The organism is Neobacillus camarae (assembly GCF_054950115.1).
This window is the reverse complement of record NZ_JBUCKX010000001.1, coordinates 1079386-1194728: the sequence shown is the minus strand read 5'-3', so window position 1 is coordinate 1194728 and position 115343 is coordinate 1079386. Positions and strand designations below refer to the sequence as shown.

Here is a 115343-nt window from a genome sequence, read left to right as displayed (position 1 = left end):
CGACTGCAATATCGCACTTCGCTCTTCGAAAACCTTAGCAATGGCAAATGGCTCTAGCCCGAATAAGATTTTCTTGAAATAACGGGCCAAAAGGACAGCACCAATTATTCCTGCTAGTATCCCAAATAAAGTGCCAATATAAATATTGTTCCGGCTCTGTCGGACTGCTTCCTGAACAGTATGGAGGGAAATTCCTACTGCAATCGCTCCAATTTGGACTCCCTTTGCATCATATACGGGGGTAAAGAACCGTAAGGACCTGCCAAGTGTTCCTTTCGAAATAGAAATGCGTTCTTTTCCTCTTAGAACCTGGCCCTCATCTCCACCAACAAATTTTTCACCGATTTTACTAGGATCCGGGTGTGATTTCCGAATCCCATGGTTATCCATCACCACAATAAATTCAACGCCCGTCATTTTCCTGATTTTTTCTGCATAGTTCTGAACCGTTCCTTGAGGATCTAAGCCGGTTAAAGCATTGGTGACTAAGGGGGTTTGCGCTACAGTACGAGCAATGTTTTGCGCTTTTTCTTCTTCGCTTTTTTCAATGGTGTCAGACACAGTTCTACTGATCAAATTATCTGTAAGAATAAGGGCGAAAGCGACAACCCCACACACTAAAATCATAATGGTAAATTGAAGACTCCATTTCCCTTTTTTCAAATATGTCACCTCATGCTGATATGCTTATAATCCATTCCAGTCAAACTTGTTTTGCCCATCAAATGTTTCACCTTTTGAATCGGCAACTTGACGCATATTGTCACCAAATCTGGCAGCTTTTAATCGTTACCTCGATTACTTCAAGACACTCCTTCCAATAAAGCATAGGAATTCCCGATTACAAGTTGTACGTATAAGTTAATTGAATCTTAACGTCGTTTTATTTTTTTATGATGAATATGAAAAGATTTCTTTTCCTATTGGATGCAGCCATATAATTAATATCCAGCAGGAGTCATTAGGATGAAATAATTAATTGGAGATATATGATGTTTTTTGTTAATATGGTATTTAAGGGCTTTTCTATTTGTACGTACAAGTAAAACAGCTAAGATCGTGAAAGCGGTGATACGGTGGCACAACAAGCAAAATATATAATCATAAAAGAGAAGATAAAAGATTGGATCTTCAGTGGCGAAATTAAGCCTGGTGATAAAATCTATTCAGAAAATGAAATGATGAAGATGTTCAATGTCAGCAGACATACCATTAGACAGGCGATCGGAGATTTGGTTCACGAAGGCTGGCTGTACAGAGAACAAGGGGCTGGGACATTTTGTTCTACTAGGTTGACAAAAGAATCATCTCCCGTTCCTTCCTTCGAACAAAAGACAGGAAAAAATATTGGTGTCATTACCACCTATATCTCTGATTATATTTTTCCATCAATTATTCGAGGAATTGAATCGTATTTAACGGAAAAGGGATATACTTTATCGCTTGCCTGTACGAATAATGATACTGACAAAGAAAAGCAGTGTTTACAGATGATGTTAAATAGGAACATTGATGGTCTTATCGTTGAGCCGACAAAAAGCAGCAATTTCAACCCTAACATACAATACTATCTTGAACTGGAACAGAATAATATACCCTACTTGATGATTAACCAGTTTTATTCACAGCTAATGCCGCCACACATCGTTATTAATGATGAAAACGGAGGCTATATGGCAACAGAGCATTTAATTAAACTGGGGCATGAAAAAATTCTAGGTTTGTTTAAAACGGATGACCTCCAAGGGGTTAATCGTATGAAAGGATTTATCCGAGCCTTTAGAGAGCATGGAGTGACTGTTCCTCCTGATTCCCTCTTTACATATAACACTGAAGAACGTTATGTTCAGCTAATTCAAAGACTTAAGGGTGTTATAAACAACAGTTCAAGGCCTACTGCTATCGTTTGTTACAATGACGAACTGGCGATCCATGTATTAGAACTATTAAGAAATCTTGGATTGAGTGTTCCCGATGATATTTCTATTGTTGGCTACGATGATTCTTTTTTAGCGGAGGCAACTGATACAAAACTAACTACCGTTGCTCATCCCAAAATGCAAATGGGAATGGATGCGGCGAAATGGATCATTTCTGCTGTTGAGAATACTGGAAATATCCCTCAATCGGTTGTATACGAGCCCGAGTTGATTATCAGAGGTTCCACTGCTCCGGTGATAATAAAAGGACAAAAATGATTGTAGGCAGCAGCAATATTCTATCTACTCTATCAATAAATCATAAAAAAGTCGGAGAAATACCCCGACTTTTTTAAGCATTTAATAATTAGGCTTTATAAAACTTCAACAACACTTTATCTGGTAACCTTTTGGCATAGCAAATAAAAATGCAATCCATCATCCAACGATATTTTTCATCATAGACTTCCAATTGTGGGACGGTTCGAAAGTAATATAGTTCAGGGTCCACAAACTTTCCTGCTTTCACATCCTCAACATATTCACTGGGAACAGTGCGGATCCCATTATTTTCAATATAAATAGATGCACCGTCTTCTAACTGGATGGCGTACCTTGCGGAAAGTTCACATTTTCCATCCGGTCGGATAATCTGACTATCGATTCCTCCTGGCAATACCGTTCCTTTAATGTCCCTGCCAGACACTTTCCCCGATAAAATCGGAATTAACTGCCGTCTTCCTACTACTTCATCTTGCCCGACTACGATCGGATGTCCTACCTCAATTTCTATACTAAATACATGTTCGTAACCCAAATTATGGGATGGTTCATTAGTTGTCACAAAATCTGATCCCTTCTTTAGTTCTATCTCATAACGATTATACAAATGTTCATTCTAAATAAGTAAGAATAAGCCCTAAAACACACGAAACATTGCTCTAAATTGTCACTTTTCAATAATCTCGATAGAAGAGATACGAGTTGGATTAACCAAAATCTTGCTTTCACCATCCAAATACACCAGATTATTATTCAAGCTTCTTGATCCATCCGGCAAATCTGCAAAAAAAGGACGAGTAAAGTCATTAACAGAATAATTGCTCTCGCATATGACATATTCTTTTCCAGAGTCCATAACAACCTTTATTTTCAACTTTACCACTCCTCGTTAAAGTGTTTTCACTTTTCAGAATTCTATAGCCGTGTCTGTAAATCCTTCTTGTACAGTAATACAATTTTTTCCATCTGCAATTAAGGTTAAACGATAAAAAGGGAATACCAATTTTAAACGGTATCCCCCTCTTTTTATTATGGTTCTACAACCTCAACATCACTTTTCTTAACAAATCCTACACGATGATTGAAAGTAATTTGGTAGTACTCTTCTGTCCCTTTGACGACTTTGTTAGTCGATGGGTCATTGAAATACTTGGCGTGATAATAATCGGATTGTACTGGTCCTGCAGCAACATACTGTTGACCTTTTGGCAGTTGGTATAATGCCCCCGCAACTCCTATAGCATTGCTTGCAATACCAGTCCCTTCATAGGCAGAGATTTCTGGGTACGCTGCCCCGTAAACTGGAATCGAGGTAAGCCCCTCTTTTGGTGTAATTACGATTCCATCTCCTGGTACAGTATTTTTGTTATTAGGATTGTAGAACCATGCCTTTTTCCCGCCAAAGTAAATGGCTGTCCAATCTCCCTGCTGGTCTGCTTTCACGTAACTTTGTCCAGTGGCAGCTTTGTTTCCCCAATCGCTAATGCTTATCGTTCCCGGTGCACCGTTACTTTGAAGGGCAGTGTCACTGATAAGCGGTGCACTAAAGTTAGGTTCGGTCCGCAGCTGAATGAAGCTGGAAGACAATGATTCAAGCGCTCTGTTTCCATAGGTATAGCTTTCGATATTCGTGTTGTAATTCGGATTAATGGTGACTATTGAGCTATTTCCCGCATCACTTGGATTAATGGATTCTCCTAGCACATTAAAGAAATGAGACCAGTTCCAGTAGGCACCTGGATCCCAGTGCATAGCTTTTTGCCTTGCCACCGAAAGCCCTGGTATTTCATCATGACCGAGAATATGCTGCCGGTCTATTGGAATGTTATATTGTTCAGATAAATATTTTACCAGTTTAGCAGTGGAACGATACATTTGCTCGCTATACCAGTCCGCTCCTTCTGCTGCAAATCCTTCATGTTCAATCCCAATGGAGTGCATATTAAAATACCAGTTTCCCGCATGCCACGGTACATCGTTTGGCCGGACCATTTCCGTGACCTCACCAGTTTTTGAAACGATGTAATGAGCACTTACAAAGGAATTTGACAAGAAAGTGCTAATAGCAGATTGCACGCTTCCCTCTATATCGTGGATGACGATATAGCGGATATCAAGCCCATCCTGCGGACGGTTGGCAATATCATAGTTGCCATAGTTCGTCTTACTGCTGGAGAACTGTTTGTATGTAGCTGGAATATACGTACACTCTAAGCCATTTGGACAATCGGCATTATTATATTTTGCATTCCGCAATGGAATATTTTTGGCCGTATCCTTATTTGGAACAATATTCTCGGCTGTTAATTGGAGTTTATTCCCGTTTTCTGTCGCTTTTTCTTGCCCGCTTTGGATCGTCGCATATACGCCATCTGCAAACTCTGTTGCGGTCTCCGCAATGTCAGTACCGCTGTATTTGACTATAGCCCCATACCAGTCGGCCGCATTGGAAGGAAGCTCGCCTGTTGTTTCTTTGGCATATTCAGCGAGCAAGGCAGCACCGCCGCGAATGTTTTGTTCTGGATCGTTCTTTAGCGAACTTGAGTCCGCATTTAGAATTTGGGCCGCATGACCAAGCATGTCTTCTCCCTGTTCATCGGATACCGAGGATGTACCGGTGACCGTTTCATCCCCTCTTGCGCTCAGGTCATGGTCACTCTCAACCAAATTCATGACCCCATATCCACCCATTTCACTTCTTCCTTCGTGCTGCTCCCAACGTGATTCATTGTAAGATACAGCCATCAGGACATTTACCGGCACTCCAAATTCTTTTGCCGCATTTTCAAATACTGCTTGGGAAACTTCGGTAGGTGAAACTGTTTCCGCATAAACTTTAACTTCTTTTTGTGAAAAATTCCAAGATGGTACGGAGAATAATGAAGCTGTTAGTACAGAAGTCATAACCAAATTTGCAACTTTTCTCATATGAGACCCCCCTTTTTACAGAATAGTAAATTAATATTCTGTCATTAAGGGGGTACTTCCTGCAATCAAACCAATAAATGAGTCAAATTACACAGGAAAAACATTCATTTTTTACTAAAAATAGGATGAATTAACTAAAAATTCTTGTTCCAAATGTTGACAAAGGAAGACACAATGTCCTTCCCTTTGCCAGCATTTGCTACTGTGAAATATGCAAAATTTGATAGACTGTAAGCTTATTACTACCGTTGATTTCCGGTTTTTCTCGATAAAAACTGAAATGGCTGTAGCCCCATTTATCCGGATTATAAATTAACAACTCCCCCATACTTTTCGGATTTGGGACATATTGTTTACTAATTTCAAATTGCGTATTAATTAACGATTTGCCTTCGGGAATCGTTCCTGCATACTCAACAGCATATCTGCTTGCATTAAAATCTTCGCTTAACTGAATAGATAAAGGAACTCCAATATTTATCTGCCGCCAGCCAAATGATGCTAAAATGTTGTCATAAGAACCTTCAAAGATAAATCGGTTCATGCCCTCAGGATTATTCCAAATATATAACGGTGCATATGAATTGTATAGATTTCCGTTTTTCTCCACTTCAGTCATCATATAGGCTTTAAAATGAAGCCCTGGGAAACCATCTGTCTTATATCCATTGTCCGTCACCCTTTTCCTAATGATCCCCATGTCATAATCATTTGGCAAAATGATTTTATATTGCATTCCTATCATGATTATCCCCTCACCTTCTATAATTTTATGATATCCAGGGATAAGTTCCGTGTAAAATAGCTGTTATTTATAGGTGATATCATTTATAATGATGACTAGGAGAGGTGGTAATTAATGGAACTCAATGATCTTATCATTTTTAAAACGGTCGCAAATGAAGGTTCCATCAGCAAAGCAGCAAAAGAGCTGGGCTATGTACAGCCAAATGTAACGGAAAGAATAAAAAAACTGGAACACGAGTTAGATACACCGCTTCTGCATCGCGATCATAAAGGGGTTACACTCCTGCCATCTGGTGAAATATTGCTTGACTATACGAATCAAATCCTCCATTTAATAGAAAAAGCTAAACATGAAATTAAAATGACCAATGATTCCTACCGAATCGCAACAACACAATCTATTTTATCCATATATTTAAGTAACCGAATCAAGGACCATTTCCATAAATTTCAGATTTATTTGCCAAACAGCAGCGAACTGCCACAACTATTAAAAAAGCAAGCGGTTGATATGATCATAACTTATTTGGATATTTGGGAACCATCCATTCAAAAAGTTTTCACTACTGGCCTCCAAATGGGGTTACTAAAAGCAAAATGTACAACTACTATTGACTATAAAAAGGAATACTATTTTATCAGCCATGACCAACAATGCCCATTTCGTCGTTATACTCTTGAATTTATTGCGGAACATGGTATTTCAAAAGAGCAAATACATCAAGTAGATTCTTATTCTCTTGTTATGGAATTTGTTGCAAATGGTAAAGGTTTGGCCTTTTTGCCGGTTAACAATCTTCAATTAGATATCATTAAAGAAGTACCAATTGTAGAAATACCCATTCATTTTTTCATTTCTCGAGGCCCTACTAAGGGGTTCCCAATCGAGCTTTTCAATTAAAAGAGGGATTAAAAAAGACATTACATTAGCTGCAATGTCTTCCATTTATAACTCAATATTAAACTTTAATAATGATCCTCGTGTCTTGAGCTTGAGCTTGAGCTCGATTCGGATGATTCAACATGATGTCTTTCCTGTTCGTGGTCATGTTCATGTTCTTCTCTCGGCGGGGGCCCCCAAAAAAATCCCCATGGATCTCTCCTTGGAGCATGATCTCCCATGGACGATTCTTCGTGTTTCCCGCGATTAATTTTAACGTTCTCCGGGTCGACAATTTCAACATTTTTAGCGTGGATAATTAAATTGTCAACATGGATTACTTTTTCTTTTTTCCCGGACATTGTTACACCTCCTCCAAATATCTGCTTTATCCTATTCTTTTTTAGTACTAATGTATGGGCGAATGGCAAAAATTTTTTACAAAGAAAAAGCCTTTGTATAGGCTTTTTCCCGCATGAAGTCATTCATCTTTTAAATTCCACTTTTCAATCAATAAAAGCAAACGGCACCAACGATAATTAAGAGGATAAATAATACGACGATTAATGCAAATCCACCGCCATAACCAAACCCTCCGTAGCCGTAGCCAGAAAAGCCTGGATATCCAAATCCATAGGACATCGTTATTCCTCCTTCAACCTTTATTTTTTAATAAAACCAACCGCCAACATAGGCTGACCCTACAATAATCAGCAGGATAAATAAGACAACGATTAACGCAAAGCCTGCACCGTATGCACCATCTGCCATTTGCGAGAGCCTCCTTTCTAGTTGTATTAACATGATATGTAAAAAAATAAAAAATGGATGGGCACACTCCCAAACAAAATCAATTTAAGGTTTTCTTAAGCTTGGCTTTCTATAATACAACAATTGGAAAATATGATGGTTTAACGGAGAGAATCATGTTGAATATCGAAATGGCGGTTGAAAAATTGAAGTTAGAACTTGATATTGAAATGCTGAGGCAAGAATTGATTTGCACCGGCATGACGGAAGGATTAACAAACAAGCGGACCATTGAAATTAGTCAAAAGCTCGACCAATATATTCTTAAATATCAGTCATTATGGGCACCATAGGAAACCCGATAAAAAAACTCCCTTCCTGTTCGGAAGGGAGTTTCTCTTTACATCCGCTGTCAAAGACGGAATATATTTTCGCTATACTATTTTAGTACACATCGCGTTGGTAACGGCCTTGCTCTTTCATCGAATTTAAATAGCTTTCCGCTGATTCACGGTTCATGCTGCCTTCTTTTTCAATCACATTGATAAGAGCTTCGTGGACGTCTTTCGCCATATGCTGCTTATCCCCGCAAACATAAAAGCAGGCGCCGTTTTCCAACCACTCAAACAATTCTTTACTGTTTTCAATCATTTTATGCTGGACATACACCTTTTGGGCTGTGTCGCGGGAAAAGGCTGTGTCTAATCTTGTTAGCACACCATCCTGTTGATATTTTTCCAACTCGTCTTGATAAAGGAAATCCGATGCCGAATGCTGATCCCCAAAAAACAGCCAGGTCCGGCCTGTCGCTTCGATAACTGCTCGTTCTTCGATAAAGGAACGGAATGGTGCAATGCCTGTTCCCGGTCCGACCATAATGATATCTTGGTCTGGGGACTCCGGCAGGTGAAAGTGTTTATTTGGTTGGATAAAGACTGGCAGCGTATCACCTTCCTGAACACGTTCCGCACATAAGACGGAACAAACGCCTTTCCGTTCGCGGCCATGGGAAGTGTAGCGCACCGCCCCAATGGTCAGATGAACTTCATCGGGATTTGCGCTCAAGCTGCTGGCGATGGAATAGAGCCGTGGCGGCATTTTTCTTAGCATAGAAACAAATTCTTGGGCCGAAGCCTTCCATGGGCCAAAATCACGCAATACATCCAGTATATCCCTTCCGTCGATGAATTCTTTTAACTGTATGGCATTTTCAGTTAATACCAAGTTTTGCAATTCATCGTTTTCTGTGAATCCCGCTGCCTGCTGCATGATTTTTTTCGTTAACAATGTGATTTCAAAGTAGGTCAATAACGCTTCTTTTAATGAAAGTGTATCACCTTGCTTGTTAATCGTGACAATCGTTTCGGGATCCCAATGCATTTCCTCAATGAGGGTATCCACCAGCTCCGGATCATTTTCAGGGACAACTCCCAGAGCGTCACCAGGGGCATAGGAAAGCCCGGAACCTTCTAATGATAACTCGATATGCCTCGTTTCTTTATTGGAACCATTTCCATTTAAATTAATATTTTTGAGAACCTTGGCAGGAAATGGGTTCGTTCTTGAAAATAGGGTTGGAACTTTTTTAGAATGGTCTGCCGTAAGTTTCATTATCTTCACCTCTATGAACTATACATATTCATTATATTATAATAGAGATTTCGCTGTTTCTCCATAAAAAGATTTTCCAAAATCCTATACCTTCTATTCGGTAATTTTCACATTGACGGTGGTTTGTTTTCCATCACGATAAATTCCTAATTTTACTTCATCACCGTTGCTTACTTTCGTATATAAATATTTTCTTAAATCGGTGGAACTGGTGATTTCTGTTCCATTCATAGAAACAATGACATCGCCTTGCTCAAGTCCCCCATTTGCTGCGGCCGAATTGGCTTCCACCGTGGTGACGTACACACCGCCTGTGACTGAATCCGGCAGGTTCTGCAAGTAATTTTGCGGCACTTGTTCGAGATCCGCCAGTCCCACACCTAGATACGGACGGCTAATTTTCCCGGTTTCAATTAGCTGATTAACAATTGGTATAAAATCATTACTTGGGATGGCAAAGCCTAATCCTTCAACACCGGACTCGGCTATTTTCATGCTGTTAATCCCAATCACTTGTCCCTGTGAATTGATCAAAGCGCCGCCGCTATTCCCTGCATTAATGGCAGCGTCCGTCTGAATAACATTTGTTTCCCAATCCCCTGCAGATGTGGAAACGGAGATACTGCGGTTTGTGGCACTGACAATGCCTTGTGTGACGGTTCGGGATAATTCAAGACCAAGCGGATTTCCAATTGCATAAACCTGGTCACCGGCCCGCAGTTGGGAAGAATCACCGAACTCGGCGGTTTGCGTAACGTATTTGGCATCAATTTTTAACACTGCTAAGTCGGTTAAAGCATCCGCACCAACCACTTCAGCAGTTGTCTTCTGTCCATCATACAAGGACACCTCCAAGCTAGAAGCCCCTTCAATGACATGATTATTGGTCACGATATAGGCATAAACGCTATTTTTTTGAAAAATAATCCCTGACCCTGACCCGCTTTCTACATTTTGGGAAGTGCTAGTAGCAGAGTAATAATTACTAGTTTGCTGTTGGTAATTCACAATACCCACAATCGCTTTCGATACATTCTCGACCGTATCCGCAAGTGAATTCGAGGTTGAAGTACTTGTTTGGGCTGTAACAGGCTGTACGGAAGTGCTTGTGCTTGATGTTTTTGCACTCACGGATTGCTGGGTGTCTGTGCCAGATACGAGAGTCTTGAAAGAGTCCATATTAGGAACAACAGCTAATGTCAAGGCTGACCCAACCACCCCTGCTGCCAATGTGGAGACAAATCCTTTCATTTTGCCTTTTTTCTTTACTGGGGCGGGTGTCCCCTGTTGATTCATAATATTTTCATTTATAGAGTTTGAATTGGTATCGAACTGATCTTGATTATTAAAATCCATTTTGAATTCCTCTCCTTTTACCGAGTCTATTATCATTTCCTTGTCTAGTACTTTACCCTTCAAAGCTTAAGAAATTATTAAACTATTAATTTGGTACAAAAAGACTAGGATAATAGGCTCGAAATGCTTTTTTGGAAAATAAACCCACTGTTTTTTCAAAAAAGAAGACGGTTTATTAAATGTTTTGGCTAGAATATTTAAAATATAATAGACTCGTAATTCCTTAAAGGAGAGGTAGGCGCATTACTATTTTGTAAGCGGATTCAATAAAAGGAGGAGGATCACAAGATGAAGAGACGTACAATAAAAACAAAAGTACTAACCTCAGCATTAGCTTTACCCCTGCTATTAAGCGGAGTTTCAACGGCATCAGCAATTGATTTCCCAAAAAACAAACCGGGAAGCCTTGCTGGAATCCAGTTAGAATACCTTGACAGAGGCTTAGTGGCAGCCCAAACATCTGAGGGCATTTTCTTAAGCTGGAGATTATTTGCCAACGAAGTAAAGGGTTCTTCAAAAACCGGGCTTACGGGAGTAAACTTTAAAGTTTACCGTGACGGACAATATGTCGCGACGGTCGAAGACAGCACAAACTTCTTAGATAAAGATGGGACTTCCGCTTCCAGCTATTATGTAAAATCCGTCTTGGATGGCAAGGAATTGGACCAAAGCAGCACCATTAAACCATGGCAGCAATCATACGTGGATTTAAAACTGAATAAGCCAGCCGATGGGGTTACCCCAAAAGGTGAGGCGTATACGTATTCTGCCAATGATATGAGTGTCGGCGATGTGAATGGGGACGGGCAATATGAATTTTTTGTAAAATGGGATCCTTCCAACTCTAAAGATGTATCACAAAAAGGTTATACCGGCAATACCTATATTGACAGCTATAAAATGGATGGGACTTTATTGTACCGAATCGACCTAGGCGTGAATATCCGCTCTGGTGCCCACTATACGGAATATTTAGTTTATGATTTTGATGGCGACGGCAAATCCGAAGTAATGTTCAAAACTGCCCCTGGCACAAAAGTAATTAATTACGATATGGACGGAAAAGCTGCCTCCGAAAAATTTATCACTATGCCGCAAAAAGACATCGATGCAGGTTATAGTAATCAAGATGATTATCGGATGAGCGCTGCGGATTATTATAACCATGTGGTGAACATGTTTATGAATTGGCAGAATCAAGAAGAGGTTAAAAAAGGGAATTGGCCAAGTACGCTTGAAGAAGCGTTCGGTATTGAACCAAAATATTCGTATCCACTGTCCGAACAGGATGCCAAAAGCTTAGCCGATTACTTTATGGACGTGTATGCCCCAAGCCGTAGCGGCAACAATAAATTAAGAGAGTTTGAAGGGTTTATTTTAGAAGGGCCTGAATATTTAACGGTTTTCAATGGGGAAACAGGCGAAGAAATGGATACGGTTGATTACAAACCCGGCAGATATGATGACGGCCTAATGTGGGGCGACTATGCTATGGCCAGAATCGAACCGGGCAACCGTGTCGACCGCTACCTGGCCAGTGTTGCCTACCTTGATGGTGAGAAACCTTATGCCGTATTTGCGCGCGGCTATTATACCAGGGCCAATGTGGTTTCCTATAGCTGGGACGGCAAACAAATAAAAGAACACTGGGCAGTAGACAGCGGCTGGACTCCAATGAGCAATCCATTCAACGATGGACCACACGGCAAAGATGGTACAGATCCGGTATTTGGTACACTCACCACACAAGGTGCCCACTCCTTGAGTGCAGCAGATGTTGATGGTGACGGCAAACAAGAGATTGTCTATGGCGGGGCCACAATTGACGATGATGGCAAAAGTTTATTATACAGTTCCATGGATGTATTGCCTCCGCAAAGTGCAGCACCTGGCACCACAGCAAGACTGGGCCATGGGGATGCGCTGCATGTAACCGATATCGACCCTAACCGTCCAGGGTTGGAAATCTTTATGGTCCATGAAGGCGCTGCATACGCACCATATGGATATTCGCTGCGTGACGCCAAAACGGGTAAAGTCATTTACGGCGGCTATACCGGCAAAGATACCGGCCGCGGAATGATTGGAGATGTCGACCCGTCACATCCTGGTTTAGAAACATGGGCGGTTGGACTTTGGACGGCAGATGGCACCAAAATCAGTGATAAGGCTCCTGGAACAAACATGAACATCAAGTGGGCTGCCGACATGACCACGCAAATTGTCAATGGGTCTGGCAATTCCACACCAACTATTGATGATTGGCAAAAAGGCACCGTGCTTAAGGCAGAAGGAACAAGGACCAATAACAGCACAAAGGGAAATCCAAGTTTAGTGGCTGACGTCTTTGGGGATTGGCGCGAAGAACTGCTGGTCAGAACTGCCGATAGTTCCGCCATTCGGATGTATCTCAGCACGGATGTAACCAATCACAAATTATATTCGTTAATGAATGATCCGCAATACCGTGCCGAAGTGGCAAGACAAAATACAACCTATAACCAGCCTTCCTACACAAGCTTTTATTTCGGAAGCGATATGGACTTTTCTAAGGTTCCTGTGCCGACATACTGGACTCCAGGTTTATTAACAGGTTTAGAAAAGGATCTGGCGGCATATGAGGATAAGAGCGAGCTAACTGACCCATTAAGCAGCCAGCTTGAAAGTGCCAGCAAGCAAGCGCAGCACCAATTAGAAATTGGCAATGCTGAAAAAGCAAGCAAATTTATCGAGAAGTTTATTTCAGAGATTGATAAGAAAACCAATGAAGCCTATAGTTCCTCTGAAGCAAAACTTAATTTGACACATAAGGCCCAATTAATATTAGATGCATTAGCAGCCAGCAACAAATAACAAAGAAAGGGTATCCCCTCTTATTGCGGGATACCCTTTTTTAATTCTAGAAAACTACTAAATTATTATTTCTTATTTTTAGCTAAAATAGCCTCTGCCTGCTGTCTGAACTGCTTCGCAGCATCTTCCGGCTTAATCGTTCCATAGGCCATTTGATCTGTAAAGCTTTTTAACGTGTTAATGACTTCGCCTGCTCCAATTGGATCTGGACCATTAAATTCGGAACTGTTTTTACCAGCCCAAGCCACATACTCGAATACTTGCTGTTGTGCCGGTGAAAGCAATGGTTTTAATGCATCTTGGACTTTAGGTGATCCCGGAACACCACGGTCACCAAGCATTAATTTATTAGCTTCAACATTATTGGTCATAAAGTCAATAAATTTGGCTGCTTCTTCTTTATGCTTGGAATTATTGGCAACAGACCAGATCATACTTGGTTTTAGGAACAATCCTTTATCGCCATTTGGCCCAGGCATGCCAACCATTTCCAGCTGACGGTTTGCCACTTGTTGGATACCAATAAATTGGTTAGACCATTGGAAAATACCGATGGATTTTTGTTTTACAACTGGGTCATCTTCCAGTCCTTTAACTTGTGCAGCGGCATCTGGTGCTTGGATAGCTTTCTCTTTTACCAGATCAGCATACATTTTAAAGTAGTTAACGAATAGCTTGTCATCTGTATAGCCTAACTTTGTGCCATCTTTGCTATAGAGGCTTTTCCCTTGAGTCCTCAAATAGTAGTTAAAGAATACGTCTGGAGCCGTTCCCGGTCCATTATCAATATACAGCCCGGCTTTGCTGGCTTTCTCCGCCATTGCTTTGTAATCATCCCAAGTCCAATCTTCAGAGACTTTGTCAACGCCGATTTTCTTGAGCAATGCAGGATCATACTGATAGCCAATTGCGTTTACACCAGTGCTAAGGCCATAGTATTTATCACCAATTTTTCCGCCAGCAAGAAAATTATCACTGAGGTCACTGGTATCAATTTGCTTGCCAAAGTATGGTTTTAAATTGGTTAGCTGGTTGTTCGTTGCATACTGTGTGATGTAAGAAAGGTCCATTTGAATAATATCAGGAAGCTCGTTTGCTGCTGCTTGTGGAGAAAGCTTCTTCCAATAATCATCCCAACTGGCATATTCTGGTTCAATTGTCACGTTAGGATGCTCTTTCTCATACATCTCAATAATTTTTAGCGTATAGTCATGTCTTGGTTGAGAACCCCACCATGACATGCGCAGTGTAATTTTTTCATCTTTACTTGATGTCTTGTCCTTCTCGGAATCTTTTTCGCTACTTTTGCTAGTCGTACTGCTGCCGCCGCAAGCTGCAAGTGAAAAGACCAAGAGAACTGAAAGAAGCATGACCACAAACTTTTTCATTGCACAAATACCTCCTTGAGTTATGTAAGTGCTTACATCTCGAATTATACATCCTTTAGTAAAATTGTCTTAATGAAAAAACCGACTTTTTTGTTGAAAAATCAGACATTTATATTAAATGTGACAATAAAATGAAAAGGCGCACTTCAACAGTGCGCCTCTGAAATTTCACTTTTGTATTCTAAAAATAATCATTCGGGATGTAAATTGTTTTGCATGAGCTCTTGTACTTTGCCAATCTGCTCGATTGTGGCAAGCTCGGTTTTGTACCAGCCTTTATGATTCATCGTTTCAAATAGTTCAAATTGATTTTGGCTGGCGGTTTCAAAGCAATTCTGATAAATTTCACGCAGCCCTTTGTGAGTTGTTTCCAACATTGTATTGGAGATGCTGCGGCACCGGCCCTTCTCTAACTCCAAACAAAGCTGAAGCATTTCTCGGTCCGTTAAACCGCGTCCTTCTATATTATTTGGCATCCGTTACACCTCTTTAGTATTTATTGAACATGATTGGTCCGGTTAAAATACTGGGACAGCTCGGCGATTTTTAACTGATGCCTCTCTGCCATTTGTTCTAGCGTTTTTCGGAGTTCTTGGTCATTGCACTCTGAGGCGCACCAGTTCATTGCCTTGGCCGTGATTTCTTCAGCCCGAATTTCATCCTCTATAAAAGCCAGTTCCTTAGTGGTCAACTGTGTCATTCGCTCTCACCCCTCATTGAAGTTACTCAAGGTTAGTTTTGTTCGAATGCACTATTTTTATCCATTTTCTTATCATTTTTTTCCATCTGTAAGACAATAAACACGGCTATCTGAATAGATAGCCGCTTCATATGGTATTTTATATTACATTTTCTTCAATCCTTAATTCCTCTTCCTCTTTTTTGGAAAATAAATTGGCTAATGCACTTGGCAAGGCAAGCATCGCCGGCAAAAAGATTGGAAGCAGCACGAAGCACAGTACCACCAGACCTGTAATGACTGCGATGGCCAATTCAGCTAATAACAGCATTCCAGATGGCATAAGGGTGGCAAAGGTTCCTCCAAGGATGATCACCGCTGCTATGATAACACCGCCGATATGCCTTGATGCCAATACGATAGCCTGTTTCTGCGGCATATGAGGATATTCCTTAAATCGCATCATCAAGAATATACTATAGTCCACTCCCAAGGCCACGATAATAATAAACGAGAAGAATGGAACAAAGGAGGAAATTCCTTCATATCCTTTTAAATCGATAAAAATATAATTGATGATGAACATCGCCGCATAATAAGCTCCTAAAAGGGATGCCGTTATGAAAACGGGTGTCCAGAAAGATCGGATGACAAAGAACAGTACAAGCAATACCCCGATAATGACAATCGTTGTCGTTCTATTGAGATCCCGGCTCAAGATATCATTCATATCTTTCGTAGTGGCGCTTGGACCGGACGTGCCAAACTTGGCATCAGAAAGTTGTGTGCCTTTCAGTCCATTAGAAACAGCGGCATTGACTTTATTGATTGTGCTTAACGCTTCTTTTGAATAAGGATCTGCTTTTAAAACCACAATCATTTTGGTGATTTTTCTATCATCAGACATAAATGCGTCCAGTGATTTTTTAAAGTCTTTGTCAGTTAATGCTTCCTTTGGAATGAAGAACGTTTTATTGGTTTTGTATTGCGTTAAAAATCCGTTCGTTTGACCAAGTCCATCGGAAATTTGTGTCAACCCGTCATTAACTTTTGAAAGCTGCTGGCCAAATACACCAAATCCATTAAGACCATCTACCAGCTGCTGCTGGCCTGATTTCATCTGGCCAAGTCCGTCCGTCACACTATTCATATTGGTCACGATTGTACCTATTCCCGAAGAAGCTTTATCAAGGCCGCTTTCCAGCTGCTTCAAACCGGCCGCCATTTGGGATAAACCGCTGCCCATGCTGGCAAGGTTTTTATTTGCTACCGCAAAACCGGCGGTTGCTGCATTGTAATTTTGATTTAATGTTTCTATTCCTTCCGGTGTAATTTCACTTAAAGAGGATATTAACCCATCGATGGTTTGCTTTAATGCCAGGTAATTGGTATCACTACTTACATCAGTATAACTACCGAGAGCATCCACCATTGGTTTCATTTGAGAGATTGCCCCTTTTACCCCTAAGAGGGCTTGAGCCGCCGCTTGGTAATGGGTTCCCATCTCCTCGTAACCTGCCTGCATCTTCCCAAAATTATCGGCTAACAAGGATACGCCGCTGCTCACTTGTGAAAGATTGGTTTCGATGGCAGCAATCCCATTGCTTATGGTTTGTGAATTGCTTGAACCATCATTGATCCCATTTTGAATTTGTTTTAATCCGTTTGTTAAGGCATCCATTCCATCTTGAAGCTTTGCCGTGCCGTCAACCATTTGAGAGACTTGAGAAAAATCGGCTTCTCCTAATTTTTCTTGAGCCAGTTTCAATCCATCATTGATTTGGTCCACACCATTTTGAGTTTGTGAAACTCCATCGGTAACAGACCCCATTTGTTTGCTTACGTAAAAATCAGCAATTTGCTCACCCTGAGGCTGTGTGACCGAAGAAACCTGCTTCACTCCATCAATATCTTTAATGCTATCTGATATGTTATCAATGACGGCAAGAGATTCATTATTATTTAACACTTTACTAGTTTCAATTACGACCGTAGCAGGCATGGCCTGGCCTTTGCCGAAATGGTCCGCAACGATATTAAAACCTTTAGAAGAAGGATATTTATTGCCCAGTTCTCCAACCGTATCAAAATTCAGCTTTTCCTGGTGCAGGTACACCATTGGCCCTAAGATTAACAGGATAACGACCACCGTTATAAGTGGACGCTTTATGGCGAAAGAGGATGTTGCACCCCAGTACTTATTTTCCTTATGCCCATTAATACTCTTGGAAGGCCAGAAAAGTTTTTTCCCCAGCACTTTCATGATAAACGGGGTTAATGTCAGAATTTCCAGCAATAGGATGGTTACACCGATTGCCACCACGACACCAGATTTATAAATTGGCGATTCGGCAAAAACGAGACCCAGGAAAGCAATAAATACCGTGAGTATACTGTATGCAATTGTTTTTCCAGCCGTTTTATAGGTATTCACGATGGCCTCATCTATCGAGAGGCCATGGGCCAATTCTTCCCTAAACCGATTAAACAAAAGGATGTTGTAATCAGTCCCTATCCCGAAGAGAATCAGGATCAGAAGCATTTGGGTAAGACTTGTGATCGGAAAACCGGCTTTATCAATTAATTGGGCCGCAATCCCCATGGAAACAAGATAGGAAAACGCCACAGCTACCAACGACACTAAAGGTGTCACTACAGACCTAAAGGCGATGATCAGCACGACTAAAATAAAGATGACGGTCAAGGCAGCACTCTTCTCAACCCCTGCCATGGACGCCTTCAAATAATCGTTATTGATAAAGTCTTCCCCGCTTAGATAATATTCGACAGGAATGTTTTTGAGCTTGCTGTCCAGTTCCTTTTGAATGTCATCTACTTCTCTGCCCTTTTTATCTAGCTTAAAGCTTACCATCACTGTGGTACCATCTTTAGAAACTAAAGAGCTTTTTGCATCAGGCATACTAAAAGGATCAATCATACTGGTAATGCCAAGCTTTTTGCTGCTATCGCTAATAGCCTTTACCGCATCTCCGACCTTTTCCATTTCACCGTTTGATATTTTATTTTTATCATAAAATACGATGATGTCGTTTGTTCCCTTGGTGGTATCCATCTTTTTTAGGATATTATCTGCTATGACGGATGGGCTGCTATTACCAGTGCCCTGCTGCCCTTTTTGCCTTAGTATGGCATTGATGTCCGGCTGAATGACTGTAAGCAATATCGTCGCAATCAACCATATGGAAAAAATCGCCCACCGGCCTTTAATGATTTTTTTCACCTTGTATCCTCCCCATTATTCTTTTAGCATGTTATTTTTCTGTTGTTTCTTCCCGGAAGGAACAAAACATCAACGAAATTTTTATACACATTAGTCACTATAACAAGGGATACGGAAGGGTTCAAAAAGCAAAATAGAACGAGTGTATTAAAATGATACATTTATGAGGATTTGTTTCATTTTAAAGCATGACTTGATTGAAGATTTCGAATAACTCCTCTTTTTGGTAATGATATTCTTTACTAATCCAATTTTGCAAAATGGTCATGATCGAAGTGGCATAGAGTTCACACATGACTTCAGGATATTTGGACTGATTGATTTTATTTGAAATTAGATCATTCTCTGTTTTTGAGTGTTCACGTAATATATTGCTAGCGATTTTAACCAAGCTTTTAAAAAGTATATGACCGTCCGATCCTAACAAAGTATTTTCAAATAACACGAAATTTTCTTCTATATAATCGACCAATAATTTGAAAGGGTCCGTGCTGGAATTTTTATTTAATTTAATCAGTTCCTCAGATAAATGATAAATAAAATCCCTGAGCAAGCTGTATTTATCTTCATAATACCGATAAAACGTAGTACGATGAATCATCGCCTCTTCACATATATCTTGAATCGTAATCGAAGAGAATCGTTTCGTTTGAAGGACATGCATAAAACTCTGAATGATTTGTCGACGTGTGCGTTCGGTAGTATAGGTCATGATATACGTTCCCAGTTTGATGTTTTTCTATATCGAATAATCAGCGTTTCTTTCACAACCCATTCCCCCTAGTGATACATTATCAATAGTATAATCTTACAACATATTTAAAGCTATGATAGGAAGTGATGATGACCTAATTTATTCTACAAAATTAAAGCAGGATTCTACAAAGTTGGGAGTTATTATAAAAATATTACTAGTTATTCTACAATATTTGGGGTAAATCCCCCAAAAAAACAGCGAACAGTGCCAGGCACTGTTCGCTGTAGTTCCATCACATTCTTCTAACCGCTGCCTAATATGAACCCTCATCTTTCTGTTGATTCTTCACTTCATATATTTTAGGAACCGGCGGCTTCTCCATATTATGCCCAAGGAAAAATCCTGGGTGTGGAGGCTGGTTATAGGCAACATTCTGCCAGGCAATCGCCAGCCGATAATTGGGGTCATGCATGAGAGTATAGATTCGATGGTCTGTCACATCGGTCGTCGTATAGATTCTTAGGGCCGTGCTATCATCGGTACGCCAAATAACCTCTTCTCTCCAGTCTCCAAAAATATCTGCTTGCAAACAAGGGTTTCCCTTTGTACCGTTGTTTGACCTCGTGCCATCAGCCGTCAAAATGTTCACAAGTCTTCCATTCTCATAATCCCATTTATCAATTTTTCCTACACCAATACCCGTTTTTGGATCGTACTCGTGGTCCAGGAGTTCTCTTAACAAATCCCCGTCCCACCAGATGGCAAAATTAAACGACTGCGGATTGGAATCAGAGATCTTCTCACCAGAACTGTTATATAGACCTGCTCCACCTGTTTTCCAATGGGTCGATGACCAAACTTCCACTCCTTCATAGCGCGGGTCAATATCTGCGGCCATTCCTCTTCCTACATCTTCAACCGATGGAATTCCCCATAGAATTTCCCCAGTTTTTGCATCATGGATTTCCGTTCCTTTTTCTTGAGGCACCTCATGGACTTGAAAAATCTCCAAGCCTGGCCTGCTTGGAATCAAATTCCCCACATGGATGGCGTCCCCGTGGCCCAAACCGGTTGTATACAGTCCTGTCCCATCATGGTCGATGACACAGGATCCATAGATAATTTCGTCTTTTCCATCTTCGTCGACATCCGCCACACTGACACTATGATTTCCCTGTCCGGAATATCCTTCATTTCCAGGCTCGAGACTATCAAACTTCCAAACTTTCGTCAGCTCTCCATCACGCCAATTATAAGCAACTAGGACAGCCCTGGTGTAGTAACCACGGCACATGACCAGACTTGGTCTTACTCCATCAAGATAGGCAATACATGCCAGAAAACGGTCGACCCGGTTGCCTTCATCATCACCCCAGTCAGCACCTTTTCCCCGTGGAGGGTCGTACTCGGTTGTCACTAGTTCTTTTCCAGTCAATCCATCAAAAATGGTTAGAAATTCTGGACCTTCCAAAATAAAGCCATCTTTATTTCGGTAATCGGCATCCCTATCACCAATCACCTTTCCTTCCCCGTCAATGGTACCATCTGCCGTTTTACAGGCAATTTCAGCCTTCCCATCTCCATCCAGGTCATAAACCAAGAATTGGGTATAATGTGCCCCAGCCCGGATATTTTTTCCTAAATCGATCCTCCATAAATGTCTTCCGTTTAATTTATAAGCATCTAAATAAACATTTCCTGTATACCCCTTATGGGCATTATCATGTGAATTGGATGGATCCCATTTAAGGATAATCTCGTATTCCCCATCTCCATCCACATCCCCCACACTGGCGTCATTAGCGCTATAGGTATAAGAAACGCCATCGGGGGAAGTGCCTCCCTCCGGTTTTTTTAGAGGAATGGTCAAATAGTTTGTATCCCACACTTCTGCTTTCTCTGATGGGGGCTGTTCCTCCCCCTTTAATACAGCACATACCCAATATGTAGAATCTTCATTTTCCTCACTGTCCAAATAATTGGTACTGGTTGTTATAGGGGAAGGATTGACTTTAACCCCATCGCGATATAGGTTAAAGGAAATCTCATCCGGGTCGGTTCCGAACAGGCGCCATCCGAGATAGACCCCATTTTTAACCTTTACGGCAATCAAGCCCCGATTTAGATGTTCCATTTGACGTAATGTTTCTGGTTCCATTTAACGTTCCTCCAAATTTGACAATTGATTAGTAAAATTTATTTATTTATAGCGCTGTCATTTTCCGCCGATTTAAGAATTTTTGCAAACCCTAAATTAGCAGCCCACATGAAAACTATCGCCACAAGACTGACACTGAATAAAGGCAGAATGGCAGGAAAAGCCCAAACGATAAAGCACATGGCGAATAGTGCACCCATCATGATAATGGTTCCGGTTACATTTGTAAGTCCAAACAGGAGCGCATATTTAAAATATTGCGGGATCTTTAAATCGTAATGTACGAATATCGGAAAAATGTACATGAGCAAAAGAAGAAAAAAGAAACAAGTGACAATAAATGCCACTAAAAGGGCAATGGAATGAAATCCATTTCTGGCTGTTAGATAAACAAAATCGATATAGATGATAAAGCCTATGACAAACAAAACGACCCCAATTAGATTAGTTTTCGCAAAACTCTTTCGATAATTTTCCCAAAAGCTTTGAAATATCGGTATTTCCGGCTCTCCTCTGATCCATTTGCGGACAACGGCAAAAACAGAAGTGGTCGCAGGCATCATTCCAAACACAATCGCCCCCATCAGTGTAAACAGTAACCAAAGGATATTTAGGTAGGCCAATCGCATAATCCATTCGGAGATACGGTAGATTCCATTAGTCATACCACTAAGTTGCATCATTCATCACCTCCGCCCCATGTTGTTTTCTAGTGAGATATAAAAACCAAACTGATTTACCTTTTTAGAAATTCAGTTTGTAACCCATCTCCATTCAGTACTGACTCAGTTATATTCCCCACCAGGATAAAGTGTGGAACTGTACAATCTTTTCGATTGAGGTAAACTCCTGTTAGCTAGCTTTTCATTATTTTGGCTATGGGAAAAAATAAAGGCATGGTGATCATCATAGATAATAATTTGCTCTGTTCCATTTCCATATAGATCACCGTGAACAACGTAGCCATCGACAGGAAAAGTGAGAACAGGCTGTAAATATCCATCATATAAACCTGGCAGCACACCGTCTCCTCTTCGATAGGCCAATATATAATCCAGATCGTTGTCGTCCCAGTTAGTGACCGTATCGATAATCGTCAACCAGCCTTCTGATTGGCGATTTTCTTTGCAAATTTCGTTACCATGAGCATCTAAGAGAAACATCCCGTCTTTTCCATTTTTATTTCCGCCACGGCCACGGATGATCCGGTCCAATCCGGCAATCTGCAAGCCCGGAATATCCTTTCTGAACTTGCCGACACATACATGCTGTGACTCAATTGACCCTTCATAACGCCATATTTCATTCCCTGTATGGTCATACATAACCGTCACACTGCCGCCGATAATGAGCTGTTTATTTTCTGGAGGAGTTTCATACACGTCAGCAACCCAAATACAGTCCGCATGGTCCTCCAGATTGTGACAAGCCCATTGCTTCTGTCCTTTATGGTTAAGGAAGTCATAACCGGCCATTACTTCGTCATAACCATCGCCATCAAAATCATACACCCAAGGAAAATGCCCCGTATTTCCTGAGTGCGTCCATAGTAAATTGAAATCGTTGTCAAAAGCCCACATTTTTTTGTACCGATTTTTTAGGATAATATCCTGCGGGAATGGGTTACCAGATAAATTGGCGATGATGATACAATCATGTGCTTCCGGATCAGGCAAGTCATACTGTTTTTTGACAGTCCCTGTTGCGCCATCCAAGATGGTAAATTTCTTATCCATGACACATAACACTTCATTATTCCCATCACCATCAATATCGTAAATCTGGGCAGGATAATCGGAACCTGGTCCCCCTGCATCAGGGTCGGGAACCCCTGTCTGCCATAGCAAGTTCCCCTCTAAATCAAAAGCGGTTAAACATTGGACTTGATGGGGAACATAACGGTCATCAATTCCTCCATCCGCTTGCACCATTAGCATTTCCATTCGGCCATCTCCGTTCAAATCGCCAATGAGCATCTTGCTGCGAAAACCCGCTTCGCTAATATCAATTTTCGTTAACAATACAGGCTCGTTTTTTCCCATTTTGGAGTGTGCAGTTCCTTTTGTCATTTGGTCTTTCTCCATGTACGGATGTCCCCCATAGATTATTTTTGTTTGATTTCATAGACTTTCAGATTGGCATATTCAGCGATTAGTGGCGAGGTTTGCCGGAATCCAATTTTTCCGCCCGATAAAAATGGTCCATAACTTTCTCCATCGTCCTCCCAGCTAAAGACAACTAGTTCGTTAATGGAGAATTGTATTTTTTCTTCATATTTCTCCAGTTTGATTTGGTAGGGCCCTTTTGCATCCGCGACGGAAGGGATGGGGTCTGCCCCTTGTGTCACTAAGTGAAACCCGTAGCTTTTTCTTAGGTTACACGTGTGAAAAATGCGTTCATCCGGTTCTTTTCTGCGGAAATACGATACATGAAAAGCATTGATATCCCCGTGATGATACTGATCATAAACACCATTCCTATTTTGTAAGGATGGGTCAAAAAGGTCTTTTCCCTCTTTACCTTTGGCGGCAAAGAATAATATACAAAGCCCAGGTTCTGCAATCGGCCAAAAATCCCAGGTAACCGCGATATTGGAAGGAAACTCTTCCGGACACCAATAGACAAAATTGGACTTTTGCCCTTCTTTTGGGTCACGCTTATTCTCCATCCTCATTCGGTTTAAGGGAAAAGTAATGGCCGCCTCTCCTTCCATTCTAAAATCGGCCACATCCTGCTCAGATTGCAGTGCATTTTCATAGATCAATGTGTATTCAAAGTTATCCCTGTTGAGCATCTAATCTTTTAAACTCCTTTCGGAAATGATTCAACCTGTTTCACAGTTTCTTTTTGTACAAGAGCGTCCCCAATAAATCCAATACACATAATCGCATTAATCGACCATTGTGAAACGGTATTAGTGGTTACCCATGGGAGTTCATGAATGGGTCGAATCACCTCATCTTCTTTTACTAATAAAGTTTCTTCATTAATAGATGATTTTCCTACTTTATCATTCAATAATATGGACCATGCTACTTCTGAAAGTTCGGTATTATTTTTTTTCATGGCAGCATAGGCAGTAATACCCGTTGAGAACATCGGCCAGGCATAGCTGCCTTTTCTAAATTCTACAGATGTAGAACGAACCTTTTCTTCCCACGGAAGATTATAAAACTCGCCAATTTCAATTAACATCTCTTCCCATTCAGGATCATCGATTAATGGCGTAAGCTCGAACCATACCTGTGGCTCACCCATACAAATGGCTAAGTGTCCCCCGGCAAAGTTCCCTATATCATAAATTTTTCCGGTTTTTGGATCATACCCATAGGCAGCTAAAGCCTTCATTTTAAGCGGCATCTTTTTCAAACAGTCTATACCAGTCAAAATTTTGTCTCGATACTCTGTATCTTCATATCGCTCCCAGCGGGTCATCCAATTGGATACAAATGCAGCCCAATCCGGTCCAATTCGAGTGTGCGTTGGATAATTGTCTTTCGGAAAGTAGGCCCGCATCGGATCAAGATTAACAGTGGTGTAATCGGCGTTCACCACTTCATCCATAATGTCGCCAATGCGCTCATCGGCTGTTAAATAATAATAGAATCGGTGAAGGCCTGCCATCGCAATCCTTGCTTCTTTACAACCACAGCCCCAGTGGATGACATTATGCCTCGACCCGAGCCCGGCGTATTCTCCCATATGATAAACATCCACCTCACTTGTATGACGGGTCATTGCTTCCGCCATACGGAAGATGTCGGATTTTCCTGACCGTAAGAACATGTACCATAGCCACATGTTCGGCACCAATTCGGTATTTTGCCATGCATAGCCGCCAATATCATAGCGCCACGTGTGCCTTACATGATCATACGTGTGCATGACATCCCCATAGTTCCAGAATCCGTACCACCGTCTTTGTTCCACCTCTTTTTGGTAGAAATCAATCGTCTGATCTAGTTTTTCTTCTATTTCTTGTAGTGCTGGTGTACGGCGGTCTTCCAAACTCCATTCACCAAAAGCCTTTACCTCATGGTAATATTGTGGTTCACACACAAATAATGCCGGGTTCTCTTTATCACGGTTCCATTGCAGCAGTTCGCCATGTGATGGCGTACGGTCGAAGCAATGAATAACAAGTTCACTTGTATTGGCAATCCCATAAGGAGTGCTGCGCATTTCCTCAAATCCTTCATAGGAGGATTTCAAATGCGTTTCCGTATCATAATGGCGAAGGTCCATTGTCTCTCCATCCGGTGACCAAAACCATGCCTTTAATTCTGCTGTATCTTCAGCCGTACCGCTGACTTCTAAAGAAGAAGGATATCTTTTCCAAAAATTCCGAACTCCTGTTGCCATCCCTCCATTTTCACTGCCTACATAGATCGTTCCACCAGCACGATGGCCAGCAGCCGCATGCAGCCAGCTGCACCCTGTTTTCGTTTGTTTGGACAGACAATAGCTGTCCGCTGACTGCTGCACAAGTTTAAACCGGTCCCAAACGGCGGCATCATCCAAAATGTCGAGAAACTTCTCATCCTGATTTTCATCAAAGGTAATAAAGGCACCAGACTGTTGCTTTTTAAATAACTCTTCATATTTTCCTACAGTCCGCATGGTTGCCAAATTCTTAGGCGACTCGCTAAATAAACCGGTATCACCGACTAGACGGACATGACGATTATATAAAGGACCTTTCATCGGTACAGAAAAAGACATGCCCAATCCTTTAATGTAATCTTCATGCGGATTGCCATCGTAGACGAAGGTATGATTGATTTTAATCGATGCTTGATTCACATAAAAATAGAATCGTAATGTAAAAGGAATCCAGAGTCTTCCCCCATTTACCCGCTCATGTCTGCCCTCTACCTTTACGGTACAGCGAATCGGGCCATCCTGTTCAACCGCTGCTCGAGAAATATGACTGACAAAGTCCTCCTCTTTCTTGATGCGATAACCCGTCGTTTGACTCCTTTCTTCTCGAATCAGGTTTAATTGGCTTCCTGTGCATATGACTCTATTTTCCCGGGTGATTTGTTTAATAATGGTATTTCCACGTTTATTCAATTGACACACGATACTGCCTGTATCAATTTCTATGTATTCTTCAGATTCTTTAACAGTTAGGGTGCCATCTGAATATTCGCTTTTTCCTAGTTTCATTTTGTATTGGTCTTCCACTTTTCCATCAAAAGACGCAGCATGCGCTGTCCACTTAACACTTCCATCCGGCCAAAATGCAGTGGGCCATGTTTGGATTGGCTGCGGCTTCCCTTGTTCGTTGACCAACACCAGCTGATCCTGTCGCGAAAGAACACCCCGTTTCCACGGGACTCCCCATGTGACCCCCTTTCTTCCTGACGATTGATGATCCAGCCACTTCAGTTTGATATGAGATGTCATGAAACCGCCCTCTTCCCTTCAATAGTTAAATGAAGAATCGAGCTATGCTAAACACAGCCCGATTCGATTCAGTTAAAATCATCCATTAAATTATAACGCTTACTTTTTGGTTTTGGAGTATAGTTGGTTCATTTCTTTTGTCACTTGGTCTCCGCCTTGGGATCTCCACTGGTCGATTGCGGCTTTAAGACCAGCTTTGTCGATTTGTCCGGAAATATACTTAATTCTTGCATCGTCAATAATTTGATCAAGTTGGGCTCCCATACGACTATATGTCTCTGAAATCAATCCCGCAGCCGGGTTGCCCACTACATATTTTTCGTTTTCCTTTTGAATTTCTGCTTCTTTTTCTCTTAATGGTGTTTGTTGTGGTTTAATCGTTAAATCCTCAGGGATAAACGTTTGAAACTGGTTCAAATCCTGCAGGTCTTTCAGCACTGACTTATCAGTAGTTGCAACAACATAGCCATTTCCATCTAATGTATACTGTTTGCCTTTAATCCCATGGAATAATAATCTTTGATTTTCTTGATTATTGGTTTGGTCAATGAATTTAAGTACTCTTTTCAATTCTGCTTCTGTTTTAACGGCAGGTTTGGGGATTAACAATAGGTTACTAAATCCAGATGTTGGCAGATAATGCTTTTTCCCATCCGGATCAGCCACACCACCAAGAGCCGTCATAAATGTTTTTTGTTCTTGCTGTTCGGCAGTTGAATTTTCACCAAATTCAAGCTTATCCAGCTCTTTTTCGATTCTGTGCGCTGAATCTACAACGTCTACAATGACCCCTGCTTTATTATTTTGAATATCGTCGTACCATTTCGACGGAGGCATGGCAGCAAAATCTTTGTTGATGAGACCTTCATCAAATAACTTTTTGAAGTAATCCAGTGCTTCTTGATATTCAGGGAATTCAAAATACGGTTTTAATTTTCCTTTTTCCACTCCCCATTCGTTCGGGACACCAAACCAAGTTTGGATGTTATCCCATGGACCACTGAATTGAGAAACTGTCATACCATACGTATCATCTTTTCCATTTCCATCCGGGTCATCATTTTTAAACGCAACGAGTATCTTGTATAAGTCATCAGTAGTTTTCGGTTCTTGTAATCCCAGTTTGTCTAACCAGTCTTTCCGAATCATTATACCATTTCTTCCCAGTGCTCTTATTCTTGGAATCCCGTATAACGTTCCGTTTATGGAAGCATTCTGCCTAATAATTGGGTTCAATTTCTTTAAATTTGGGTAATCATCTATGTATTTGCCTACATCCCAGAATTCCCCGGATTGTGCAGCTTTCACATAGCTACTTGCTGAAACCATGATGTCAGGCAAATCTCCGGAAGCCAGCGTGATGCTAAATTTGTCTGGATAGGTATCATTCGGTGTCCATCTTAAATGGATATCTGTATTCGTTTCCTCTTCCAGTTTCTTCACAACCGTACTATTTTCGTCAGCTAGTTCTTGATCAAAGGAAGGCATCATAATCGTAATATCGAGTGGTTTGTTACTATCACTTTCACCACCCTTTTTACTTTTAGTACTTGCTGATTCATTGTTTGAACACCCAGCAGTAATTCCTGCGACCAATAGACTAGAGACAACCACTGGTAATGCGCGTTTCGTTAACTTCATTCCATTTTCCCCCTTTGTTTTTTGAAAAGAAATAAATGCAGCTGTCATGTCCCCTTAGCTTTTAACCGATCCTAGCAACACCCCCTTAGTGAAGTACTTTTGTAAGAACGGATAGACTAAGAGAATTGGGACCGTTCCTACGGCAATCGTTGCCATTTTAACGGTTTGTGCCGGCGGTTCTACAAAGTTAGGATCCAAACGATCACCAGCAGCCACCACATTTTGGGACAATGCCACCACTTGCCTTAAAATAACTTGCAGCGGCCATTTTTCCGGACTATTAATATAGAGCAGCGCTGCCGTAAAATCGTTCCAGTGCCCTACTGCATAGAATAGGGAAAAGGTTGCGAGAATGGGCTTGGATAAAGGCAAATAAATTCTCCAGAGAACCCCCAATTCATTACATCCATCGATACGGGCTGCATCTTCGAGCTCCTTAGGCAGTTCTTGAAAGAAGTTTTTAACAATGATCAGGTTAAACGCACTGATTGCACCTGGGATCATCAATGCCCAATAAGTGTCTAGCAAGCCAAGGCCCTTTACGACCATATAGGTCGGAATCATGCCGCCACCAAACAACATCGAAAAAATCACTAAGCCAAGAATTTTATTTCTGCCCCTTAAATCTCTTCTAGACAGTGGATAAGCCATTGTCATGGTAAAAAACATATTCACCAGTGTACCTATTACGGTTACATAGACTGAAACACCAAGGCTTCTAACCAAGGAACCATTAGAGAAAATATACTCGTAGGCATCCATTGAAATCGTCTTTGGTATAATAAAAAATGCTCTCGACCTTAATTCCGCATCTGTTGCAAACGAACCCGCGATAATATAGATAAATGGCAGCACCGTACATAATGCAAACAAGATCAAGATGACGTAATTTAAACAATCAAAAATTTTGCCGCCTGTTGAATTCCACTTCCGCATGTTTGATCCCCCTTAGTAAAGTCCCTCTTCGCCAAATTTCTTGGCCAGTTTATTCGCACCCAATACAAGAATGATAGAAATGACTGACTTAAACAATCCAACAGCCGTTGCAAAGCTGAATTGCCCGCTAGTTAAACCAATGTAGTAAACATAGGTATCGAAAACATCCGCAACCGAGCGGTTTAACGAGTTACTCATCAGATAAATGTGTTCAAAGCCATTGTCCAAGAAATGTCCCAGTTTAAGAATTAACAAGATGACAATCGTGCTTCGAATAGCTGGCAATGTAATATGCCATAGTTGCCGCCATCTTCCGGCACCATCCATCATAGCCGCTTCATACAATTCTGAATTCACACCCGTCAAAGCAGCCAAAATGATAATGGTGCTCCATCCGGTGGTCTGCCAAACGGTTTGAATAATAATTAAGGGTCTAAACCATTGGGGATCCGTTAAAAATGGAATCGTATGACCGGTTACATTTTTGACAATTTCATTGATATAACCGCCGCTAGTCGTAAAAAACACATAGGTCATACTGGTAACTACTACCATCGATATAAAGTGTGGAACATATATTAACGTTTGAATTCCTCTTTTTATGAGTGCGTTTTTCAATTCATTTAGCATCAAGGCAACGATAATCGGTAACGGAAAGACAAGGACCAAATTTAAAAACGATAAAATTAAGGTATTTTTAAATAACCGCAAGAAATCAGGGCTTTGGAAGAAGAATTTGAAATTATCGAGTCCTACCCATTCACTATGCCAGAAACCCAGAAACGGCTGATAGTCTTGAAAGGCGATCAACACGCCCCACATGGGCAAATACTTAAAAAGCAGAAAGTATAGTAGACCTGGCGCAGCTAAGAGATACAACCACTTATCTCTTTTTAAACTTTGAAACAATGCTGACCTCTTGTTTGGCTTTACCATTAACGCCGGTTCACTCATTGCTTCTACTGAAGAACTTGCATCTTTCACTAAAATCTCCCCTTTATTGATGCCATCTTGATTTACTAAATCAATGATTGCTAATTATTTCACATTTTACTATTGTCAAAATATTTTAAAAATTTATAGCCCGCACGTTCCTTTGCTTCATTCCATCATGGAAGTTCAATCCTGAATAAGTTTGCCTTTTCGTCATAATAGGAGATAACGCCACTTATATAGGACACGACCGCATTGATTTCCAAAATAAATACTCCTTGATCATTTATAAATGGTTCAGCATTCAATAGATTCTCTTCCCCATCTACCAAAAGATGCGTCCGGCCCTTTTCAGCTATGATGGTTTTGCCATCTGACGTCAAAGTAAGGAGCCCTTTTTCCGCCTCGTAATCATAGTCAAATAGATGAGGCTGTGTATTTTTCATTCTTTCTAATATGAATAGAATCGGGCTGTAAATGCTTCCGTGTTCATAAGAGCTATAAATCCCCCGTGTATCCGGTTCTTGGCCATTTACGACGATCTTGCAATACACCTTATCATCGGGTGTATACTTTACAGCGTCTGCCTCAAGGTTCGCCTCGAATGGATAAAAACTCCTAGGCGGGACCTCAGCATAAGTGGGAGCCAATACCTGAGGAAACTCAAGTGACAAAGCTCCTGTATCGACTGGCTTGCTTTGAATCGTAACGGAAGCTTCCGGAAGTCCCTTCATTTTTGCCGTCAATCGAATATTTCCCGCATTTCTGGTAGAACGGATGAATACTCGATTATTACCGCACTCCGCATACACATGATTTTGATGAATCACGCTATCCTCTTTTCCGTACCCATTGAACCGTCCGCTATTATAGCCGCCAAGGAAAATTCCTTCACCTTCTATGGTAAAATCAATTCTGTTATCGGCTATTGGATGCAGGCGGCCTTTTTCATCCAGGACCTCCACATCTACATAAGCAATGTCCGTTCCGTCGGCTAACAGTCCTTGATCACCGGCATGTGCCCTCAGCCTCAATTGGAATGGTTCTGCTGCCGTTTCGATGGTTTCGTCCGCTACCTGATTTCCCCCATAATCATAGCCCCTGGCAGTAATGGAACCCGATTGTGTGATATCAATAGGATAAAAAGGGAAAACAAAGGTATTTACCGGTTTGTCACATATCCCAGCCAATTTTCCATTGATGAAAAGCTCGATCTTGGCAATGGAATAACTGCCAATCACGTAAACTGTTTTGTCCTTAGGATTCCGTAACCTATATTCGCCTGTTTTTCTCCAGTGAGTGCCATCAAATTCCTTCACCGCATAACGATAATTCGTATCTCCCTCGGGAGGATAATTCCAGTGTCCTACTATTTTTATCATTGGAACAGGTGATTGCATGGTTCGAAAAATTTCAAAGTTTTGCTTCTTTATTCGTACAGGATCTACACGTCCACTCATTCTGGCATTTTCACTGGCTGCTTGTCTCCCATGCTGGGCAGAGTCAGTCCAGCATAACGCTGCCGCTGCAGAATAATAATTTTTCCCAGAGGCCCCGCCGATACGGTCATTGAAAAATTCCGCATACCCTTTGGCTGCATGAAGGGCATGATCCTCTGCAGTCAGATCGTGACAGTCAACACCAATTTGTTTCCTTCCGCCACGCCCAAGCCATACATTATCATAATCAAAATCTGGGGGTGTGAAATCATCCCAAACACGTCTTGGTGCTTCCTCGCGCAAATATTCCGTTTCCGTAACTGGCATTTTTTCCGATTGGTAGCGTCCCGCATGACGATTTAACATCGTGCCTGCATATTCTGCCTCGGCCAAGACTTCTTCCGTATTTAAGGTACGGCACCCCATATATCTGCCGCCATTAGGGTCAAGCTTTTCTTTTAATAAGCGCATTTCACGCATATGTTCCTTACTGATTGCGTTATTCCCCGCCTCCCAGAAAAAAATCGACGGATTGTTTCTAAAATAGATGATAATATCACGCATTAATTCCACACGCTGATCCCACTGTCTTCCGAAGTTTTCCTTTTCCTTATCGCCCGCTGGCTGTGTACATACCACTCCATAGCGGTCAAAAGATCGGATATCAGCCGGGGAACCCGCAACATGCATAAATCGGATATGATTGGCATTACTTTCACGGATTAATTTCGCATCCATATCTTTGAGCCAGTCCGGGGCCGTACCAATCGCAGCCCATTCATTGGCAGCACGCTGGGCATACCCTGTAAGCCATACTTTTGTTTCATTAATAAGCAATCCACCCTCAAAATCATAGGAAACCTTTCTAAAGCCTGTCACAGTCGTTACTGAATCACAAACCTCTCCATTTTGAATGAGGTTTGTTTGTACTGTATAGAGATAGGGATCCTCTGGTGACCAAAAACGCAGGTCTGAAATTAAATTGGAAACACTTACATTCGAAACCTCAACTGACTCTGTTACGGTGGGTTGGACATCATCTTCAGATAGCGGTATGTAACTATTTCCTTCTTTTTTGTATGCATCTGGTGGAGTAATCGATAATGGTGGGTATTCAGGGAGATTCTTCGCTGCTGGAATAAAGACCTGGTCTGAAGACATACGTCCTACTTCTTTTCCCTTATGGTCAAAAATAATCGATTCTAATGTAATGGACTCATCCGAACTAGTCTCATTTCTGATTTCCGCTTGCGAATGGATCGTGGCTTGTTTTTGTTTTAAATCAAATTCCGAACCATAAATATAAACGCCTTTTGTTTGGAGATTGCTATAAATGGGAAGTGTTATATACAGCTTTGGCTTTACATGTAACTTGATATTCTTAGAGATTCCTCCAATACTAGGATTAAAGTCATTGCAATTCCAAAAAAAGCCAACACCTCGAACAGATTCGGGTATACTATCTGGAATTTGCGAGGCCATAAAGGATCCTGGTTTTGCTCCTGGCATATTTGGTGTCTCCGCTGCAAAGGCATCCAAATTTCTAGAGGATGTATTGTCTGTTGCAACGGCAATTAAATTCTCGTGGTCGTAATCAACATACGGAGTTAAGTCAAAGGCAAAAGGCGCCACCCCTGCTTCATAATATCCTGCCATTTTTCCATTTACATAGAGGTAACAGGTTTGACGGATCCCTTCGAATTCGATGAATACTTTTTTACCATGATGAATGGCAGGAAGGCTGAACCATTTTCGATAGAATGCAAACGTTCTTTTTTGTCCGCTTCCAGCATCTTCAATGCGTGAAACGAATAAATCCTTGTCATTATAGGTGTGGGGAACCCCAACCACATCCCAATCCTTTTCAGCATATTCCTCTTCAAAAAAATAGCTTCCCGCGTCATCCTTCCATTTCTTTAATGCTTCATTCAGTGGAAAGGCGTCGGCAACTATAAATTTCCACTCGTAATTAAAGTTATAAACCTGTGACTGATTTTCATCTAATGGTGCTATTTCCCCTTTTGTTTGACTGTTCACTTGCATTTTGATCCCCCTAGCACCTATCATTTAGAAAAGGTTTTTAAGCTTCATTAATAAATTGACAATCCTTTTTCTCCTCAACTATGCAATCTTAAACGTGAACGTTGATATTCTTTTGCCGTAACGCCCACTTTTAATTTAAAATAACGGCTAAAATGTGAAACGCTTTCAAATCCACTTTCAAAAGCTACATCTTTTATTGGCTTACTTGGCTCCATCTCAAGCAAAAACTTCGCTTGATTCAACCGGCACCCCATCAAATATTCCATAACAGTAAACCCTGTCATTTCTTTAAAAACATGGGAGGTATACGATTTACTTATATTGAGATCCACGGATATCTGATCTAAAGTAAGACGTTCTTTATAATTATTTTGAATATATCCTGCAATATTCTCGGCATGCTCTTCCTTTTCAATTTTACTCGTTGTCAGTTTCCTCGAATCCATTTGACCAAGACGATTAACCGTAAATAATATCTCTACCAGCAATACTTTCATCTCTGGTACCACGCTGTGATCATCTAAGTTATATTTATCTCTTAATATAGCAAGCCGCTTAAATAGTTGTTCTAAGAGCTTCGATTCTTCGTTTTCACTGCTGCGAATTAAACAATGATGCAACTTATCAAAAACCTCTAATAGGTGTAAAGCTTTCAATTCGGATAAAACTCCATAAATCCATTCCGGCGAAAAATGACAAGTGCTCCGTATATATTCTTTGTCTTGCTGGACATTTGCTCTGTGCAGGGTTTTGCCATCCATCAATAAAATATCCCCAGGCTCTAGGTCGTATATCTGGTTATGGATCAAATATCGACATGATCCCTCATGAAAAAAATAAATTTCGTAGTGTTCTAAATGGGCATGATAATCAAGCTGCTCCCAAATTCCCTTTGATCGATACCTTACTAATAACGGTTCAACCACATGAACCCATCCTTTCATGAAATTATTTATAGTATATAATTCTCGACATTTTTAGTCATTGCATTAAAGTGTTAAATTTTCTTATAAATTTTACCAGAAATGCTTTTTGTAAACCATTTTAAGTCAAGGAAGTTTTAGAAACATAACTTAATACTTACAAGGGATTATGCCAAAAGAAGGCATTCAGTACTTATGGACTAGTGTTTTTATATTTCATTAGTTCATTTTACTTATCCCAAAATGTTCTGTTATCAGCTATTTAAAACTTCCTTATTAGCAGAATCTCTTACATTTGGAAATTGATTTCCACTCTCGTTTGTTTAAAGAGCCTATTAAAAAAGAGAGAAACACCCACTTGGCTAAATTGGGTGTTTCTCTCTTTCTGGTTATTCCTTATTTGGTTATCAATACATTTGCTTCTTGTAGAAGAAAATCTGCTGGATCCTTATCAATATGCTTTCCTGATTGTGCCTCTATCTCATGGATAAAAGAAGTTAGGTTGTGATCTTTTAGTTTCATCTGGAGGCTGTTGGCGATTCCATCATTATCTATTTTTCCGTCTTTGGTGAATGATGTCACTAGTTGCTGTAAGGAAATAATGGGATCTTGGTCAGCAAGGTAGCCTAATCCGTATTTAGAAAGAGGACTAGTTGGTACAGCACGCATAAATGAAACTTCAGGTAAGCTGCCGTCCGCTTTTCTAGGTGAAGATAATTGGGCCACATCCAGACTTACAACATCTTTTGCAGTAATTGGAAGACCACCATCGATGGTCCATGAATTATTCGCTAGATTTTCTGCCGGTGTTTTATCATAGTCTATATTATCGGTTAATGTACCGATATAAGAGATATTATTGTGTAAAACCTCTCTGTAACCTGGGATGTTGTTTATATCAGTCGGGTCAACGCGCTCTAGCATATTGAAGTTCGCACCATAAGAAAGGCCATTGTTATAGGCCGTGTTATTCGTCCAGTTAGCTGATTGCCCTGGCATATGGTTCGCATAAAAGCCATTGGCCCCGTTATTAACAGCCAAGCAATATCTAACGGTATGAAGTGGCATGGGGTCTGGAATTCCAGTTGTCCGATATGTATATCCGCCGACCTTGAACCCATTTTTGTCTCCGATGCCATTCTGATTACCTTGATTATTAAAAGACCAGTCATGGTCATAAGTTACTGGACCATTTGAACTGAGACTGTCAAATCCATCATCACTGTTATTCCATGCACGGGAGTTAATGAACCAAACGGCATCTCCATGTGCTCCAAAACCATCTGTATTGGAGGCTGAAACATCTGTTGGCCCAATGTTGTTATAAGCATCAGAATTTAGAACAATTCCCGTTCCATGTCCAGTAAAGTTAAAGCCATTCGCTTCATTATCATGGGCAGCCATATTCTCGAAATCAGCTTGACCCCTAATTCTAAAAGCTTCCGATTGCTTTTGGTTCCCTACTTTAACGCCTGTCACCTCAAAACCTTTAAATTTGATACCGGTTACGCGATCTTCCACAAAAAAGGCAGCGACCCGTAAATTAGTGGGTACATTTCTGAAGTCAAAGACAGGTCTTTCTCCAGGATAAGCTTCATAGGTGATTCCACTTTTTTTAATATCATGTACGTAATTATAATCTTTATCTGTCTTTGCAATTTTGAAATCATCATAAATTCCACCACGAATATATACGGTATCCCCAGAGGAGGCTGCTTCTTGCGCTTTCATCACACTTTTAAAAGGAGCTTCTATCGTTCCTGGATGGCTATCACTACCAGTCGGCGAAATGTAGTAGGCATGCTGATCAGCTTGTGTGATTTCATCTGCGTTAACTGCGGTAGTCATAAACAACGAGGCAAACATACAACCGCTCAAAAACAAACTCCCTATTTTTTTCAAAGAAATTTTCTCCTCTCGTCAATCGATTTAATCCCAGCTGATTTTCCCTTCCTTTTAACGTTTCAAGAGTGAAAGTCCAATAGGAAGGAAAAATCCGCACATTCTAAGATATCTAACGGGTATAAAATTCAGAAAGCTGTTCGTCTGTCAGTGGATATCCCGGTTTATCTTCAAATCCCATGACATATGCCTTCAAAGTTTCCTTTTGCTGCACATCCACCGTTAAGTCCGTTGTGAATGTAACAGTTTGTGTACCTTCTATTGTGTTATCAATTTGCTCATTTGCATAGGCAGTGCCTTTTAACTCGCCATTGGCCTTATGGATTTCGACAATTCCCCGCCCATAGGTGGATAAGTCACCTTGTTTTGTCACAGTCATCGATACTATTTTTCCATTTGCATCCAAAACTACGTTTTCGATGGCTAGCGGATATTTATGAGTAACTCCAGGTACATATGGCTTGGGGTACGCACTATTTGGTGCCGATCCTAAACTTGTGATGGAATCAGGAACCGTATAGGGAAGTTCATCTCTTACACCCTCCAATAGACCTGCTAATACTTTTGCTTGCGGTGTTTCAGGATGATCATTCACGATAGCTTTAACACCATCAAAAAACAGTTTCGCAAAATTGTCCGCACCTGCATCATTCGGATGAGTGCCGTCTACCTTCTCGCCTTGCATTCCCCTAAAATAGTAATCTGTACTCTTGGCTGTTTTCCCCAAAGCTTCACAAAGCTGCGAATACCATGATAGTGTTGGTGCATTTAGGTCGACAAAGGCAATATCTGTTGCACCTGCAGCCACTTTTTCTTCCACATATTGTTTTCCAATCATAGAAAAACCATCTAAAGTAGAAGACCATGTGTTTGCTGCCGCATCGTATTGATAGGCATTATGCCGGTCTACTGGGCCAACAATAATGAAATTAGCTCCCTTACTGTGAACATAATCATAGTAATAAGAAATGCCATTATAGTACCCTGTTGGACCGTCCGTTTTATGATTGTGTCCAAACTCAAAGTAGACAAAATCGCCGGGCTTAATCCGATCTTTAAACTGTTCAAAATGTTTGATACTACTATAGTCATTCAATCCGCTTTCTGCATGATTAGATACAGCAATATCTTGGCCAATATATTTAGATAGCGCTTGCCCTACACCTGAATAGTTTTGAAGCCTAAAATAAGGGAGTGAAGCTAATTGGTCATTCACGGTTGAGTCACCAAGAACCCAAAGAGTTTTACCTTGCTTCATCTGCATAATTTTAGCAGAAGAAATGGCCGCATTTTCACCGCTTACGGCAATATTCAGCATTGTATCTACGTATGTCCCCGTTACCTTGGAATACACATCTTGAACATTTACATTAAATTCATAGGTTAAACTAGTACCTGCAGGAATCACCTTCTCTGTTAAAAGAAAATGCCTTTTTTCAGAAAACAAATTGACCTTAGCATCCTTGCTTTGATCAGCACCGGTTAAAGTGACTTTTACTTTGTAATAGGTATTTGGTGTAACATTAACGGCAAATCGAATTGGCATATCCGGGTCTGTAACAGCCACCGCATCCTCATCGGCATTTTTCGGATTTGGCTTTGATACATCTTGAAGCCTAATCTCTTGTCCTTCTTGCATGACAAATCCATCACTTCTATTGTCCTCTTTGTAGCCATCGGGTCCCAATCCTAAAAAGCCATAGCCTCGTGCCGCTGTGTAGGCTAAATTGGCAGGTACACCTGTATAACCATTTGCCACATTTTTAGCAGAGCCGAAGTCGAACCTCCAAATTTTGGATTCCTTGTTGAGCTGGTCAGCAAGATAACCTAAACCTTCTTTGTACGGTTGACTGGAAGGAGACGGACGCATAAAGGATACATCAGGTAAACTGCCATCTGCTTTTCTAGGTGCAGATAATTGGGTGATATCCAGACTTTCAAAATCTTGATCTTTAATGTTAAGACCCCCATTGATGTTCCATGAATTGTTCGTCATATTTTCTGCCGGCGTCTGAGCATTGTCAATGTTTTCGATTAATGTCCCCTTATACGAGATGTTATTGTGCAAAACTTCTCTGTAACCAGGGATGTTATTTATGTCCGTTGGACTAACACGTTCTAGCATATTGAAGTTGGCACCATAGGAGAGACCATTATTATAGGCCGTGTTATTGGTCCAGTTTGCTGATTGCCCCGGCATATGATTCGCATAAAAGCCATTGGCGCCGTTATTTGCAGCTAAACAATATTGAACCGTATGGAGTGGCAGTGGATTTGGAATTCCAGTGGTGCGATAAGCATACCCGCCGACTTTAAATCCATTTTGGTCACCGATGCCATTTTGATTTCCCCGGTTATTAAAGGACCAGTCATGGTTATAGATTACCGGACCTTGTGAACTGATACTGTCAAATCCATCATCGCTGTTATTCCATGCACGGGAGTTAATGAACGAAACAGCCTCCCCATGTGCTCCAAAACCATCTGTATTGGAGGCTGATGCATCGGTTGGTCCAATATTGTTATAAGAATCCGTATTTAGAACCGTTCCTGTCCCATGGCCGGTATAGTAAAAACCGATTGCTTCATTATCATGGGCAGCCATATTTTCAAAATCGGCTTGCCCCCTAATTCTAAAGGCCTCCGATTGCTTTTGGTTCCCTACTTTAACGCCAGTGACATCGAACCCTTTAAATTTGATACCGGTTACATCATCTTCCACAAAAAAAGCCGCCACACGTAAATTAGTCGGTACATTTTTGAAGTCAAAGACCGGTCTTTCACCAGGATAAGCTTCATAGGTGATCCCGCTTTTATAAATATCATTTACATAATTATAATTACTATCGTTTTTTGCAATTTCAAACTCATCATACACTCCACCGCGAATATATACGGTATCCCCGGAGGAAGCCGCTTCCTGCGCTTTCTTCATACTTTTGAATGGCGCTTCTTTCGTTCCTGGATTATTATCACTGCCGGTTGGAGAAATGTAATAACTTGTTGGACCTGTTGGAACTGTTGGCGTTACTGAACCTGGTACGGTAATCCAATTTTTATAATCACTCGGATTCTGGCTTCCTGTGGTTAAGTATATTTGCTTAATGGCAAAGCCATCTTCTCTCACCCATAGATTGAGGTCATGCAATCCCGCTTCGTCGACAACTAATGGCCCTAACTGGTTCCAAGTAAAATTACTCGTGCCTTTGAGCCCTTTCCAAAATTTCCAGCCGCCATCCACTCCAACATGAATGGAATCACTTGATGTATCCGGCGCCTGGGCTTGCACCCACACATTATAAGTTCCAGGAGTGTCAAAATTGATTTTATAAGTGAGTCCAGGTGCATTCCCATTGAGGTTGTTGGTATCTGTCCAGTATTTACCATTATTAGGACTTTGTAGTGCTCCATTATCCTCTGTCCAGGTATGCCCGGATACATTCGTGGTTTTTGCGATATCCGAATTCTGTAGTGCTATATTGGCATCAAATCCAATTTGTCCATCCTTCACATCTAGTGTGATTTTATCTTCAGCATAAATAGTGTTTGGCATAAATATGGAAATAAGCATGCAACCGATCAGAAACAATCTTCCTATTTTTTTCAAGTATGACTTCTCCTCCCGATAATCGATTCATTTGAGTAGAAAATCCCCGTTTTAAAAGTTTCATAGTTTCTTGAACAAAAGGTTTAGGCAACAACAGTAAGGATAAAATTCACCTCCTATAAAGGGCTCCCACATATCCAATAAATGGTATTCACTACAATAATAGAATTATAGTCCAAACATTCAGTAAATTCATGGCCTGATACTATGCAATTTTCCTTCAAAATTATCTGAGAGACTTTGATTAACCTCTTTTTGTTTTGGCTCTGTTTACCTTTGTTTTACAAAGCAATAAAAAACTTGGCAGCCCATCAGCCTACCAAGTTTTTTCCAAGTAATTTCTTGAAATAAATTACCTCTATCTTTTTATAGAATTGACTGTTTTTTTAAATAATCTACCGTGTTTTGTGCTGCTTCTTCGCCACATTCATTATATGCTGCTTGATGATAATGAAATGGATCCTTCATTAAGCCTCTTTCCGCCATCGTTTTTAGACATGTAGAAACGAGAGTAATATCGCCAAAGTCTGAAGCCATAGTAGTTTGTGCTTCTTGGATAGGTAAATACAAGGCTTGATTATCGCGGTGATGGCCAATTTGGAACAGGAAGATATGTTCAACGCCATGTTTTTTGATTTCATCAAAGGTTATTCTTGTCATCGAAGCGTATTTTTCAGGCGGCGTTTTGAAATCGCCATCCGATTCGCCTTGGAGCCAAAGCAAATAAATATGCTCAACTCGAATATTATTTTCCACAAGCCAAGACTTGGTTTTATCCAGACGATTAAGCAAATCTATTAAATATGGTTGACCTGGCTGCCACTGCGCGATGATTGATCCGCCTTTGCTTGCTGAAACACCAATTATTTTTCTCCTGCTTAGCTCGTAATACTTTTGAACAAAGCTTGAAACGAGACTTCCCGTTTTCCTATTGGGCTCGTTTATACCCTCAGGATTATTTTCACCAGCGCCAAACGGTTCAGCCATTTTGTACAGTCTAGTTGGATCAGAGATGGCACGAAATTCGTAGCCGATATTTTCGCCGATGACGGGTGCCTTTTCTGCTTCGCCCCGGCCTGCCATATTGGATTGACCCCCAAAAACAAACAGATCATAACTTTCCATGTTAATGCTCCCTCTTAACGAAACTATATCATTGATAAAACGAGTTCTTCATTGGCTAGAATGACTTTTAGATTGTCTTCATTATATCGAACAACAGGTTTTTGTTCCCATTTTCCCCTGGCATATTGCAGATCTGGATGTGCATAGACACCCGTTACGAGCCAATGGGTTCCTTCAGTCAATGTAACCTCTAAACCTGGCAAAGCGGTCATTTCCGGCGTCATCAAATTGGTATTGGGCAGGCAATTCACTAATGCCGCATGGCGCATATTCACCCATGACAAATCCACGATTCCAGTAAAGCCTTTTGGACCATTATAATAATTCTCATTGTCTTGAACGATGGATGTGCCCGGTAAATCAGGATTATTCTCCACCGCAAAACCCGTTTCGTATAAAACAGTGGGCTCCTTTAATTCCACTTTATGAATCCGAATCTGCCAGCCAGATATACTTGTCAGCCAAGTACGAACAGAAATCGTATGGGACGCTTTCCAAGTTGAAGCCACAATACCTTTGCTAATCTCGACGTCTGTTACTTTATTGCGGACTAAAAATTGCCCCGTTTCTTCAACGGTTTGCCCGCCACGACTTGTTAAAATGGTCAGGTCCGGGGTTTGCACCCCAAGCATTGAATCCATCGCGTGTTCTTCTTTGAGTTGATTCGTGCGTGGAATAGAAAAGCCAAAGTAACTGGAATAAGCAAACTTCAAATATTTCTCATTTGTTAATGTTTGATAGTTAGCCCCGGGTTGACCAGCATTTAAAAGTTGCGCATGTCCATTGTCATGGAAGGCCAGCATGTTTGCCCTATTCAATACTTTCACTGCTTCCACATCTGGGAACGCACTTTCTTCGACTGTCCAGTATTCATGGTCATCAGGTAAAGCCAATAGTAGAAATACCTTGTTTGACCAATAGGGTGACAACGAACTGTTGTATGGTTCCGTCAGTGTCAATTGCGGGTAAGTATATCCAAGAGATAATATTCCATTGTCATCAAAAATCGGTTTTTCCATCCACCAACGAAGATGTCGGTTGATAAGTCCTTTCAACGCACTTAGAGGAAAAGCTTGAACATCGGCGTAAACTAACGCCGACCAGAATGATGCTGCCGCATAGCGATAGATCATGCTTCGGCCAAAGGCGATATTCGCTCCATCTTCCGCAAAGAAATGAATATATTGCTGCGCAAACTCCTTCGCACGGACACGGAACTCTTCACTATGCCAATCGTCTGGAACTAACGTACTGTAGATCAGACCATAATAATGAAAAGCAAACGGTGTGTAATAATCTTGACGTCCTCGAGTGCTGTCTTGATACCAGCCATCAGCCAAATAGCATTTATCAATTTTAGTAAGAGGCACGTCAATGCATTCGTCCGGAATTTCATAGCCTAAAGCTCTCAACACTAGACTCACAATGACTTTAAAGAATTGCCAATTTCCATCCGCACATTCATATTCGGTAATTTGGAAAAACCAGTTAAAGACATTTTGTTTTTCTGAATCTGTTAACCTTTTCCAAATTAATTGATTATCATATAAAAGCGATAAGGCAACAGCCGGCATCTCTACCATGCGTTGGTCGCGATCATGAAGTTGGCCCCAGTATTCTTCATGATTTGGGTTCGTCCCATTGCCAATCCCTTGAATAATTGGATGCACTAGGTCCTCTACTTCCGCATTTCCTATCGCTGGACCTAAGCCCCATAACAAACGGGAAAACCCCTCAAAGCTGGCGATGCGGCTTCCGTACCCAACCCCGTTTGCACCGTACTTGATACTCGCGTTTCCTTTTGAAAAATAGGTTGTCAGCGGACGATTGATAATATTAAATAAGTCGAGATACTCTTTTTTATTAGTTAATCCTAACTCCTTATGTTTCATTATTAACACTAATTTCACTCCAATGTCTGACGTTTCAAATTCATCGCACAAGGTAACAAAATAACGTTCTACCAACTAAAAAGTTCTTTTTCATCTTAAGACACCAACTTGGCGATTTCTAACAGGGCACAGCCTGCACAAAGTCCGGCACTTGTATCGGGGGTTTTTGCATCACGAAAATTTACTAATGGGAAATTACCAGTTTCATAGATGTCTTTGTTAAAAAAATGAGACAGTTAGACTTTTCACTGTCTCATATATTCTTTATGAATAGTTGCTTTTTGATTAAAAGTACAAACTAAATTTATCGCTAGGAGTTGTTGATAACACCTCCTGGCTTTCTTAGGTTATTTCTTTGCTTTCTTATACAATTTATTCATTTCTTTAATATAATCGTCTCCACCGGAACTGCGCCATAATGCAATGGCATCTTTAAAGCCTGCTTCATCAATTTGACCAACAATAAATTTAATTCGTGCATCATTAATAATATTGTCTAATTGCTGGCCTTTTTGAGCATAAACCTCAGAAACCAACGATTCAGCCGGGTTTGGAACGACATTTTCTTCATTTTCTTTTTTAACTTCTGCTTCCTTATCTAATAACGGTGTTTGTGCTTTTTTATAGAATCGCTCCTCCGGGATGAAAGTTTGAAATTTATCTAGGCCCTGTCCCTCACTAATAAGAGCTTGATCTTCTCCCTTTAGGTCTACCATATTGCCGTCTTTCAGTTCAAAATGGCGCCCCTCTATACCATTACTAGCCAATATTTGGGCTTCCTTATCATTTAGTTTGTCAATAAACGTTAATACCTTTTTCAATTCTTCTTTGGTTTTTACGCTGGTTTTAGGTATTGCTAGCATGCCTTCATATCCTGAAGTTGGAAGGTTATGCAATCCTTCAGGTCCTTCCACGGCACCAATCACATCGATTGGATCTTTTACATTTGGATTGATTGTTTTGATTTTATCTTCCGCACGATGAGCTTGGTCCACCACATCAACGACTACACCGGCTTGCCCATTATATAGTGGGTCTAGCCACTTTTGTGAGTCCATTACGGCAAAGTCTTTATTAATTAATCCTTCATCATAAAGCTTTTTAAAGAATTTTAACGCATTCATATATTCCTTTGTCATAAAATCAGGCTGCAAATTTTCATCAGCGTCTTCGCCCCACTTATTTGGAGCTCCGAACCATGTTTGCATAATATCCCATGGACCGGTATATTTTGATATCACCATACCGTAAGTATCGTCTTTTCCATTTCCATCTGGGTCATCTTCCTTAAATGCTTTCAACATATTGTAAAAATCATCGATGGTTTCTGGCGACTGCAACCCGACTTTTTCCAACCAATCTTTTCTAAAAGTGATTCCCATTCTTCCTAGGGGCCGGGCACGATAAATTCCGTAAATTTTTCCGTCAATTGAGCTATTTTTCAAAGTAATTTCATTTACTTGGCTTAAATTAGGGTAATCCTTTAGATAGGGACCGAGTTCCCAGAATGCACCATCCCTAACGGCACTGATGAAACTAGGAAGCTTTTTGGGAATCATCATAATCTCAGGTAATTTTCCAGATGCTAGGGTAACATTTAGTTTTTCCTGATAACTACTGTCAGGAACCCAAGTTATTTTAATATCGGTATTCGTATATTTTTCGAGCGCTTTCAAAATAGGGCTGTCATCGGTTGGGTTAATGGCAGCAAAAGAAGTTGTCATAATACTTATGGTGTTATTCGATTTTGCTGCTTCTTTTGCTTTTCCCGATGTTTCTGAATTGCTGCATGCTGCTAACGGCGAAGTTAGGAGTATTGCTGACAATAATGGAAGGACCATTTTTTTTCTTAATTGAATTCTGCTTTTCCCCATATAAAAACACTCCAGTTTTATTATGTATTTTTATTTAAAAACGTTAGCGCCTGGCTCTATTAATCCATCAATCCCGTAAAGATGATCATTTTCTATGAAACTGACTTTATTATAGTTTATACTCTCAGATAATTCATGGCCTGAAATTATCGAATTTTCATAAAAAATTATCTGAGAGTCTTTGCAAACCTCTTATTTTTTCGTTTAACAACAAAAAACTTGGCAGCTAATAAGCATACCAAGTTTATTATGAGTGACTATCTTGCTGTTTCTTCGCCGCATTCTTTTTAAGCATTCTTCGAGACTAAACGTTTTTCCCATAAAATTCGATTTGTGTTAAAGCAGGGAATGGTGAGTCATCTTCGGCCTTTTTCAGCTTGCAAAAGACAGCTGAATGAACTTGTCTCTTTTCGAAAGTGAAAAACTGCGGTGCTGGAATTTTTTCCAGCGAAAACGTTTCACTGCTTCCATCGGAAAATTCAACCGTCACTTCCGTCCAATAACTGTCATGCGGAAAATCGTTTCGAAGTGTAAAACCAACTTTATCGATATCCACTGCACGTCCGAATTCTATCGTTAGTGCTGCATCTTCCCGGCGATTAATTCCCCATGATTGATATGGATAGGAGCCATGGCTATTGTTTGCAAAAACACCATCAATAGCATTGCAAGCAAAGAAAGTGGCATCATTGCGTGTTTCAACATTTGCGGAAGCATGTGGATAAGCGCCACTAAATTCTTTTTGATTGTGTGGGTTTAACGCCCAATTGCGATAGGAGGAAATCTCTTCTTTTGTCGCAAAACGCGCCTGAAGATAATGACGTTTACCTTTAAAAGCTTGATCGCTGCGCGCTTCAAGAGCCGTTTCATTCATCTCAATTACATAATCAAAAGAATAGTTTGGTACAAAGAGAATCGTAGAATCCAAGGTTTCATCTAGCTTTACTACAAGGTAAGCATCCAACACGTCAGTTTCAACACGAATCGTATCGCCTTCAACATAGGTTAAATCCTGCGTAGCGAGCCAGCAGTAATCATCACTTTCTTTGATCATCGGTAAAACGTTTTCTTCATAGTCGTTCTTTCCATTCTTTACGTTTCCATCTTTACCTAAAATTGATAAACGAATCATTAACTCTCACCTTTCTGCTGATACAACGATTGTTTTTAGCCTAGTAATCAAATAAGACAGCTTAATTATATAATTTAAACGCTTTATTTACTAGGATTCAATCATATTAGGTGATCTATAACACTTTAATGTTATGCTCTACCAAATAAACAATTCTTTCTCTAATAAACGAAGTATTGCTTCTGTAAAGAAATAATCGGAATAAATTAGTGGCACTTCATAGGTTGCCGGACGATGATAGGCTTCCGTTCCTCCCCCAATAATCCCGTCTTCTTCTTCATTCCAATTGGCATATTTTTCTTCGGTAGCTTTTAAAATTTTGATAGCAGCCTCTTCATAATGTTCTTTTTCCTCTATTGGCACCCATTTAGCGATTTCCAACATGCCGCAAGCTGCACATAGCCCGGCACTTGTATCATAGATTACAGGCATTTTGGGTGCACGAAAATCTACTAATGGAATATAACCCGTTTCACAGATATGAGCGATAAAGTAATTGGCGACACGTTTGGCAATGGAAAGATAGTAAGAATCTTGTGTGTGGTGATAACTTAGGGCAAAGCCGTAAATAGCCCATGCGTTGCCACGGCTCCAAGCGGAGTCAGCTGCATATCCTTGACCGCCTATTAGCTCGATAAACTCACCTGTTTCCGCATCAAAGCTTGCGATATGTCCAACAGACCCATCCTCACGAACCAAATATTTAGCTACCGTGTTCGCATGCAGGCGTGCTATTTTTACAAAGCGTGGATCCTTCGTCACTCCTGATGCCCAGTAAAGCAATGGGATGTTCATCATGCCATCGATAATGACCCAGCCAGGTTTATGATCATTCCAAGCAACCAAATAGTTTCCATCAACATTAAAACGTCCGGCTAATAAGTTCGCAGCATGCAACCCCGTTCGAAAGGCTTGTTCATCGCCAGTTTCACGGTAATGCGCCACCGCCGTGTGAAGCCACATAAACCCGACGTCATGGTGTATATCACGAAACAGGTAAAGCGCTTTGTCTAAACGTTTCTCCTGAGCAATTGCCGCCTTCATATATTCTTCATCACCCGTAGCATGTGCTAATTGCCAAAGAAGGCCTCCCCAAAAACCATTGGTCCACCAATCTATTCCGCGTTCTTTCGCTACATCTGTGTAACTTCCATTAAATGGTACATAAGGAATGGCATCCCCTAGCCGTTCAAGTTCTTTTTTTACTTTTTTTCCAACAAGATGAAGCTTCTCTTCAGCCCACCGTTTCATGTTATCATTTGTCATTTCTCTATCCCCTCAGCTTATCTGAATCTTAAAATCTATTATTTTAGCAAAAAAGGAGACAGCTACAGGGTTACACTGTCTCTTATACAGCTTATAAAGTTCGATGATTATTTATTTGCGGCGCCAATATCGCTTTCTTTGAATTTTGTTTGTCCCCAAATGTACAGAAGGACCATTGGAATAACGGAAGTTGCAAGAACAAGCATGATGGCACCGTAGTTAATCGGATCACCTGTACTGGAAACGGTCATATTCTTAATAATCAAAGGTACTGTAAACTTATTCTCATCTGTCAACATAACTAATGGATAGAGGTATTGATTCCAGCTTCCCATAAAAATCAAAATAGCATTTGTTACAACAGTTGGTTTTAAGATTGGCAGTGCAATTTTTATAAAAATTTGCCACTCGCTCGCACCATCAATGCGCGCTGCTTCCATTAAGGAAGCTGGGAATTGACGACAATATTGACGCATCATGAATACTGAAGTCGTACTTGCGACAGATGGAATGATAATCCCTGCAAATGAATTGGTTAATCCCATTCGACTCATGATGTAAAACAATGGGATAAGGGTTGTGAAGAATGGGACCATACGTGAAATCATTACCATGTTAAAGAGTAATTTATTTCCTTTGAATTGGTATTTTGCTAAAGCATAACCAGCCATCGTTGAGCTGATTGTTGCCAAGAAAGTGCTAATGACAGCAATGACCATTGAATTGAATATAATCAATGGATAGTTGTAGCGAGCCATGAGTGCTTTCCAATTTTCCACAAGATGCGGACCAAATTTAAAGTTAATACCACCACTTAAGATTTGTTCGTTACTTTGTGTTGAAGCAACGAGCATATAGAAGTATGGAAGCATGAAGATAAATGCACCAATTACCAATAGGAGATAACTAAACAACTTTCTTCTTTGCTTTTCCTTATTCATCGCTATCACCGTCTAGCTTAAATTGAAAGTATGAAAGAACGGCTGCCACGAACACCATTGTCCAAGCAATAGCAGAGGCTTTGCCGAAATTAACCATTTCAAAACTGGTCTTATAGAGGTTAACCCCTACTACTAAAGCCGCGTTGTCAGGACCGTTTGAAGTTCCGAAGAAGATATTTGGAATATTGAAACTTCCAAGACTATTTATCGTTGCTAAAACTGTTGCCATCATAATGATCGGCTTAAGCATTGGGATCGTAAGTGAGAAAAATTGTCGTGTTTTTGAAGCACCATCGATTTCAGCACTTTCATAAATATCAGTCGGAATCCCTTGCAAACCAGCAAGGAATAGTACTGTGTTGTATCCAACACTCATCCATATCATCGTGATGATCATTGAAATACGTAACCAAATGGGGTCTGTAAGCCATTGAATAGTAGGTAATCCGATTCCCGATAACAGGCCGTTGAATAAACCTGCTGGATTAAAAAAGGTCATGAAGACAGAAGCTACCGCAACCGTAGAGGTAACGGCCGGGATATAATAGACTGTCCGGAAGAATCCCTTCCCATTTAAATGCGGTTGATTGAGTTGTACCGCAAAAAAGAGAGCCAGTAACATAGTGATTGGAATCTCGCCAATCATAATAATTAAAATATTTGTATACGATTTTATAAAAAGTGGATCTTTAAATGTATCTATATAGTTTTGCAATCCTACAAACTCAAACGTAGATCCAATTTTCATAAAGCTGAATGCAAAGGAAATGATAATCGGTATTAAAACAGTTATAAGGAAGAATAGAACAAATGGCAATACAAATCCATAAGCACTGAGGGCATGCTTGTTTGCCACACCTTTTTTCTTCGTGACATTACGATTAGTTTTCGAAAGTTCTTTTGAAATTTCCATAGTTGTTTCCTTTCTAACTTTTATCCAAACAGGACGAAAGTCTTTCTAACTAGTTTTGAATAAGATTTTCGTCCTGTACGTAACAATCCTTGCTATTTGTTCTTTACTTTAACACTGTATTTTTGTGCGAAGTTTTCAGCTTCCTTAAGATAGGAAGTGTCGAAGTTGCCATCCTTCCAGTAAGAGTATGAAGCTGTGGAAATGTAAGCAGTAGCATCCGAGTAGGAAGCCGGGAAAAATACGTTTGCAGTATTTTGGTTTGCTGCATTTAACAAATCATAGTATTTTTGTCCGCCGAAGTAGTCAAATGCATAGTTGGCTGCATCCGTTTCGTAGGCTTTCTTATTTGAAACAGGAACACCATCCTCAAGTGCTTTCGCTAAGCAGTCTTCATCTGAAAGAATGAATGATAAGAATTGTTGGGCCACTTCAGGGTGATTGCCTTTCTTGGGAACGTACCAGCTTGAACCACCGGATACTGGAGATTTCCCCGGGTCGCTTACCGAGAATGGCACGACCGAAGACATCCGCCATTTTCCACTTGCATTAGGGAAGTTAAGTGACATATTTTTAGCATACCAGCCGCCTGCAACAAACATTGCGGACTCCTGGAAAGTCTTTTCACCGTCGTTTGCACCGTAGAAGTTGACGATGCCGGCATCTTTCATTTTCTTGATGATTTCAGCAGCATTTTTCGCCGCTTTAGTTCCTAGGTTGATGTTGCCATCCTTGTCAAGAAGAGGAGTGTTTTGTTGAGTCATAATGTCAACGAATAATTCTTGATCTCCTGCTTCTGGTAAAGCAATTGCACCAATACCTGTTTGTTCTTTGATTTTCTTGCCAACCTCAATGAATTGGTCCCAAGACTTGATGTCATCAAAATTAACACCAACTTGTTCGAATAGTTTTGGCTGGTAGTAGCTGAGTGCTGGAGTAAAGTCATTGGCCCATGCAACAACTGTCTTATCAGAAGTAGTAGCTTTTAAGATATTTAACTTTTGATTGTAGAAGTTGCTAGCGTTTTCTTTGTAGAATCCATAGTCTGTTGCACTGTAGAACGAATCCTGAAATTTCTCCATTATCCCAGCAACACTACTATCCTGTATGGAAACAATATCCGGCATTTCACTTTGTGAAACAAGTTTTGGTGTAATCATTTGGACCGTTGCTGTACCCGAGGCCACTGTTGTGAACTTCAGGCTAATGTTGGCGTCATTTTTTTCGTTATAAATTTTTGTAACATCAGTTAAATAAGTTTGGTTTTTTCCAGCTGAGGCATACACTTCTAAAGTGGTTGCATCTTTAACAATCTCGCCGCCCATTTTCATGCCGTCTGATTCAGCTTTGTCAGAAGAACCACCACAACCTGCAAGACCTAACACTGTTGTTGCACACAATGCAACTAAGCCAACGCCTGTAAAAAGCTTTTTCATCTTCATTTTACATTCTCCTCGTTTCTGGTTGAAGCTATATTATCGTTTTCATATGATTGTGTTTTACATTTTTTATATGTCTTTTCTTTCTTTCAAAAAAAGTATAAATTATGTCTTGCCACTAAGTAATAATAGAATACTTCAAACGCTTAATGCTCCTGTTGTTCCTATGATTTCCCGGGATAACCAGGAACAACATTTACTAAACCATACTGCTTCTTTGCCATAGGGTTAGAAGGGAGCTGTATGAAAACGATTACCTTACGTGTTCATATTACAACTTCAGGCAAGAGAATGATTTGCTTAAAAAAATATTTTATTGTATAAATTTAGGGATAGGTTAAAATGAGGAGTATCTAAATTTACAAACCTTTGTAGCTTTTTTTGCAACTAACCAATAATGTAATGAAATATTTAATTTTCGGTTGCAGTAACAGTGTTTTTTCGACAAAATGGTTTATAAGAGGTGACTATTATGGACAGAATCCCAAGATATCTCAGTATTGATGTCACTGAAGTAATAAAAGCAACCGAGCTTGATTACGAAGCAGGAAACACACTAGTATTCAAAAATAAAGACTGTTTATTACTTCTCTATGTTAAGAGTGGATGCACTCTTTTACAGGCAAATGGGGAAGCCTTCAGTTTATCCGATAATCAATTATTTATTATAAAACTTAAAGGAAATGCAAGTTTCTTGCGAATAGAGAACAACGCTAGAGTAATTAGCATCCTTTTTCGGGCAACTTCTGATATCATCGATCAAATTACCAACCGAAGCTTTACTATTGAACGAGGTCATAAAACTATTTTAGATTCAGTGGGTTTAGAAATCGAGGCCATTGATTTTCTAAAAAAACAAAAACCTTCTATGACATACGATAAGGAAATCGGTGAATACTTTAACCTCACCTCTTCCTTGCTATATTCCTTTTTGACACAGGTTCTTTTATTGTTGACCAAAGATATTGTGCGTGAAAAATTACCTGACAGTATCACACAAAGTGAAATGGAGCTTCTCTCAAGAAGTGACTCACAAAAGCCGATGAAAGAAAAGTCAACCAACGGCGAAATCAACTATAAAAATCCACTAGTCCATCACATCATCGACTATATGAAGAACAACTTGGATAAAAACTTCACAATTGATGAATTAGCACAAGAATTTTTTGTTGGAAGTGCCAACCTGAAAAAAATCTTCAAAAAAGAAACAGACCTCAGTATCATGACTTTCTTTAAAAATCTAAAAATGGAAACAGCTCTGATGTGGATTCGTCAAAATGAACTAAGTTACACTGAAATAGCGGAGCGTTTAGGCTTTTATTCCATTCATCATTTCTCTGCAGCATTCAAAAAATACACTGGGTATTCACCATCAAAGTTTTATCAATCATTGAAACCAGGTTATGTAGAAAAAGTCAACGACATCGATCGTATTCGCAGTCATAGTTTGTGGTTTTAAACGGAAGCATGCACTTGTTGGAAGTGCATGCTTTCTTTATTAGTACTAATGGAACAGCTACATTCATATTTTTTAACAAAGAACACCATAAAAAGGAGTGCGAAGTTGGTGATAAAAGTGAAGGTTGGTTTAAGACCCCTTGTTACGAATATAAATTTACCAACTGTTTTGAAAACCGCTATACTCCCGGGTGACTCCATGGAACGACTGTTTATTGCAACACAAACAGGAGAAATCTATTACATTGGTAACGGAAGTATCAGGAGTTTTTTAGATATTCGCTCACAGATTATAAACTTAGGTGGTTCGGGTCGTGGTTATGATGAACGGGGATTGCTGGGGGTAGCGTTTCATCCGGAATTTTATTATAACGGCCTATTTTATCTCCATTATTCAGCAGCTGGAACACAAGGGCCTGGTGCCCTTTCTCAACCTTTCGAACCTAATCCATGTGATCCCAAAACCTTGAACTTAAAATGGACCAATAGAGAAACTCAATATGACCACATTGATACAGTTGAAGAATGGATTTTACAATCTAATGGCCAGCCTCGAAAACAGCGGACATTACTTCATTTAAGAAGACCATTTTTCAATCATAATGGAGCCAATAGTTTAAACTTTTCACCTGAAACGGGAAAACTGATTTTAACCACCGGAGATGGCGGGGCGGGCTATGATCCCTTTAATTTAAGCCAGAATCCTATGGAAATAGCGGGAAAAATCATTGAAATGGACGTTGGAAAGAATACGTATTTAGATAACCCGCCAGTAGTGACACGTTTTAATGAACTACCTGTCCCTATTCAAGAGACGCTCACGGTCATTGCCAAAGGTGTCCGCAATATACCGGGCATTTCCTTTCATAGGTATTACAATCAGTATATAAAATACGTAGGAAATGTCGGGCAGGATCTGGCAGAGTCGATATTTTCATTCGTTTATTATCACCCAATACCGGTAACACAGCTCGTTCAAGCATTTTTAAGCAACACCGAACCTGACCAAGAGGGATTGATTAACTTTGGCTGGCGTGGGTGGGAAGGAGCGTTTCCTACTTCGATTATAAGGGGATGCTCTGGAAATCCGGCGGTGGATGAGAAAGCCATTGCTTATTACGATGAAGCAGTAAGCACTTCAGTGAGGCGCCTTCAGCCGCTAACCAGTTATTTTCATAAAGATCCCCGAACCGATAAGTTTGGAGGAACCGCCCTTACAGGAGTGCAAGCCTATTTGGGGAATGATATCCCCGGTTTAACAGGAAGCGTTGTGTTTACCGATCTTGCCCGAAAGGAAGATGCGGGGAGTCCGGTTAGAGGAGCTTTAGCTTATACCAGGGCAAGAACGGATGGAAAACTAAATGATTTTAGTGTGATAGAAACCGATTATCATTTTGGGCCACAATCTGCATACTATGTGAGTTTGGGAAGGAATCATAATCAAACCAAACTATATTTAGGGGTTTATGGCTCGATGAACGTGACTGATTTAAACCAAGGTACTGTTTTTGAAATCGTTCCATGATTCGTATAATCCAGTTATTAAGCCAAAGGCCGACTTTCCTTCCAAAAAATATGGATAGGAAACTCGGCCTTTATTGTGATTATGAAGCTTCTTCAAATTGGCTGTTATACAGCTCGGCATAGAAGCCATTTTGCTTCAATAGTTCTTCATGGGTTCCTGTTTCAATGATGTCGCCATCCTTCATGACTAGAATCATGTCTGCATTTTTAATGGTAGATAGCCTGTGAGCAATAACAAATGATGTTTTCCCTACTGTCAATTTGTCCATTGCCTCCTGGATCAGCATTTCTGTCCGAGTATCGACTGAACTTGTAGCTTCATCCAAAATAAGCAATGGCGCTGTTTTTACCATGGCACGGGCAATGGTAATTAACTGCTTCTGGCCAGCAGACAAACTCGCTTTATCATCAAGGATAGTATCGTATCCATTAGGCAAGGTTTTAATAAAGTGGTGCAGCCCGACTGCTTTACAGGCTGACTTGAGCTGTTCATCAGTAACTCCCTTGCTGGAATAGACGATATTCTCACGGATTGTGCCTTCAAACAGCCAAGTATCTTGAAGCACCATACAGAATAAATCATGGAGGTTTTCCCGTGTCAGCTGGCTGGTTGGAACACCGTCAATCAGGATTTTCCCGTCATTTACTTCATAGAAACGCATCAAGAGATTGACCAGTGTCGTCTTGCCCGCTCCGGTAGGACCGACAATCGCAACTTTTTGCCCTGCTTTGACGTTAACCGAAAAGTCTTTGATGACTGGTTGATTTTCGTTATAACCAAAACGGACATTCCTGAACTCCACATCGCCTTGAATCGTTTCAATCCTGTCTTTCTTTTCACTTTCATCCGCAAGTTCCTTTTCATTCAGGAATTCGAAGACACGACCACTGGCCGCTGCTGTCGACTGCAGCTGTGTTGCACCCTGGGCAATCTGGGTGAGCGGCTGCGTGAAAAGACGAATGTACAACATAAAGGATACAATGACACCAAACGAAATGTGGCCATTAACTGCCAGGGCCGCACCTACAATACAGACCACGACATAGCCGAGGTTCCCGACAAACATCATGAATGGCATCATCAGACCGGACAAAAATTGTGATTTCCAGGCGCTGTCATACAACCCAGTGTTTATTTCGTGGAAAGTTCCCTTGGCCATTTGTTCTCCATTATAGGCTTTCACCACGTTATGGCCCGAATAAATTTCTTCTATATATCCATTCAGTTTTCCGAGCTGTTTTTGCTGCCGCCCAAAGAAGACTTGTGACTTGGATATTAAGAATGACATCAACGCAAATCCAATAAATGTGGACAAGATTGCGGAAATCGCCATGATCCAATTCGTCCAAAACATCATCACCAACGAACCAAGGAATAAAGTGATGGCTGAAGTCAAACCGCTCAAACTTTGGTTTAGCGTCTGGCCGACCATATCAACATCATTAGTGACACGACTTAACACGTCACCGGTACTGTTAGAGTCAAAGTATTTTAATGGCAAACGATTCATCTTTTTCGAGAGATCGTTCCGCAGGCTTTTGGATATCCGCTGCGTGGCTGTCGCCATGATAAAACCTTGGATATATTGAAACACAAACATTAATACATAAAGAACCACTAGAATGGTTGCCACATGGACAACGTCATCCATGTTAATGCTTGTCATCATTCCTTCGGTTATCGTATCGGTTATATCACCGAGCATATGAGGGCCAACGATATTGAAGATGGACCCCGCCATTGAAAGGACCAATGCGATGACAATCGCCGGTACATAGGCTCGGGAATAAGCGATTAATTGTTTGAAGCTTTTTGATATGTTAGCGCCTTGCCCTTTTTGGGAGCCTCTTTGGCGTACTTTCGGCCCACGCCCATGAGGACGTTGTGCTTCCTGATGATCGCTATTAGCAAATTCTTTTTCAGCCAACTTCAAGCTCCTCCTTTGACAATTGCGAGTAGGCAATTTCTTGATAGACGTTACAGGTTTTCATGAGTTCCTTGTGGGTACCAATACCTACCACTTCGCCCTGGTCAAGTACAATGATGCGGTCCGCATCAATAATCGTCCCGATACGCTGGGCAACAATGATGGAGGTAGCATCTTTTATCTCTTTTTTAAGGCGTGACCGCAAAACTCGGTCGGTCTTATAATCCAACGCTGAAAACGAATCATCGAAAAGATAGACTTCAGGGTTTTTATAGATGGCACGGGCGATCGATAATCTCTGCTTTTGCCCCCCGGAAATATTGGTCCCGCCCTGGGCAATATCAGCTTCGTACTGGCCCTCCATCTTTTCCACAAACTCTTTGCCTTGTGCGATATCAACCGCTCTATGAACATCAGTGACTGCCTTCTTCTCATCTTCACCGAACGCAACATTCGAAGCCACGCTGCCGCTGAACATGATTGCCTTTTGGGACACATACCCCAGCTTATTCCTCAATGCTCCAAGCGAATAATTTTTCACATCGACCCCGTCAATGAGCACAGCACCTTCGGATGCATCCATGAACCGTGGAATCAAGTTCAAGAGCGTACTTTTTCCGCTTCCCGTAGAGCCGATGATGGCGACTGTCTCACCGTGGTGGGCTTTAAAACTGACATTTTTTATAACATAGTCTTCCGCGTCAGGATATTTGAAGCTCACATTGCAGAATTCAATTTCACCGGTGTTTCGGCCTTTTTCAGCATCTTTTGGATTACCATCCTCGATTTTGACCTTGGTATCCAGCACCTCATTAATCCTTTTGGCGGATACGGCTGCGCGTGGCATCATGATAAACACCATTGACAGCATCATGAACGACATAATGATTTGCATGGCATAGGAGGAGAAGACCACCATATCGGAAAACCGGGATAATCGGTCCGGCAACGCAGCATTGTTGATGATGACAGCTCCAATCCAATAGATGGCAAGGTTCATCCCGGACATCATCAGGCCGATGGACGGGAACAAGATTGCCATGGTCCGGCCTGTGAATAGGTTTGTTCTGGTCAATTCATTATTTGCCTGTTCAAATTTTTCTTCTTGGTATCCTTCCGCATTGTAGGCACGAACCACCCGGATGCCAGACAAGTTCTCTCTTGTCACGCGGTTTAATTGGTCCGTCAAGGTTTGAATGACCCTGAATTTTGGCAATGCCACCAAGACGACGATAGCAATCAACACACACAAGAACGCAACCGCAGATCCTGTAGCAGCAGTCCACTCCCAAGCCTTGCCTGTTATTTTCAAAATCGCCCATACTGCCATAATTGGCGCACGGATGACAACCTGAAGTCCCATAATGATTAACATCTGGACTTGCATAATGTCATTTGTGGAACGGGTAATCAGGCTGGCTGTGGAAAAACGGCTGATTTCCTCTATCGAGAAAGACATAGTTTTCTCAAAAACCTTGCCTCGCAAACGGACCGAAAAGCCGGCCGCTACCCTAGCTGCCAAGAAAACAGTGCACATCGACGCCAGCATACTGCCAACAGCGCAAAATAGCATATAGCTGCCTTGAACAAGGACATCGCTAATTTTGCTGCCTTCTGTTTGTACAAGCTTGGTGATTTCCGCCATGTAGTCAGGTATTTTTAAATCTAGCCAAACTTGTGTCACTATGAAAACCAGGCTGCAAAAAATCAATAGCCAATCTTTTTTCTGAAAATACTTGAAGATTTTCAGCATTCATGAACCCCTCCTTGGGCATAAAGTTGTAAAAGTCTGTGTACTTACCTATTCCAGTTTTTAATCAGAAGGGCTCATCGAATGATTCCATTTGCCCAAAACCATCTCTCTCCATTTTTTCTCTCACAGCACTAATTAGCAAGTGCATTCCCTGTTCTACGGTCCCCTGTTCTTCTGGAGTTAACAGACTTAATGCCTCTCTCACTGCACGTTTCACTGGTTCATGAGAGTTTTCTTTTATCACATTGAGAACTTCTTCACTAACGGAGATGTTCACCGAACGTTTGTCTTTTGGATTGGGAGTTTTCAATAGGATTCCTTTTGAAGACAATCGTTCCACAATATCCGAAACCGTACTCTGGGTCATTTTTAGATTTTTAGTCAGTTGTTTAATGGTAATTTGCTTATTGATCAACACTTGTGCAATGACTCTTAACTGAGGAACAGTCAGACCATGCTCCTCTGCATGTTTTTGAATACTTTTTACTAAAAAGCGATGTAAATAATCGATAGATTCACGAATAAAATCGGCCCGATCTTCCAATGGTTACTCTCCTTCCCAATTACATCTTGTACGATAAATCGCATCCGATATATCTTATGCGATATATCATATAATCACACGTAAGTTTTGTCAATGAGGTTCTTCCCCATTTAACTAAAGCTTTGAAGAAATTTACTTTTCTAGACAAAAAAAGATGTCCGGCTAATCAAGGACATCTGAAAATAAGAAAAATTCACTACCATATTAATAGATCATTTGTTCATTTAATACATTTGCATCCCAAGCGCCTAGTAAATACATCACGCCTAAAGCGCGATCATATAAACCATACCCTGGCCGGCATACTTCATCCCATATATGCCTGCCATGGTCCGGGCGGATATAGCCATCAAAGCCATTGTCATATAGTGCTTTGATGATTCCTGTAATAGGGACGGAACCATCTTCGGTCAGATGGGAGGATTCGATAAAACTGCCATCACCAAAATGCTTTACATTACGGATATGGGCAAACGGAATTCGGCTAGTAAACGTACTAGCAATATCTATTAAATCGTTGCTAAGGCTGCCCCCTAATGAACCGGAACAAAATGTTAAACCATTGGAAGGACTGTCGACCGCACTTAAAATATTGTGAATGTCCTGCTTGTTTTTTACAATCCTTGGTAATCCAAAAATAGAAAACGGCGGGTCATCAGGATGGATGGCCATCTTAATGCCGCATTCTTCAGCTACAGGACAAATCTCCTTTAAAAAATAGGTCAAGTTGGCAAGCAAATCTTCTTCGGTCACATGTTTATAAAGATCAAATAGACGTTTTAAATCTTTTAATCTTTCAGGTTCCCAACCAGGAAGCGTTAAATCCTTCGTATTTTCTTCCATATTTTTAACGACCTCTTCAGGTGTAAGGGAGAGGACTTTTTTCGCGTCGAAATACAACGCCGTGCTGCCATCTTCCGCTTCTTTATACAGGTCGGTACGAAACCAATCAAATACAGGCATAAAATTATAGCAAACTACCTTCACGCCATATTGGCTTAAATTTTTCAATGTTTCTTTATAGGCTGCGATATATTTATCTCTTGAAGGTAATCCTAGTTTGATATCCTCATGAATATTAACGCTTTCGACCACTTCCGTATTCAAGCCATATTGATTGGCTTGACTGACGACTTCTTCAATCCGTCCAACGGGCCATACTTCACCGGCCGGTACATCATGGAGTGCCCACACCACCCCTTTAACTCCCGGAATCTGGCGGATTTGTTTTAAGGTAATGGTATCATTTCCCTCGCCATACCATCTGAACGTCATTTGCATTTGATAGCCCCCTTTGTATTGTTGGTGATACCTAACTGGAATTTCCTTATACCTGTAATTATAGTTCCTTTACTGACATTTTCTGAATCAAATAACCGATTAGTTTGTTTAGAAAACAGTTATTTCCCTAAGGTCCTTTAATTGACATAAAAATAAGATTCTATCCCCACTCTGAATTTAGTAGAGATAGAATCTTAATGATAGCAAATCCGTAAAAAGTTCCGCTATCAAATTGGTTATGGATTATTTTTTATTTTGAGCCAAAATTGCATCGGCTTGTTGTCTGAATTGTTTTGCGGCGTCCTCTGCCTTTACAGTTCCAAACGCCATTTGATCGGCGAATGTCTTTAATAGATTGATGATTTCCCCTGCACCTGCTGGGTCAGGACCATTAAATGCTGAACTGTTGTTTTCAGCCCAAGCTACATAATCGAAAATCTGTTGTTGTACCGGAGACAATAAAGGCTTTAACGCTTCTTGGACTTTGGAAGATCCAGGAATGCCGCGTTCACCAAGCATTAATTTATTTGCCTCAATATCGTTGGTCAGGAAGTCAATAAATTTGGCAGCCTCTGCCTTTTGTTTGGAACTGTTGGCAATGGACCAGAACATACCTGGTTTGATGAACAATCCTTTATCAGCATTCGGTCCTGGTAACCCGGATATGGCCAGCGGTCGATTTGCCACTTGCTGGATGCCTAACAACTGACTAGCCCATTGGACAATGCCGATGGATTGTTGCTTTACAACAGGATTATCTTCAAGTCCCTTTACTTGTGCAATGACGTCCGGTGAAGGAATCGCTTTATTTTTTACCATATCGGAATACATTTTAAAGTAGTCAACAAAGTATTTGTCATCCTTATAGCCCAAGGATGTGCCATCTTTGTTGTAAAGTCTTTGCCCATTTGTTCTTAAATAATAGTTAAAAAGTACATCCGGGGCCGTGCCTGGTCCATTATCAATGTACAGTCCTGCAGCGCTTGCCTTTTTCCCCAATTCTTTATAATCATCCCAAGTCCAGTCCTCAGGGACTTTGTCCATGCCGATTTTTTTCAACAAGGCAGGGTCATATTGGTAACTGAGGGCAACCATGCTGGCTGTTAACCCGTAATATTTGCCGCCAATTTTTCCACCATCAAGGAAATTTTGGCTGAGATCCGCTGTGTCAATTTCCTTGCCATAGAAAGGTGTTAGATCCGCTAATTGGTTATTGGTAGAGTACTCGGTAATGTAAGAAAGATCCATTTGGATGACATCCGGAAGCTGATTTGCCGCTGCTTGGGGGGCCATCTTCTTCCAATAATCATCCCAGCTGGCATATTCAGGTTCGATCTTTACATTGGGATGCTCTTTCTCATAGAGTTCAATCATTTTTAGAGTATAGTCGTGTCGTGGCTGGTTTCCCCACCAGGCTACACGCAGCGTAACCTTTTCGTCCTTGCTGGTATCCTTATTTTTATCGGATTCTCCCTGATTCTTACTGGTTGTGCTACTGCTGCTGCATGCTGCTAATGAAAAAAACAGGAAAAGCGATAGCAGAGATATCATTAATTTTTTCATAGTTAGAAGTCCCCCTTTAAGTCATGTAAGTGTTTACAATTGTTTATATAGAAATAATAATTTTTGGTTTTAGACAACTACCAAATTATGAAACAATCCTTCTTGCTGGAAATATTCTTTCAACCTTTGAGCGAGTTCATCATCGGAAAGTGGATTGCGATGGGTATTTTCCAAATAAATATACTTTTCCGTTTCCGGCATCAGGTATTCCTTATACCAAGCGAAGAAATCAGGGCTGTCGCCGTGCATACGCAAGAACCGCCGTAGTGTGTCCACATTTTGAACCGTGCTCTTTATATTCGTGAGCCAATCTGCTTGGTAAAAGCGATCCCATTTCCCATGCTCGCAGTCTCTTAAAACGTCAAGCCCCATCTCATAGCACCACTTTGATTCCGAGGCAAAGACGAAAGCTTGCGGATAACGCTGGTCACAATACTCTTTATAAGACCGGCACAGCCAGTAAAACCCTTCACAGCCGGATAAATGAAGTGCACCGTGGAACCGTAACTGGTCTATGGCCCTTCTCTTATCCTCTGAATCAAGTTTTGATAGAATATCATCACACCTCTGAAGCCAAGCTCTCCATTTTTTTATGCCTTGCTCCAGCAGCTTTTCAAACGCTTTTACTTGCTCAGCGAAAGGTACCTCTCCCACAGCCCAAGTTAATCTCACATCCGGTTGATGCCTCTTACCTTGCAGCCAGTGGCCGATAATTTTTCTTGCCGGGTGGTGATAGTACTCGTCACCGGCTAAATCATCGGAATGGGGTCCGTATTGGATCGCCGCTTCTGTGTAGCTATGATACAGTTCCTTCAGCTCATCTTGATTAGTAGAATAATAACTGTTGATGAATTGACTCAAGTGCTCACTCACGTCGATGGTACCGGCACTCCAAAGCTCGCGAATCACATCAAGCGCATAGACGTGGGGACGAATGTTGCCACAATTGAGGAGCAAATAGTCATCGGCTCCAGCCGCAAAGGCTGCCTCCATCTCCTGTTTTAGGAACGAGGCCGGACCTGGATACATGGTTAAATGATTAGAAGCCTGCAGATCATGGAAGGTCACATGATAATACAAACCATGTTTGCCACTGTCACCAGGTTCCGGAAGCGATGGAACCCGTAAATTCCTATTGCCATTCCTGCGGGAAACCATTTTTCCATAGCCATTATCCGCCCAAATCTTGATAACATCATCTGGCAGTTCAACATAGCCCTCTTTATATAATTCTGCGATTTCACCATACAGTGCTGCACAATACACAGGATTCTGTACTGCGCCTGCAATCATGTCATATTGCTTCCGAATGACTTTGCTGATCATCGCCCCACGTTTTTCTGGAGTATCGAAGGTTGGGTCATCTTCCCAAAAAGGCCTGTCTCCTTGCCCCCGGAACGACAGCACCCAAAGCACTTTCTTGTCTTTTTGCTTTTCGATGGCCTCTTGCCACAGCTTCTCAAATAGTTCTGGCTCCTGTTGATAGCTGGCTTTTCTTCCAGGGTAAGCGCGCAAAAACATTTCAGCACCCAGAGGCTCGGCATGATGGTGGGTCACCCATAGACCCATTTCTGAAGCGACCTCGTAATGCACTCCGGTTCTCGGCAAGTCTGTTCCAGGAATCACCATGTTGCCTCCGCAACGAAGCAACGCTTCAAATACAGGCTCCCACACCTCTCTGGAAGGCGGATAGGGTTCCTTCCAACCAATTAAGCACACTTCGTCGTTGACAAACCAACCCCGGTATCGAACTTTAGGCATTGGTGCGTCATACTCCCTCATTGGTATATCAATTTTGGGACGGGAAACGATGGATTGGTCTGACCAAAACCAGAATGGTTGTATCCCCAAAAATCTTTTGCTGAACTCCAGGATCCCGTAAACGATGCCCAACTCATCATAGCCCACTATATCCATCCAAGAAACGTTTCCATCTGAATGGAAGCGAAAACCATATACCTCAGGACGTTGCGGACAATTGTCTGGTTCTTCCGCATATCGGATACAAAGATCGGCCTCTTTTTCAGTTCCAATTACCAGCTTGGGCTTCTCGCCCAGCACTGTTTCCAAATCTCTGGCCAATATCCGGATGGCATGCTCAACTGGGGTAGTCCGTTTTTCGGGAACTTGTATTCGCAATTGTCCCTTTAACTCTAGCTGTCTATTTGTATTCACTTAAACATCCCTCCTTGTACCATGATACTTTAAATTTTCTGTTTCGGATTTTCTAAAGTTGCTCCGTTTTTATCGAAAATTGCTTTTTTAACATGGTATTGTACTTTTTCCGAAAATCGGAGGGAGTGATGCCACTGTACTCTTTAAATAGTCTGCTGAAATGGGACACATTTCGGATGCCTACACTTTGTCCAATATAGGTCATTGATTCAGGTGAAAACTGCAATAATTTTTTAGCCTCTTCCATTCGTTTGTGCTGGATGTAAGTGGTTATAGTGTATCCGGTTACATCTTTAAAGCAATGGCACATGTAATGTTTATTAATATTAATGGAATTGGCAATGAAATCTAAATCCATTTCTTCGTTATACTTGCTATTAATGATTGATAATATTTGCTCTACATACATTTCTTGTTGTGTCAGATGCCGATATTGCGATTGATTATTCATAGCTTGAACCTTCCTGTACACCAATACCAACAACTCAAATAAAATCGTAGCAGCCATTGTTTCGTTACCAAACTCGTCTTTATTTAACTCAGTGTTCATTTTCGAGACCAATTTTTCAATCTCGTGCTGATCATTTATATCGCAATGAATCAGCAGCCCATTATTTTGAAACATATGTAATATTGGTTCGAGAATCTTGTTTGGAAACATTCTTATAGGTGTATCCAGAAAATGGATAATACTTCTGATATATGGGGAATCTTTATCCGGCTTAGAAATATGAGGGATTTGACCTGGAATTAAGATCATGTCGCCCTTTTGAAGCGGATAAACTTGATCGCCAATAATAACTTTTGCGTTCCCCTTGTAAAACAGGTAGATTTCATATCCCATGTGGAGGTGTAATAATCCATCTCCGTCAATTCCGTTTTTTTGATACTGGACAAATATCCCCTTATTTTGGAGCTGGTTATCTGTTTCGTTGGATTGTTTAGGAAACAATGTCATCCGATCACTACTCTCTTAAAATTATGAAAGCAAGCGGTTTCTGCTATACTTCAAAATTAAATGATTTTTACTGTTCTGACAATTGTTTTTTCCAGTCATTGAAGTTTTGGTATTGATTTCTTGTGATGCTCATCAGCCTTTTCCTGTCTTTCTTTTCAAAAGGGTGTTTAGGTAGATATTGTGTTTTCCTTAAACTATACCGACAAAGTGTGTTCCCCAATATTGGTATACTATATGATGGATAAGCGACTGGTCCGGCGGTTTTTCCATGTGTTCAGTCGTTTATAAAGGTTATTAACGACTGTTCTCCCGGTTTTTTCATGCGTTCGGTGGTTTATAAAGGTTATTAGCGACTGTTCTCCTGGTTTTTTCATGCGTTCGGTCGTTTATAAAGGTTATTAACGACTGTTCTCCCGGTTTTTCCATGTGTTCAGTCGTTAATAAAATGTAAAATTCTATTACTTCTTCAGGTAGTCTATTAATCCAGAAATAACAACACCCCTTTCAAAAAGAAAAAAGATGACTCCCCTATTGAGCCATCTTCACTATTCCACTCTATTCTATTAATGGCTTCTATCATATCAGCAAGCATGAAATTTAATCGCAGGGATATACGACTCCCCATTCTAAGCGCAATTGATCCATAAGCTTCATTGTTTCTAGCGTTTCATGAAGCGGCATGATTGGACTTTCTGATAAGCCCCTATCAAGGCAGCGCATAACCTCTTCAACCTCATATTCATATCCATTCACCCTAAAAGGGATAGAGATTTCCTTCACACCTTGAGCATTATGAAGATTCATTACTTGTGGGCAGTGAAACGGCGGAAATACTTCAATATAGCCATCGGTCCCAATCACTTTTGCACTTATGCTTCCAAGGCGCTCCATTCCAAAGCTCAGCTCCGCCTTTTCTCCTGTACTCCACTCAAAGGTGACAGAATCCACCCCATCCACTCCTGTGGATGCCAGAATACAGTCTGATGTGATGCTATCAGGGGTTCTTCCCACCATCCAATTTGCGAAGGTTATGGGACAAATTCCAAGGTCCAGAAGGGCACCCCCTCCAAACTCGGGCAATCGACGGTTAGAATCAGAGGTAAACTCAACAGAGAAATCTGCTTCGATTTTTTCCACTCGGCCAATACTGCCTTCATTAATTAATTCCTTTAGCTTGTTTAGAACGGGGTTAAACTTCATCCACATTGCTTCCATGAAAAACACATTCTTTTTGCTTGCAATGGATAGCAGCTCTTCTGCTTGATTTGCATTTATCGTAAGTGGTTTTTCACACAATACTGCTTTTCCAGTTTCTAGTGCAAGCTTAGCAGGTTCAAAATGTTGGGGATGAAGATTAGCAATGTAAACAACGTCCACCGCTGGGTCTTCGATTAACTCCTCATAGGTACCATATATTTTTTCAACAGGAAATTCTTCTGAAAATGCTCTTGCCCGATCCAATGAACGTGACGCAACCGAATAAAGCTCTGAACCCTCCGATCCGTTGATCGCTTCTGCCAATTTCTTTGCAATGCTGCCCGGACCAATGATTCCCCATTTCAAAGGACTTTTAAAAGCCTCTCTATTGTAATTTTGAACACTTGTAAAAGTTATTTGCTCTATTTTTGGTGCTTCTATTTTTGCAAGGTCCTCCACACATGCTCTCAGTTGCTCAACTGTAATATTGGATTGTGGAAACTGTGATATTTTTTTAAGAGTGAATCCTTTTGCAAATTCTATCGCAGGAGTTGAAGTAAAATCTGGGAAGTACTTTTCCAAGACAGCCATTGCCGCCTCACTTTTTAATAAATCACCTATTCTGGTATTTTCTGAAAATGGCATATTGCCAACCTCCTTGTCTTGTTCCAACTAACTTTTCGTGAATATATGCGGTAAATCCTGCTATAATGAACTCAGACAATTTAGTTAATTTGGTCAAGAGGTGATTCAGAATGTATTGGACTCCATTATTTGAAAATGATGTACCAGCAGCACGCTTCTGCTCTTAATGGAGGGAAGGTGACTACATCTCTCCGTTAGGGGCATTTTCGACCTAAATAAAAGACGGAGGGAATAATAATGAAAAACACCCTATTAGGATCGATATATTTGGCTTTAGCTTCCAGTATTTGGGGCAGCATGTATGTTGTTGTTAAAATTGTAGTATCGGTCATACCCCCATTGGAACTTGTGTGGATGCGATATTTAGTGGCTCTTGTGGCACTTCTCTTGATCGGCTTTATTACACGACAAAAATGGCGAATCGATAAACGCTATTTCTTACTCATTTTCGCCATTGGCATAATCGGTAACGCCATTTCAATTGTGACCCAAGAAACTGGCACCATGCTGTCCTCAGCACAAATGGGAGCGATAATAACTTCTTCAACACCAGCTTTTATGGTTATTTTTGCTCGGTTTATTCTAAAAGAACGATTAACATTAAAAAAGGGACTCTCGGTTTCTTTAGCAACTGTTGGGGTATTGCTCATTGTTGGAGTCGGTCATGTGAATTTGTCCAGTAAACTTGGTGGGATTTCCCTTCTTATTGCTGCTTTAACATGGGCACTCATGTCTGTGCTTGTGAAGAGGGTACCGAGTGTATATTCACAGATTGTGGTAACGACTTATTCCATCTTGGTAGCCCTAATCGTGTTGACCCCTTTTGTTTTGCCACGGTTACACGCGATTCATTTCTCGCAACTCACTCACCCGACCATATGGGGAGGAGTCTTGTATTTGGGCATTATATCAACCGCCTGTGGATTTCTACTTTGGAATCGTGGATTACAAATGCTTAAAGCCTCTAGTGGAGGGCTATTTTTCTTTTTTCAACCCGTGGTTGGGGCACTCCTGGGTTGGCTTATTCTTGGCGAGACACTAGGGGTAACGTTTTGGATTGGCTCTATGCTAATACTTTCTGGTGTTTTGTTCGTTATTATAGATAAAAAATAGTATGTAAGAACCCCTTCATTCATAACTGAAGGGGTATTGTTATTTTATTAATTCAATTGCCCCTGAATGAAGAAAACAAGATAAAATGTAAAAATTATAATATTACCCCTGAAAAATCCCCTTTTAATACTTCTTTTTCATTCTGGTTTTTACATAAAAAGGTTGCATGAATAGCTGTTCTATTATTTTCTTGCCGTTCGTATTTTTCAATTTTCACTTCACAAATGATGGTATCCCCTGTAAACACAGGTCTTAAAAACTCAAAATTCATGTTACGGGCCAGTACGTTTGCATCGCCGCCTACTTTTGTTGGCAAGGTGGCCGTTAATAAGCCTTGAATGACAAGTCTTCCCTGTTCATCAGGAGTTATATGGTGAACCCCTTCATCACCTGAAATTTCTGTGAATAATTCAACATCCCTTACTGTAAAAGTTCGTTCAAACGTAATAATATCTCCTACTTTTAATGACATATAAATTCCCCCCCTGATGGTTTAATGCCTTATAAGTTATTAGTAGAGTGAATATTGCAATAACTTAACACGTTATTCAACTATCTTTCCCCTAACAATCTTTCAAACAGTGTCCAATATATTCATTTACTTCCCACTTCTTAATGTGAGAAAATCTTGACCTTGCCAATCTTTCGGCTTTATGTTCTTATCCATCCATTTCTTTTGTGGTGCTTGATATGGAGCGGAGGCGAATAAACGATTATCGTGCCAGCTTGCTGCTCCGGAACGAATCATTTCCTCCAGTAGGATTGGAATAAATTCTTCTGAACTTAGCTGGAAAGAGTAGCGTGCAAAATCTTGAAACCACCCACAATTCAATAGGTAATGATTGATTTCTTCTCTTGCCAATCCATTTTTCATAATTAAGGTAAATGAAAAAATCCTCTTGCAAGCATGCCATGAAATTTTTTCTGGAGACTTGAGCCACTTTTCAAGCCTTTTCCTTGCTGCCTCAATGCTAGCCATTGGCTTCTCTATTTGAGGTCCATGCCCTGAATATGCCTTCCGGATCCTGAGCATCGACAACCGATCCAAACTTTCCATGGATCGTTGGATCGATGAAACGCCTTCTCGAAAGATATTTAACCATCCAATATCATTGTTATGAAAGAGGTCCCCGCAAATTAATGTCTCTTCTTCAGGTTCATATAAAGAAATATGTCCTAATGTATGTCCAGGTGTGTGCAAGACTCTCAAAGTTCTACTTCCTGTGTGAATTTCATTGTTATCACTGAGCTTTTTGTCAACTCGATAAGGTTCTACTGGCTGATCTAACCATTCTGCACAACAGGCTTCAGGGTCACAAGAATTTATTAAATCCGCTTCCCACTTATGAGCAGCAATCGTCACGCCATAATTTTTTTGAAGATGAAAATTGCCCCCAACATGGTCACTATGGTAGTGCGTGTTCACAATAAGATGTAATTCTTCTGGTGAAATGCCTGCTTCTTTTATTAATTGTTCTGTTTCTATGGCATCACTCCCAAAACCAGTATCAACCAGAATCGGAAGCTGGTCTTTAATCAGGATTATGTTTGCACTTGGAAATTTTCTTTCAAAGAAAATAATACCGGATTTTTCCATGTCGCTTTTCCTCCTAAAGTTCAAACTACTCCTCAGCTAATATGAGACAGATATTCAAATGCTGTTGTTCCAAATACACTTTTAAAGTGTTTATTCAAATGGGTTAAATCAACGAAACCACATTCAGCTACAGCTGCATATATGTCGCCTTTTTTCTCGATTATCTGCTTTGCACGTTCTAACTTGCAGTTTAGGAAGTATTGGTATGGTGAAATTCCAGTATGAGCCTTGAATAATCTGATAAACTTAAATTTCGATAAATCTAGCTCTTTACAAATCTCATCAAGTTTAAGCACAATCTGTAAATTTGTATGAATTATCTCCTTTGCTTTTCTAATTAGAATGTTATCTTTCTTATAGTCTGTAGAAAGATTCTCATGAATGAGACGATCTGTCAGGGATAAAAGCAGTTCACTGCATACAGCTTCATCTTTTTCGTTTAATATGGCATGAGAAAGATTTATTATTCTTTGCTGAAGTCTATGATCATACACAACAGGTGTTGAAAAAAGGACTATTTCCTTTTTCTCCATAACCTCTAAAAGCAATTGCGGCTCAATATACAGCATAACATAATCTAGTCCTGCTTTATGATCATGTGCCATACCATCGTGTGCCTGTTCGGGATTAAACAGCATCACTCCACTTGGATAAGATAATTGTAGACTACCATCAAGGTTATAGTGTTAATCCCACGTAATGTTACACCAATTGCATACTCCTGATGGGCATGTTTTTTGTATGTAAAATCTGCAATACTTGCAGATAATGCTGTAACCCCTGCCGATTTTTTATAGATAAATTGATTCATAAGTACTACCTCTTTTACAGCCATATCATGATTCCGGAATACGCTAAAAATAATGCCATTATTACATTAGCTATCTTACTATGATTTTGTAAAAATTTCCTGAAGATTGTACCGAAAAGAACCCACGTAATAAATGCTAAAAATCCAATAAGAGTGATTATGAATACGCATAAAGTTACTGCAGGGATTTCAGTATAATACGGCATAATAAAGCTAGGTATTACAGTCATTGTAAATAGTACCACCTTTGGATTTAAAAACTGCATAAGGAGACCTGATTTAAATGTACCAGATTGATTACTAGTTGGTTTTGAAGTATCCACTTTGTAAATTTGAAAAGCGAGATAAAACATATATACGCTTCCGATTACCTGCATAACAATTAATATTTTAGGTATGATCGTCATTAGCAACGTATTTAGCATAGCAGAAATAATAAGTAATAGGCCAAACGCAATTGTTGCTCCATATGTATATTCGATTGCTTTTTTTGCCCCACAACGATGCACTGTGGATAATATCACGATATTAGTAGGTCCAGGTGTAAAAGTGACGATAATGCAGTAAATTAAAAAAGATGTAATATTCATGAGGAAAACTCCTTTCAGGGTAATCTCAAGTAAATATACATCTTAAAATTAAATACGATATAGTATGAAATTGCAGTTTTTTCTTTCAGATTACTATTCAAACTGGGGTTGATCATCCATTATTGTTAACAAATAATTTTTGATCGCGGTTATTCGTAAGTAGCAAAAACAATACCTAATGAGGGAACTTCAACCTCAACTCTGCCGTTTACAACTTCCTTTTCTAATTGACTCTCAGTAAAATTTCGTGGATTTTTAAAAGAGTTGACTGAGTCCTTAACACCATTAAGGGTGTGAAGATAAACTTTCGAAGCTGGGAATTCTAAATCAACAGTAATCGCTTCTTCTCTTACATTCACTAATTTAACAATTTTTTTATTGTTAACTGAATCTTCAACCGCATTAATATAAAGAGCTTCTTTTTGCGGCAAAGCAGCCTCGATTTGATTCAATAGATCATTGTCAATCGTTGCCGTAATGGTTCGCTTATTAACCCTTAATTCACAATGGTATCTCTTACCTGCTTCCACTCTCCAAATGGATTGAGTTAAATCACTAACACGCCCGTTTTGGACACTACGGATAATCGTGTCTTGATTTTGCCAGCCACCCAATAACCAATAAAAAGAATCACCATTATCTTTCCGGCCGAACATCAATTTGAAGCCTTTGTCCCATTTACCTCCGATTTTTTCGAAGTCAAATGCGATGGTATAATGCTCACTGTTGATATTTGTGAAAATTTTTTGTTCAGTTGAGCCGATTGTTCCATCAGGAATTGTAGTGACTTCACCAGAATCATGATTAACGATAGTCATATTTTGATAACATATATTTGCAAGATCTCCTTCCACCCCGATTGCCCCATGAATAAATGGATCACCGTTCACTTCTGCTTCCGGTAAATCTATTGCATTCCATGCTATATTTCTCGTCCCCTGATTCTTCATAAATATTTTTTGAACATAGTAGTTTTGACTTCCATACACTTTTTCTTGATCAAACCAAATCATATTTGGCCGCCAGTTCACATAATCAATATTTGCTAACAATGGCGCATAGCAAGCTAGAGAAACTTTATCCGCATTCCGTTCAAATCCAATCATATAACTGGCCTCTACTACCGCGTTATACCATTCATTTCCCCAAGAGGCATATTCCCCCAGGAAAACTTTAGATCCCGTAGATTCATAGTCATCGTAACGATAATGGTTTGCCAGATACCAATCCGTCGTTTGATAATAATGTTCATCGACTAAATCTGATCCATGCTCTCCCGCACTATTCCAACCTCTTTCGAACTCGCTTCCGGCAGCAAATGGCCCAGCGGAATTGATCAGCTTAATGTCCGGATATTTTTCCCTCAATGCCTGATGATAAAAAACATAGCGATCAAAAAATGGCTGGCCGACTTCTTCGTTCCCAATCGCAAGATACTCTAAATGAAATGGCTCCGGATGTCCCATCTGTGCTCGTAGTGCCCCCCATTTTGTAGTCGCAGAGCCATTCGCAAACTCAACTAAATCCAATGCATCCTGGACCCATTCATCCATTTTTTCAAAAGGCACTGCCCGCTGATGATGGGGGTCAAAACCACCTGGCAATACCGGCAATGGCTTCGCGCCTATATCTTCACACAAGACAAAGTATTCATAGAAACCCAGGCCCAAACTTTGATTGTATCTCCAAGAATTTCTTCTACTCGGCCGTTGTTCTACCGGACCCACTGTATTTTTCCAGCGATACATGGAATCGCGGTCTTCACTATTGAGACTGCCGTCATGGACTAAACAGCCTCCGGGAAAGCGAAGGAATTTTGGCTTCATGTCCGCTAGCATTTCTGCAATATCTTTGCGGCATCCATTTATACGCCCTTTAAAGGTATGAATAGGAAACAACGAAACCATATCAATCGCTAAATTTGCTCCAGGCAAAAACTCTAAAACAAGTCTCCCGGTTCGTGATGTCTTTTCAGCCGTCAAAATCAACTCAAATTGTTTCCAATCCTTGTAATTAACCACGCATGAAGCTTGGGCAATTATCTCGCCATCTCCCGTTTTTAACGATACTCCAATAGTGGTTTCTTCCATTAAATTTCTAACAAAAAATGAAAAACGATACTGTTTATTAGCTTCAAAAAACATTCCATGATTAAATCCATCATTTTGAATAGTAATATTGCCAGTTGCGTCAATTTTCAAATAATGTGGATTATTCTGATGTAAGGGGGCTTCATTCAATACGCGAATTGTTAACGCTTCTTGTTGCAGCGGGTTACCTTTTTCATCCATCCACCCATACAAAGCATGATATTCCGGGTGGTCAATGGAACAATACTCAAAAGAACGATTTTGAACCATTTCTGCATACAGTCCGCCATCTGCCGCATGATTCAAATCTTCAAAAAATAAGCCATACAGATCTCCTAAGTCATGCCCTTTTTGGTTAGGGTCAATAGAGATAATTGGTTTCGACATCTCCTCACACCTTTAACTAAAATCCTTAATTAACAGCCTTTAAAAAATTTAATAGCTTTTCCATCCAAAGAATACTATGCTCTGACTGACTAAATGCATGTTCACTAATAAATTGAACTGCCCACTGCTGTTTTTCATCCATTATTTCCTTTGATACTTTGAATTCCTCTTTATAACTTGCCCAACGGTTCTTTTCTTGTTTTATCGTCTCCTCAAGGAATAAAGCTGCCTTTGCTGGGTCAATGTATTATAACAGATAAATGGATATGTACAATTCTTCTAACTTAGAGACTTTTTTAAAGCTGTTATAAATCTCTTGCTCGAGAAAAAGTCTGCCTTTCTGAGTAATCCCATACATAGTTTTGTTTGGGCGATTGACGATCTGAATGGTTTCGCTGGTTCAATAAGCCCTTTTTTCTGTAATATCTCAAATAGTAAAATTTTCCTTCGCTTATATTTATGGGAATGGCATCTAATAATGCTTTCTTTAATTGATAGGGATTGCTATTTTCATTAGCCAAACTCCCGAGGATAAATAACGAAAGAGACATAGGAACATTTCCTTTCTATAATTCGTTCTCTATTTCCTTAAATTTTATCATAATAGTCGTTATCGTACCTTCCTTCATTTTCAACGCTGAAACGTTACTCTCTTAAACCGTTTAGCTTCTGCTAGAAAATAACGCAAGTGTAATAAAGACCATTTCTATAATTTTACAAAGATCCAGAAAAGATTCTTAAGCTCAATTTACTCTATAAAAACTACTCTGATTAGAGTAATTTAAAATAAGCAATTACATTACGCAAATTCATTTGATGAGGAAAATGCATGAGTCAAGAAGTCATTCCCATGAATGAAGTCACCAATTTCCAATCACGTACCGAAGAGTTTTTTCCGATTAATTGGTACAAAGAAATGCTTGACCATCATCCTGTTTATTATCATGAAAAAACCAATACATGGAATGTATCTACATATGAACATGTTAAACAGGTGTTAAGTAACTATGAATACTTTTCAAGTCAAGGACCTAGGACCACCATATTTGTTGGAGCAAAAGACAACCAAGAAAAAACCTCACCGATTATGAATATTACCCTTTTAGATCCGCCCCAGCACCGCAAAACACGCGCCTTGTTAGCAGCTGCTTTCACTCCCCGCAGTTTAAAGAACTGGGAACCGCGTATTGGGCAGATCACATCCGAACTTGTCAAAGACATACAAGAAAACTCTACTGTTAATATTATAGAAGCCTTGGCAGCGCCATTGCCTAGTATGGTCATAACAGATTTATTCGGGGTGCCGGTACAAGATCGCCATCAGTTCAAAAAATGGGTGGATATTCTTTTCCAACCTTATGACAAAGATAGATTGAAAGATATTGAGCTGGAGAAACAAAATGCTGCCAAAGAATATTTCCAATATCTCTACCCGATTGTCGTTCAAAAACGTTCAAACCTTTCCGATGATATTATCTCTGACTTAATTCAAGTCGATGTAGATGGTGAAAGGTTTACGGATGAGCAGATTGTACAAACCACCATGCTGCTTCTAGGTGCCGGGGTCGAAACTACAAGTAATGCAATAGCCAATACATTCTATTCCTTGCTCTATGATGACCAGTCTATATTTGGAGAATTAAGAAATAAAGTGGAATTAGTGCCAAACGCCGTAGAGGAAATGCTCCGCTATCGTTTTCATATGTCCAGGAGAGATCGTACGGTCAAACAAGACAACAATTTATTAGGCGTTGAGTTAAAAAAAGGAAATGTAGTGATTGCTTGGATGAGTGCATCGAATATGGATGCGGAAATGTTCGAAAATCCTTTCACATTAGACATACATCGTTCCAATAATAAAAAACATCTGACATTCGGAAATGGTCCCCATTTCTGTTTAGGCGCACCTCTTGCCCGATTAGAAATGAAAATTGCACTTGAGACATTCGTGAAAAAGTTTTCTCGTATCGATCCGGTTGAAGGGTTTCAATTAGAGGAAAATTTAACTGCTTCAGCGACGGGGCAGTCCTTGACTTATCTGCCTATAAAGGTTTACAGATAAAGAATTTTATTTAATCGTTTGAACGGTAAACCCATTAAATACAAAAAAAAACCAAAACCTTGTGAAAAACAAATTTCAAGGTTTTTGGTTTTATTTATTTACTAATTGTGAACTAACTGATGTTTGACTTCTTCCCAATAATAATGAATTTCCTCTTTCCGAACGACTTCCGGACACTCTACTTCAACGTCCCAATGGTCGTAATTGTTTTCACCGTTTACATGTTGGATATCGACGCTATAATATCTATCTTTGTATTTGAAAATAATGACAACCATCTCGGAATAGCCCGCATCATCGTTCCCGAGCTCCTGAACAAACTCCAACCCGTAAGTGGGATCATTTCTGCGTTCAGCAACAGAATCTAAGATAACATTTTTAGGAAACTTCATCTTCTTGCACCCTCTATTATTAAAAGTATTTTAATAAGAAAATCGTTTAAAAAGAAAGATCATCCTTAGGTAACATAAAAAAAGTAGTGAAATTGAGCCAGACTTCTAATTTCCTGTCAATCACAACATCAAAACCACAAGTTTTATTATATCTCACTTTTTTACCGTTTCAAGGATGAATTTATGGCAATATGCTGTCTTTTTTGGGATAAATTATGTTGCACCAAAAAAGAGGTTGCTTTTTGAATTTGCAACCCCTGTTTGGCTTTTTTATTACTTCTTGACCTTATACCTGTTCAATATTTTTTAATCTCTTAGAAACATCTAGAGCTTATAAAATTACCATCCATGTTTTTACTGCTGTGGCTAATATTAATATCCCCATAATCATTTGCAATACTTTGGTATTCACTCTTTTTCCAACATTGGCTCCTATAGGTGAAGCAATTAAACTGGCAACAACCATGATTAAGGATGGAAGAATTGCCACTTGCCCTGTTGAGATTTTTCCCGCAACCGCCCCAATAGATGAGATTAAAGTGATTGCCAAGGAAGAAGCGATCGTCATCCTGGTTGGGATCTTTAAAACCACCAGCATAATCGGTACTAAGAGGAATGCACCGCCAGCTCCCACAATCCCAGCACCAATTCCAACAGTGAAAGCAGATAGCGCTGCAACCCATTTGTTAAAATGAACTTGTTCCAAAGGAATTTGATCAATTCCTCTTTTCGGGACAAACATCATAATCACGGCAATCAACGCTAAAACTCCATAGACGATGTTGATTCCGGTTTCCGGCATATGAGTGGAACCGAATCCCCCAATAAAACTTCCAATCAATATACCGATACCCATATAAGCAATCAGTTTTTTATTTAAGAATCCGCCATTGCGATAAGCTAACACCCCTCCAATGGTGGAAAAGAATACTTGGATGGCAGTAATTCCTGCGACTTCATGTGATGTAAAATGACCGACACCAAGTAGAACGGGAATGTATAACAACATCGGGAAGTTTATAATGGCACCACCGATGCCAAGCATCCCTGAAATAAATGAACCCAAAAGGCCAATGAGAAAAATGGTAATGATGAAGCTAATATCCATGATGTCCTCCCTTTTAAAAAGGGAGCCTTACGTTGGCTCCCTTTTTTCTACCCCTTAATTAACGAACCGCACATCGGTTTGGTCCAATTTCCATTTCCCGCTGTTTATCGAGGTCAGGGTTAATCCTTCCCATATTTGTTTCACGAATTTCTTGGTACGCATTTGGCTGGGGCGGCAAATTTTCTGTTACCATTTTTCTGAACTCATTTTCATCCTCGATGTTTAGTCCGTGATTTTTGGCAAATAATGCACCTAATTTTTCTGATACACTGCCATCATCATTTAATTCGTCAATCATCATAAAATGGGCAGGCAATACCATAAGGTCTTCAGACAGTTCCCTGTAGCGCCTATATAGGGTTTCTCTTAAATCACCAACCCAGTCTTCTGCTTTACCGGCTAAGTCAGGCCTTCCGATTGAATCAATGAATAAAATATCTCCGGAGAGCAAGAACTGTTTATCGACCACAAAAGAAGTAGATCCAATTGTATGGCCCGGAGAATATAAAGCATGTATATTAATTGTGGTATTTCCGATTGTCACTTCACTACCGTCCTCTAATGCTTGGTATTCGAATGTTACTTCGGTGGCATCCTTTGGCGGCAGCCAGTACATCGCTCCAGTTTCTTCAGCAATTTTACGCCCTCCAGAAATATGGTCCGCATGAAGATGTGTATCAAATACCTGAGTAATTTTTGCACCAATCTGGCCGGCAAATTGGAGATAATCATCAGTCATTCGTGTAGCATCAATTATCGCAGCCTCACCATTGGAAACAACCATATAGGATAAGCACCCCTTACCGATGCGAACAAATTGATAAATTTCTCCTCCGTCATTCAGGTCACCAACCTTAACCGGCTCTAGATATTCACTCCAAGCTTTCATGCCACCTTTAAGGTACGTAACCGTCAACCCTGCTTCGGAAAGCATATCTGCCACCATCACAGATGAACCTTCTTTTGCACAAACCACTAAAACCTCTTTATCGGCAGGAATTTTTTCAAGAATGTCTTCCACACCATCAAGTAGTTCATAATAAGGAACATTTAAATAATCAAAATGATGTCCTTCAATCTTCCAATCCTGAAAATCACTTTCGTTACGGACATCTAAGATAAACAATTCTTCTTTATTAAATACTTTTTTCGTTACCTCTTTTGTTGTCATAACATTTACAAGCATTTATTATTTACCCCCTGCGGTATTAATTTGTTTAAAAAAATATCTCTATTAAATATGGCTGTTGATTGCAGCGAAAGAGGCTCAGCGAACCCAAGGGCGTACCGGGGAGCCTCTTCGGCAACGTATACCCGCAGGAGTCGAACGCCTTCCGCTTCAATCAACAGAGTTTAATACAACAACAAGATTGTTTTATTGAGCTAATAGATATAAAAAGTTATTCTACTTTCCCTTCCCATGCGAGCATTCCGCCAGCCATGTTGATTACGTTATACCCATAGCTTTCAAGGAATTGGGATGCACGACTGCTTCTTCCCCCTGAACGGCAAACCATAATGTATTCTTTTGCTTTATCCAATTCATTCATGCGGAATTCAATTAAACCTAATGGAATGTTGACGGCACCAGGAATTTTCCCTGTTGCAACTTCATTTACTTCACGCACATCAATGATATTTAATTTCTTGCCTTCATTTAGAAATTGTTCCACTTCTTTTGCAGTTAATGTTTTCATTTTATTGTCCTCCTATTAATTCGACCAAGCACCCATGCCGCCTTTGACATTGGTTACTTTCGAAAATCCTAAGTTTATTAGTGTTTTACTGGCCTTTTGGCTTCTCATTCCGCTCTGACAAATGACAACTACTTCTTTTTCTTTTGAAAGTTCCTTCTCTGCTTGTTGGGCAAGTTGAAGGAGAGGAATGTTCTTGAAACCCTTGATATGGTTTCCTTTAAATTCTCCGGGCGTGCGAACATCAATAAATTGTTTGTTCTTATCATTTAGCATCGATTTTAATTGTGATGTGGAAATATTGATTACACCTTTTGTTGGCAGGAATCTCTTAATGAAAAAGAACAGCAGTAATACGATTACAAGATAATTAAGGTATTGCATTTTTTAACCACCTTTTTAGATAAGATATTTACATTACCTTTACCCCTATGGGTATTATACTATCTAAAATAAAAGAGGGGATCACCCCTTTTTTATCGGCTTTTTACTAGCAGATTGACTGCTTCTTGGACAAATTCTTCCATCTTTTTATCCCCAGCTTCATTTGCTTTTTGTACACATTCCACTAGATTTGAACTTACAACCACCCCAATGGTGCGATCAATGGCCGTTCTTGCTGCAGATAACTGGGTAATGACATCTTTACAATCTTTATTTTCTTCCATCATTTTCAAAATGCCTCTAAGCTGTCCTTCAATACGTTTGACGCGATTTTTCATTTGATCATTATAATCCATGTATTATCCCTCCTTTACCCTGTACTTTTTCTTTACTATTAATTGATTATGGCCAATGAATGTATAACCAACAACGCGAAACCCTTTTTTTCTTAAAAACCGAATCCCCATATTTTTTTCAATATTACTAGACACTATTAAATGTAAATCACTATTTGGTATTTCCTTATAATTTCTTTTGAGGTAAGCAATAGGTATATTTATTGCACCATCGATGGGTTCCTTATTGGAAAGGTTATAGTCTCTTACATCCATAATTTTTATTTTATCCAATTCAAAATCTTTCAAATGAATCGAACGCGCGCTAAGCACTGGGATATATCTTTTATACATGATAAATAGGATAAATATAACACAAACAACTGCGAAAGTCATGCTTACCTCCTTCCCTTGAAGGAACAACTTTGACAAGTTTTATAATATACCCATACGGGTATATTGTCAACTCATTTATAAATTACTTTTATGGTTTGCCTGTGCATGTACGCTAAAGAACAAATAAGCATCATACACTATCCTCTATACAACCAATTAAACGATCTTCAATATCCTTAGCTAGTTGCTTCTACTTGGATCGTTATGCTTTTTCCACTTTTATGTAAGGAAACAACCAATTTAATGAAAATTCCTTAAAGGTGTAATAATAATCTTGGACTTTAGGTTGAAATTACAATATAAGTATCGAGGTTAACATATGAATGAAGCTCGCAAACAATCGATTACAGCCAAAAATCAACAGCAACCCACCCTCGACTCGAAATATATACAGCAGCATTTAGCTAATGAAAGAACTTATCTTGCATGGATTAGAACCAGTATTACCATAATGGGTGTAGGGTTTTTAATCACCAACTTACACTTTTCAACACTGACTATCAAAGTATATATGGCAGATATCTTAGCCAAAGTAATCGGGTTAGCTTCTATTGTCATTGGACTATTGGCTTTATTTCTCACCACCGTTTCCTATTTTAAAAAAGGGTACGACATCAATAATCAAACATTTCGATTTTCAAGATCAATGGTTGTTTTCCTATCGCTTTCTTTAATACTGGTCTTCCTTGTATTTGGGGTTTATTACTTATATGTATGGCAACTGATTTAGCCTCTCAAAAAAAGGGATTTTTCAATAGTCAGGTAACAACTTATGGCAGCCCTTCTAATTTTTATATTTTGCTTTGATAACGAGTCTGTTGCTTTGTGATCCAAGCGCTTCGCTTTCCGCGGACGTGCAAAGGGAGCCCGCAGGAGTCTGCCTACCTTCAACACCCCGATCAACAGGAGCATTGAGAAATTACTATGATAAGATTAGTTTAAAAATAACAGCGGCAGCCACTTTGACCACCGCTTTATCGTTCGCTTCATTAAAATGTTAAAGTGATATCTGCATCTTTGGCAAAGTCTAAAAAGGTTACAGCTCCGCCTACTTCAATGCCATCCACAAAGTCTTCTTTTTCTAAGCCCATGACATCCATTGTCATTTGGCATCCGATGAATTTTACACCCATTTCTTGGGCCATTGCCGCTAATTCTGGAATGGAAGGTACATTTGCTTTGGCAAATCCTTCTGCAAAGTGTTCTTTTCCTTCAGGCATTGGTAATTGTTTAACTGCCTCTTTGTGAATTAAATTCAGCCCTTCAAAAGTAAAGAAAATAGCTACCTCTTGGTCTGTTGCTGCCGCTGCTGTTGCAATGTTAAACACCTTATATGCATCAAATAATCCACCATTACTTGCAATAATTGCTACTTTTTTATTCATTATTCATTCCTCCTGATTTTAGTTATTGATTCCTATCGTTTTGCCGGTCCATTGACTCATTCCAGGAACAACATTTGTTACCCTTGTAAAACCTTTCTCGGATAACTTTTGTGCTGCTAGGTCACTTCGGCTGCCCGTTCGGCACACCACAAAAATGTTACTTTCTTTGTTTAATTCGTTCACCCTTGATTCCAATTCACCTAAAGGCAATGAAACCGCATTTTGAATATGGTTAAAGGCATATTCGGCTGCTTCTCTTACATCAAGTACAATGATATTTTCATTTGCTCCAAGCATTTTTTCCAGTTCTTCATTGTTTATAATATGAGGGTGCTTTTTTTCACTCGTTTCATCATTTGAAGCTTTACGAAGATAATGTTTCAACACTTCGCCCTCTTCAATGGTTCCTATATATTGATGCCCTGTGCTTTCAGCCCACGCTCTTAAATCAGCTTTTGAGCCTTTATCTGTTGCTTGGACTTCTAGTACTTGCCCTGCTTGAAGTTCATTCATAGCCTTTCTTGTTTTGACAATAGGCATTGGACATGCCAAACCTTTTGCATCTAAGCTGTAGTTTACGTCCATCTTGTAACCGGCCTCCTTTGAATTACATACCCACTTGGGTATTTATAGAAACAAAAAAATATATCTATTTCCTATCCGCAAGCCTTCCGCCATTAGTAATTTCTTTCTCTGCTTTTTGGCCCGGTTTTCAGTCATGTAGAAAATTATCCTTTTTTAATCCAGAATTTTAAAATATCATTTTCTTCTTCGAATTTTACTAACTCATGGCCTCCTGATTTTGCCCATGCAGGAAGATCATTTATTGCGCCTTTATCTGTTGTATGGATTTCCAAAACTTGTCCTGATTCAAGTTCATCCATTGCCTTTTTTGTCTTTACAATGGGCATTGGACAAGCTAAACCCTTTGCATCCAAAACTTTCGTAACATTCATGTGAGTACCTCCTAATCCTTTTTCAATTACCCCCATGGGTATATACTAATGAAAATAGAAGTAAGTGTCAACTTTTTTTTATAATAGAGCAGGCAAATCCATTTTGACATTTATTTCTTAGCTACCATATTAGAACCGATACTATTGAAAATTTTCAATAATAATGTATAATCCACAGTATATCTATAGGAATTAAAAAGATACGTGGCTGGGATGGATCGTTTAAAAAAACTATTTATAGAGCGTTGTCCTACATGCAACAAAAGGTTAGAAACACATCATTCAAATTTTCTAAAAGCATAGTCGTTAAATCTTGTCCAGAGCAACATTATCAAAAGGAATTTCATCCAGCTTTTGAGTCATATATCGAAACGGATATTGGTACAAAATAGAAGGCAGAGTTATAATCTGCCTTCTATTTTTTTCTGATTCCTTTTTCAATCAAAAATCTGGACACATTGACTTCCGGATTCTTTTTTTATTTCTTTTTTATCCAAAAACTAATAACCTGATCATTTTGTTCTGTTTTTAAGATGGTGTGGCCCGCGTTTTTCGACCAGGCAGGAAGATCATTTAACGCACCTCTGTCTGTCACTTGAAGTTCAATAACTTGCCCGCTTTCCACTGCCTCGATTCCACTTTTTAGCTTAATAATAGGCATTGGACAGGTTAAACCGGTGACATCTACCACTGTATCAGCGCTAATGTCATTTGCGTTTTTCACCTCTGTATCATCGTGATCATTGGTATTGGCTTCCACTTTTTTGATATTGCTTCCGAATACAGAAGAATATGTTTTCCAACCACCATCAAGGTTTTTTACCTGATATCCGTTATTCTTTAGAATCCGGCTTGCCAAATACCCTCTTAGACCAACTTGGCAGTTGACATAAACCGTCTGATCTTTGGGAAGTTCCTCTAAGCGATTTCTGAGCTCATTTAAAGGAATATTGATGGAACCTTCAATAAAACCAAATTCCCTTTCCATCGGTTCACGAACATCCACTAATAAACCGCCTTCTGCAACCATTTGATCCATTTCATGCCACTGGACCTGCTCCAATTCTCCTTCCAAAATGTTAGTGGCCACATAACCGGCCATATTCACTGGATCTTTTGCAGATGTGTAGGGCGGTGCGTAAGATAATTCCAGATTCGTTAAATCTTCAACTGTCAATCCGCCTTTGATGGCTGTTGCTATCACATCGATTCGTTTATCCACACCATCCGCTCCAACAGCTTGGGCACCGTAAATTTTTCCTGTTTCTCTGTCAAAAATCAATTTTAGTGAAATGGGTGCAGCTCCCGGATAATAACCGGCATGTGAACTTGGATGAATATGAATGACTTCATAATCCACTTCTAAACGTTTTAATGTTTTCTCATTATTTCCAGTTGCAGCAACTGTCAAGTTGAATACCTTTACAATCGAAGTGCCTAATGTTCCTTGATATTTCTCTTTTTTGCCCATGATATTGTTAGCGGCAATTCGTCCCTGGCGGTTGGCCGGACCGGCAAGCGGAATCATGGCTTTTGTGCCGCTAATATAATCAACAACCTCTACGGCATCCCCAACAGCATAAATATCCTCATGAGAAGTTTGAAGAAATTCATTTACCGCAATTCCCCCGCGCTCCCCTAGAACTAATCCCGCTGTCTTGGCCAATTCATTTTCCGGTCTTACACCAATAGAAAGGATTGTCATATCTGTTTCAACTTCTGTCCCATCAGAAAGAACAACCTTCTTTCCCTGGTCAGCGAAAGACTGGACGCCATTTTCTAAAATTAACTTCACACCTTTTTCTGTTAAGTGTGTGTGTAAAATACTAGCCATTTCAATATCGATTGGAGCCATTATTTGTTTTGCCATTTCAATTATGGTTACTTCCATTCCTCTATCCACTAAGTTTTCGGCCATTTCAATGCCAATAAAGCCTCCGCCGATCACTACAGCCTTTTTAGGATGCAGCGTATCCACATAATTTTTGATTCTATCTGTATCAGGAATATTCCTCAACGTAAATAGAGACAGGTTCTCCTTAAGTCCAGGAATAGGCGGAACAATTGGTCGCGCACCAGGTGATAGCAATAACTTGTCATACGATTCTTCGTAAACTTCTCCCGTTTGTAAATTCTTGATGGATACCGTTTTGTTTGCAGGTTTTATGCTCAACACTTCACTTAAATTGCGAATATCAAGGTTAAATCGCTTTGACATTCCTTTAACGGTTTGCACTAATAATTTGCTTCTATCTTTAATCGTTTCTCCGATATAGTAAGGTAAACCGCAATTGGCAAAAGAGATGTATTCTCCCCGCTCCACCAGGACAATTTCCACCTCTTCGCTGACTCTTCTTAATCTGGCAGCTGCTGTTGCACCGCCGGCAACTCCACCGACAATGACTACTTTCTTGGTCATGGTATTCCCTCCAAATTATATATAAATTTTATTATTAATAATATTTGCCTGTATACATACCCACGGGGGTTATATACCTTTATGGGTATTATATAGTCTAAAGAATATATGTAAAGTCTTATATACCGACTTTCACACATTCTTCACAATTAAGGATTGGCTTTTATTCTTGATAAGAAGGCTGAAGGCATCATTTGCCCGAACCCTAAAAGAAGCTGCCCAACCGATTGATTATTCTTTTCTATCACGCATTTGTCGAATTGTTTATAGGTCCTCAAGTAAAAGAAAAGCTCCCACAAATGTTAAAATAAATTGATAGAATGAATTCATATTAAATTAAGAATTAATTGCTTCGTGCAATTGGACTGCTAAAAATGAATTGGGGTGTTCAGATGTCTGATTATTCGTTTGTAAAAGAAAAAATTGCAGTTGTCACAGGAGCTGGAAGCGGGATAGGACAAGCGGTTTCAATGGGTCTTGCAAAAGCGGGAGCACTCGTGGTCCTGGTGGGACGATCGGTTGAAAAGTTAAAAAAAACAGCTGAACTGATTGAAGAGCTTAATGGTAACTCTGTGGTGGTATGTGCAGATGTCAATAGCATTGAAAGCGTGGAACTGATGGCGTCATCTGTTTTAGAAAAGGTCGGTGTTCCCTCTATTCTTATTAATGCCGCGGGGGTTCATGGTGAGATAAAATCGATTAAGGATAGTGACCCGCAACTGTGGATCGATACGATGCTGATTAATACGGCAGGGCCCTATCTTGTTTGCCGCGCTTTTGTGAACCAAATGATGGAGCTGGGCTGGGGCAGAATGGTGAATGTAAGTTCTGCCGCCTCTCTAGTCAAACCAAACGGCGTAAACAGTGCCTATGCGACAAGCAAAGCAGCCTTAAATCATTTTACCAGGCAGCTTGCATCAGAGTTGGAAGGAACAGGTATTACGGCCAATGTCATTCATCCTGGTGAAGTGAAAACGCAAATGTGGGAAAATATTAAGGATGATGCTGAAAAATCAGGGAATTCCGTCATGACACGGTGGGCTGATATGGTTGGACAATCAGGCGGCGATTCTCCCGAGAAAGCAGTCGAAGTCATCCTCGATTTATTAATGCCTCAATCTGATGAAGTAAATGGAAAATTTTTATGGATAAAAGATGGCATAAAAAAGCCAATGCCAAGTTGGGATTAAGAGAATTAACTATCCAATTTTTCTGCTTTTAGCCAAAGTTCTTCTAATGCAAATTGATATATAAGAATTTCTCATGATTCATGTTGTACATAGACCGGCGTGGGGGTATTAGGTCTTTTTTTGCGAATGCCCTTCTAAATATTCCCGAAACAATTCTATTTCTATATTCGATATTTCACTAGTTTAAGCCAACATTTTATAATTTTTACATTCGTCCACAGTTTATCTGTTATACAACAATTAATTATCTGTACTATATCAGAAGATTGATATAGTAAAACGCATCACATGTTAAACCAGCTAAATTAACGGTTACGGGTTATTTATATAAAAACTGTTGTAACTAATTTTATACCCTGTTACAATTAAATTGTATAATTGAAAGAAAATTTATAAAATTCCAATTGTAAGCGGTAACTATGTGAGGAGGGATTTTTTTGACAAAATTGCCAAAAACCAATGAGTTAGGTTTTTTTGAAATTCGCCTTGAGTCAATTGGCGGATTGGGCGCTAATTTGGCCGGGAAATTGCTTTCAGAAGACGGAGTTGTGGGAAACGGACTGAACGGAGTCGGTTTTTCCTCTTACGGGTCAGAGAAAAAAGGCTCTCCGGTAAAAGCGCACATCCGTTTTTGTGATCCAGATACCAACATCCGAGACACCACACCTATTGAACGCCCTCATGTAGTCGGCATTTTTCATGATGCCCTATTTAAAACCATCGATTGTACTAGCGGTATTTATCCCGACAGCACTATCTTAGTCAATTCACTAAAAACCCCTGATGAACTAAAGACTCTCATGAAAATTCCTGGTGGAACTATTGCTATCGTTGATGCAACGGGGATTGCACTAGAGGAGCAAACAAAGGCAAATACCGCAATGCTTGGAGCACTTTACCGTATTCTTGACTTCTTAGACCCCGAATCCATGAAACAGACCATCCGCCGAACCTTTGAGAAAAAGTATCCTCACCTTGTCGAGCCAAATATCCGTACTTTTGACCGAGGCTATAATGAAGTCACATTCAAAACCTTTTCTCTTGGTGAGGAAGCCGAGACAAAACCATTTACCAGAGCGGTTCCGTTGCTCGGGTTTCAAACTCAGGCAATTGGCGGTACCATCACAAATCCCGGCAACAGCATTTTAAAGGATTTAAGTATTTCACGTGCTGGTATGCTCCCCCATTTCCATCAAGAGAAATGTATCAATTGTGCTGCCTGCGACACAGCTTGCCCAGATTTTTGCTTCGTTTGGGAGGAAAAAGCAGATAAAAAAGGACGGCCCCAAATGTTTCTTAAAGGAATTGACTATCAATATTGCAAAGGCTGTTTGAAATGCGTAACAGCATGTCCAGTCGATGCATTATCCGGAGAAAGAGAATACAACGACGGTTACGCTGACAAGAACCGTGTTCCACATGTGTTTGACTTGGCTCTACAAAATTAAGAAAGGGGAATGTTCATGTCGATTGAAATCAATCAAGAAAATATAAGTTCTAATAAAGGAACGGTTGAACAAAGTATCGTTTTTGAATCCGGCAATGAAATGGCCGCATACGCAGCCCATCAAATTAATTATCATATTATGGGATACTTCCCCATCTCCCCATCCACAGAGGTTGCCCAATTCCTTGATGGGATGAAAGCCAAGGGTGAACATGATATCGTTTTAATTCCTGCAGATGGAGAGCACGGTTCTGCTGGGATTTGCTACGGAGCATCCACTGGCGGCGGCCGTGTGTTTAACGCTACAAGTGCAAATGGATTTCTATACATGTTGGAGCAGCTGCCTGTTCAATCTGGAACCCGCTTTCCAATGGTATTAAATCTAGTCAACCGCTCCGTTTCTGGCCCCTTAAATATTCACGGAGATCATTCGGATTTATATTTCGGGTTGAACGTTGGCTGGCCGATCTTGATGGCCCGCGATCCCCAAATTGTTTATGATATGAATTTAATGGCTATTAAACTGGCAGAAGATCCGGAAGTCCGACTCCCGGTGATTGTCTCGTTTGATGGTTATTTTACCTCCCATCAAAAAAGACGGGTTCAAGTCATCAAAACTAGAGAAGATGTCCATAAATTTATCGGTCAGGCACCGACTAACTTTCCTCATGCTTTAGACCGCGAGAATCCGGTGACAATCGGGCCTTACATGAATGAACCTGACTATATTAATAACTGTTACCAACAATCTGAAGCCATGTATAACGCTGAGCGGGTTTTTGAGAGAATTTCGAAAGAATATGCAGCATTAACGGGACGTGAATATCCTGTTCTTGATTTATACCGTATGGATGATGCAGAAGTAGCGGTATTTATGCTGAACTCTGCCGCAGAGGTTTGTAAAGACGTTGCCGACAGGCTTCGTTCCCAGGGAATAAAAGCTGGAGTTATTTCTCCAAATATGATTCGCCCCTTCCCGCAAAAGAAATTAGCAGAAGTTTTGAAAAACGTAAAAGCCGTCACAGTAGGTGACCGTGCAGATTCTTATGGTGCACATGGCGGTAACATGGGATTAGAGTTGAAAGCCGCATTGCAAACGTATGGAAATGTCCATACAAAAGTTATTAACCGCGTTTACGGTTTAGGCGGCAAGGATTTTTATGCCGATGATGCAGAACATTTTTTCCAATTAGCTAATGAAGCAGCAGAAACCGACCTTGTAACAAAACCTTTTGACTATTTCGGACACAATCCTGGTGCCCCAGAATCTGCACCTAAACGTGTCTTAAATCCTATGAAAAAAGAAGATTTGAAAACTGGTTTAATCACAGTTACACCTGATGAGAATACCGGTGAACTTAAGGTGAAAATTCCTCCTCTACGGAGTTTAACGAAAAAGCCGAAACGTTTAGCTTCCGGACATGGCGCATGCCCTGGCTGCGGAATTTTCTCTGGACTCGAACTGTTTTTTAAAGGGATTGAAGGAGATATCGTCGCATTATTCCATACTGGATGTGCTATGGTCGTCACCACTGGTTACCCATACAGTTCCCATAAAGCGACCTACATCCATAATTTATTCCAAAATGGTTCAGCTACACTCTCTGGACTTGTGGAGATGTTCTATGAAAGGAAACGCCGCGGGGAGTTAGCAGAATTAGGCCTTAGCGATGACTTCACCTTTGTGATGATAACAGGTGACGGCGGTATGGACATCGGCATGGGCCCTGCTATTGGAACAGCGTTACGAAACCATAAAATGATTATCCTTGAGTATGATAACGAAGGATATATGAATACAGGAAGCCAGCTCTCCTACTCCACACCAATGGGGCATATGACTAGTACGTCGAGCGTAGGCAGCTTTCAAAACGGAAAACCGTTCCATCACAAGGATACTGCCCAAATCATGGCTGCTACTCATATTCCCTATGTCTTTACAGGAACGGAAGCGTTTGACCGCGATCTATTAAAGAAAGCGGCTAAGGCTCAATGGTATGCACAAAATGAAGGGTTAGTTTACGGTAAAATCTTGATCACCTGTCCATTGAACTGGAAATCAAAGGATGAACTTGGGCAGACCATTGTTGAGGCTGCTGTGAACTCCTGTTTCTTCCCTCTTTATGAAGTGGAACACGGCATCACCACGCTCACCTATAACCCAGAGGAGAAAAAGAAACGCTTGGCAGTATCTGAGTGGTTAAAGCTCATGGGCAAAACGAAGCATCTATTAAAAGAAGAAAGCGGGAATATGCTTCAGATGTTTGAAAATGAAGTGGAGCGCCGTTGGAATATGTTAAAAGCAAAGCACGAGAGTCCTTATCTATAAAAAAAACAATCCACCCAAATAATTCAACTTGGGTGGATTGTTTTATATTTAGGGCATTCTTTATAAACCTTGTAGACTTTTTGAATAGAGTATTTTATGAACAACCAGTTTCTGCTAATTTTAGCTAGTGAAGGTTGCCGCAAATTGTTCTTCTGAGATTACTGTGAATCCATTTCTTTTTAATAAAGCAGAAGTAACCCCCATCCCCTCAAGTTTTTTACCAATGAATTCGCCGTTATAGATCATTGAACTTCCACATGATGGGCTGTACTCCTTTAAAACTACTACGGCCGCATTTACCTCTCTAGCTTTATTTAGTGTTGCATAAGCACCTTTTATGTAAAGTTCCGTTACATCTTTTCCTGACTTTTCAATAACCTTAGCTTTTCCATCGAGTACATCTTCTCCGTTTCCACCGATTATTTCAGCAGGTTCTCTGGGAGTTGAAAATCCGCCCAGTAATTCTGGACATATTGTAATAGCTTTATTTTGTTCTACAAGTATAGTTATTTCTTCATTCAAACTGTGCGTGCCGTTATATCTCACCTTCAACCCCGCTAAACAAGAACTTACCAATATCACATTTCTAGCTCCTTCAGCTTAATTCTATGTTAACAAACTTATCTGTTGAACTAAAACGTTAGTACAGTAATCTCAAAAAGCATCAATCCTTAATGTCTTTACGCCTCTTTAGTTGTAGCATCCTACTACATTATCATTTTATCTATCTCTTATGCCTTCAACCGCTAACATATACATGGTTAAAGATTGGGCATCCCGTACCATCCATTCCCTATATTCTTTTTCTGCATTAAGATATTCCCCCTCCGAAATAAAACCGTCTCTTTCCATTTGAGGTCCTCTACTTGATGCCGCATCAGCCCATATTCCAATGCGGATCTGAAAATCAGGATCTGTTTTCTTCATTACCTCGTGATGGGGAAAAATAGTAATATCTTTTAAACCAAGTCTTTGAAACATTTCAGGAAGGTGATCAGCAATAGAATTATCCATTCCTGCTTCCGTACGCCATTTTAAATAGGAAGAGTAAAAATGGATCATACTTGAAGGTGGCTGTGGTTCCCAAGAAATTTTCTCATGATTATAATCAACTATTAGAATGCGGCCGCCAATTTTGACAGTTGAGGTCATCGTTTTTAAGGCTTTCATCGGGTCTGACAGCCATACTAATACCCGTGAAGAGGTAACAATGTCAAATTTTTGTTCATAGGGAAGATGATAAATGTCACCATTTTCAAAATATAACCCTGGTATATCTCCATGAGTTTTGCGTGCTTTTTCGATTAGGTTTGGATTATTATCAATTCCTATTACAAGCCCATTTGGACCTACCGCTTCAGCTATTCCTCGTGTAATGGCTCCCGTCCCACAACCAACATCAAGGACGGCCATCCCTTCAGTCAGAATTTCCGCTAGCCTTCTGTGAGAGTGTTCTAGCGACCTGGAATCTAATACGTTTGTTAACTTTCCTGATAACTCTGCACGATTCTGAGCAATTTCTGCATCCAAAGAATATTCTCCTCCCTAATCAGTAATTCAAATTTTCTCTAAATTCAGTTTATCAGATTAACCGTCAAACAACAAAAAGGGATACATCCTGTGATGTTCCCTTTAACTACCATTAATACATACTTTCCCTATCAAGTTTTTAATATAAAAATTTGCTCAGATTCAGGATGGAAGATTCTTTATATTTTACTCAGTAACCCATATTTCCTAATAAGATAGGTTGGCGTACAACTCCAAGCATGACAATAGCTGTTGATTAAATGACTTCCATAAGGGGAAAATTGTTTGTTACTAGGATCATATAATTCCCAGAATGTATCGGCTCCATCTCGAATCATTCCGCCCCAGTATGCTTTCATTTCTTTTATAGCCCGCTCAGTTTCCCCTGAAACAAGTAAAGCTTCGATAAAATGATGATACAAGTAAGGCGTTGCCATACCTACTGCAGGCTTTTCTGTTAACAGATGATCCATCAGTTGCTTATTTTTATCCCTTGGAAAAACACCTGCCAGTACCATCCAAATCTGACTCGCCCATGATACTTGATGCTCCTTGCCACTGATAAAGAACTGCTTGTGGTCGTCCCATAAATATTGAAGGGTCCCTGCCTCAACTTCTTTTAAACGCTCCTTTAAAGTATCTTCTTCAGGGACTTTCAATTGTTCAGCCAGACGAATAGCTTGTTTCATGGTATAGATTAAGATTGCTTGAGATGAGGTCTGTTTATTTAAATCTTGCTGCCAATCAATAAATGACCACCATTCAGACGTATCTCGTATAATATGATTTTCATCTAGTTGTTCAAGCGCAAGTTCAACTTGGCGATAGGCTGTAGGCCAGAGTTCCTTTAACGTCTCTACATCGTTTGTTTCAAAATAATAATCATGCAAAGTTCCTGTAAAAAACAATGAATAATCGACAAAGTAGGTATCGTCGGCTATTAGATGTGGTTCAGTAAACACGTTTGCGGGAACTTTTCCGTTTGCATCGGGAACCCCAGCAAAAAGATACAGACATCGTTTCACGAGATCATTTGTCCCAAATGTTTCATAGTTTGCAAGTGCCTGCAAGCGCAGATCCCCCAACCATAGCCGGCGGTCTCGTTTGGGGCCATCTTCAAAAACATCCTGCATGCAATCGGCAAGCGTTTTAATACTGACTTCATCCATCTTCCGTAGTTCCGAATCTTGGCAGCGTATCGGTTCCACTGCATGAATATTGGCAGAGGTCACCGCCTTACATTCTACCTGTTCAAAAACAACACCGTATTTTGGCGAGGTATCCACTACCTCAAATTTCACAAATCTAAAGCTGTATCTGCGCGGCAAAGTGATGGTTGCTGGCAGGACATCAACAAAAAGGGTTTCTTCCTGCAGCCATGAACTACTTAGCCAACCTTCATAACTCTCAAAAGGTTCCCCCATTTCAACGGGCATCTCTCCCATAACCAGTTTAAGTTTAAGAGGGGCATCCGGCGGACTGCCTGCAGGGCGAATTTTAAAGGTAAGATAGCCAACTTGATGATTTCCAAAATCAAGAATAAAGGAATCTTTTTTTCGATAATCATTGTTTGCTAAAGTGGAGGCCGGAGCCATGAACTCCGACCTCCATCCATGAATCACATTTTGGTCCTTTTTGATTTCTACAATAGCTGTTGGATTCACCATGGTTTCCTGAAGCACTGGTTTTAATCGTTCTGCTTTCTCGATGAAAGGTTCATTGCGTATAATCACTTGATTTTCCAGTTTTTGAATGTTCATTTCCACTATCACCCGCTATCGACTAAGTCATTATTTATGTGCTAGATCCCTCTATTCATAATCTTCAATCCGCCATTCCTCTTTCCAATCCAAATAGGCCATCTTTCCGTCAAATCGGAACGGAAGCCACACATAATCCGCTTTTGTCGTATCCACGACAAATTCAGGGCCCCTCTCTACTTCTTGTTTGTCATAATCGGGGTTAAAGATTGTTTCAAATATCTCCGCCGACTTTTCATAAGGAAGTGAGGAAGACAAATCCGAAATCCAACGGTCTGCTAGTGCAATGTATAAATCCTTTTTACCTGGATGCTTAAACACAGAACAAATCTGTGAATGGAAAGAAGTATTCGTTGCGTCCTCTGGATGAGGATTTCCGAGCACCTCAAATGGACCATGAAATAGTTTGGAACAGGCTACCTCAGATGGATTTGGGAAATAACCGGTTGTTCCAGAGGTAACCAGATAGTGGAGCCCTTTTCGATAAAAATGGGCTGGTGCTTCTCTTACATATGGTGGGTAGGGTTGCGGGAAATGGGTGGAATAATACCCTGTCACATTTGTGTAGTCGTCTGTAAGGTCTGCACAAATCAGCTCGCTGTGTACTCTTTCAAAATAGTAATAGGCCTTGCCATCTGAAGGGTTGACCACTAGGTCGAAATCACCTGCACTCATTCCAAGTGGCATAAGATCTTGCCTGACCATGGTGTAAGGTCCTAGAATAGAATCCGCAATGAGCACAGTTGACTTCTGGCCCCCATCTTTTTGCATCACTTTTAACCAGCACACATATTTCTTTGTAAACCGGTTATAGATGATGTGCGGTCTGTCCATTAAGCTTGATGGGTGCAGCGGACAATTGGTATCTTCCAAATTTGGAGGGATAATGAGCCCTTTATCCTCCCAGTTGTATAGATCCTTCGAAGTATAACACCTGACTCCCCAATGCCATATCTCACTGCCGGGAAGAGTTTTTTCCTTATTTTCTCCATACCAATAAAACGTGTCATCAATATGCATGATGGATCCTCCATGTGCATGGATCCTTTCCCCTTTTGTGTCCAGCCAAATCTGTCCCGGTCTAATGGATTGATAGGTCATATGATTCCTCCTCTTAAAGTCTATAAGTATATTGTTTTTTAACCTGTTATTCCTTAACACTTCCCAAGACAATCCCCTTCATAAAATACCGCTGCAAGAAGGGATAAACGATTAGGATTGGGAGCGCCCCTACAAATATTTGCGCGGCTTTCGCCGTTTGATTATTCACTTCCAGCAACTGATTTAAGTCCGTGTTTGCCAGATTCATAATATCTGTTTGCACTACGATGGTTTGCAGATAGCTTTGCAGTGGATAATGGTCAGGAGAACTCATAAAAATGAGTCCATCAAACCATGAGTTCCAATGACCGACAGCAGCAAATAGAGTAGTCGTTGCCAATGCCGGCAAGGAAAGTGGAACATAGATTTTCCACATAATCGTCCAGTGCCCAGCCCCATCAATTAATGCCGCTTCCTCCAGTTCTTTTGGAAGACCTCGAAAGAAATTAAGCAGCAGGATGACGTTAAATACAGGGACGGCGCCTGGCAAAACGAGTGACCAGATACTATCAAGCAAACCGGTATATTTCACAACCATATAGGTGGGAATGAGTCCCCCGTTAAAAAGCATGGTCAACACGAATATCCAAACATAAACGGTTCTTCCCCGAAAATTTTTTGAAAGTGGATACGCGGCAAGGATGGTCAAAATCATATTGAGAGGTACCCCAATGGCAACCCGCTTCAGTGTGACAAGGATGGACTTGAAAAAGGCGGACTGATTTAGTACGTATTCATAAGAGGCAAACGTAAAGTCTATTGGCAGTAATTTCACTTTTCCTGCGGCCGCGGCCGCGTTTGAACTAAGTGACATGGCCAGCGTATGGACTAACGGAAAAATACAAACCAGAGACACCAAGATTAAGAATGTATAGTTGAAAATTACAAATAACTTCCTGCCTAACGAGTTACGCGTAACCATGGCTCCTCACTCCCTTCTTAGAAAATTCGATAATTGGCAAAACGAAAGGCAAGGATATAAGAAACCGATACTAGAATGAAAGAAATCACCGATTTGAATAGCCCCACCGCGGTAGCCACAGAATATTGGGCATCCACAAGGCCGAGCCGGTAAACAAATGTATCGATGATATCCCCTGTTTCATAAACGGTCGGACTATAAAGATTGTAGACCTGATCAAATCCTGCATTCAGTACATTCCCGATACTAAGAACTGATAAAAGGACGATGATTGGCGCTATACCAGGCAATGTAATGTGCCATGTCTGCCTCCACCTGTTTGCGCCATCTACAACAGCCGCTTCATATAACGCTGGATTGATTCCTGTAAGTGCCGCTAAATACACAATGGTATTGTAGCCAAACTCTTTCCACACATCCGTCGTGATGATCGTGGGACGAAACCAATCGTTGTCACCCAAAAAATAGATTGGTTTCACACCGAACCAACCGAGGACTTGGTTAACAATTCCAGTTGATGGTGACAAGATATCAATTAAAATGCCCCCAAGCAAAATCCAGGAAAGAAAATGAGGCAAGTAAATGAGAGTCTGCACACTGCGTTTAAATTTTTCCCTTCTTATTTCATTTAAAAGCAGCGCAATCGTAATCGGGACGACTAAGTTGGCAATAATTTTAAACACGGAAATGACGAGTGTATTCCATATGACGCTTGTGAAATTCGGTAATTCAAGCACGTATTGAAAGTTTTCAAATCCTACCCATTTGGACCCTGAAAAACCAAGTGCTGGAATGAACTTTTGGAAGGCAATCACCAGCCCTAACATCGGTCCATAACTGTAAACAATGACAAATATGATAGGAGGTAACAGCATCAGATGAAAGGGAAGTTGTTGTTTCCATGACCGTTTCTGCCTATTCGTGGTTAATTGGAGGGAAGCATCCGTCCTTTCCAATCCTGTTTTTCCCATTTGAATTTCCCCTCTTTTCCCCATAAAGAAGGTGAGGTTGAGGAGAGCCTCTCCTCCCCACCCCGCTTCCTTCTGATTTAAAGCTACTGTCATCTATTTAGACTTCGCCCAATCATTCACTTCCTTCGTCAGTTGATCACCGCCACTGCTCTTCCAGTTCTTGACGAATTTATCAAAACTATCAACAGATTCACCCATAATGATTTTCGTAAATGTTTCAATTTCTTGCTGTTTTAAAATGGATTGTTTGGTCGTCATGGTTTCTGTCGGCGGTCCAAAGAATCCATTTGGATGCAGCCCGTTATTTTGCACATATTGATTAATGACTTCGTACGAACCTTGTGGACCGAATACTTTGTCAAATCCCCAATCGGTTACATCTCCATTGCCTTCTTCCATATTGACCGAATGTTTATAGGCATCCAATTCTTCAGCAGTAAGACCTTTGGGATCCTTATTGGATAATGCAGCCACTACATCCTGATGGATTTTCAAGTTCTTTTCCGGTTGTGCTGCGATGACAGGCGTGTATTGCCACACTGAGTTTCCATTCGCTTGAGAATGTGCCGTCCAAACATCAGGCGGAGTACTTGGATCGAACATGTATTTAACAGCCACGTTGAGCATTTTAAACACAGCTTCCGGATGCTTTGCTTTTTTGCTCACCACAAGGTACGAACCAAGATCAAGCGATGGGATTTGGGCAAGGGCCGGATCTTTGTCAGCTGAAACGATTTTGTACGCTTGCCAATCCGCATTCGGATCGTTTTTCTTGTTGTCCCCCAATTGCATAAGGGATAACGGCATCGTTCCGTAAGTCATCCCGATTTTCCCAGAGGCTATCAGTTCTCCTTCTTTCGTAGCGTCCTTAACGCCAAATTCCTTATCAATCTCTCCATTTTTATACATTTCTTGAAGTTTTGCCAAAGCCTCCTTCATTTCAGGCTGGATACTTCCATATACCAAATTTCCTTTACTATCTTGGATCCATTGCTGTGGGTAGGCGTGGAAACCATTAAAGAAGCCCTCTAATGATCCAGATGCCTGGCCAAATAAGTCCTTTTGCAATGTAAAACCATACGTATCCTGTTTGCCATTGCCATCCGGGTCATTTTTTGTAAACGCTTTCGATATATTCAGCACGTCATCCACCGTTTCTGGAGCAGAAAGATTTAGTTTTTTCAACCAGTCATTGCGGATCCATATCACCGGTGATGAGTCGAGTGTGGCTCCCCCTGCAGCAAATCCCATTAATTTTCCATTAAACGTGCTGGAAGAAATTCCGTTCTTGGTTTGCTCAGCAAATTGTTTAAGCAGGGGGGACGAATATTTTTTGTAGTAGCTTGTTAAATCCATGATTTGCCCGGAATCGCTCAACTGCTTTAATTGGACGCCATTGACATAGAAGAAATCGGGTAAATCACCTGAGGCAATCGTCACGTTCAGTTTCGATTCATATTGCGAACTATCGACACTCCAAACGTTTTTGATTTTAATTCCCAGTTCGTTCTGATAATCTTTTGTCCAGATGTTATGGTCAAGGTCTTCTCCGGCGATAAACTTCATGTTGGGGTCTAGTGAACGAACAGTGGTCAATGTGATCGGCTTATCATATTTGCCAAACTGTGGATCCTTTTCACTGGTTGAATTTGGTGAATTTGTCTCTTGTTTGGTGTTCGTACTGGTTTCCTTCGTACAAGCTGTAACGACCAAGCTCAAGCAAAGGGCGGCAGTGACAGCTGCCATTTTCCTCTTCGTCCCCTTCATTTTTTCTCCCCCTTTTGAATTCGATTTATCATTCTGCTTTTAGTATAAATTCTGACATGACCGCTGTATATTTCACTCTTTTTAGAAACATGGTCTTTTATTTAGATGTTGAAGAATGATTAATTTCGATATTCTTGGGGGGTAACGCCTACATGTTTTTTAAAAAAACGGGTAAAATAGCCTGCTGTACTGAATCCCACTTTCTCTCCTATTTCATGGATCTTTAAGGAGGAGTGAAGAAGTAACTCCTTTGCCTTGCCTACCCGAAGATCGGTAATATAATCAGAAATGTTTTTCCCGGTGTATTGCTTATATAGTGTCGATAAATAGGAGGGGTTCATGTAAACCAGATTGGCGAGTGTATCTAATGAGAGGTCCATCGAAAGATTTTCACGGATATATTTATTCAGCTTGTGGATGACACGATGTGTCCGTTCATCTTGAATGCTTCTTTTTTTGGAATAAAGATCCCCTATTACATTCATCAGTACTTGCAATGCATCGTTCTTGGATTTATGGGCAGAAAAATTAAGCAGCCGTTCCATTTCTTGGTTCCGCTCTTCTTGAAGATTGATTTGCAGTTTATTGATGCTTTCCAACAAATGAACGGCTACTTTATAGTAGATTTCAGCAAATACACCGTACCTCGGAGGTAAATGATAAAATAATTCGGCTAAGATTTTTTTACACTCCTCTTCATCACCTGTTTCAAGACATTGTTCGAAGTCGGCAAAGTACCGGCGATATGCATCTGGTTCATTCATAAGTGGTTCTTCTTCACAATTGGAAATTAGCATTTCTTCTCCATTTCCTACCCCTAGAACCATCATTTGATTGATTTTACTGTATGTTTTCCCGATTTCCTCCCAGCTTATTGGTTTCCCATTGCACACCAGTGAAATAGGCAATTTTAACAGCTTTTTGCATGCCGCCTGGATGCTTTCCATCGATCCCTTCACATAGGATAACGTATCCTCCCATGGATGGATGTTTGTTAGGGATAGCCCCACATCATGGCTATTGTTTGGTTGTATCAGCCATATCATTTCAGAGCCTTCCATTAGGATCGTTTGAATCCTGATGAGCCTCAAGTGTTCTTCTACAATATTTTGAATGGCATCCATCATGAGCAATTGATTGGCTAAATCGTCACTCTCCTTCCACTTGTCCACTCTCCCGCCAATCAGCAGCACTTGTTCCTGTACCGATAAATTCATTTGGAGTTCTTTGAATTTTGATTCATGAAGGATTAGAGGGAATCTTCCTACGTCCAGCATTTCGTTAAACCATTGTTTCCTGAGAAGCGGAAGTACCTGGGTGTAATTTTCTTTTGCCTGAATTATAATTTGCTCGTTTAAGGCCTCCTGATCCAATTCGGACAATGCTTTTTTTATGCTTTTTATGATTGACTCATCGCCTTCCGTTTTCAGGATGTAATCGCAACATCCTAATCGAATTGCAGCTTGAGCGTACTGGATATCACCGAAACCCGTCAGGAAGATCACTTTGCAACCGGGCCAGCGATTCGAGATCCATCTTTGCAGTTCTAGTCCGTCCATGCCTGGCATCTTGATATCGCTGATTACAATATCCATTTTTGTATGTAACAAGCGCTGAATGGCTTCATCAGCTGAATAGGCAGTATACAATTCAAAATCAAAACCTGCATAATCCGAAATCATGAAATAGAGGCCATCCACTGTATATGGCTCATCATCCACTATTAATAATTTTTTCATTGAACTTCATCTCCAATGGTATGATCATATCAACCCTTAATCCGTTTTGATCATTCATGCTTAGATAAACACCGCCCCTTTCGCCGTATTTTATTTTAATGCGGCGATGGACATTGACAAGTCCTGTACTTTCAATTACTTCTTTTGGATTGTTCAATGACTCTATCATCTTATTAAGTTTTTCCATTGTTAGTTCTCCACCATTATCCTCGACACGAATGTTCAATTCGATTTCTGATACTCTCATTTGGACCTTCAGCCATGCCCCTTTTGGTTTCTTCTCGAGTGCGTACTGGTAAGCATTTTCTATGATTGGCTGCAAGATTAGTCTTGGTACTGGAATCAAACGTGCTTGTTCCGGAATCTCCTCAAAGTCGGCTTGTATTCGATTGGCAAATCGAATTGACTGAATGTCGATATAATTCTTCGCATGTTTGGCTTCCCTTTCAAAGGGTACATCTTCGATCCCGTCCCGAGTGATGTATTGAAAGTATTCTCCTAAGTACTTTGCTAAAAGTATAATATTCTCGGTATCTTTGAGCATCGCCATCCGATATAAAATAAAGTAAGTATTATATAAAAAATGAGGATTAATTTGCGATTGCAGGTGTCTTAATTCCGATAGACTGGCCCTATACTGCTGCTCATATACTTCATGAACAAGGACGTCTAATTGCTTTACGGTTGAGTTAAACTGTTCATAAAGGTATCCAAATTCATCATGAAACGGATAAGTTAAGGCAATATCAAAATCTCCTGTTTCCATTCGGCGGAACGCGGCAATAAGGTTTTTTAGCGGTTGATGAATCATTCTGTAAATTAGATAGGAAAAGATCATGATTAAAAGGATGGAAGCAAGTGACAGGAGCAGCAGCCACTTTTCATAGTCTTTGAGGGATTTATTCATATCTGTAGTTGGAACGAACATGGTCATTGTTACATCTAGCAGTTTTGATTCCTTTTGGGTAACCATATAGGTCTTGCTGCCAATTTTGAAATTCTGACCGGCGGTGGTGCTGCTGATTTTTTTCATTTGATTGATAAATGATGTTTCCTCACTCTTATCCATCGATCCCGCCACCACCCAGGGGATATTCCTTCCAGCCAAAACGGCTTCTCCGCCCACACTTGTAAAGCTGTGCAGAGCTGAGGATAAACCTGAACGAGATACCTCTACACCAATAATAAAATTTTGATTTTGGGTAGTACTCGGGTCAGGATATGGAATGGCAATATAGACACGGCTGCCAATTTGAATAAACGGGGATTCAAATAGATTTTTAACTTTCCTTAGTTCATCAAATTTTTGATGATCCATTTCAGAAATGGCATTGACATTGGAGGAAACGGTCCGATCAATGGATGGAATCATCACAAAAGCATCATCAACAAATTTACTGGATTCTTTAAGGATATCTAATTTTTCCTTCAAGCGAAGCACAGCTTGATTGATTTCCAACTGAGACATGATATCAGCCGAAGAACTCAACTTCATCAAATCCTCATCGTTGACATATTCCTGTAAAAATTGGATAGTATGCCCGAAATCACCTTCTAACATTTCCATATAAAGATTAACCCTTGAATTCAGTGAATGGGCTATTTCACTCTTCACATGATGCGTACCTGACTGATTCATCATCAGCCCGATAACATAAATAGGAAGCAGCGAAATGAAGAATGTGAGGACTAGCTTAGGATAGATCTTTAACGATTTAATGAAATGAACGATTTTCATTAAGTCCTCCTTCTTGTCTTTTTTGAGAATCTTAAACAAGCCAAACTATCAAAATTAGTTTGGCTTGTTAAGTTCAACCTTTTTTTAATTGTTCAATGGTACGTCCAGCCAACTTCCATCAGTCGGAATAGGTGCTTCCAGGGATTCCTCTTCCTTTTTGTATCGAAGGACGCCTAGCCCGCCAGAAGCCCTGACACGAATCCTTTCACTATTCATATACACTTCCACATCGCCTTTGCCGATTGGCACGGTGCCTTGGATCCATTTCAGTCCACCAAGATGTGGTTCCACCGTAAAGGTTTCATACCCTGGACTCAGAGGTTTTACACCTAAGAAGTACTTTCCAACGAGGTAAAGAGGACTTGCTCCCCATGCATGGCAAAGACTCCTCCCGAAACGCATGTCATACATTCCAAGATGCTCTGCCCCTTTCTGATTAGGATCGAATTCTTCCCAGAAACTTGTTGCGCCTAAATCAAGCATGCCCCCCCAATAGCTTAACATCTCATCAAGGACAAACAGATGTTCCCCTACTTCACACATGGCCGCAAGTTCATAAAAACGCATATAGGGGGTCTTGATTCTTTGAATGGCTGGATTTAGCATGACATTTTGCTTGACACTCTCTGTCTGCATTCCGTCAAGATAGCCAAACATAAGGGCAAACATATTCGGGTATTTGGTCACCTTATCGCTTATGATCCCCTCATGCCGATTATGAACCAGTGCCCCCTGTTCTTTGTCCCAAAAAATATCCATGATTTTGGACTTTAGTTCATTTGCCATATTTTGATACTCAAGACTACGGTCGCGATCTCCCACCAATTCTGCTATGGCTGCCAGCGTTTCTAAGCTCCTGCACAACAGTAATTGAATGGTACTTACTTCTCCTCGATTGTCAATGTGTGCCCAGTCGACGAACACCCAGTCATCCTCTATTCCTTCCATCATTCCTTCTTCATTGCGGCGTTCTAAACAGAAATCCATCAGTGAAACGCTGCGTTCATATTGTGATTTAACGAAGGCGATGTCACCGGTATATAGATAATAATCATAGATTCCGATAAACCAATACAAGCTGTAGTCGAGGATGGTATTCATATGAATGGCCACTGGGTCCTTTCCCCTTAGGGCTATCAGCGTACGCTTTACCGCTTCACTGTCATAAAAGCTATAATAATTCATCAAAAACGATTGATACGCATCCCCAGACCACACCCAGCGGTCGCGCTTGATTCCGTCAAAGAAAAACTCCCGAGTACAGAGATGAAAAGTGTAAAGAGATGTGTCCCAGATTTTGTTGAGTTTCTCACTTGAGCTCTGAAACTTTCCCCTGTATTCAACTGGCAGATATTCATAAAGCATCGAGATGGACTCAATCTCGAAATCACTTTGCTCCGGGACAACCTGGACAAAGCGAAATGCTCTTGCCTCTTTAAAGGTATAGTCATGCGATTGTTGCGAGTCTAAAGAAACACGGTCCAACTGGAGGCAATACTCCCTGTCCTCAGCCTCTTCTCTGGATTCCCCATAATAAACCGTCACATCGCTTTGTCCCTTCATACCTTTTAATAGGAGATAACCAAATGTCTCTTTGCCAAAGTCAACCAACCACCCGTCCTCTCTTCGTTCTACACTTACCGAAGCTTGAGGCTCGGTCTGTAATTGGTATCTAGATGGAGGAAGTGTCGAATCATTCAAGACGTCTCTCCAGCATCCGGCAGCATGCCAACGTTGGTCAAAACAGGATACTTCCCAACTAGCGTTTGTGCGTATGTTCTTTCCTTCGACGAATAAAGCTGGCACACCCACATCATTGTAGACGTTAACTTTCAACTCGTGCTTTCCTGCCGGAAGCCTTGCTCGGGAAGTATTGGACCTGTAGTTATCTTTGCCGTCCAAAAACCAGGCGAACCGGCCATCTGCGGTAATCGCCACTTCCTCTGGCTGCTCCAATTCGTATGTAAGTCGATAAATAACAGAACTGTAATGACGGTCGAGTCTCCAAAAGGCAGGATATATTGCCCCACGCGTTTGACGTCTAATGGAGATTTGTTCATTAAGCCAGATTTCCCAATCACCCGGAAACCAAATCCAGTAAGCGCCTTCATTCGGTTTGTTCATTCTCCCTGACTCCTTTATAAAAATGATAAACTCACCTGCCTATCAAGGAAGAAAGTGAGTTCTCCTATCAACTTATTAAAAATAATATGGTGTTCATTTGTTTATTTTTAATAAAATAATATCATATTCTTTTCCAACTTAAAGAAGGTTTTGGAAACTATGAAAACTTTAAACCTACTTCTGAGGAAATTTCATTTTCCACTGTAGTTAATCTTTAAACTTCAACCAGCGCATGCTTTGTCCATCTCGAGTCCGAGTGAAATTTTATAAAAAATCCACCTTCCTTGGAAAGGAGAAGTGGATTTTTTTATTGCTAGGGTAAACCATTAAATTGTCCAGATAGTGTTTATTGAGGATGCGTTTTATCTTTTTCTAGTTGGTATTCCTCCAGCCCAATAGGTTTAACTTTTGTTTCTCCCACCTTGGAGAAGATAATAAAAAGAACTAACCAAATCGGACTCATCGCTGCTATACCTCTTACAAAACCAATCAGAAAATCTAACATATAAATCCCGCTCCCTATCTTTTGTGAATGAATAAGATTACTAATTGCAGAGGAAGTAAATGAAGGCTGCAAAATCTTGAACTCCGTGGCTTAGAGAGTTTACCTGAATACTAGAAGGTGAGTGAAAACGTTTTCAATAATAATTAGTGCAGACTGCTGTATGCGGTTTTTAACTGAAGACATACATTGAAGACCATCCAATAATAACTAACAAATAAAAAAGGCTTAAATGAATTTCCTTCGATAACATTTCTCGGAGTTGCTTTTACAGTTAACTATATATTCTATGTAAAAACAGTAAAATCCTTTCTGAATTTTCTAAATTCATTTGCTGTAGTGTGCGCACATCAAAAAAGGTGGAGCTTCATTTTAGATAAAACAACTAGTGCTCAGGTATCACCGATTACTTTAAAAATAAAGCGCGAACGACTAAGTGCCCTTTTGTTTACATAAATTTTGTTAACATTCCATGTTTTGGAATTTTAGAAAAGAATTTGGTTACCCTATTAACTGTTCATCACAAAAAGTTTATGTTCAAGAACCTTTATAAATAAAACGAAGGGGAATTTTGACGTGGGAAAATGGATTCGATATTGTAAAGCTTTTATTTTTTGTTTATTGACCATTATGCTTTTATCTAGTTGTGACCGAAGTAAATATATTGTCCTTGACCCAAAAGGGCCGGTCGGTCAGGAAGAGCTGCGTCTCATTATTATCTCTGTCATTCTTTGTGCTGTGGTTATCATTCCTGTCTTTGCAATATTTGTTTATATCGTCGTTCGATATCGCAATAAGCCTGGAAACAATGCACCATATGAGCCTGAATGGGATGATAGCAAAGTGCTCGAAGTGGTTTGGTGGGGAATTCCTATCGTTATTATAGGGATTCTAGGCTTCTATACGGCAAGAACAGCAATCAATGTATCAAAGCCTCCTGTAAAGGATGTTACACCTGTTGTGGTTCAAGTCACTTCATTGGATTGGAAATGGCTGTTTACGTATCCAGGCCAAAAGATAGCTACTGTTAACTATGCGGAAATTCCCGCTGGGGTTCCCGTTCAATTTGTCTTAACCTCAGATGCCCCCATGAATTCATTTTGGGTACCGCAGTTAGGGGGTCAGGAATATACCATGCCTGGCATGGCGATGGGGTTGTGGCTTCAGGCTAATAAAACAGGAAATTATTACGGTTCCGGGGCTAACTTTACTGGAACAGGATTTGCCCATATGAAATTTAGAGTAAAAGCGGTTAGTCAAGCTAATTTCAATAAATGGGCCGCCCGTCTTAAGAAAAACTCACCTGCTCTGACAAGCGACGGCTATGAGGATTTGGTTAGACCAAATACGGTGAAAGAATTAAGCTTTTCTTCCTATCCCAAGAATTTATTTGAAGACATCGTCAATAAAAATGGTGGAATCTATTTCGACCATCCACACCATATGGGTGATGACTCGCCGATGCAAACTACTTCAACTCATCATCACTAATCAGGAGGAAACCATTTCATGAATACTTCGCATTTTTTTGTTACAGGCGATCCGATGATATATGGTGCAGACGTTTCCATTGTTTTAGTAACGATAGGTATTATCGTCTCTCTCACCATGTTAAAAAAATGGGGCTGGCTATGGAGAGAATGGATTACAACGGTTGACCATAAAAAAATCGGTATTATGTATCTATTGGCTGCCTTGCTGATGCTCTTTCGTGGCGGAGTAGATGCGATTTTAATGCGGATACAGCTGGCGGTTCCCAATAGTCCATTTTTAGCTTCTGACCACTATAATGAAATTTTTACCACTCATGGAACCATCATGATATTATTTATGGCCATGCCTTTTATGTTTGCCCTGTTTAACATCGTTGTTCCATTACAAATTGGAGCTCGTGATGTGGCTTACCCCTTACTAAATGCTATTAGTTTTTGGGTGTTCTTTATTGGAGCGATGCTCTTTAATATCTCTTTCGTAATTGGCGGATCGGCCAGTTCAGGGTGGTTATCCTATCCCCCTCTATCGGAGACAACCTTTAGCCCGGGGCCGGGACAGAACTTTTGGATTTGGGGTATTCAAATTTCCGGGATAGGAAGTTTGGCCTCCGGAATCAACTTTGCTGTTACCATTTTAAAAATGCGTACCCCTTCCATGCGTTTAAGAGATATGCCTTTATTTACATGGTCTGTTTTAGCATCTTCTATTGCCATTTTAGGGGCATTCCCGATTCTTACTGGTACATTGGGCATGTTAACCATCGACCGTTTGCTTGACGGACATTTTTTCACGATGACTAAAGGCGGTAACCCCATGATGTATATCAATCTGATTTGGATGTGGGGTCACCCTGAAGTGTACATCGTTGTTTTACCAGCGTTTGGAGTATTCTCTGAAGTGGTGGCAACCTTTTCCAAAAAACGAACCTTTGGATACAGTTCGATGGTCTACTCCATGATTGCCATTGCGGTCGTTTCGTACTATACATGGGCTCATCACTTTTTTACAATGGGCGCCGGTGTAGATGTGAATATTGCCTTTGCCATTTGTACCATGATTATCGGGATTCCAACTGGTGTAAAAGTTTTCAACTGGCTGTTTACCATGTATCGCGGGCGCATCGAGATTTCGCAGCCCATGCTTTGGTTTTTAGCGTTTGTTCCAACCTTCGTTCTTGGGGGTGCAACGGGTGTCATGCTCGCAGCGGCACCGGCAGACTATCAATACCATAATAGCTACTTTCTGATTGCCCACTTTCACCAAGTATTAATTGGTGGTGTGGTGTTCGGTTATCTGGCTGGAATGTATTATTGGTTCCCCAAAATTTTTGGGTTTGAATTAAATTATACACTTGGAAAATGGGGCTTTTGGTTATGGCAAATCGGTTTCTATGTTTGCTTTATGCCACAATATGCACTTGGCTTTATGGGGATGACACGGCGGATTTATATTTATAACCAAACCGAGGGCTGGGATATGGGCTGGGCTCCGCTCAACTTAATTTCGTCTGTTGGGGCGTTATTAATGGGAGTGGCATTTGCCTTCCAAGTTTGGCAAATCCTATACAGCATTAAATATGGGAAACGTGATTTCACAGGGGATCCGTGGGACGGCCGAACATTAGAATGGTCGATTCCTTCCCCTGCGCCTTCATACAATTTTGCCATCATCCCGGAAGTCAAAGGACGTGACGCCTGGTGGTACAAGAAACAAGAAATGCAACAAGAAGGATATGTACAGCAAGCACCACAATATGAACCGATTCATATGCCGAAAAATTCCGGTATGCCTTTTATCATGTCATGCTTCTTCTTTGTTGCTGGATTTGGATTTACGTTTGAATGGCATTGGATGGGCTTTATAGGATTAATCGGCGTTGCCATATCACTTTACGCACGTTCATTCCAATATGATACGGATTATTATATTCCAGTGGATGAAATTGAAAGTACGGAAAGAGCTTTAAGGAATCGTTCCACTGCCTTTCAAAAATCATCAATGGAAGAAACTTTAGGGAGGTAGTAAGTGGTGTCACAAAGTGTTTCTGCACAAGCCTCGGGCCATGGTCACGATCATGGCCATAACCAAGGAGAATTGAAGGTTTTAGGGTTTTGGATTTTCCTTGTTACCGACTGTCTATTGTTTTCTACATTTTTTGGTGCTTTTGCTGTGTTACGCGATCATACAGATGGCGGATTTACAACTCATGATTTCGATGTAACTGGGTTTATTCTTGAAACCTTCATTCTTTTAATAAGTTCATTTACGAGTGGATTAGCAGTGTTGGACATGCACAAAGGAAAGAAAAATTCTCTTATTCGCTGGTTAATTGTAACAGTCCTTTTAGGTGCCTTGTTCGTCGGACTTGAAATCAATGAGTTTGCAAACATGGCCGAGGAGGGTGCGACCATTTCAAGAAGTGCGTTTCTTACCTCGTTCTTTAGTCTTGTTGGACTGCACGGGGCGCACGTTTCATTTGGTATCATGTGGATGATCGGTTTGATCATCCAGCTTTCCCAAAGAGGAATTACACCAGTGACGAAAAATAAAATCTCAATTATCAGTTTGTACTGGCACTTTTTGGACGCCGTTTGGATCTTCATCTTTACCGTTGTCTATTTAATGGGGGTGATGTAATGACCAATCACGAACACACCGAACATACTGGATCCTTAAAGGCTTATGTCATTGGTTTCATTTTATCAATTATTCTGACCATCATTCCGCTCTTCTTGGTATTGAATCATATGATGTCAAAAACACCGTTAATGGTTAGTATCTTGATTGCAGCTGTTTTGCAGTTTGCCATTCAGCTATTCTTCTTTATGCATATTCGTGAGGGCAACAAACCAAGATACAATGCAATGGCCTTAATTTTAGGTTTGGTTTTCGCTGTAACAATCGTCTATGGTTCCATATGGATTATGGAGTTTAATTCTGTAGTTCAATAGAAACTAGATGATCCTACGGGTAAACCCGATAGCTCATGGAAGGTAAACACAAAGGAGTGAGGTCATGGCAGTTGTCCCGAAAATCAATCAGGATTCGCTATCTTTATTAACTCGTTTGACTCAAACGATTTCAGTATATATAGAAGTAACCAAACCGAAAATCTTATTTATGCTCAGTTTTACTTCCCTGTGCGCTGCTATTGTTGCACAAAGGGGAATGCCATCCTTGGATGTCACATTGGCCATGCTTTTAAGTGCATCATTATCGGCTGGGGGTTCAGCGGCGATTAACATGTGGTATGACCGGGATATTGATCACATCATGGAGCGGACAGCCAAACGTCCCCTTCCCTTGGGTTTAATTCAACCTACATCTGTCTTGAGGTTTGGACTTGTATTGGGTGTATTATCAGTGGTTATCGCCTTTTTGTTTGTTAATCCCTTTACCGCTTTTTTAAATGCTGCGGGCTATTTCTATTATGCTGTCATTTATACGATGTGGTTAAAACGACGTACCCCTCAAAACATTGTCATTGGCGGAGGGGCTGGTGCGTTTCCCATTTTAATTGGCTGGTCTTCTGTCACGAATAGTTTAGATTTAACAGCATGGTTAATGTTTATGGTGATTTTTCTTTGGACACCGCCTCACTCCTGGGCGCTTGCCTTATACAAAAATGAGGAATATACAAAAGCAGGCATTCCGATGATGCCGGTCGTTATAGGTCCCCGTGGAACCAAAATTCAAAGTCTTATCTATATGGTCCTTTTATTTGTTTGTTCTATCGTCCTTTACGTACAAGGGAACTTTAATTCCATATACCTTGCTGGTGCCGTCATTTTTAACAGTGCTCTCCTGTATTGCACTATTAGAATGTGGAAAGAGGAGGATCATCGATTTTTTTGGGCAAAACGGACGTTTATTTGCTCTTTGTTCTATATATTAGGAGTGTTTTCAACGATGGTGATTGGAATTTATCGGTAGATGATTACAAATTCAAAAGGGAGGCGACAAATTGAATTACGGACTTATCATTATTCTAAGTTTATTTGCTGTGACTTTTATTTTAACCACGATTATTTTCAAAAAAGCAATGAAAGAATAATTAGTACAACAGATTTAAGGGCTTTGTTGAAATTCAACAAAGCCCTTTTTTAGGATTTTGACTCCGAGAACTGTCCAGCTCCATGCGCCATCGGCTCGAGGTCACAAGCCAATCCAGCCAAAAGGTTAAAGAACGCAACCTTTCAGCTGGCTCGTCTTGTGCTTGTCGCCGATAAACGGGCGCCTTGCGCTTTTCTTGTTATTCATTCATCAATCGATAAAACATATATGAGGATAACCCTAGCGCTAATGCAAACAACCCAAAATAGCCTGCTGTATATAAAATATCCTCCATTTTGTGCCCCTTTCTCATAACATTTTAATGACCGAAGGAGATTAAATCACTAACTCTGTGGCATTATGGATAGAGGTCATTCTTTATACGAATGATTTCTTTCTTGGATAGCGCCTAGAACGGCCCCGAAGATAAAGGTATATCCTGCACCGCCCAAAAAGCCAAGTGCAATGTTAAGATGAAAGTTTTCATTCATTGTCCAAGGAGTTCCATCCATTGTCCAGGGATGCCCCGTAAAAAGTTCAAATAACATGAAAAGGACTCCTGCAATAATTTCCAGTATTGTTACTTTAATATACCATTTCATATGATTTCCTCCATTATATTTGGATGGTATGTATTTGTTAAAATTTCATTATTCGCTTGAAAAGACTGAAACGCCCAACATCGGTGCAATTTTTTTGAGATTATTACGATTTTCTACGATAAGCTTACGAGCTTGGGGTTTATTCTTTTGGGAAATCGCCTTTGTTAGCTCATCGTATTTTTCATCGATACCACCTGCAAATGTTTTACCCTTTTTAGCGATTAATGAAGGCAGGATCGCATCGTGAAATTCATCGTCAAGGTTACGAGATAAGGTTTTTGCTGAATCATAATCTTCATGGGTTATAAATTTGTCCATCATTTTAAACCCATAGAACATATCATGAAAAGGCGTGGATAGCGATCGTTTAGCGTGAGTCATTTTGTAATCCGATTGAGTACTGAGCTGATTATTGTTTAGGGTATCTCCGCAGCCGGCAACACTTATTGTCAGTAATGTCCCGATCACGGCTGTCAATATTTTATTACTCATCTTTTTGCCCCTTTTTTAAAAGTTAGAATAAAAAATCAGGAAAGCTAGACATAATAGTGATAAACTATTGCTTTTCTAGTATCCCCGTTCATAAACTTTTTTATTATAACCAACTGTTCGAGATATAGCCGATATTATTTCGAAACTATTCAACAAACCTTCTTCGTTAAGAGCAAGAGTTCATGAAGATATTCATAATAGCCTTGGATGGCAGGCATCGCTATTCCCTCAGTTTTGTAAAATTGCTAAACATTTCAAACGGGGATTTTTTGTTCGGTTTGGTTGAACTTTTTAATACCGTGTGTTTCTTGAACCATTAATTGAGTTATCCTTATCGTTGTATAAAAAAATCCACCCTTTCTATCAGGAATTTGGTGGATTTGGCACACTAGTACGCCTAAAATCAGTCGCACTAGTACTATTTGACTCTCCCACAGCTGAAGCAGTGGGATTCAACACCCCTAGCACGTTAGATAGAAATTTCTTTCACACGTTCTGTCTGCTGTATTCAATCAAGTCTGAACAAATGTGCAGTCCTCCTGATATATTGATGGTATACTTGTTATATCTCTAAATCTATCTGGTGATAAATTTGGTTTATTTATTGATATTAATTTTCCTTATTATTTGTATTATTTTATTTTTCGCTTTTAATAAACTTTATATTAAAACTTCAACCATGGCCATGGTTATGGCACTTGGGATTGTTACACAGGGTGTTCTATTAAACTATTTTGGAATCCATTTCTTCCAACACATTTTTGGGAAAATTTTATCCATTATTAACCTATCCCTTTGGTTTTCCTTTATTCTTTCTTTAATAATTGCCAGTCGGGATGGAAAATTTAAAGACATTCATTATTCCAATCTAATCAATCGTTTTGGGATTGGGACATGGGTTGCTGGTACCTCTATTAGTGGGATTATATTTTATAAACAATTTTTCCACTGGGGATTTATATCGGTCTTTATTGCGATTATAAATATTGTTCTGTGGATTATTTATATTGGGATAAGTGTAAAAACTTTTTTAGAAATTTCTCGGACAAAATCATATCAGAATGTCCATGGAATTCTTCTTCTTACTACTGTTAGCACACAATCGATAGTCCTGTTACTTAACACTGTTTTCAAAGAATTTCCGGACATCTTTAACCTATCCTTACTAATCATAGGGTTTTGTTTTTATCTTGTGTGTGTATTCTTTATATTATATAGATACATAAAAAGTTCTTGGTCAATTGAATTGGATTGGAACAATACGAACTGCATTTTACACGGGGCTTTATCTATTTCCGGGATTGCCTGTTTAGTCACAGGCATTATTGGTATGGATACCATAAGATTGATATGGAGAGCAGCCTTTATTATTTTCATTATGGTTGAGTCTATTGAAATCTACAGGCTTTTTAAACGGATGAAATACTATGGCTTTAAAAAAGCTATCTTGATTTATGATGTTACGCAGTGGAGTAGAGTTTTTACTTTTGCAATGTTTTATACATTAACATCCCTTATCCATACCTACTTATTTATTGGATCCATTGTGATTGACACGATCTTAAACTTAGGCGTTTGGATAGTCATCATTCTTCTAATGTTTGAACTCATGCTTTATTTTAGTGATCTAATAAAAGCTAATAAACAATCATCTAGACAGATTAGTGAAGGAAACGAAGTAAGCTCTCCATTTTAAGTGGGGAGCTTTAATTTTGAATATGTATGTTTAGCCGCCAATAAAGCATGTGTCTGCCAGCAGAGTCTCGAAAGAGTTCCTTGGTTAGTGGATGGAGAAACAATAAGGATAGCGTTATATCAAGGTTTGCGGGACTGTGTGGGAAACGAACCCACCAGACCACACACGGTGGTCTCAAGTAGTTTTGAGTTTGCTGGCACCTGTTTTTCTAGTATTACATTTAGTAATGCGGTCGGAATTTCACCTGGAAAATATGAAGACAAAACCAAGAATGAAGAAAGATGGCTGATTGGGTGTTGATCAGCCATCTAATACTCTCACTTATTATTTTGCGATAAAATGCTTTCTGCTTGTTGTCTAAATTGCTTTGCAGCATCTTTAACATTAAGCTGTCCAAAATTCATTTGTTCAGATAAATTCACTAAAATCTCAACAACTTCACCTGCTCCAATTGGATCTGGACCATCAAATGGTGAGGCATTTTGTTCAGCCCATTCAACACTTTTAACTACTTGTACTTGTTCTGGAGAAAGCACAGGAATAAGCTCTTCTTTAATAACAGATGAACCAGGAACACCGCGGTCACCTAATGCCAGTTTATTAGCTTCAACATCATTTACTAAGAAATCGATAAATTTAGCCGCTTCTTCTTGATGCTTAGAGTTTTTTGCAACTGACCAGAACATACTAGGTTTTAAATATAATCCTTCTTTGATACCAGGTCCTGGCATGTTATGAATTTTAAGTGGCCGATTTGCTATTTGCTGCAATCCCACAAACCCGTTAGACCATTCCCAAACTCCAATAGCTTTTTGTGTAACAACAGGGTTATCTTCAATACCTTTTAATTGGGCTAAATAATCAGGTGTTGGAGCTGCGCCGTCTTTTACTAATCCCGAAGTCATCCCGAAGAAATCAACAAACAATTGATCGTCTTCATAGCCAAGTTTTGTACCATCTTTACTATAAAGAGATTTTCCTTTTGTTCTTAAAAAGTAGTTAAAGAATACGTTAGCTTCCATTCCAGTATCCATATAAAGTCCAGCATCTTTTGCCTTTTTTGCAATTTCTTTGTAATCATCCCATGTCCAATTTTCATCTAAAGTCTCTACTCCGGCTTTTTTAAGTAATTCTGGATCATAATGTAGACCGACTACGTTTACACCTGCGGTGAAACCATATAATTTGTCACCGATTTTTCCACCGTTGATATAATTTTCATTGTAATTTTTTGTATCGATTTGTTTACCAACAAACGGAGTTAAATCTGTTAATTGTCCATGATCGGCATATTCAGAGAAGTAAGACAAGTCCATTTGAATAATGTCTGGCAATTGATTTGCTGCTGCTTGGGGCGCCAATTTTTTCCAATAGTCATCCCAACTTGCGTATTCTGCTTGAATTTTGACGTTTGGATTTTGCTTCTCGTACATTTTAATAATCTCAAGGGTGTAATCTTGTCTAGGCTTAGATCCCCACCATGCTATTCGAAGTGTTACTTTTTCATCTTTACCACTTACTGAATCTGAACTTGATTCACCACATGCAGCTAATGAAAATACCATTACAATTGATAGCAGCAAAAACAGAAACTTTCTCATTTATTTCCCCCTTGTTATCGCGCTACTTAATAACGCTTATAAATCTTATTTTTTACGCTCTTTACACCAGTGTTGTTTTCTATCTCTTCCATCCAATTGTTTGCGTTTTCATAAATATGATCAACTTTCCATTGTATCTCCCTCTTTTTCATAAAAATGTATTGAACATGTTTTCATTATAGCTAAACCAAATAATTAATTATTGCAATATTGAAAAAGTTTATTGCGTTTTTGTTAATACATCGCACTGTCTGATAGATAGTCTTGATACTAAATTTTAATAACACAAAAAACCACTGCCTATATAGGAAGTGGTTTTTGCGATTGAGTGGGCAAGTAGCATTGGCTCTTCCACTTCCATTGCCGTGCAATACCTTTTAGATTCCTATCATTTGAGAGACAGGCATTGCAATCATCATTTCTTTAAAGAAAATGGAGCATCGTTATACCAAATATGTAATAGAAGTAAAGTGTAAATTAAAATTTAAATAAAAGGGGATGAGCCCCTTTTATTTTTTCTAAAATAAAATCTGTGATAAATATACAACGGTAGTTACCGTAATCATGCTTAGAATTGTAGATAACAACACCACTTGGGCAGCATATTCCGGATGATTTCCGTATTCCAATGCGAAAAGAGCACTATTTCTTGAAGTTGGAAAAGAGCTTGCAATGAATAAGGCCTGGGCTGTCGTTCCTTCTAAATTTAAAGTGAAGATAATCATGATTGCAATGGTTGGAGAAAGGATCAGTCGGCCGAATAAACTTAGAAACAGCGGTAAAGAGAATCGACTAATCTTTATATACGCACTTTGAGCGCCAAGTGTAATCAGCGCCACTGCAATAAATGCACTTGACGTATTTTCTATCGGAGTCCATAAAAAAGTTGGGATTTTTATCTGGGTACTATGGAGAATCAATCCTAATAAAAAAGCATAAATAACAGGGTTTTTAAGAAATTCATTTAGGGCCCTCAGTTTGCTGCGATCCACGGAAACGGAATTTAGCAACCCATACGTATAGGTAAGCAGATTCTGAAAAATCATTACCACAATCTGAATCGACGCACCCAATGGATTATGTTGAAAAACAAGTTGGCTTACAGGCAATCCAAAGTTTCCAGAATTATTGAGTACGATACTATTTTTAAAGGTTGACGAAAGACTGTTATCAAATTTAGCAACTTTTGCTATTACACTACTAATAATCATTAAACTTATGCATTGGATGAGTAAAAATCCGACAATATGCAAAAGTGTTGCGCCGCTCACATTTGTTTGATAAACATTTACAAAACTAACAGCAGGCATTAGTAAATACGTTGTTAGTTTTGATAGAGTATTTATTTCGAACTTAAATTTTCGATGTAACATTGCTCCAGCGCCTATTAAAAGGAAAACCGGCAAAATAACATTTAACACGATAAGAAAAAATACATCCATTTTACTTCTCCTAATTCTAAAACTGCCTTTACATGAAAGATAGTCCAAAAACTCTGAAGTCAGAATTTATGGACTATAGATTCCATTTTGCCGGAAGTAACTCTTGAATTAATGCAACTAATAGAAGAATAGTAAGCAGATAGTTTACAAGTATTAATTTCGGACGTTTTAAGTATGCAGCCTCTGTGGTTGAATCCATCATGGCCATTTTTTGTAATCGATTTCAAGAATCCCAATCCAACAATATCCAGCCTATCATGCTCGGAATAACTGGAGTAAAATTTCTCCCATAATCTCTAGACACCCTTTTATGATCTAACAAGATAAACTCGCTCAGGTCGGCCAACTGTTCCATAGGATAAATCTGCTTCAATCTTTTCCTCGGAAACGAGATATTCCAGGTAACGTCTTGCTGTGGTCCTGCTTATGCCAATTTCTTTGGCAACCAATTCAGCCGTTAATCCGGGTTCTACATTCAAAAGTACCACCATTACTTTATCGAGGGTCAACGGATCAATCCCTTTCGGCAAATATAATTTCATGTTTCCGCCCTCATCAATTTCCTTATTTAGCAGCCTGTCTACCTGCTGCTGTGTAACATATTGATTTTCATGTTTTAATTCTATTAACTTTGTATGGTATTCTTGATATCTTTGCAGTGATTGTTTAAAGCGTTCAAAGACGACAGGTTTTATAATGTAATCAAATACCCCAATCGTGATTGCTTCTTGAACACTTTGAATCTCCTTTGCCGCTGTAATCATAATCACATCCATTTGTTTTGCCTGCCCTTTTGCCTCCTTTAGCAGGTCCAAGCCATTCATATCCGGAAAATATACATCTAGCAAAAGAAGGTCAGGCTGCAAAAGTTCAATATAAGTTTTTGCCTCTACATACGTTGAGGCAATACCAACCGTATGAATGCCAGCGATTTGTTCAATAAATCTCTTTTGAATTTCCGCAATTCTCAAATCATCCTCAATAATTAAGACTTCGATATCCCGTTTCACCTTCATGCTCGATCCACCTTCCTTTTCGGTATGGCTACTGTAAAAATAGTTCCTTCCCCAGAATTTGATGAAAATGTAATCGACCCGCCTAAATCTTCAATCGCCTTTTTCACCAGGCTTAATCCAATTCCCGCATTTGTCTGTTGATTCTTTGTTGAAAAACCTGACTTATAAATCTGCCCTTGGG

93 protein-coding genes and 1 pseudogene (2 of these 94 only partly in view) are annotated in these 115343 nt (G+C 40.1%); 18 read left to right on the top strand and 76 right to left on the bottom strand.

Going from position 1 to position 115343, the window contains the following annotated elements:
• A protein-coding gene (gene dcuS / locus ACY8D0_RS05580) for a DcuS/MalK family sensor histidine kinase (protein WP_462409484.1) crosses the window boundary here: on the bottom strand, positions 1 to 663 show its 5' portion. 942 nt of this gene lie to the left of the window's left edge; only the first 663 of its 1605 coding nucleotides appear in the window; it begins with the start codon at positions 661 to 663; its stop codon lies off the left edge, out of view.
• A gap of 413 nt (positions 664 to 1076) precedes the next feature.
• Between dcuS and ACY8D0_RS05575 the strand changes: the two genes are divergently transcribed.
• Positions 1077 to 2198 carry a GntR family transcriptional regulator gene (locus ACY8D0_RS05575; protein WP_462409483.1) on the top strand — a complete coding sequence of 374 codons (1122 nt, stop codon included), beginning with the start codon at positions 1077 to 1079 and terminating at the stop codon, positions 2196 to 2198.
• Between the two features lie 88 nt (positions 2199 to 2286).
• Here the strand turns inward: ACY8D0_RS05575 and ACY8D0_RS05570 are convergent, their stop codons facing one another.
• The 4 genes from ACY8D0_RS05570 to ACY8D0_RS05555 form a co-directional block, all read right to left on the bottom strand.
• Positions 2287 to 2763: a DUF3237 domain-containing protein gene (locus tag ACY8D0_RS05570; RefSeq protein ID WP_462409482.1), complete on the bottom strand. Its 477-nt coding sequence runs from the start codon at positions 2761 to 2763 to the stop codon at positions 2287 to 2289.
• Between the two features lie 105 nt (positions 2764 to 2868).
• Positions 2869 to 3075, bottom strand: coding sequence for a hypothetical protein (locus tag ACY8D0_RS05565; protein ID WP_462409481.1), 207 nt, complete (start codon positions 3073 to 3075; stop codon positions 2869 to 2871).
• 155 nt (positions 3076 to 3230) lie between these two features.
• Positions 3231 to 5129, bottom strand: a complete 1899-nt coding sequence (locus ACY8D0_RS05560) for an N-acetylmuramoyl-L-alanine amidase (protein ID WP_462409480.1) — start codon at positions 5127 to 5129, stop codon at positions 3231 to 3233.
• 199 nt (positions 5130 to 5328) lie between these two features.
• Positions 5329 to 5874 carry a DUF4865 family protein gene (locus ACY8D0_RS05555; RefSeq protein WP_462409479.1) on the bottom strand — a complete coding sequence of 182 codons (546 nt, stop codon included), beginning with the start codon at positions 5872 to 5874 and terminating at the stop codon, positions 5329 to 5331.
• 114 nt (positions 5875 to 5988) lie between these two features.
• Here ACY8D0_RS05555 and ACY8D0_RS05550 point away from each other — a divergent pair, with 114 nt between their 5' ends.
• Positions 5989 to 6777: a LysR family transcriptional regulator gene (locus ACY8D0_RS05550; RefSeq protein ID WP_462409478.1), complete on the top strand. Its 789-nt coding sequence runs from the start codon at positions 5989 to 5991 to the stop codon at positions 6775 to 6777.
• Between the two features lie 65 nt (positions 6778 to 6842).
• On the opposite strand, the gene ACY8D0_RS05545 is transcribed toward ACY8D0_RS05550, so the two are convergent.
• From ACY8D0_RS05545 to ACY8D0_RS05535, 3 genes are all read right to left on the bottom strand, one after another.
• Positions 6843 to 7118, bottom strand: coding sequence for a hypothetical protein (locus ACY8D0_RS05545; protein ID WP_462409477.1), 276 nt, complete (start codon positions 7116 to 7118; stop codon positions 6843 to 6845).
• 148 nt (positions 7119 to 7266) lie between these two features.
• Positions 7267 to 7398 (bottom strand): YjcZ family sporulation protein, encoded by a 132-nt coding sequence (locus ACY8D0_RS05540; RefSeq protein WP_462409476.1) that lies wholly within the window; start codon positions 7396 to 7398, stop codon positions 7267 to 7269.
• Between the two features lie 27 nt (positions 7399 to 7425).
• Positions 7426 to 7527: a YjcZ family sporulation protein gene (locus ACY8D0_RS05535; protein ID WP_462409475.1), complete on the bottom strand. Its 102-nt coding sequence runs from the start codon at positions 7525 to 7527 to the stop codon at positions 7426 to 7428.
• A gap of 101 nt (positions 7528 to 7628) precedes the next feature.
• Between ACY8D0_RS05535 and ACY8D0_RS05530 the strand changes: the two genes are divergently transcribed.
• Positions 7629 to 7859, top strand: a complete 231-nt coding sequence (locus ACY8D0_RS05530; protein WP_462409474.1) for a Spo0E family sporulation regulatory protein-aspartic acid phosphatase — start codon at positions 7629 to 7631, stop codon at positions 7857 to 7859.
• Positions 7860 to 7950: 91 nt separating this feature from the next.
• On the opposite strand, the gene ACY8D0_RS05525 is transcribed toward ACY8D0_RS05530, so the two are convergent.
• Both ACY8D0_RS05525 and ACY8D0_RS05520 read right to left on the bottom strand, forming a co-directional pair.
• On the bottom strand, positions 7951 to 9117 hold the full coding sequence (locus tag ACY8D0_RS05525) for a sulfite reductase subunit alpha (protein ID WP_462409473.1): 1167 nt from the start codon (positions 9115 to 9117) through the stop codon (positions 7951 to 7953).
• A 93-nt stretch (positions 9118 to 9210) separates the two neighbouring features.
• Positions 9211 to 10473 carry a S1C family serine protease gene (locus ACY8D0_RS05520; protein ID WP_462409472.1) on the bottom strand — a complete coding sequence of 421 codons (1263 nt, stop codon included), beginning with the start codon at positions 10471 to 10473 and terminating at the stop codon, positions 9211 to 9213.
• Between the two features lie 288 nt (positions 10474 to 10761).
• On the opposite strand from ACY8D0_RS05520, the gene ACY8D0_RS05515 reads away from it, so the two are divergent.
• Positions 10762 to 13326, top strand: coding sequence for a rhamnogalacturonan lyase (locus tag ACY8D0_RS05515; RefSeq protein ID WP_462409471.1), 2565 nt, complete (start codon positions 10762 to 10764; stop codon positions 13324 to 13326).
• A gap of 65 nt (positions 13327 to 13391) precedes the next feature.
• On the opposite strand, the gene ACY8D0_RS05510 is transcribed toward ACY8D0_RS05515, so the two are convergent.
• The 25 genes from ACY8D0_RS05510 to ACY8D0_RS05390 form a co-directional block, all read right to left on the bottom strand.
• Positions 13392 to 14714, bottom strand: a complete 1323-nt coding sequence (locus tag ACY8D0_RS05510) for an ABC transporter substrate-binding protein (RefSeq protein ID WP_462409470.1) — start codon at positions 14712 to 14714, stop codon at positions 13392 to 13394.
• A 191-nt stretch (positions 14715 to 14905) separates the two neighbouring features.
• Positions 14906 to 15190, bottom strand: a complete 285-nt coding sequence (locus ACY8D0_RS05505) for a spore coat protein (RefSeq protein WP_462409469.1) — start codon at positions 15188 to 15190, stop codon at positions 14906 to 14908.
• Positions 15191 to 15210: 20 nt separating this feature from the next.
• Positions 15211 to 15414: a hypothetical protein gene (locus ACY8D0_RS05500; RefSeq protein WP_462409468.1), complete on the bottom strand. Its 204-nt coding sequence runs from the start codon at positions 15412 to 15414 to the stop codon at positions 15211 to 15213.
• Between the two features lie 139 nt (positions 15415 to 15553).
• Positions 15554 to 18634, bottom strand: coding sequence for an MMPL family transporter (locus tag ACY8D0_RS05495; RefSeq protein ID WP_462409467.1), 3081 nt, complete (start codon positions 18632 to 18634; stop codon positions 15554 to 15556).
• 181 nt (positions 18635 to 18815) lie between these two features.
• On the bottom strand, positions 18816 to 19346 hold the full coding sequence (locus ACY8D0_RS05490; RefSeq protein ID WP_462409466.1) for a TetR/AcrR family transcriptional regulator: 531 nt from the start codon (positions 19344 to 19346) through the stop codon (positions 18816 to 18818).
• 298 nt (positions 19347 to 19644) lie between these two features.
• A complete protein-coding gene (locus ACY8D0_RS05485) occupies positions 19645 to 21489 on the bottom strand; it encodes a rhamnogalacturonan lyase (RefSeq protein ID WP_462409465.1) in 1845 nt (614 codons plus the stop codon).
• A gap of 38 nt (positions 21490 to 21527) precedes the next feature.
• Positions 21528 to 22172 carry a YesL family protein gene (locus tag ACY8D0_RS05480; protein WP_462409464.1) on the bottom strand — a complete coding sequence of 215 codons (645 nt, stop codon included), beginning with the start codon at positions 22170 to 22172 and terminating at the stop codon, positions 21528 to 21530.
• Positions 22173 to 22274: 102 nt separating this feature from the next.
• Positions 22275 to 23573, bottom strand: a complete 1299-nt coding sequence (locus tag ACY8D0_RS05475; protein ID WP_462409463.1) for a hypothetical protein — start codon at positions 23571 to 23573, stop codon at positions 22275 to 22277.
• 20 nt (positions 23574 to 23593) lie between these two features.
• Positions 23594 to 24283 carry a DUF1961 family protein gene (locus ACY8D0_RS05470; RefSeq protein WP_462409462.1) on the bottom strand — a complete coding sequence of 230 codons (690 nt, stop codon included), beginning with the start codon at positions 24281 to 24283 and terminating at the stop codon, positions 23594 to 23596.
• Positions 24284 to 24291: 8 nt separating this feature from the next.
• Complete coding sequence (locus tag ACY8D0_RS05465) at positions 24292 to 26898, bottom strand: exo-rhamnogalacturonan lyase family protein (RefSeq protein WP_462409461.1); 2607 nt, start codon at positions 26896 to 26898, stop codon at positions 24292 to 24294.
• Between the two features lie 99 nt (positions 26899 to 26997).
• Positions 26998 to 28539 (bottom strand): extracellular solute-binding protein, encoded by a 1542-nt coding sequence (locus ACY8D0_RS05460; RefSeq protein ID WP_462409460.1) that lies wholly within the window; start codon positions 28537 to 28539, stop codon positions 26998 to 27000.
• Positions 28540 to 28593: 54 nt separating this feature from the next.
• Positions 28594 to 29475 carry a carbohydrate ABC transporter permease gene (locus tag ACY8D0_RS05455; RefSeq protein WP_462409459.1) on the bottom strand — a complete coding sequence of 294 codons (882 nt, stop codon included), beginning with the start codon at positions 29473 to 29475 and terminating at the stop codon, positions 28594 to 28596.
• Positions 29476 to 29487: 12 nt separating this feature from the next.
• Positions 29488 to 30411: an ABC transporter permease gene (locus ACY8D0_RS05450; protein ID WP_462409956.1), complete on the bottom strand. Its 924-nt coding sequence runs from the start codon at positions 30409 to 30411 to the stop codon at positions 29488 to 29490.
• A gap of 173 nt (positions 30412 to 30584) precedes the next feature.
• Positions 30585 to 33890: a glycoside hydrolase family 2 protein gene (locus tag ACY8D0_RS05445; RefSeq protein WP_462409458.1), complete on the bottom strand. Its 3306-nt coding sequence runs from the start codon at positions 33888 to 33890 to the stop codon at positions 30585 to 30587.
• 74 nt (positions 33891 to 33964) lie between these two features.
• On the bottom strand, positions 33965 to 34816 hold the full coding sequence (locus ACY8D0_RS05440; RefSeq protein WP_462409457.1) for a helix-turn-helix transcriptional regulator: 852 nt from the start codon (positions 34814 to 34816) through the stop codon (positions 33965 to 33967).
• A gap of 393 nt (positions 34817 to 35209) precedes the next feature.
• On the bottom strand, positions 35210 to 36715 hold the full coding sequence (locus ACY8D0_RS05435) for a right-handed parallel beta-helix repeat-containing protein (protein WP_462409456.1): 1506 nt from the start codon (positions 36713 to 36715) through the stop codon (positions 35210 to 35212).
• A gap of 112 nt (positions 36716 to 36827) precedes the next feature.
• The gene (locus tag ACY8D0_RS05430) at positions 36828 to 40322 is read right to left on the bottom strand and encodes a right-handed parallel beta-helix repeat-containing protein (RefSeq protein WP_462409455.1); all 3495 of its coding nucleotides are present in this window, start codon (positions 40320 to 40322) and stop codon (positions 36828 to 36830) included.
• A 366-nt stretch (positions 40323 to 40688) separates the two neighbouring features.
• Positions 40689 to 41447, bottom strand: a complete 759-nt coding sequence (locus tag ACY8D0_RS05425) for a sialate O-acetylesterase (RefSeq protein ID WP_462409454.1) — start codon at positions 41445 to 41447, stop codon at positions 40689 to 40691.
• A 23-nt stretch (positions 41448 to 41470) separates the two neighbouring features.
• Entirely contained in the window at positions 41471 to 43339 is a 1869-nt protein-coding gene (locus ACY8D0_RS05420) for a DUF2264 domain-containing protein (protein WP_462409955.1), read from the bottom strand.
• A gap of 347 nt (positions 43340 to 43686) precedes the next feature.
• Complete coding sequence (locus ACY8D0_RS05415) at positions 43687 to 45213, bottom strand: extracellular solute-binding protein (RefSeq protein WP_462409453.1); 1527 nt, start codon at positions 45211 to 45213, stop codon at positions 43687 to 43689.
• Between the two features lie 304 nt (positions 45214 to 45517).
• On the bottom strand, positions 45518 to 46345 hold the full coding sequence (locus tag ACY8D0_RS05410; protein WP_462409452.1) for a hypothetical protein: 828 nt from the start codon (positions 46343 to 46345) through the stop codon (positions 45518 to 45520).
• A gap of 138 nt (positions 46346 to 46483) precedes the next feature.
• Positions 46484 to 47611 carry a glycoside hydrolase family 88 protein gene (locus ACY8D0_RS05405; protein WP_462409451.1) on the bottom strand — a complete coding sequence of 376 codons (1128 nt, stop codon included), beginning with the start codon at positions 47609 to 47611 and terminating at the stop codon, positions 46484 to 46486.
• Between the two features lie 107 nt (positions 47612 to 47718).
• Positions 47719 to 48552, bottom strand: a complete 834-nt coding sequence (locus ACY8D0_RS05400; RefSeq protein ID WP_462409450.1) for a carbohydrate ABC transporter permease — start codon at positions 48550 to 48552, stop codon at positions 47719 to 47721.
• Positions 48545 to 49465 carry a carbohydrate ABC transporter permease gene (locus tag ACY8D0_RS05395; protein ID WP_462409449.1) on the bottom strand — a complete coding sequence of 307 codons (921 nt, stop codon included), beginning with the start codon at positions 49463 to 49465 and terminating at the stop codon, positions 48545 to 48547. Before ACY8D0_RS05395 ends, ACY8D0_RS05400 begins: the two co-directional genes overlap by 8 nt.
• 92 nt (positions 49466 to 49557) lie before the next feature.
• Positions 49558 to 50904, bottom strand: coding sequence for an ABC transporter substrate-binding protein (locus ACY8D0_RS05390; protein ID WP_462409448.1), 1347 nt, complete (start codon positions 50902 to 50904; stop codon positions 49558 to 49560).
• 469 nt (positions 50905 to 51373) lie between these two features.
• On the opposite strand from ACY8D0_RS05390, the gene ACY8D0_RS05385 reads away from it, so the two are divergent.
• Together ACY8D0_RS05385 and ACY8D0_RS05380 are read left to right on the top strand one after the other, a co-directional pair.
• On the top strand, positions 51374 to 52360 hold the full coding sequence (locus tag ACY8D0_RS05385; RefSeq protein ID WP_462409447.1) for a helix-turn-helix domain-containing protein: 987 nt from the start codon (positions 51374 to 51376) through the stop codon (positions 52358 to 52360).
• Positions 52361 to 52468: 108 nt separating this feature from the next.
• On the top strand, positions 52469 to 53884 hold the full coding sequence (locus ACY8D0_RS05380; RefSeq protein ID WP_462409446.1) for a PQQ-dependent sugar dehydrogenase: 1416 nt from the start codon (positions 52469 to 52471) through the stop codon (positions 53882 to 53884).
• Between the two features lie 79 nt (positions 53885 to 53963).
• Here the strand turns inward: ACY8D0_RS05380 and ACY8D0_RS05375 are convergent, their stop codons facing one another.
• The 8 genes from ACY8D0_RS05375 to ACY8D0_RS05340 form a co-directional block, all read right to left on the bottom strand.
• Entirely contained in the window at positions 53964 to 55811 is a 1848-nt protein-coding gene (locus ACY8D0_RS05375; RefSeq protein WP_462409445.1) for an ABC transporter ATP-binding protein, read from the bottom strand.
• Entirely contained in the window at positions 55804 to 57564 is a 1761-nt protein-coding gene (locus tag ACY8D0_RS05370) for an ABC transporter ATP-binding protein (protein WP_462409444.1), read from the bottom strand. The genes ACY8D0_RS05375 and ACY8D0_RS05370 overlap by 8 nt, the downstream gene beginning before the upstream one ends.
• Positions 57565 to 57628: 64 nt before the next feature.
• Positions 57629 to 58108, bottom strand: coding sequence for a MarR family winged helix-turn-helix transcriptional regulator (locus ACY8D0_RS05365; protein ID WP_462409443.1), 480 nt, complete (start codon positions 58106 to 58108; stop codon positions 57629 to 57631).
• A gap of 204 nt (positions 58109 to 58312) precedes the next feature.
• Positions 58313 to 59389: a mannonate dehydratase gene (gene uxuA, locus ACY8D0_RS05360; protein ID WP_462409442.1), complete on the bottom strand. Its 1077-nt coding sequence runs from the start codon at positions 59387 to 59389 to the stop codon at positions 58313 to 58315.
• Positions 59390 to 59632: 243 nt separating this feature from the next.
• The gene (locus ACY8D0_RS05355; RefSeq protein WP_462409441.1) at positions 59633 to 60952 is read right to left on the bottom strand and encodes an ABC transporter substrate-binding protein; all 1320 of its coding nucleotides are present in this window, start codon (positions 60950 to 60952) and stop codon (positions 59633 to 59635) included.
• A 69-nt stretch (positions 60953 to 61021) separates the two neighbouring features.
• The gene (locus tag ACY8D0_RS05350; RefSeq protein WP_462409440.1) at positions 61022 to 63127 is read right to left on the bottom strand and encodes a glycosyl hydrolase 115 family protein; all 2106 of its coding nucleotides are present in this window, start codon (positions 63125 to 63127) and stop codon (positions 61022 to 61024) included.
• A gap of 52 nt (positions 63128 to 63179) precedes the next feature.
• The gene (locus ACY8D0_RS05345; RefSeq protein ID WP_462409439.1) at positions 63180 to 64085 is read right to left on the bottom strand and encodes a helix-turn-helix domain-containing protein; all 906 of its coding nucleotides are present in this window, start codon (positions 64083 to 64085) and stop codon (positions 63180 to 63182) included.
• A 597-nt stretch (positions 64086 to 64682) separates the two neighbouring features.
• A complete protein-coding gene (locus ACY8D0_RS05340; RefSeq protein WP_462409438.1) occupies positions 64683 to 65927 on the bottom strand; it encodes a Gfo/Idh/MocA family protein in 1245 nt (414 codons plus the stop codon).
• A 237-nt stretch (positions 65928 to 66164) separates the two neighbouring features.
• Between ACY8D0_RS05340 and ACY8D0_RS05335 the strand changes: the two genes are divergently transcribed.
• On the top strand, positions 66165 to 67040 hold the full coding sequence (locus ACY8D0_RS05335) for a DMT family transporter (protein WP_462409437.1): 876 nt from the start codon (positions 66165 to 66167) through the stop codon (positions 67038 to 67040).
• Between the two features lie 94 nt (positions 67041 to 67134).
• Here ACY8D0_RS05335 and ACY8D0_RS05330 read toward each other — a convergent pair whose 3' ends face one another.
• From ACY8D0_RS05330 to ACY8D0_RS05310, 5 genes and pseudogenes are all read right to left on the bottom strand, one after another.
• Entirely contained in the window at positions 67135 to 67512 is a 378-nt protein-coding gene (locus ACY8D0_RS05330; RefSeq protein WP_462409436.1) for a hotdog domain-containing protein, read from the bottom strand.
• Between the two features lie 126 nt (positions 67513 to 67638).
• Complete coding sequence (locus ACY8D0_RS05325) at positions 67639 to 68637, bottom strand: MBL fold metallo-hydrolase (RefSeq protein ID WP_462409435.1); 999 nt, start codon at positions 68635 to 68637, stop codon at positions 67639 to 67641.
• Positions 68638 to 68669: 32 nt separating this feature from the next.
• Positions 68670 to 69448 (bottom strand): annotated as a pseudogene (locus tag ACY8D0_RS05320) (helix-turn-helix domain-containing protein).
• A 14-nt stretch (positions 69449 to 69462) separates the two neighbouring features.
• Complete coding sequence (locus ACY8D0_RS05315; RefSeq protein ID WP_462409434.1) at positions 69463 to 70038, bottom strand: LysE family translocator; 576 nt, start codon at positions 70036 to 70038, stop codon at positions 69463 to 69465.
• A gap of 149 nt (positions 70039 to 70187) precedes the next feature.
• Positions 70188 to 72515: an alpha-L-arabinofuranosidase C-terminal domain-containing protein gene (locus ACY8D0_RS05310; protein WP_462409433.1), complete on the bottom strand. Its 2328-nt coding sequence runs from the start codon at positions 72513 to 72515 to the stop codon at positions 70188 to 70190.
• Positions 72516 to 73344: 829 nt separating this feature from the next.
• Here ACY8D0_RS05310 and ACY8D0_RS05305 point away from each other — a divergent pair.
• Positions 73345 to 74577 (top strand): cytochrome P450, encoded by a 1233-nt coding sequence (locus ACY8D0_RS05305; RefSeq protein WP_462409432.1) that lies wholly within the window; start codon positions 73345 to 73347, stop codon positions 74575 to 74577.
• Between the two features lie 101 nt (positions 74578 to 74678).
• Here ACY8D0_RS05305 and ACY8D0_RS05300 read toward each other — a convergent pair whose 3' ends face one another.
• From ACY8D0_RS05300 to ACY8D0_RS05270, 7 genes are all read right to left on the bottom strand, one after another.
• Positions 74679 to 74969, bottom strand: a complete 291-nt coding sequence (locus ACY8D0_RS05300; protein ID WP_462409431.1) for a hypothetical protein — start codon at positions 74967 to 74969, stop codon at positions 74679 to 74681.
• A 331-nt stretch (positions 74970 to 75300) separates the two neighbouring features.
• On the bottom strand, positions 75301 to 76077 hold the full coding sequence (locus tag ACY8D0_RS05295) for a sulfite exporter TauE/SafE family protein (RefSeq protein WP_462409430.1): 777 nt from the start codon (positions 76075 to 76077) through the stop codon (positions 75301 to 75303).
• 58 nt (positions 76078 to 76135) lie between these two features.
• Entirely contained in the window at positions 76136 to 77263 is a 1128-nt protein-coding gene (locus ACY8D0_RS05290; protein ID WP_462409429.1) for an MBL fold metallo-hydrolase, read from the bottom strand.
• Positions 77264 to 77477: 214 nt separating this feature from the next.
• Positions 77478 to 77774 (bottom strand): rhodanese-like domain-containing protein, encoded by a 297-nt coding sequence (locus ACY8D0_RS05285; protein WP_462409428.1) that lies wholly within the window; start codon positions 77772 to 77774, stop codon positions 77478 to 77480.
• A 15-nt stretch (positions 77775 to 77789) separates the two neighbouring features.
• Positions 77790 to 78155: a rhodanese-like domain-containing protein gene (locus ACY8D0_RS05280; RefSeq protein WP_462409427.1), complete on the bottom strand. Its 366-nt coding sequence runs from the start codon at positions 78153 to 78155 to the stop codon at positions 77790 to 77792.
• A gap of 92 nt (positions 78156 to 78247) precedes the next feature.
• The gene (locus tag ACY8D0_RS05275; protein ID WP_462409426.1) at positions 78248 to 78511 is read right to left on the bottom strand and encodes a metal-sensitive transcriptional regulator; all 264 of its coding nucleotides are present in this window, start codon (positions 78509 to 78511) and stop codon (positions 78248 to 78250) included.
• A gap of 3 nt (positions 78512 to 78514) precedes the next feature.
• Positions 78515 to 78886: a rhodanese-like domain-containing protein gene (locus ACY8D0_RS05270; protein ID WP_462409425.1), complete on the bottom strand. Its 372-nt coding sequence runs from the start codon at positions 78884 to 78886 to the stop codon at positions 78515 to 78517.
• A gap of 319 nt (positions 78887 to 79205) precedes the next feature.
• Between ACY8D0_RS05270 and ACY8D0_RS05265 the strand changes: the two genes are divergently transcribed.
• A complete protein-coding gene (locus ACY8D0_RS05265; RefSeq protein ID WP_462409424.1) occupies positions 79206 to 79616 on the top strand; it encodes a YidH family protein in 411 nt (136 codons plus the stop codon).
• Positions 79617 to 79875: 259 nt separating this feature from the next.
• Here ACY8D0_RS05265 and ACY8D0_RS05260 read toward each other — a convergent pair whose 3' ends face one another.
• The 4 genes from ACY8D0_RS05260 to ACY8D0_RS05245 all read right to left on the bottom strand — a co-directional run bounded on the left by ACY8D0_RS05260 (position 79876) and on the right by ACY8D0_RS05245 (position 83646).
• Positions 79876 to 80271 (bottom strand): DsrE/DsrF/DrsH-like family protein, encoded by a 396-nt coding sequence (locus ACY8D0_RS05260; RefSeq protein ID WP_462409423.1) that lies wholly within the window; start codon positions 80269 to 80271, stop codon positions 79876 to 79878.
• Between the two features lie 18 nt (positions 80272 to 80289).
• Positions 80290 to 80856 carry a sulfurtransferase TusA family protein gene (locus ACY8D0_RS05255; RefSeq protein ID WP_462409422.1) on the bottom strand — a complete coding sequence of 189 codons (567 nt, stop codon included), beginning with the start codon at positions 80854 to 80856 and terminating at the stop codon, positions 80290 to 80292.
• 143 nt (positions 80857 to 80999) lie between these two features.
• Positions 81000 to 81227 carry a sulfurtransferase TusA family protein gene (locus ACY8D0_RS05250; protein ID WP_462409421.1) on the bottom strand — a complete coding sequence of 76 codons (228 nt, stop codon included), beginning with the start codon at positions 81225 to 81227 and terminating at the stop codon, positions 81000 to 81002.
• A gap of 478 nt (positions 81228 to 81705) precedes the next feature.
• Positions 81706 to 83646: a CoA-disulfide reductase gene (locus ACY8D0_RS05245; protein WP_462409420.1), complete on the bottom strand. Its 1941-nt coding sequence runs from the start codon at positions 83644 to 83646 to the stop codon at positions 81706 to 81708.
• Positions 83647 to 84038: 392 nt separating this feature from the next.
• Between ACY8D0_RS05245 and ACY8D0_RS05240 the strand changes: the two genes are divergently transcribed.
• The 3 genes from ACY8D0_RS05240 (at position 84039) to ACY8D0_RS05230 (ending at position 88612) form a co-directional block, all read left to right on the top strand.
• Positions 84039 to 84836 carry an SDR family NAD(P)-dependent oxidoreductase gene (locus ACY8D0_RS05240; RefSeq protein WP_462409419.1) on the top strand — a complete coding sequence of 266 codons (798 nt, stop codon included), beginning with the start codon at positions 84039 to 84041 and terminating at the stop codon, positions 84834 to 84836.
• 437 nt (positions 84837 to 85273) lie between these two features.
• Positions 85274 to 86284 (top strand): 2-oxoacid:acceptor oxidoreductase family protein, encoded by a 1011-nt coding sequence (locus ACY8D0_RS05235; protein WP_462409418.1) that lies wholly within the window; start codon positions 85274 to 85276, stop codon positions 86282 to 86284.
• Between the two features lie 15 nt (positions 86285 to 86299).
• On the top strand, positions 86300 to 88612 hold the full coding sequence (locus tag ACY8D0_RS05230) for a thiamine pyrophosphate-dependent enzyme (protein ID WP_462409417.1): 2313 nt from the start codon (positions 86300 to 86302) through the stop codon (positions 88610 to 88612).
• 120 nt (positions 88613 to 88732) lie between these two features.
• On the opposite strand, the gene ACY8D0_RS05225 is transcribed toward ACY8D0_RS05230, so the two are convergent.
• From ACY8D0_RS05225 to ACY8D0_RS05175, 11 genes are all read right to left on the bottom strand, one after another.
• On the bottom strand, positions 88733 to 89194 hold the full coding sequence (locus ACY8D0_RS05225; protein WP_462409416.1) for a 2-thiouracil desulfurase family protein: 462 nt from the start codon (positions 89192 to 89194) through the stop codon (positions 88733 to 88735).
• A gap of 138 nt (positions 89195 to 89332) precedes the next feature.
• Positions 89333 to 90142: a methyltransferase domain-containing protein gene (locus ACY8D0_RS05220; protein WP_462409415.1), complete on the bottom strand. Its 810-nt coding sequence runs from the start codon at positions 90140 to 90142 to the stop codon at positions 89333 to 89335.
• A gap of 179 nt (positions 90143 to 90321) precedes the next feature.
• Positions 90322 to 91902 (bottom strand): alpha-L-rhamnosidase-related protein, encoded by a 1581-nt coding sequence (locus ACY8D0_RS05215; RefSeq protein WP_462409414.1) that lies wholly within the window; start codon positions 91900 to 91902, stop codon positions 90322 to 90324.
• A 51-nt stretch (positions 91903 to 91953) separates the two neighbouring features.
• Complete coding sequence (locus ACY8D0_RS05210; protein ID WP_462409413.1) at positions 91954 to 93003, bottom strand: family 43 glycosylhydrolase; 1050 nt, start codon at positions 93001 to 93003, stop codon at positions 91954 to 91956.
• A 46-nt stretch (positions 93004 to 93049) separates the two neighbouring features.
• Positions 93050 to 93925, bottom strand: coding sequence for a carbohydrate ABC transporter permease (locus ACY8D0_RS05205; protein WP_462409412.1), 876 nt, complete (start codon positions 93923 to 93925; stop codon positions 93050 to 93052).
• A 17-nt stretch (positions 93926 to 93942) separates the two neighbouring features.
• Positions 93943 to 94896, bottom strand: coding sequence for an ABC transporter permease (locus ACY8D0_RS05200; RefSeq protein ID WP_462409411.1), 954 nt, complete (start codon positions 94894 to 94896; stop codon positions 93943 to 93945).
• Positions 94897 to 94989: 93 nt separating this feature from the next.
• Positions 94990 to 96663 carry an extracellular solute-binding protein gene (locus ACY8D0_RS05195; protein ID WP_462409410.1) on the bottom strand — a complete coding sequence of 558 codons (1674 nt, stop codon included), beginning with the start codon at positions 96661 to 96663 and terminating at the stop codon, positions 94990 to 94992.
• Between the two features lie 119 nt (positions 96664 to 96782).
• Positions 96783 to 98402: a response regulator transcription factor gene (locus tag ACY8D0_RS05190; RefSeq protein WP_462409409.1), complete on the bottom strand. Its 1620-nt coding sequence runs from the start codon at positions 98400 to 98402 to the stop codon at positions 96783 to 96785.
• Positions 98377 to 100140, bottom strand: a complete 1764-nt coding sequence (locus tag ACY8D0_RS05185; RefSeq protein WP_462409408.1) for a sensor histidine kinase — start codon at positions 100138 to 100140, stop codon at positions 98377 to 98379. The genes ACY8D0_RS05190 and ACY8D0_RS05185 overlap by 26 nt, the downstream gene beginning before the upstream one ends.
• Positions 100141 to 100224: 84 nt before the next feature.
• The gene (locus ACY8D0_RS05180; protein WP_462409407.1) at positions 100225 to 102264 is read right to left on the bottom strand and encodes an alpha-L-rhamnosidase-related protein; all 2040 of its coding nucleotides are present in this window, start codon (positions 102262 to 102264) and stop codon (positions 100225 to 100227) included.
• Positions 102265 to 102610: 346 nt separating this feature from the next.
• Positions 102611 to 102769 carry a hypothetical protein gene (locus ACY8D0_RS05175; protein ID WP_462409406.1) on the bottom strand — a complete coding sequence of 53 codons (159 nt, stop codon included), beginning with the start codon at positions 102767 to 102769 and terminating at the stop codon, positions 102611 to 102613.
• Between the two features lie 573 nt (positions 102770 to 103342).
• Between ACY8D0_RS05175 and ACY8D0_RS05170 the strand changes: the two genes are divergently transcribed.
• From ACY8D0_RS05170 to ACY8D0_RS05150, 5 genes are all read left to right on the top strand, one after another.
• Positions 103343 to 104257 (top strand): ubiquinol oxidase subunit II, encoded by a 915-nt coding sequence (locus tag ACY8D0_RS05170; RefSeq protein ID WP_462409405.1) that lies wholly within the window; start codon positions 103343 to 103345, stop codon positions 104255 to 104257.
• 18 nt (positions 104258 to 104275) lie between these two features.
• Positions 104276 to 106282, top strand: a complete 2007-nt coding sequence (locus ACY8D0_RS05165) for a cbb3-type cytochrome c oxidase subunit I (protein ID WP_462409404.1) — start codon at positions 104276 to 104278, stop codon at positions 106280 to 106282.
• Between the two features lie 6 nt (positions 106283 to 106288).
• Complete coding sequence (locus ACY8D0_RS05160; RefSeq protein WP_462409403.1) at positions 106289 to 106897, top strand: cytochrome (ubi)quinol oxidase subunit III; 609 nt, start codon at positions 106289 to 106291, stop codon at positions 106895 to 106897.
• Positions 106897 to 107211 carry a cytochrome o ubiquinol oxidase subunit IV gene (gene cyoD / locus ACY8D0_RS05155; RefSeq protein ID WP_462409402.1) on the top strand — a complete coding sequence of 105 codons (315 nt, stop codon included), beginning with the start codon at positions 106897 to 106899 and terminating at the stop codon, positions 107209 to 107211. The genes ACY8D0_RS05160 and cyoD overlap by 1 nt, the downstream gene beginning before the upstream one ends.
• Before the next feature lie 64 nt (positions 107212 to 107275).
• The gene (locus ACY8D0_RS05150) at positions 107276 to 108193 is read left to right on the top strand and encodes a heme o synthase (protein WP_462409401.1); all 918 of its coding nucleotides are present in this window, start codon (positions 107276 to 107278) and stop codon (positions 108191 to 108193) included.
• Positions 108194 to 108684: 491 nt separating this feature from the next.
• Here ACY8D0_RS05150 and ACY8D0_RS05145 read toward each other — a convergent pair whose 3' ends face one another.
• Positions 108685 to 108915 (bottom strand): hypothetical protein, encoded by a 231-nt coding sequence (locus tag ACY8D0_RS05145; protein WP_462409400.1) that lies wholly within the window; start codon positions 108913 to 108915, stop codon positions 108685 to 108687.
• Between the two features lie 48 nt (positions 108916 to 108963).
• On the bottom strand, positions 108964 to 109407 hold the full coding sequence (locus ACY8D0_RS05140) for a hypothetical protein (protein WP_462409399.1): 444 nt from the start codon (positions 109405 to 109407) through the stop codon (positions 108964 to 108966).
• Positions 109408 to 109999: 592 nt separating this feature from the next.
• Between ACY8D0_RS05140 and ACY8D0_RS05135 the strand changes: the two genes are divergently transcribed.
• Positions 110000 to 111103, top strand: a complete 1104-nt coding sequence (locus ACY8D0_RS05135) for a TDT family transporter (RefSeq protein ID WP_462409398.1) — start codon at positions 110000 to 110002, stop codon at positions 111101 to 111103.
• A 317-nt stretch (positions 111104 to 111420) separates the two neighbouring features.
• Here the strand turns inward: ACY8D0_RS05135 and ACY8D0_RS05130 are convergent, their stop codons facing one another.
• From ACY8D0_RS05130 to ACY8D0_RS05115, 4 genes are all read right to left on the bottom strand, one after another.
• On the bottom strand, positions 111421 to 112704 hold the full coding sequence (locus ACY8D0_RS05130) for an ABC transporter substrate-binding protein (RefSeq protein ID WP_462409397.1): 1284 nt from the start codon (positions 112702 to 112704) through the stop codon (positions 111421 to 111423).
• Positions 112705 to 113222: 518 nt separating this feature from the next.
• A complete protein-coding gene (locus ACY8D0_RS05125) occupies positions 113223 to 114146 on the bottom strand; it encodes an AEC family transporter (protein WP_462409396.1) in 924 nt (307 codons plus the stop codon).
• A 308-nt stretch (positions 114147 to 114454) separates the two neighbouring features.
• Entirely contained in the window at positions 114455 to 115162 is a 708-nt protein-coding gene (locus ACY8D0_RS05120; RefSeq protein WP_462409395.1) for a response regulator, read from the bottom strand.
• On the bottom strand, positions 115159 to 115343 hold the 3' portion of the coding sequence (locus ACY8D0_RS05115; RefSeq protein ID WP_462409394.1) for an ATP-binding protein. Its footprint extends 1411 nt past the window's final position; 185 of the gene's 1596 nt are visible here — the last part of the coding sequence; its start codon lies off the right edge, out of view; it ends in the stop codon at positions 115159 to 115161. Before ACY8D0_RS05115 ends, ACY8D0_RS05120 begins: the two co-directional genes overlap by 4 nt.

What these genes read in the sequence shown, in the direction of transcription:
- ACY8D0_RS05180 (WP_462409407.1), bottom strand. Translation starts at nt 102,264, where the DNA reads ATGAACAAACCGAATGAAGGCGCTTACTGGATTTGGTTTCCGGGTGAT.
- ACY8D0_RS05390 (WP_462409448.1), bottom strand. Translation starts at nt 50,904, where the DNA reads ATGAAGATGAAAAAGCTTTTTACAGGCGTTGGCTTAGTTGCATTGTGT.
- ACY8D0_RS05480 (WP_462409464.1), bottom strand. Translation starts at nt 22,172, where the DNA reads ATGATGCAACTTAGTGGTATGACTAATGGAATCTACCGTATCTCCGAA.
- ACY8D0_RS05315 (WP_462409434.1), bottom strand. Translation starts at nt 70,038, where the DNA reads ATGAATATTACATCTTTTTTAATTTACTGCATTATCGTCACTTTTACA.
- ACY8D0_RS05190 (WP_462409409.1), bottom strand. Translation starts at nt 98,402, where the DNA reads ATGAAAAAATTATTAATAGTGGATGATGAGCCATATACAGTGGATGGC.
- ACY8D0_RS05550 (WP_462409478.1), top strand. Translation starts at nt 5,989, where the DNA reads ATGGAACTCAATGATCTTATCATTTTTAAAACGGTCGCAAATGAAGGT.
- ACY8D0_RS05120 (WP_462409395.1), bottom strand. Translation starts at nt 115,162, where the DNA reads ATGAAGGTGAAACGGGATATCGAAGTCTTAATTATTGAGGATGATTTG.
- ACY8D0_RS05345 (WP_462409439.1), bottom strand. Translation starts at nt 64,085, where the DNA reads ATGACATTGTTTCCTAAACAATCCAACGAAACAGATAACCAGCTCCAA.
- ACY8D0_RS05250 (WP_462409421.1), bottom strand. Translation starts at nt 81,227, where the DNA reads ATGAATGTTACGAAAGTTTTGGATGCAAAGGGTTTAGCTTGTCCAATG.
- ACY8D0_RS05460 (WP_462409460.1), bottom strand. Translation starts at nt 28,539, where the DNA reads ATGAAGTTAACGAAACGCGCATTACCAGTGGTTGTCTCTAGTCTATTG.
- ACY8D0_RS05330 (WP_462409436.1), bottom strand. Translation starts at nt 67,512, where the DNA reads ATGTCATTAAAAGTAGGAGATATTATTACGTTTGAACGAACTTTTACA.
- ACY8D0_RS05450 (WP_462409956.1), bottom strand. Translation starts at nt 30,411, where the DNA reads ATGGTAAAGCCAAACAAGAGGTCAGCATTGTTTCAAAGTTTAAAAAGA.
- ACY8D0_RS05140 (WP_462409399.1), bottom strand. Translation starts at nt 109,407, where the DNA reads ATGAGTAATAAAATATTGACAGCCGTGATCGGGACATTACTGACAATA.
- ACY8D0_RS05165 (WP_462409404.1), top strand. Translation starts at nt 104,276, where the DNA reads ATGAATACTTCGCATTTTTTTGTTACAGGCGATCCGATGATATATGGT.
- ACY8D0_RS05455 (WP_462409459.1), bottom strand. Translation starts at nt 29,475, where the DNA reads ATGCGGAAGTGGAATTCAACAGGCGGCAAAATTTTTGATTGTTTAAAT.
- ACY8D0_RS05305 (WP_462409432.1), top strand. Translation starts at nt 73,345, where the DNA reads ATGAGTCAAGAAGTCATTCCCATGAATGAAGTCACCAATTTCCAATCA.
- ACY8D0_RS05500 (WP_462409468.1), bottom strand. Translation starts at nt 15,414, where the DNA reads ATGACACAGTTGACCACTAAGGAACTGGCTTTTATAGAGGATGAAATT.
- ACY8D0_RS05385 (WP_462409447.1), top strand. Translation starts at nt 51,374, where the DNA reads ATGGACAGAATCCCAAGATATCTCAGTATTGATGTCACTGAAGTAATA.
- ACY8D0_RS05415 (WP_462409453.1), bottom strand. Translation starts at nt 45,213, where the DNA reads ATGGGGAAAAGCAGAATTCAATTAAGAAAAAAAATGGTCCTTCCATTA.
- ACY8D0_RS05340 (WP_462409438.1), bottom strand. Translation starts at nt 65,927, where the DNA reads ATGCCATTTTCAGAAAATACCAGAATAGGTGATTTATTAAAAAGTGAG.
- ACY8D0_RS05230 (WP_462409417.1), top strand. Translation starts at nt 86,300, where the DNA reads ATGTCGATTGAAATCAATCAAGAAAATATAAGTTCTAATAAAGGAACG.
- ACY8D0_RS05290 (WP_462409429.1), bottom strand. Translation starts at nt 77,263, where the DNA reads ATGCTTGTAAATGTTATGACAACAAAAGAGGTAACGAAAAAAGTATTT.
- ACY8D0_RS05465 (WP_462409461.1), bottom strand. Translation starts at nt 26,898, where the DNA reads ATGACATCTCATATCAAACTGAAGTGGCTGGATCATCAATCGTCAGGA.
- uxuA (WP_462409442.1), bottom strand. Translation starts at nt 59,389, where the DNA reads ATGCAAATGACGTTCAGATGGTATGGCGAGGGAAATGATACCATTACC.
- ACY8D0_RS05185 (WP_462409408.1), bottom strand. Translation starts at nt 100,140, where the DNA reads ATGAAAATCGTTCATTTCATTAAATCGTTAAAGATCTATCCTAAGCTA.
- ACY8D0_RS05525 (WP_462409473.1), bottom strand. Translation starts at nt 9,117, where the DNA reads ATGAAACTTACGGCAGACCATTCTAAAAAAGTTCCAACCCTATTTTCA.
- ACY8D0_RS05445 (WP_462409458.1), bottom strand. Translation starts at nt 33,890, where the DNA reads ATGCAAGTGAACAGTCAAACAAAAGGGGAAATAGCACCATTAGATGAA.
- ACY8D0_RS05145 (WP_462409400.1), bottom strand. Translation starts at nt 108,915, where the DNA reads ATGAAATGGTATATTAAAGTAACAATACTGGAAATTATTGCAGGAGTC.
- ACY8D0_RS05125 (WP_462409396.1), bottom strand. Translation starts at nt 114,146, where the DNA reads ATGGATGTATTTTTTCTTATCGTGTTAAATGTTATTTTGCCGGTTTTC.
- ACY8D0_RS05355 (WP_462409441.1), bottom strand. Translation starts at nt 60,952, where the DNA reads ATGAAAAAATTAATGATATCTCTGCTATCGCTTTTCCTGTTTTTTTCA.
- ACY8D0_RS05535 (WP_462409475.1), bottom strand. Translation starts at nt 7,527, where the DNA reads ATGGCAGATGGTGCATACGGTGCAGGCTTTGCGTTAATCGTTGTCTTA.
- ACY8D0_RS05275 (WP_462409426.1), bottom strand. Translation starts at nt 78,511, where the DNA reads ATGGATTATAATGATCAAATGAAAAATCGCGTCAAACGTATTGAAGGA.
- ACY8D0_RS05325 (WP_462409435.1), bottom strand. Translation starts at nt 68,637, where the DNA reads ATGGAAAAATCCGGTATTATTTTCTTTGAAAGAAAATTTCCAAGTGCA.
- ACY8D0_RS05195 (WP_462409410.1), bottom strand. Translation starts at nt 96,663, where the DNA reads ATGAAGGGGACGAAGAGGAAAATGGCAGCTGTCACTGCCGCCCTTTGC.
- ACY8D0_RS05270 (WP_462409425.1), bottom strand. Translation starts at nt 78,886, where the DNA reads ATGACTTTCGCAGTTGTTTGTGTTATATTTATCCTATTTATCATGTAT.
- ACY8D0_RS05240 (WP_462409419.1), top strand. Translation starts at nt 84,039, where the DNA reads ATGTCTGATTATTCGTTTGTAAAAGAAAAAATTGCAGTTGTCACAGGA.
- ACY8D0_RS05420 (WP_462409955.1), bottom strand. Translation starts at nt 43,339, where the DNA reads ATGAAACATAAGGAGTTAGGATTAACTAATAAAAAAGAGTATCTCGAC.
- ACY8D0_RS05255 (WP_462409422.1), bottom strand. Translation starts at nt 80,856, where the DNA reads ATGGACGTAAACTACAGCTTAGATGCAAAAGGTTTGGCATGTCCAATG.
- ACY8D0_RS05400 (WP_462409450.1), bottom strand. Translation starts at nt 48,552, where the DNA reads ATGAATAAGGAAAAGCAAAGAAGAAAGTTGTTTAGTTATCTCCTATTG.
- ACY8D0_RS05130 (WP_462409397.1), bottom strand. Translation starts at nt 112,704, where the DNA reads ATGAGAAAGTTTCTGTTTTTGCTGCTATCAATTGTAATGGTATTTTCA.
- ACY8D0_RS05425 (WP_462409454.1), bottom strand. Translation starts at nt 41,447, where the DNA reads ATGGAAAGTTATGATCTGTTTGTTTTTGGGGGTCAATCCAATATGGCA.
- ACY8D0_RS05310 (WP_462409433.1), bottom strand. Translation starts at nt 72,515, where the DNA reads ATGTCGAAACCAATTATCTCTATTGACCCTAACCAAAAAGGGCATGAC.
- ACY8D0_RS05215 (WP_462409414.1), bottom strand. Translation starts at nt 91,902, where the DNA reads ATGAACATTCAAAAACTGGAAAATCAAGTGATTATACGCAATGAACCT.
- ACY8D0_RS05175 (WP_462409406.1), bottom strand. Translation starts at nt 102,769, where the DNA reads ATGTTAGATTTTCTGATTGGTTTTGTAAGAGGTATAGCAGCGATGAGT.
- ACY8D0_RS05335 (WP_462409437.1), top strand. Translation starts at nt 66,165, where the DNA reads ATGAAAAACACCCTATTAGGATCGATATATTTGGCTTTAGCTTCCAGT.
- ACY8D0_RS05545 (WP_462409477.1), bottom strand. Translation starts at nt 7,118, where the DNA reads ATGTCCGGGAAAAAAGAAAAAGTAATCCATGTTGACAATTTAATTATC.
- ACY8D0_RS05285 (WP_462409428.1), bottom strand. Translation starts at nt 77,774, where the DNA reads ATGAAAACATTAACTGCAAAAGAAGTGGAACAATTTCTAAATGAAGGC.
- ACY8D0_RS05470 (WP_462409462.1), bottom strand. Translation starts at nt 24,283, where the DNA reads ATGCTCAACAGGGATAACTTTGAATACACATTGATCTATGAAAATGCA.
- ACY8D0_RS05490 (WP_462409466.1), bottom strand. Translation starts at nt 19,346, where the DNA reads ATGACCTATACTACCGAACGCACACGTCGACAAATCATTCAGAGTTTT.
- ACY8D0_RS05475 (WP_462409463.1), bottom strand. Translation starts at nt 23,573, where the DNA reads ATGGAGAAAGACCAAATGACAAAAGGAACTGCACACTCCAAAATGGGA.
- ACY8D0_RS05405 (WP_462409451.1), bottom strand. Translation starts at nt 47,611, where the DNA reads ATGACAAATGATAACATGAAACGGTGGGCTGAAGAGAAGCTTCATCTT.
- ACY8D0_RS05245 (WP_462409420.1), bottom strand. Translation starts at nt 83,646, where the DNA reads ATGACCAAGAAAGTAGTCATTGTCGGTGGAGTTGCCGGCGGTGCAACA.
- ACY8D0_RS05150 (WP_462409401.1), top strand. Translation starts at nt 107,276, where the DNA reads ATGGCAGTTGTCCCGAAAATCAATCAGGATTCGCTATCTTTATTAACT.
- ACY8D0_RS05555 (WP_462409479.1), bottom strand. Translation starts at nt 5,874, where the DNA reads ATGATAGGAATGCAATATAAAATCATTTTGCCAAATGATTATGACATG.
- ACY8D0_RS05205 (WP_462409412.1), bottom strand. Translation starts at nt 93,925, where the DNA reads ATGGTTACGCGTAACTCGTTAGGCAGGAAGTTATTTGTAATTTTCAAC.
- ACY8D0_RS05295 (WP_462409430.1), bottom strand. Translation starts at nt 76,077, where the DNA reads ATGGATATTAGCTTCATCATTACCATTTTTCTCATTGGCCTTTTGGGT.
- ACY8D0_RS05200 (WP_462409411.1), bottom strand. Translation starts at nt 94,896, where the DNA reads ATGGGAAAAACAGGATTGGAAAGGACGGATGCTTCCCTCCAATTAACC.
- ACY8D0_RS05265 (WP_462409424.1), top strand. Translation starts at nt 79,206, where the DNA reads ATGAATGAAGCTCGCAAACAATCGATTACAGCCAAAAATCAACAGCAA.
- ACY8D0_RS05410 (WP_462409452.1), bottom strand. Translation starts at nt 46,345, where the DNA reads ATGATTCGTTTATCAATTTTAGGTAAAGATGGAAACGTAAAGAATGGA.
- ACY8D0_RS05485 (WP_462409465.1), bottom strand. Translation starts at nt 21,489, where the DNA reads ATGGAACCAGAAACATTACGTCAAATGGAACATCTAAATCGGGGCTTG.
- ACY8D0_RS05515 (WP_462409471.1), top strand. Translation starts at nt 10,762, where the DNA reads ATGAAGAGACGTACAATAAAAACAAAAGTACTAACCTCAGCATTAGCT.
- cyoD (WP_462409402.1), top strand. Translation starts at nt 106,897, where the DNA reads ATGACCAATCACGAACACACCGAACATACTGGATCCTTAAAGGCTTAT.
- ACY8D0_RS05510 (WP_462409470.1), bottom strand. Translation starts at nt 14,714, where the DNA reads ATGAAAAAGTTTGTGGTCATGCTTCTTTCAGTTCTCTTGGTCTTTTCA.
- ACY8D0_RS05505 (WP_462409469.1), bottom strand. Translation starts at nt 15,190, where the DNA reads ATGCCAAATAATATAGAAGGACGCGGTTTAACGGACCGAGAAATGCTT.
- ACY8D0_RS05540 (WP_462409476.1), bottom strand. Translation starts at nt 7,398, where the DNA reads ATGTCCTATGGATTTGGATATCCAGGCTTTTCTGGCTACGGCTACGGA.
- ACY8D0_RS05300 (WP_462409431.1), bottom strand. Translation starts at nt 74,969, where the DNA reads ATGAAGTTTCCTAAAAATGTTATCTTAGATTCTGTTGCTGAACGCAGA.
- ACY8D0_RS05370 (WP_462409444.1), bottom strand. Translation starts at nt 57,564, where the DNA reads ATGCTGAAAATCTTCAAGTATTTTCAGAAAAAAGATTGGCTATTGATT.
- ACY8D0_RS05560 (WP_462409480.1), bottom strand. Translation starts at nt 5,129, where the DNA reads ATGAGAAAAGTTGCAAATTTGGTTATGACTTCTGTACTAACAGCTTCA.
- ACY8D0_RS05280 (WP_462409427.1), bottom strand. Translation starts at nt 78,155, where the DNA reads ATGCAATACCTTAATTATCTTGTAATCGTATTACTGCTGTTCTTTTTC.
- ACY8D0_RS05520 (WP_462409472.1), bottom strand. Translation starts at nt 10,473, where the DNA reads ATGGATTTTAATAATCAAGATCAGTTCGATACCAATTCAAACTCTATA.
- ACY8D0_RS05395 (WP_462409449.1), bottom strand. Translation starts at nt 49,465, where the DNA reads ATGGAAATTTCAAAAGAACTTTCGAAAACTAATCGTAATGTCACGAAG.
- ACY8D0_RS05210 (WP_462409413.1), bottom strand. Translation starts at nt 93,003, where the DNA reads ATGACCTATCAATCCATTAGACCGGGACAGATTTGGCTGGACACAAAA.
- ACY8D0_RS05260 (WP_462409423.1), bottom strand. Translation starts at nt 80,271, where the DNA reads ATGAATAAAAAAGTAGCAATTATTGCAAGTAATGGTGGATTATTTGAT.